Annotated in this window: 99 protein-coding genes and 3 tRNA genes (2 of these 102 cut by a window edge); 58 read left to right on the top strand and 44 right to left on the bottom strand. The window is 39.1% G+C overall.

The annotated features are described in order from the left end of the window. From nuoL to HMPREF0766_RS18135, 8 genes are all read left to right on the top strand, one after another. Positions 1–539, top strand: partial view of an NADH-quinone oxidoreductase subunit L gene (gene nuoL, locus HMPREF0766_RS18100; protein ID WP_003000516.1) — the 3' portion only. It extends 1498 nt beyond the left edge of the window; the window shows 539 of its 2037 coding nt (coding positions 1499–2037); the start codon falls outside the window, past its left edge; it ends in the stop codon at positions 537–539. A 1-nt stretch (position 540) separates the two neighbouring features. Further along, on the top strand, positions 541–2145 hold the full coding sequence (locus tag HMPREF0766_RS18105) for a complex I subunit 4 family protein (protein ID WP_003000519.1): 1605 nt from the start codon (positions 541–543) through the stop codon (positions 2143–2145). Between the two features lies 1 nt (position 2146). After that, positions 2147–3634, top strand: coding sequence for an NADH-quinone oxidoreductase subunit N (locus HMPREF0766_RS18110; protein ID WP_003000523.1), 1488 nt, complete (start codon positions 2147–2149; stop codon positions 3632–3634). Between the two features lie 42 nt (positions 3635–3676). Then, entirely contained in the window at positions 3677–4282 is a 606-nt protein-coding gene (locus HMPREF0766_RS18115; protein ID WP_003000526.1) for a DUF4254 domain-containing protein, read from the top strand. 1 nt (position 4283) lies between these two features. Beyond that, the gene (locus HMPREF0766_RS18120; protein ID WP_003000529.1) at positions 4284–5309 is read left to right on the top strand and encodes a glycosyltransferase family 9 protein; all 1026 of its coding nucleotides are present in this window, start codon (positions 4284–4286) and stop codon (positions 5307–5309) included. 72 nt (positions 5310–5381) lie between these two features. Then, positions 5382–6623, top strand: a complete 1242-nt coding sequence (locus HMPREF0766_RS18125) for a glycosyltransferase (RefSeq protein ID WP_003000532.1) — start codon at positions 5382–5384, stop codon at positions 6621–6623. 21 nt (positions 6624–6644) lie between these two features. Continuing rightward, positions 6645–7460 carry a glycosyltransferase family 2 protein gene (locus tag HMPREF0766_RS18130; RefSeq protein ID WP_003000536.1) on the top strand — a complete coding sequence of 272 codons (816 nt, stop codon included), beginning with the start codon at positions 6645–6647 and terminating at the stop codon, positions 7458–7460. Beyond that, complete coding sequence (locus HMPREF0766_RS18135; protein ID WP_003000539.1) at positions 7460–8269, top strand: glycosyltransferase family 2 protein; 810 nt, start codon at positions 7460–7462, stop codon at positions 8267–8269. Before HMPREF0766_RS18130 ends, HMPREF0766_RS18135 begins: the two co-directional genes overlap by 1 nt. Positions 8270–8348: 79 nt before the next feature. On the opposite strand, the gene HMPREF0766_RS18140 is transcribed toward HMPREF0766_RS18135, so the two are convergent. The 6 genes from HMPREF0766_RS18140 to HMPREF0766_RS18165 all read right to left on the bottom strand — a co-directional run bounded on the left by HMPREF0766_RS18140 (position 8349) and on the right by HMPREF0766_RS18165 (position 14763). Beyond that, on the bottom strand, positions 8349–9503 hold the full coding sequence (locus HMPREF0766_RS18140; protein WP_003000541.1) for a glycosyltransferase: 1155 nt from the start codon (positions 9501–9503) through the stop codon (positions 8349–8351). A gap of 23 nt (positions 9504–9526) precedes the next feature. Then, entirely contained in the window at positions 9527–10771 is a 1245-nt protein-coding gene (locus HMPREF0766_RS18145) for a glycosyltransferase (RefSeq protein ID WP_003000545.1), read from the bottom strand. Between the two features lie 3 nt (positions 10772–10774). Next, a complete protein-coding gene (locus HMPREF0766_RS18150; RefSeq protein WP_003000547.1) occupies positions 10775–11806 on the bottom strand; it encodes a glycosyltransferase family 2 protein in 1032 nt (343 codons plus the stop codon). 54 nt (positions 11807–11860) lie between these two features. Continuing rightward, positions 11861–13093: a hypothetical protein gene (locus tag HMPREF0766_RS18155; protein WP_003000550.1), complete on the bottom strand. Its 1233-nt coding sequence runs from the start codon at positions 13091–13093 to the stop codon at positions 11861–11863. A 319-nt stretch (positions 13094–13412) separates the two neighbouring features. Then, the gene (locus HMPREF0766_RS18160; protein ID WP_003000553.1) at positions 13413–14456 is read right to left on the bottom strand and encodes a hypothetical protein; all 1044 of its coding nucleotides are present in this window, start codon (positions 14454–14456) and stop codon (positions 13413–13415) included. Between the two features lie 4 nt (positions 14457–14460). Beyond that, the gene (locus HMPREF0766_RS18165) at positions 14461–14763 is read right to left on the bottom strand and encodes a hypothetical protein (protein ID WP_003000557.1); all 303 of its coding nucleotides are present in this window, start codon (positions 14761–14763) and stop codon (positions 14461–14463) included. Between the two features lie 86 nt (positions 14764–14849). Between HMPREF0766_RS18165 and HMPREF0766_RS18170 the strand changes: the two genes are divergently transcribed. The 3 genes from HMPREF0766_RS18170 to HMPREF0766_RS18180 are packed head-to-tail and all read left to right on the top strand — an operon-like array spanning position 14850 to position 17903. Then, complete coding sequence (locus tag HMPREF0766_RS18170) at positions 14850–15341, top strand: SixA phosphatase family protein (RefSeq protein WP_003000560.1); 492 nt, start codon at positions 14850–14852, stop codon at positions 15339–15341. Positions 15342–15366: 25 nt separating this feature from the next. After that, positions 15367–17385: a thioredoxin domain-containing protein gene (locus HMPREF0766_RS18175; protein WP_003000563.1), complete on the top strand. Its 2019-nt coding sequence runs from the start codon at positions 15367–15369 to the stop codon at positions 17383–17385. A 20-nt stretch (positions 17386–17405) separates the two neighbouring features. Then, positions 17406–17903 (top strand): FKBP-type peptidyl-prolyl cis-trans isomerase, encoded by a 498-nt coding sequence (locus tag HMPREF0766_RS18180; RefSeq protein ID WP_003000566.1) that lies wholly within the window; start codon positions 17406–17408, stop codon positions 17901–17903. A gap of 71 nt (positions 17904–17974) precedes the next feature. Here HMPREF0766_RS18180 and mnmC2 read toward each other — a convergent pair whose 3' ends face one another. Then, a complete protein-coding gene (gene mnmC2 / locus HMPREF0766_RS18185; protein WP_003000569.1) occupies positions 17975–18640 on the bottom strand; it encodes a tRNA (5-methylaminomethyl-2-thiouridine)(34)-methyltransferase MnmC2 in 666 nt (221 codons plus the stop codon). A gap of 58 nt (positions 18641–18698) precedes the next feature. On the opposite strand from mnmC2, the gene HMPREF0766_RS18190 reads away from it, so the two are divergent. Then, positions 18699–19940, top strand: coding sequence for a dicarboxylate/amino acid:cation symporter (locus tag HMPREF0766_RS18190; RefSeq protein WP_003000571.1), 1242 nt, complete (start codon positions 18699–18701; stop codon positions 19938–19940). 44 nt (positions 19941–19984) lie between these two features. On the opposite strand, the gene HMPREF0766_RS18195 is transcribed toward HMPREF0766_RS18190, so the two are convergent. Then, positions 19985–20872 (bottom strand): lipid A-modifier LpxR family protein, encoded by an 888-nt coding sequence (locus HMPREF0766_RS18195; protein ID WP_236590578.1) that lies wholly within the window; start codon positions 20870–20872, stop codon positions 19985–19987. Positions 20873–21128: 256 nt separating this feature from the next. Here HMPREF0766_RS18195 and HMPREF0766_RS18200 point away from each other — a divergent pair, with 256 nt between their 5' ends. The 4 genes from HMPREF0766_RS18200 to HMPREF0766_RS18215 all read left to right on the top strand — a co-directional run bounded on the left by HMPREF0766_RS18200 (position 21129) and on the right by HMPREF0766_RS18215 (position 26605). Beyond that, complete coding sequence (locus HMPREF0766_RS18200) at positions 21129–21548, top strand: cytochrome c maturation protein CcmE domain-containing protein (protein WP_003000576.1); 420 nt, start codon at positions 21129–21131, stop codon at positions 21546–21548. Between the two features lie 24 nt (positions 21549–21572). Then, positions 21573–24041 (top strand): heme lyase CcmF/NrfE family subunit, encoded by a 2469-nt coding sequence (locus HMPREF0766_RS18205; protein ID WP_003000578.1) that lies wholly within the window; start codon positions 21573–21575, stop codon positions 24039–24041. Next, entirely contained in the window at positions 24038–24805 is a 768-nt protein-coding gene (locus tag HMPREF0766_RS18210; RefSeq protein ID WP_003000581.1) for a Rossmann-like and DUF2520 domain-containing protein, read from the top strand. Before HMPREF0766_RS18205 ends, HMPREF0766_RS18210 begins: the two co-directional genes overlap by 4 nt. A 246-nt stretch (positions 24806–25051) precedes the next feature. Further along, on the top strand, positions 25052–26605 hold the full coding sequence (locus HMPREF0766_RS18215) for an FMN-binding glutamate synthase family protein (protein WP_003000584.1): 1554 nt from the start codon (positions 25052–25054) through the stop codon (positions 26603–26605). Positions 26606–26645: 40 nt separating this feature from the next. On the opposite strand, the gene HMPREF0766_RS18220 is transcribed toward HMPREF0766_RS18215, so the two are convergent. Beyond that, entirely contained in the window at positions 26646–27089 is a 444-nt protein-coding gene (locus HMPREF0766_RS18220) for a MarR family winged helix-turn-helix transcriptional regulator (RefSeq protein ID WP_236590579.1), read from the bottom strand. Between the two features lie 108 nt (positions 27090–27197). On the opposite strand from HMPREF0766_RS18220, the gene HMPREF0766_RS18225 reads away from it, so the two are divergent. After that, entirely contained in the window at positions 27198–27596 is a 399-nt protein-coding gene (locus tag HMPREF0766_RS18225) for a hypothetical protein (RefSeq protein WP_003000588.1), read from the top strand. Between the two features lie 14 nt (positions 27597–27610). Here HMPREF0766_RS18225 and HMPREF0766_RS18230 read toward each other — a convergent pair whose 3' ends face one another. Together HMPREF0766_RS18230 and HMPREF0766_RS18235 are read right to left on the bottom strand one after the other, a co-directional pair. After that, the gene (locus tag HMPREF0766_RS18230) at positions 27611–28387 is read right to left on the bottom strand and encodes an amidohydrolase (protein WP_003000590.1); all 777 of its coding nucleotides are present in this window, start codon (positions 28385–28387) and stop codon (positions 27611–27613) included. Positions 28388–28475: 88 nt separating this feature from the next. Beyond that, entirely contained in the window at positions 28476–29453 is a 978-nt protein-coding gene (locus HMPREF0766_RS18235; RefSeq protein WP_003000591.1) for a polyprenyl synthetase family protein, read from the bottom strand. Between the two features lie 150 nt (positions 29454–29603). Between HMPREF0766_RS18235 and HMPREF0766_RS18240 the strand changes: the two genes are divergently transcribed. Then, positions 29604–30764, top strand: a complete 1161-nt coding sequence (locus HMPREF0766_RS18240) for a glycosyltransferase family 4 protein (RefSeq protein ID WP_003000592.1) — start codon at positions 29604–29606, stop codon at positions 30762–30764. Positions 30765–30779: 15 nt separating this feature from the next. Further along, positions 30780–31109: a metal-sulfur cluster assembly factor gene (locus HMPREF0766_RS18245; protein ID WP_003000593.1), complete on the top strand. Its 330-nt coding sequence runs from the start codon at positions 30780–30782 to the stop codon at positions 31107–31109. A gap of 21 nt (positions 31110–31130) precedes the next feature. Here HMPREF0766_RS18245 and HMPREF0766_RS18250 read toward each other — a convergent pair whose 3' ends face one another. The 3 genes from HMPREF0766_RS18250 to HMPREF0766_RS18260 form a co-directional block, all read right to left on the bottom strand. Further along, positions 31131–32372 (bottom strand): cation:proton antiporter, encoded by a 1242-nt coding sequence (locus tag HMPREF0766_RS18250; protein ID WP_003000594.1) that lies wholly within the window; start codon positions 32370–32372, stop codon positions 31131–31133. Between the two features lie 16 nt (positions 32373–32388). Beyond that, the gene (locus tag HMPREF0766_RS18255) at positions 32389–32868 is read right to left on the bottom strand and encodes a cation:proton antiporter regulatory subunit (protein ID WP_003000595.1); all 480 of its coding nucleotides are present in this window, start codon (positions 32866–32868) and stop codon (positions 32389–32391) included. A gap of 155 nt (positions 32869–33023) precedes the next feature. Further along, on the bottom strand, positions 33024–33803 hold the full coding sequence (locus HMPREF0766_RS18260; protein ID WP_003000596.1) for an MBL fold metallo-hydrolase: 780 nt from the start codon (positions 33801–33803) through the stop codon (positions 33024–33026). 114 nt (positions 33804–33917) lie between these two features. Here HMPREF0766_RS18260 and recJ point away from each other — a divergent pair, with 114 nt between their 5' ends. The 4 genes from recJ to HMPREF0766_RS18280 all read left to right on the top strand — a co-directional run bounded on the left by recJ (position 33918) and on the right by HMPREF0766_RS18280 (position 39651). Then, the gene (gene recJ / locus HMPREF0766_RS18265; RefSeq protein ID WP_037460865.1) at positions 33918–35618 is read left to right on the top strand and encodes a single-stranded-DNA-specific exonuclease RecJ; all 1701 of its coding nucleotides are present in this window, start codon (positions 33918–33920) and stop codon (positions 35616–35618) included. A gap of 39 nt (positions 35619–35657) precedes the next feature. Further along, positions 35658–36392, top strand: a complete 735-nt coding sequence (lptB, locus tag HMPREF0766_RS18270) for an LPS export ABC transporter ATP-binding protein (protein ID WP_003000598.1) — start codon at positions 35658–35660, stop codon at positions 36390–36392. 24 nt (positions 36393–36416) lie between these two features. Beyond that, positions 36417–37931: a GH3 auxin-responsive promoter family protein gene (locus HMPREF0766_RS18275; protein WP_003000599.1), complete on the top strand. Its 1515-nt coding sequence runs from the start codon at positions 36417–36419 to the stop codon at positions 37929–37931. A gap of 652 nt (positions 37932–38583) precedes the next feature. Beyond that, positions 38584–39651, top strand: coding sequence for a branched-chain amino acid aminotransferase (locus HMPREF0766_RS18280; RefSeq protein ID WP_003000600.1), 1068 nt, complete (start codon positions 38584–38586; stop codon positions 39649–39651). A gap of 80 nt (positions 39652–39731) precedes the next feature. On the opposite strand, the gene miaA is transcribed toward HMPREF0766_RS18280, so the two are convergent. The 4 genes from miaA to pdxA all read right to left on the bottom strand — a co-directional run bounded on the left by miaA (position 39732) and on the right by pdxA (position 43904). Next, the gene (gene miaA / locus HMPREF0766_RS18285; protein WP_003000601.1) at positions 39732–40640 is read right to left on the bottom strand and encodes a tRNA (adenosine(37)-N6)-dimethylallyltransferase MiaA; all 909 of its coding nucleotides are present in this window, start codon (positions 40638–40640) and stop codon (positions 39732–39734) included. Further along, a complete protein-coding gene (locus HMPREF0766_RS18290; RefSeq protein WP_003000602.1) occupies positions 40641–41222 on the bottom strand; it encodes an IS1096 element passenger TnpR family protein in 582 nt (193 codons plus the stop codon). Positions 41223–41308: 86 nt separating this feature from the next. Continuing rightward, on the bottom strand, positions 41309–42727 hold the full coding sequence (locus tag HMPREF0766_RS18295; RefSeq protein ID WP_003000603.1) for a CCA tRNA nucleotidyltransferase: 1419 nt from the start codon (positions 42725–42727) through the stop codon (positions 41309–41311). A 121-nt stretch (positions 42728–42848) separates the two neighbouring features. Then, on the bottom strand, positions 42849–43904 hold the full coding sequence (pdxA, locus tag HMPREF0766_RS18300; protein WP_003000604.1) for a 4-hydroxythreonine-4-phosphate dehydrogenase PdxA: 1056 nt from the start codon (positions 43902–43904) through the stop codon (positions 42849–42851). Positions 43905–44183: 279 nt separating this feature from the next. On the opposite strand from pdxA, the gene HMPREF0766_RS22750 reads away from it, so the two are divergent. The 6 genes from HMPREF0766_RS22750 (at position 44184) to HMPREF0766_RS18325 (ending at position 48308) form a co-directional block, all read left to right on the top strand. Beyond that, positions 44184–44612: a chitin binding peritrophin-A domain-containing protein gene (locus tag HMPREF0766_RS22750; protein WP_172462542.1), complete on the top strand. Its 429-nt coding sequence runs from the start codon at positions 44184–44186 to the stop codon at positions 44610–44612. Positions 44613–44643: 31 nt separating this feature from the next. Next, positions 44644–45117, top strand: coding sequence for a hypothetical protein (locus tag HMPREF0766_RS18305; RefSeq protein ID WP_003000606.1), 474 nt, complete (start codon positions 44644–44646; stop codon positions 45115–45117). A 101-nt stretch (positions 45118–45218) separates the two neighbouring features. Further along, positions 45219–45295 (top strand) — tRNA-Ala (locus HMPREF0766_RS18310). Between the two features lie 135 nt (positions 45296–45430). Beyond that, positions 45431–46210 (top strand): 16S rRNA (adenine(1518)-N(6)/adenine(1519)-N(6))-dimethyltransferase RsmA, encoded by a 780-nt coding sequence (gene rsmA / locus HMPREF0766_RS18315; RefSeq protein WP_003000607.1) that lies wholly within the window; start codon positions 45431–45433, stop codon positions 46208–46210. 11 nt (positions 46211–46221) lie between these two features. After that, positions 46222–47382, top strand: a complete 1161-nt coding sequence (locus HMPREF0766_RS18320; protein WP_003000608.1) for an FAD-dependent monooxygenase — start codon at positions 46222–46224, stop codon at positions 47380–47382. Then, a complete protein-coding gene (locus tag HMPREF0766_RS18325; RefSeq protein WP_003000609.1) occupies positions 47379–48308 on the top strand; it encodes an NAD(P)-dependent oxidoreductase in 930 nt (309 codons plus the stop codon). Before HMPREF0766_RS18320 ends, HMPREF0766_RS18325 begins: the two co-directional genes overlap by 4 nt. Positions 48309–48311: 3 nt before the next feature. Here the strand turns inward: HMPREF0766_RS18325 and HMPREF0766_RS18330 are convergent, their stop codons facing one another. Further along, complete coding sequence (locus tag HMPREF0766_RS18330) at positions 48312–49181, bottom strand: UbiA prenyltransferase family protein (RefSeq protein WP_037460867.1); 870 nt, start codon at positions 49179–49181, stop codon at positions 48312–48314. A 166-nt stretch (positions 49182–49347) separates the two neighbouring features. Between HMPREF0766_RS18330 and acs the strand changes: the two genes are divergently transcribed. The 8 genes from acs (at position 49348) to mnhG (ending at position 57125) form a co-directional block, all read left to right on the top strand. Next, a complete protein-coding gene (gene acs / locus HMPREF0766_RS18335; protein ID WP_003000613.1) occupies positions 49348–51300 on the top strand; it encodes an acetate--CoA ligase in 1953 nt (650 codons plus the stop codon). Positions 51301–51423: 123 nt separating this feature from the next. After that, entirely contained in the window at positions 51424–53733 is a 2310-nt protein-coding gene (locus HMPREF0766_RS18340) for a putative monovalent cation/H+ antiporter subunit A (protein WP_003000615.1), read from the top strand. Between the two features lie 2 nt (positions 53734–53735). Further along, the gene (locus HMPREF0766_RS18345) at positions 53736–54149 is read left to right on the top strand and encodes a Na+/H+ antiporter subunit B (protein WP_003000617.1); all 414 of its coding nucleotides are present in this window, start codon (positions 53736–53738) and stop codon (positions 54147–54149) included. 1 nt (position 54150) lies between these two features. Further along, positions 54151–54507 carry a Na+/H+ antiporter subunit C gene (locus HMPREF0766_RS18350; RefSeq protein WP_003000619.1) on the top strand — a complete coding sequence of 119 codons (357 nt, stop codon included), beginning with the start codon at positions 54151–54153 and terminating at the stop codon, positions 54505–54507. Next, positions 54504–56006, top strand: a complete 1503-nt coding sequence (locus HMPREF0766_RS18355; protein WP_003000622.1) for a proton-conducting transporter transmembrane domain-containing protein — start codon at positions 54504–54506, stop codon at positions 56004–56006. The genes HMPREF0766_RS18350 and HMPREF0766_RS18355 overlap by 4 nt, the downstream gene beginning before the upstream one ends. 12 nt (positions 56007–56018) lie before the next feature. After that, on the top strand, positions 56019–56495 hold the full coding sequence (locus tag HMPREF0766_RS18360; RefSeq protein ID WP_003000623.1) for a Na+/H+ antiporter subunit E: 477 nt from the start codon (positions 56019–56021) through the stop codon (positions 56493–56495). After that, positions 56492–56767, top strand: coding sequence for a monovalent cation/H+ antiporter complex subunit F (locus HMPREF0766_RS18365; protein WP_003000626.1), 276 nt, complete (start codon positions 56492–56494; stop codon positions 56765–56767). The genes HMPREF0766_RS18360 and HMPREF0766_RS18365 overlap by 4 nt, the downstream gene beginning before the upstream one ends. After that, on the top strand, positions 56760–57125 hold the full coding sequence (mnhG, locus tag HMPREF0766_RS18370) for a monovalent cation/H(+) antiporter subunit G (protein ID WP_003000628.1): 366 nt from the start codon (positions 56760–56762) through the stop codon (positions 57123–57125). The genes HMPREF0766_RS18365 and mnhG overlap by 8 nt, the downstream gene beginning before the upstream one ends. Positions 57126–57255: 130 nt before the next feature. Here the strand turns inward: mnhG and HMPREF0766_RS18375 are convergent, their stop codons facing one another. The 8 genes from HMPREF0766_RS18375 to HMPREF0766_RS18410 form a co-directional block, all read right to left on the bottom strand. Continuing rightward, positions 57256–57582, bottom strand: coding sequence for a hypothetical protein (locus HMPREF0766_RS18375; RefSeq protein WP_236590581.1), 327 nt, complete (start codon positions 57580–57582; stop codon positions 57256–57258). 140 nt (positions 57583–57722) lie between these two features. After that, positions 57723–58550, bottom strand: a complete 828-nt coding sequence (locus HMPREF0766_RS18380) for a DUF4302 domain-containing protein (RefSeq protein WP_003000631.1) — start codon at positions 58548–58550, stop codon at positions 57723–57725. Positions 58551–58555: 5 nt separating this feature from the next. After that, complete coding sequence (locus HMPREF0766_RS18385) at positions 58556–59452, bottom strand: zinc-binding metallopeptidase (RefSeq protein WP_003000633.1); 897 nt, start codon at positions 59450–59452, stop codon at positions 58556–58558. Between the two features lies 1 nt (position 59453). After that, positions 59454–61034 (bottom strand): RagB/SusD family nutrient uptake outer membrane protein, encoded by a 1581-nt coding sequence (locus tag HMPREF0766_RS18390; RefSeq protein ID WP_003000635.1) that lies wholly within the window; start codon positions 61032–61034, stop codon positions 59454–59456. A 10-nt stretch (positions 61035–61044) separates the two neighbouring features. Continuing rightward, positions 61045–64701 carry a SusC/RagA family TonB-linked outer membrane protein gene (locus tag HMPREF0766_RS18395; protein ID WP_003000637.1) on the bottom strand — a complete coding sequence of 1219 codons (3657 nt, stop codon included), beginning with the start codon at positions 64699–64701 and terminating at the stop codon, positions 61045–61047. Positions 64702–64810: 109 nt separating this feature from the next. Further along, a complete protein-coding gene (locus tag HMPREF0766_RS18400; protein ID WP_236590582.1) occupies positions 64811–65995 on the bottom strand; it encodes a FecR family protein in 1185 nt (394 codons plus the stop codon). Positions 65996–66143: 148 nt separating this feature from the next. Next, positions 66144–66677, bottom strand: coding sequence for an RNA polymerase sigma-70 factor (locus HMPREF0766_RS18405; RefSeq protein ID WP_003000641.1), 534 nt, complete (start codon positions 66675–66677; stop codon positions 66144–66146). 61 nt (positions 66678–66738) lie between these two features. After that, complete coding sequence (locus HMPREF0766_RS18410) at positions 66739–67857, bottom strand: lactonase family protein (RefSeq protein WP_003000643.1); 1119 nt, start codon at positions 67855–67857, stop codon at positions 66739–66741. Positions 67858–68097: 240 nt separating this feature from the next. Here HMPREF0766_RS18410 and HMPREF0766_RS18415 point away from each other — a divergent pair, with 240 nt between their 5' ends. Further along, the gene (locus HMPREF0766_RS18415; protein WP_003000644.1) at positions 68098–69474 is read left to right on the top strand and encodes a peptidylprolyl isomerase; all 1377 of its coding nucleotides are present in this window, start codon (positions 68098–68100) and stop codon (positions 69472–69474) included. Positions 69475–69577: 103 nt separating this feature from the next. Here the strand turns inward: HMPREF0766_RS18415 and HMPREF0766_RS18420 are convergent, their stop codons facing one another. The 9 genes from HMPREF0766_RS18420 to HMPREF0766_RS18460 all read right to left on the bottom strand — a co-directional run bounded on the left by HMPREF0766_RS18420 (position 69578) and on the right by HMPREF0766_RS18460 (position 79769). Beyond that, the gene (locus HMPREF0766_RS18420; RefSeq protein ID WP_003000645.1) at positions 69578–70441 is read right to left on the bottom strand and encodes a DUF4440 domain-containing protein; all 864 of its coding nucleotides are present in this window, start codon (positions 70439–70441) and stop codon (positions 69578–69580) included. A gap of 27 nt (positions 70442–70468) precedes the next feature. Next, positions 70469–71935: a cysteine--tRNA ligase gene (cysS, locus tag HMPREF0766_RS18425; protein WP_003000646.1), complete on the bottom strand. Its 1467-nt coding sequence runs from the start codon at positions 71933–71935 to the stop codon at positions 70469–70471. Positions 71936–71955: 20 nt separating this feature from the next. Continuing rightward, positions 71956–73257: a ribosome biogenesis GTPase Der gene (gene der / locus HMPREF0766_RS18430; protein ID WP_037460872.1), complete on the bottom strand. Its 1302-nt coding sequence runs from the start codon at positions 73255–73257 to the stop codon at positions 71956–71958. Positions 73258–73531: 274 nt separating this feature from the next. Further along, positions 73532–75160: a RagB/SusD family nutrient uptake outer membrane protein gene (locus HMPREF0766_RS18435; protein WP_003000648.1), complete on the bottom strand. Its 1629-nt coding sequence runs from the start codon at positions 75158–75160 to the stop codon at positions 73532–73534. 11 nt (positions 75161–75171) lie between these two features. After that, a complete protein-coding gene (locus HMPREF0766_RS18440) occupies positions 75172–78297 on the bottom strand; it encodes a SusC/RagA family TonB-linked outer membrane protein (protein WP_003000649.1) in 3126 nt (1041 codons plus the stop codon). Positions 78298–78786: 489 nt separating this feature from the next. After that, complete coding sequence (locus HMPREF0766_RS18445; RefSeq protein WP_003000650.1) at positions 78787–79032, bottom strand: GIY-YIG nuclease family protein; 246 nt, start codon at positions 79030–79032, stop codon at positions 78787–78789. Positions 79033–79150: 118 nt separating this feature from the next. Further along, on the bottom strand, positions 79151–79396 hold the full coding sequence (locus HMPREF0766_RS18450; protein WP_003000651.1) for a GIY-YIG nuclease family protein: 246 nt from the start codon (positions 79394–79396) through the stop codon (positions 79151–79153). Between the two features lie 60 nt (positions 79397–79456). After that, positions 79457–79528: transfer RNA gene (locus tag HMPREF0766_RS18455), tRNA-Met, on the bottom strand. Between the two features lie 169 nt (positions 79529–79697). After that, positions 79698–79769: transfer RNA gene (locus tag HMPREF0766_RS18460), tRNA-Met, on the bottom strand. 229 nt (positions 79770–79998) lie between these two features. Between HMPREF0766_RS18460 and era the strand changes: the two genes are divergently transcribed. Continuing rightward, positions 79999–80877, top strand: coding sequence for a GTPase Era (gene era / locus HMPREF0766_RS18465; RefSeq protein WP_003000652.1), 879 nt, complete (start codon positions 79999–80001; stop codon positions 80875–80877). Here era and uvrC read toward each other — a convergent pair. The 3 genes from uvrC to porW all read right to left on the bottom strand — a co-directional run bounded on the left by uvrC (position 80874) and on the right by porW (position 88067). After that, positions 80874–82685 (bottom strand): excinuclease ABC subunit UvrC, encoded by a 1812-nt coding sequence (gene uvrC, locus HMPREF0766_RS18470; RefSeq protein WP_003000654.1) that lies wholly within the window; start codon positions 82683–82685, stop codon positions 80874–80876. The two genes, era and uvrC, sit on opposite strands and share 4 nt — an antisense overlap. Before the next feature lie 70 nt (positions 82686–82755). Continuing rightward, the gene (locus tag HMPREF0766_RS18475) at positions 82756–84999 is read right to left on the bottom strand and encodes a penicillin-binding protein 1A (RefSeq protein WP_003000656.1); all 2244 of its coding nucleotides are present in this window, start codon (positions 84997–84999) and stop codon (positions 82756–82758) included. A gap of 23 nt (positions 85000–85022) precedes the next feature. Continuing rightward, entirely contained in the window at positions 85023–88067 is a 3045-nt protein-coding gene (gene porW / locus HMPREF0766_RS18480) for a type IX secretion system periplasmic lipoprotein PorW/SprE (RefSeq protein ID WP_236590584.1), read from the bottom strand. 347 nt (positions 88068–88414) lie between these two features. On the opposite strand from porW, the gene HMPREF0766_RS18485 reads away from it, so the two are divergent. Next, on the top strand, positions 88415–89644 hold the full coding sequence (locus HMPREF0766_RS18485; RefSeq protein WP_003000660.1) for a TCR/Tet family MFS transporter: 1230 nt from the start codon (positions 88415–88417) through the stop codon (positions 89642–89644). A gap of 53 nt (positions 89645–89697) precedes the next feature. Here the strand turns inward: HMPREF0766_RS18485 and ispF are convergent, their stop codons facing one another. Further along, complete coding sequence (gene ispF / locus HMPREF0766_RS18490) at positions 89698–90174, bottom strand: 2-C-methyl-D-erythritol 2,4-cyclodiphosphate synthase (protein ID WP_037460839.1); 477 nt, start codon at positions 90172–90174, stop codon at positions 89698–89700. Between the two features lie 209 nt (positions 90175–90383). On the opposite strand from ispF, the gene HMPREF0766_RS18495 reads away from it, so the two are divergent. The 7 genes from HMPREF0766_RS18495 (at position 90384) to HMPREF0766_RS18525 (ending at position 101491) form a co-directional block, all read left to right on the top strand. Then, positions 90384–91973, top strand: coding sequence for an SUMF1/EgtB/PvdO family nonheme iron enzyme (locus HMPREF0766_RS18495; RefSeq protein WP_115388648.1), 1590 nt, complete (start codon positions 90384–90386; stop codon positions 91971–91973). Positions 91974–92227: 254 nt separating this feature from the next. Further along, positions 92228–92845 carry an RNA polymerase sigma factor gene (locus HMPREF0766_RS18500; RefSeq protein ID WP_003000667.1) on the top strand — a complete coding sequence of 206 codons (618 nt, stop codon included), beginning with the start codon at positions 92228–92230 and terminating at the stop codon, positions 92843–92845. 83 nt (positions 92846–92928) lie between these two features. Further along, positions 92929–94104, top strand: a complete 1176-nt coding sequence (locus HMPREF0766_RS18505) for a FecR family protein (protein WP_003000669.1) — start codon at positions 92929–92931, stop codon at positions 94102–94104. Between the two features lie 182 nt (positions 94105–94286). Next, a complete protein-coding gene (locus HMPREF0766_RS18510) occupies positions 94287–97592 on the top strand; it encodes a SusC/RagA family TonB-linked outer membrane protein (protein WP_236590585.1) in 3306 nt (1101 codons plus the stop codon). Between the two features lie 11 nt (positions 97593–97603). Continuing rightward, positions 97604–99190 carry a SusD/RagB family nutrient-binding outer membrane lipoprotein gene (locus tag HMPREF0766_RS18515; protein WP_003000673.1) on the top strand — a complete coding sequence of 529 codons (1587 nt, stop codon included), beginning with the start codon at positions 97604–97606 and terminating at the stop codon, positions 99188–99190. Between the two features lie 12 nt (positions 99191–99202). Further along, entirely contained in the window at positions 99203–100336 is a 1134-nt protein-coding gene (locus HMPREF0766_RS18520) for a glycoside hydrolase family 18 (RefSeq protein WP_003000674.1), read from the top strand. A 21-nt stretch (positions 100337–100357) separates the two neighbouring features. Continuing rightward, positions 100358–101491, top strand: coding sequence for a DUF1735 and LamG domain-containing protein (locus HMPREF0766_RS18525; protein WP_236590587.1), 1134 nt, complete (start codon positions 100358–100360; stop codon positions 101489–101491). Between the two features lie 224 nt (positions 101492–101715). On the opposite strand, the gene HMPREF0766_RS18530 is transcribed toward HMPREF0766_RS18525, so the two are convergent. Beyond that, positions 101716–102546 (bottom strand): glycogen/starch synthase, encoded by an 831-nt coding sequence (locus tag HMPREF0766_RS18530; protein ID WP_003000679.1) that lies wholly within the window; start codon positions 102544–102546, stop codon positions 101716–101718. Between the two features lie 145 nt (positions 102547–102691). Here HMPREF0766_RS18530 and panC point away from each other — a divergent pair, with 145 nt between their 5' ends. The 8 genes from panC to HMPREF0766_RS18570 all read left to right on the top strand — a co-directional run bounded on the left by panC (position 102692) and on the right by HMPREF0766_RS18570 (position 109328). Next, positions 102692–103534, top strand: coding sequence for a pantoate--beta-alanine ligase (gene panC, locus HMPREF0766_RS18535; protein WP_003000682.1), 843 nt, complete (start codon positions 102692–102694; stop codon positions 103532–103534). Between the two features lie 57 nt (positions 103535–103591). Beyond that, complete coding sequence (panD, locus tag HMPREF0766_RS18540; protein WP_003000684.1) at positions 103592–103942, top strand: aspartate 1-decarboxylase; 351 nt, start codon at positions 103592–103594, stop codon at positions 103940–103942. Positions 103943–104096: 154 nt separating this feature from the next. Continuing rightward, a complete protein-coding gene (locus HMPREF0766_RS18545; RefSeq protein ID WP_003000686.1) occupies positions 104097–104402 on the top strand; it encodes a hypothetical protein in 306 nt (101 codons plus the stop codon). 129 nt (positions 104403–104531) lie between these two features. Beyond that, positions 104532–106865, top strand: a complete 2334-nt coding sequence (locus tag HMPREF0766_RS18550) for a TonB-dependent receptor (protein ID WP_003000687.1) — start codon at positions 104532–104534, stop codon at positions 106863–106865. 34 nt (positions 106866–106899) lie between these two features. Beyond that, on the top strand, positions 106900–107367 hold the full coding sequence (locus HMPREF0766_RS18555) for a thioredoxin family protein (protein ID WP_003000689.1): 468 nt from the start codon (positions 106900–106902) through the stop codon (positions 107365–107367). Between the two features lie 84 nt (positions 107368–107451). Further along, positions 107452–108057, top strand: a complete 606-nt coding sequence (locus tag HMPREF0766_RS18560) for an FKBP-type peptidyl-prolyl cis-trans isomerase (RefSeq protein WP_003000691.1) — start codon at positions 107452–107454, stop codon at positions 108055–108057. Between the two features lie 36 nt (positions 108058–108093). Further along, positions 108094–108732, top strand: coding sequence for an FKBP-type peptidyl-prolyl cis-trans isomerase (locus HMPREF0766_RS18565; protein WP_003000693.1), 639 nt, complete (start codon positions 108094–108096; stop codon positions 108730–108732). Between the two features lie 8 nt (positions 108733–108740). Next, positions 108741–109328: an FKBP-type peptidyl-prolyl cis-trans isomerase gene (locus HMPREF0766_RS18570; protein WP_236590589.1), complete on the top strand. Its 588-nt coding sequence runs from the start codon at positions 108741–108743 to the stop codon at positions 109326–109328. Positions 109329–109386: 58 nt separating this feature from the next. Here HMPREF0766_RS18570 and gldB read toward each other — a convergent pair whose 3' ends face one another. Further along, positions 109387–110430 carry a gliding motility lipoprotein GldB gene (gldB, locus tag HMPREF0766_RS18575; RefSeq protein ID WP_003000698.1) on the bottom strand — a complete coding sequence of 348 codons (1044 nt, stop codon included), beginning with the start codon at positions 110428–110430 and terminating at the stop codon, positions 109387–109389. 68 nt (positions 110431–110498) lie between these two features. Between gldB and HMPREF0766_RS18580 the strand changes: the two genes are divergently transcribed. From HMPREF0766_RS18580 to HMPREF0766_RS18590, 3 genes are all read left to right on the top strand, one after another. Continuing rightward, entirely contained in the window at positions 110499–111128 is a 630-nt protein-coding gene (locus HMPREF0766_RS18580; protein WP_003000700.1) for a porin family protein, read from the top strand. 13 nt (positions 111129–111141) lie between these two features. Then, entirely contained in the window at positions 111142–112782 is a 1641-nt protein-coding gene (locus tag HMPREF0766_RS18585; protein WP_003000702.1) for an NAD+ synthase, read from the top strand. 61 nt (positions 112783–112843) lie between these two features. Continuing rightward, entirely contained in the window at positions 112844–113425 is a 582-nt protein-coding gene (locus HMPREF0766_RS18590) for a DUF4136 domain-containing protein (protein WP_003000704.1), read from the top strand. A gap of 61 nt (positions 113426–113486) precedes the next feature. Here the strand turns inward: HMPREF0766_RS18590 and HMPREF0766_RS18595 are convergent, their stop codons facing one another. Both HMPREF0766_RS18595 and HMPREF0766_RS18600 read right to left on the bottom strand, forming a co-directional pair. After that, entirely contained in the window at positions 113487–114647 is a 1161-nt protein-coding gene (locus HMPREF0766_RS18595; protein ID WP_037460880.1) for a glycoside hydrolase family 88/105 protein, read from the bottom strand. A 16-nt stretch (positions 114648–114663) separates the two neighbouring features. Then, positions 114664–115343: the 3' portion of a sialate O-acetylesterase gene (locus HMPREF0766_RS18600; protein WP_236590590.1), read on the bottom strand. 835 nt of this gene lie beyond the right edge of the window; 680 of the gene's 1515 nt are visible here — the last part of the coding sequence; the start codon falls outside the window, past its right edge; it ends in the stop codon at positions 114664–114666.

The following is a 115343-nucleotide window of genomic DNA, read 5'->3' on the forward strand; positions in this document are numbered from 1 at the left end:
TCTTCCCAATTTTCTCCTTCAATCCGCTGTCTTACCATCATGCCTGGATTGTGGACGGGTTGCTGGATCAATATCCTTATGCTACCAACCCAATAGCACACCTTGTTATTCCGGTTATCCTTACGCTTGGCGCTTTAGGAAGCTGGTGGGTCGGTTACAAGTGGTATGTCAAAAATGAATATCCGTTCAATCCGCAACACCGGTTAATACAGGCTTCTTTAAAACAAGGGTATTTAAATGAACTGTATACATTTGTTTTCGTGGATGGTACTGTACAGTTGGCAAAAATTTGTTATTGGATTGATCGAAATGTCGTGGATGGTATTGTTCTCCTGATTTCTATTGTTATATTACGTTTCTCAACTGTCATTACCTGGATTGACCGGGTACTTGTGGACGGCTTTGTTAATTTGGTGGCTAAAACAGCCTATTGGCTTGGAAATGTGTTTCGTCATATACAGAATGGTCGTCTGCAGTATTATCTGTTTTCGGTGTTTTTCGTGGTTTTGATTGGTTTAGTTTATTTGATCATAAAATAAAATGGGATTACTTACGCTCATCATATTTCTTCCTTTAATCGCAACAGCCTTGATACTGCTGCTTCCGACAAAATGGAACAACTCATACAAATACCTTGCTCTGGCATTTACAGTTGTCCAGTTACTCATAGCAGGCTATCTGTATATTCACTTTGATGCTACACGAACAGGGATTAATACAGAAGAAGGCTATCAGTTTGTCGAACAGCTTTCCTGGATCCGCCTTGATCTTGGCACTATTGGCAAGTTAGAAATAGATTATTTCCTTGGGCTTGACGGTGTTTCTTTACCGCTTGTATTGCTAAGTGCTTTTGTGATGCTCATGGCTATAGGCGCTTCCTGGAATATACAGAAGAGTCCTAAAGGATACTTTGCCCTACTGATGGTACTCAATATGGCAGTAATGGGCATTTTCTGTGCACTGGATTTTTTCCTTTTTTATGTGTTCTATGAAGTGATGCTCCTGCCGTTGTATTTTCTTATCGGAATATGGGGCGGAACACGAAGAGAATATGCAGCAATCAAATTTTTTATCTATACGCTGTTTGGTTCGGTATTCATGCTACTGGTCATTGTGGGTCTTTATTTTTCAGTTACCAATCCGGTGACAGGTGCATATACCTTCAATATGTTGTCTATGATGAATCCAGACAATTATGTAGAAGGAGGATTCTTTTCCCCTGACAGCCTTTCCACTATCTTTGGATGGTCTACGCGGCTTGTAGGCTTTATCGTGTTGTTTTTTGCATTTGGGATCAAGGTACCTATTGTGCCTTTACACACCTGGTTGCCGGATGCGCACGTAGAAGCTCCTACTCCTATCTCCATCATCCTTGCCGGAATATTGCTGAAGATCGGTGGCTATGGAATAATCCGTATCTGCTATGGTATTTTCCCGGATATTGCAGCACAGACCAATTGGTGGATCGGACTTATAGGCGTGATATCCATTTTATACGGTGCAATGAATGCTTTGGCCCAGAAAGATCTGAAGCGTATGATCGCTTATTCATCGGTATCGCACATGGGATTTGTATTATTAGGTATTGCTTCGCTGACAGCAGAAGGGATTTCGGGTGCTATGTTTCAGATGATAAGTCACGGATTCTTGTCCGCAGCTCTGTTTTTTCTTGTGGGTGTGGTGTATGACCGCGTGCATGACCGTTATATCTATCATTTCAGAGGGTTGGCGACCATTATGCCGAAATATACGGCTTTTGTGGCTATAGCTTTCTTTGCCTCTCTTGGTCTGCCCGGATTTTCGGCTTTTATCGGAGAAGCATTTGTGATCATCGGGACATTCAATGCGGCCAGTATAGGGTCGGCTCTTCCGAGATGGATGGCTATCGCAGGTTCTATAGGAATTCTGTTAAGTGCAGCCTACTTCCTGTGGACATTACAACGGATGTTTTTCGGACAAACCCGTCTGAAGGGTGGTGAATCCTGGGTATCGAAATTGACAGATATTAACCTCAGAGAACAGATCATCTTGTTTCCGACTATTGCACTGGCATTGGTCCTCGGAATTTTTCCGTTTCTAATTTTTGATAAGATGAATGCCTCTGTTCTTCATTTTGTATCCATTCTTCACCAATATATCGGTTAATATGGAAAGTAACAATCTGAGCAATATTCTGGATCATGTCATTGGCAGTGTCTCTGTATTAGGGCCTGAAATTGCACTTATTCTGACTTTTGTACTCAGTATCTGTGCGTCCTTATTTACAGACCGGATTTGGAGACAGTCTTCTTTTGCGATCAGCGTTGCCGGAATAGCTTGTGCAATCTATGCTCTGTGTCAACAGAGCGGACAGGAATTACCACCTGCATTTTTTGAAATGATTAGCATCGATCAGTTCTCCGTCTATGCACGCCTGCTCATTGCAGTAGCTTCTCTTGTTCTTCTGCTGTTTATCCAACAATATTTCAGCTATTATTCTTATCGGAAAAGATCTGCCGATATATATCCTGTACTGATTGCCAGTATGATCGGAATGAATGTGCTGACAATTACTAATAACTGGCTTTTAGTCTTTATCAGTATAGAAATATTATCTATTGCATCTTATGTAATGGTTGGCTTTCTCTCTCAGAAACGGAAAGAGTCTGAAGCAGCAATGAAATATGTATTGTTCGGATCAGTATGTGCCGCTGTCATGTTGTATGGATTGTCATTACTTTATGGCTTTTCAGGAAGCCTGACGTTCAACTCTACGGATCATATCAAAGGTTTGATCGATGCGCCTGAAACCATCGTAAGTATTGCTCTGCTCTTTATCTTCACAGGGATTGGCTTCAAACTTAGTTTTGTACCTTTTCATATCTGGAGTCCAGATGTGTATCAGGGCGCTCCTACCCCGGTAACAGCTTTTCTGGCAACAGTTCCTAAAATTGCAGTAGTTGTATTCCTGACCCGTATTTACACAGCCTGGTCAGATACTCCTTTTTATTTTTCGGATTTCTTCTATTACATCCTGATTATTACAGCAATAGCAACCATGCTGATTGGTAATTTAGCAGCCTTAAGACAGACAGACATCAAACGTATGATGGCCTATTCTTCTATTGGCCACACAGGTATTCTGCTGATGATGGTACTGGTCTATACTTCGCATCAGCCTCAGGTACTGATGTATTACCTTATCGTATATACGCTGATGAATCTGGCGTCCTTTATCTTTATCGACCAGCTGGAACGCATCAACGGTAATACTGAAATTACTTCCTATGCCGGTCTCGGCAAAGTGTATCCTGTATTATTCGTAAGTTTCACGATCGTGCTTATATCCCTGATAGGGCTTCCACCGACTGCCGGGTTTATCGGGAAGCTATTGATATTCTCCAGTGTTTTTGAAGTCTATCAACAGGACAACTATGCCCTGCTGATGATCCTTTTGATAGTGGGTGCACTGACAGCTGTTATTTCCTTATTTTTCTATTTCAAAATTCCATTGCAGGGATTTTTAAGAACAGCTGAACAGGAAGTAACTAAGCCCTTGAAATGGTCTACACTACTGGTTATTGCTGTAATATGTACATTTCTGATCCTGATTTTGGGGATATTCCCGGATATGTTATTAGATCGTTTGCTGTAATCTGACCCTCCAATCTATTCTTTAATATCTTATATTTGCATTATGATAAGTGCAATTGCAAATCCGATTTTTCAACGTGCGATCGAAGATTATCACGTAAATGATGCCATAGATCATCCTATTGAGAATCCTTATGATAAAACATCTTTGGAACATTTATTATATCTCAAATGCTGGATTGATACTGTACAATGGCATATGGAAGACGTGGTCCGGAATCCTGAAATCGATCCGAAGGATGCTTTGTACTGGAAACGCCGCATCGACGAATCAAACCAATATCGTACAGACACTGTTGAATATATAGACAGCTATTATCTTCAGAAATACGCAGATATACAACCGCTGGATGATGCAAAGGTGAATACAGAAAGTCCTGCATGGGCCATTGACCGCTTATCTATTCTGGCCTTGAAAATATACCATATGGAGCAGGAAACTTTGCGTTCAGATGCAGCTGCTGAGCATATTGAAGCATGTCAGCAAAAGCTCAACATTCTTTTGGAACAACGTAAGGATCTTTCCGTGAGCATCGATGAGCTATTAAATGATATAGAGCAAGGCCATAAATACATGAAAGTTTATAAGCAGATGAAGATGTATAACGATCCTGCTCTTAACCCCGTGCTGTATACTGCAGGAAAATAATATGATGCCTCTGCCCTCCAAAATAATTGTAACCCGCTTTTCAGCAATGGGTGATGTCGCTATGGTTGCTTCTGTACTGAAGGAATTCTGCGTGCAATATCCCGACGTACAATTAATTATGGTCAGCAGACCTTTTTTCCGAGCTTTTTTTGAGGAGATCCCCCAGATTACATTTCACCCTTTCGATCCGAAAGGTAAGCATAAAGGAATCTTGGGAATACGACAACTAAAACAAGAACTGGATCAGTATCAGGCTACGGCTGTAGCAGATCTTCATTACAACCTGAGATCCCGGATACTTGGTTTTTTATTTCGGTTGTCAGGTACCCGTGTAGTTGGATTGGATAAGGGACGGAAAGAAAAAAAACAACTGACAAGGACGGTTGATAAAGTATTAAAACCGCTAAGACAGACAACAGAGCGTTATGCAGATGTCTTTAGAAAGTTAGGCTTTACCGTACACCTTTCTCATACAAGGATTACCCGAAAAGAGCAGCTTCCACAAATGGCCAGAGCTATGTTTGCTGATGAAGGAACTGCTAAAATCGGAATTGCCCCGTTTGCACAACATCCTTACAAGGTATTTCCGTTAGCTAAGATGGGTAAAGTTATTCAAACCCTCTCAGAAAAAGGCTACGAGACTTTTATATTCGGGGGCGGCAACGAGGAGAAAAAGATAGCAGCACAATGGGAAAGTCAATTTAGAAATGTACATAATACCATAGGATTATTTACTTTAAAGGAAGAATTGGCTATTATTTCTAACCTCAATCTGATGATCAGTATGGATTCGTCGGGTATGCATATGGCATCTCTGATGGGTATCAGATGCCTGTCCATATGGGGAGCAACACATCCGTTTGCAGGTTTTTTAGGTTACGGGCAAGTATTGGAGGATTGTATTCAGGTCGATCACCCCAATCGTCCGGGTTCAGTATATGGTAATAAACCTTGTGACTGTGACGGCATAGAAGCAATAGATTTGGTAACACCTGAAATGGTTATTGATAAAATGGAGAATATTTGATTTAGAGTAGCAAAATTACAAATAGAGTCGTTATCAAATATTAAATTAAGAATTTCCTCAATACGTAATAATATGGAAAAAATAGGTTTTATTGTCTGTCAATATGGAAATGAAGTTAACGGAGGAGCGGAGATTCATTGTAAAATGTTGGCTGAACGTTTAACACCTTATTATGACGTTGATGTATTAACGTCTACAATCATAAACTACAATACATTTGAACCTTATTATAAAGAGGGAAAGGAGTCAATAAATGGTGTAAATGTCTTACGTTTTAAATCCAATCCATTCGATAGATTCTATCACGAGACTATTCGACGTAAAAGTAAATTAGGTAGAAAAGTAAGAAGAATGTTATTCAGAGTTGGATTATTAGAACTCATTGCAAATGTATTCCCAAAATGGAATATTAGCGTCAAAAGTGAAGAAGAAGTTTTGAAATCGCATGGTTTTTATTCTTCAGAACTTCTAACATATCTGAGTACAAATATTAATTCATATAAAAAATTAATTCTACTCTCATACCCTTACCCTAACACATATTTCACTAATAAAATTTATTCCAATAAATGTATATTAATCCCTACGGCTCATAATGAAGGGGACTTATTCAGATCTTTGCAAACTCATTTATTCACAACTGTCAATCATATAGCATTTAATACAGAAGCAGAAAAAAAACTATGTACAAAAGTTTTTGGTAAACGCATGTCTGACAACAGTATTGTAGCAGTGGGGGTAGATATTGCAAAACCAGAAACAAAAGCGCATATTTACAAAAAGTTTAATCTGCCAGATGAATATATCTTGTATTTTGGAAGAATTGCTCCCGAAAAAATAGGAAATTTAATCAACTGGTTTATTGATTTTAAAAAGAGTAACAAAAATAACATTAAATTGGTTTTAACAGGTAGGTTATTCATGAAAAAACATGAACATCCTGATATTATATATACAGATTTTGTGCAAGAATCTGAAAAAACAGCATTAATCGAGAATGCTAGGCTAATTGTAAATCCATCTTCAAAAGAAAGTTTATCCCTCTTATTACTGGAAACAATGCAACTGGGGAAAATTTCATTAGTAAATGGGAAAAGTGATGTAATGAAACAACATTGTATAGACAGCAATTTTGCTTGTCAATATTATCTTTCCAAATCAGATTTTTTAGAAAGATTAAACAATATTTTGAAGAATACACAAGACACAGAATTAATCTCAGAAAAATCCAGAAAGTATGTAGAAGAAAACTATAGCTGGGATGTAATAATTAACAAATTGAGAATTCTTATAGATTCAAAAACAAATAAATAACTTTGGCTTATATTGAGCTACATGACAAATAAAACAAAAATATCTCTTCTTATTTCAACATATAACTGGCCTGAAGCCTTACATCTATGTTTGGAAAGTATTCTTTTACAAACGATACTTCCGGATGAGATTGTTATAGCAGATGATGGTTCGCGAGAGGAAACACGAGAGGAAATTGAAAAATTTCGTCTAAGAACTAATATTTCTATTCAACATATTTGGCATGAAGACAATGGTTTTCAACTCTCACAGATACGAAATAAAGCTATTTCCCAAGTATCAAACCCATATATAATTCAAATAGATGGTGATGTAATTTTACATTCTTGCTTTATTCAAGATCATTTAATAATTTCTGAACAAAATGCTTTTATAACAGGTAGCAGAGTGAATTTAGATGAAAATTTTTCAAAAAAAATGTTATTGCGCGGAGTATTACCTGATCTCCATACATTAAGATATAAAAGTAAGAACATTCTTAATAGTTTACATATCCCTTTTTTAGCAAAGATTTTCGCAGATAAGTATAAAGTAAATGGTCGATATAGAGATTTTACCAGAGGCTGCAATATGGCTTATTGGAAAGATGATATTATTAAAGTAAATGGGTATAATGAATCTATGCATGGATGGGGTAGTGAAGATAAAGAACTTGTTGCTAGGTTGAGGAATTTGGGTCTAAAAAAGAGATTTTTAAAATTTTCCGGCATTGTGTATCATATATGGCATCCTTTTGCTTCACGGGAAAAAGAGATAGTAAATGATAGTATTTATAAATCTACCGTTTCTCAAAATAAGACCTTTACGGAGAATGGGATTAACAAGTATTTGAAATAATGTTAGCATCTGTTATCATCAGCACCTATAACTCTCCTGAATGGCTAAAGAAAGTATTAATAGGGTATTCAATTCAGACATATAAAGATTTTGAAGTTATTATCGCAGACGATGGCTCAGATAATAGCACAAAAGTTATAATTGAGGAATTTAAAAATATATTTACATCACTGATTCATGTATGGCATGAAGATAATGGATTTAGAAAGTGTGAAATTTTAAACAAAGCAATTGTTGCATCTTCAAGTCCATACTTAATCTTTACTGATGGAGACTGTATTCCAAGGAAAGATTTCGTAGAAACGCATATTAGCAACCGTAAAAGAAAGCACTTTTTATCCGGAGGATATTTCAAGCTTCCTCTTAGCATTTCGCAGGATATTACTCCTTATGATATCCAAACTCAAAACTGTTTTGATTTAAAATGGTTAAGAAAGAAAAAACTACCTTATTCATTTAAGAATCAAAAGTTATCAACTTATAAGGGTTTCTTAAGAATCTTGAATGCCTTGACTACCACCAAACCAACCTGGAATGGTCACAATGCTTCTGGATGGAAAGAAGATATATTAGCAATTAACGGGTTTGACGAAAGAATGAAGTATGGTGGTGAGGATAGAGAAATGGGGGAAAGGCTTTTAAACAATTCTATTCTACCAATTCAAATACGCTATAAGGCGATATGCATTCACTTAGATCATGCAAGGGGCTATGTAAATAAAAGAGATTGGGAACTTAACAATGCTATTAGACGCCAAACAAAGAAAAATAAATCAATCTGGACAATCCATGGTATCGATAAAGTATAAAACTGCTAATTAGAAAATTCTGATCTTTGTGAAAGATCAGGACGACAAAAAAAACTATTATATTTTAGCAGACAGAAAGTTATTTGAGAAAAATATTATTTAAAATTTTTATTTCCTGAGTCTCATTATGATTTTCCTCAAAATATAATCTTGCCTGTTCACTAATTTTAGCATAAAAACTCTGATCTGATAAAAGTTGTTTTATATAATTCGCAAAACCTTCAGGATCATCAGTTATCAAACATCCATTCTGCGATTTATTCACTAATCCATCAACACCTCTTTTAGTCGTCACCACTGGTAATCCATAAGATAAGGATTCCAGGACTTTGATTTTAACACCTGTTCCCGTTATCATAGGACAAATACAGATTTTACTAAATTTGTATATTTCATCTAAGTTTTCCACCACTCCCAGCTTGATAATATTTGGGGTATCATCAATAGCCGAACAGATTTTCCCAACAACATAGAGCTTAACATTATTTAAGAGAGGAAAAACAAACTTTAAAAACCATTTAATACTTTTGATATTATGTCGATTATCACTTGCGACATACAAAATATCATATTCAATACTTCTATCAGGCTCCAATCTTTTCGATGGGAATGAAACGGGTATAAGAGTAACGTTACTATTTGTAAACTGTTCAAAAATATACCTTTCTTCTACTGAATAAGTCCAGATCTCATCGTACTTACTTAGTGTATCTATCTCTTCCTGAAAAATTTCACCAACCTTCATATATCCCTCTTTTTCATTTTCTGTCTTATATTGAAGAGTCATAAAATCATGAGTGTCGACTATTTTATAAGCGTTTTCAGCATAATCAATAATATTTCCCCAAGTCGAATAACTAATTAAAATAATATCATATCTATTTTGTTGAATGATTTCTTTGAATTTACTTTTCAAATAAGGAGTTGAATTATCCAACACTCCTTTATCGCAAATCCCTTTCAATTTTCTGGGTATTTTATCTTCAAAAAGATATTTCCAGAGATTTTGCTTTGACATTCTCAGTTCCAAAACATGCAAGATTATGTCTGGATAGGTAAATTTGAATTTATCTATACTTATACTGTCCCAATATAATGTAGATACAAAATGAACCTCCAATACTTGACTATTTGATTGAAAGTATTGTAACATTTGATTACATCTTGTCAAATTCCCCCCTTTACCATTCATGGGATTATCTGGCATAAAATACAAAACCCTTTTCTTTGACATATTTTTCACTGAGCAAACTAGACTTACTTTACAACAATATCTGAAATCAAATTCTTCCAGGCATCCAAGACATGACAAGGACTATATCTCTTCATAGCTAGATGTGCCTGAAATCCCATTTCTTTTCTTAACGCTCTATTTTGCATAAGTTCTTCAAGATGCTTTTGCATTTCACTTTCATCCTTTGCTAAAAAGCCAGTTACCCCATGTTCGATAAGCTCATTCACGCCAGAACAACTTTGAAATCCTAAGCAAGGTAACCCTGCAGACATAGCTTCCCCTAAGGCAAGTCCAAAACCTTCATATTTACTTGGGAATATAAAAATATCTCCTTCTTTTATCTTTTCTAATGGATTCTCCGTAAAACCTCTCAAAAAAACCCGATTATTCAAACGATACGAACTAATCATTTGCATAAGCATATTATGATCATGACCTATGCCCCAAAACTCCAGTTCCCATTCAGGAAATCCTGAACCGATTTTATTAAAAATCTTTATAGCTATACTTTGTTGTTTACAATCATCATCTAATCTTCCTATGTGAATGACACGATATTTTCCTTTAGTTTTTAGATGGTTTACTACATCACTTTCTGTCGTCTGAGGAACCGGGTTAGGAATAACGTATTGTCCACCATTAAATGTTGATGGGAGAAAGTTACAGTAACTTTTAAATAGTACCTGAATACCAGAGAGATTTTTGAAAGATTCTTCAAGAAGTTGCATTTCAAAGTCACTTCTTCTTCCAAATATATTTCTATAATCATAATCCGGTCTTCCATTTACAGAATTTACAATAGGAATATTAATTTTATTATTATAAGTAACCTCTAATAAAGAACTGATGGACATGGTAACTATTACATCGGGAGATAATTCATTTATATATGCATTCCAAAGTTCAGCACGTTTAGAAAGATTAAATTTATATATTCCAGCATCACCACCTAGATCCTTGCGAAGTACATTATTATAAATTTTAGCAGATTTCTTTTTGATTTTTGATATAAGCCATATAATTGGATTACGCCCCTTATAATTATATAATGATTTCAACTCTTTCTGAATCACACGAGGGTTGTAGATATTTACCACCTCAATATTTCTATCGATTTCGAAGACAGGCTTTCCGATAATATCCTGATTAGTAGCTATAGTTACTTGGTGTCCCTGTTTTGCAAATCCATTTGCCAAAAAAGAACAGATTTTTTCAGTTCCACCCGATCCGTTTAAGAAGTGTAAATGTTGTATAAATAAAATTTTCATACCTCAATATTTTGCACGAATATTCTCTCTCCACCCTCTTCTTAAATTTGAAAAAGGGATTAGTTTCACCAGAAAAAGTAATATCTTTCTTTTGGCTGCGCGCTGTTTTAAGTACCTTTTATAAAAATTATCAAAATCAGAATAGCTCTCAGCTCTTAAAAAATACAAAAACGGTTTGCTAAGCAAATCTCTATTTTCATTGGATAAATATGGATCAACATATTTACTCATAAATTCCTTTATTAAATCAAATAAATATTTCTTTTGTTCTTCATCAAGGGTTAATCTTAAATATCTTATTTCGAAGGGTTCATGCTCTACGAATAATGCCAAATGAAAGCTATGAGAGTAAAAAAGATCGTTCTTTTCGTAAAACTTGGATAATATAGAAAACCAACTCGGTATTTGATGGAGTACCTTCCAGCTATTTTCATTAATCTTTACATGGTTTTGACTGCTGTGTTTACGATAATGATAATTACCCTGCAAATTCACTCCTACAGCTGTAGTCAATGCCAGTAACTGATGAGAAAACAATCCATCTTCGCATGGCTGAATATGCTCTGGAAATCTTATTTCCGGATGATCAACTAAAAAACTCCTTTTCAGAAATTGTGCACAGGTTGGTAAAGCTGTTACATTTGGCAACCGCTTACAATACTCTTCTCCGACTATTGTAATATTATTGGAGTCTTTCTCTGCTGCTTCAAAAGAACTTTTAATAAAATCTGAATCCAAAGTATCATCAGAGTCCATAAAAAATACATATTTTCCTTTTGCAAGAAGCAAACCATTATTACGGGCTATAGATACTCCTGAATTTTCCTGATTTATAAATTGAATACGCTTGTCTTTGCTTAGATATTCCTGACAGATCAATGCAGATCTATCTGTACTCCCATCATTTATTAATATCAACTCAAATTCCTGAAAACTTTGGTTCAGTACACTTTGAATAGTTTCGTCTAAAAACTCATCGACATTATAAATCGGTATAATTATGGAAACAAGAGTATGATTTGAAGTGTTGACCATTCACAAATGTTTAAGATTACACCAAAAATACAAACTTAAAACCTTAAACAGGATCTATTTTAAAGCACTTTCCAGTTTCTGTTTATTAAGTTTGAACTCCCGATACTTAAATTCACCGGACTTAAATCCTATTACAGCACCAAAATCAATGGCCTCATCATCACTTTTCATCGGAAATATAGCTGAACGGTATACATTCTTTTCTACCATGGGTTTAGCTAGAACAACAAAATTAATTCCGTCTTTAGAATAAGCCAGATATAAGGCGTCAGCAGTATATTTTTTAACATTCCCCACTGCCAGACATAAGAAGTAATACCCATCTACATAAGCAGCCTGAATATGCCACGGAGCATAATTTTCATCTACTTTTTTCCAGGGCATATTCACAAAATTCACTATCTTACTTTGCTTAAACAGACTAAAATTAAGGCCATCATTAGAAGTCCTTTGGACAATATAAGAAAGCTCTTTACCTTTAAAATTCTTATTTCCAGTATTTAACTCCACTTCATAGCTCATGAATCTGCTTCCATTATGAATCATTGTTGGTGATAATAAATGATTGTTCTGTGGCGAATATGGAGCATTGCTAGTATAGGCAATTTCCAGAGGAGTCCAGCGAATACCATCTACAGAAGTCTGTTGCACAATTGTTCTGTGTGCATTCGTTTTTAATTTATCTGTGTTATTTTTACTTTTTACACATTTATTTTTAAAAGTCTGTGCTGTTATAAAGCTTCCTCTGTAATACAGATAGAATTTATTATTGACATATACCCAGTCTACATCAGACCAGAATCCCTGTCTTGGATCTTGTTTATTTTCCAGGAAACTTTCTCTTGCCGAAGGTGTACGCATTAAAGGGCTTATAATTCCCAACGGACTGACCCAGTTTAATCCGTCATTGGAAACTACAACAGTAGGGTTCTCATATCGCTTGGATTCCTGAGTAGTACCCACGTACCCGAAGTAAGGCGTAAATACCATCCAGTACTTATACCCGTTAAAGCCATTCGGAAAGTATTGTACGTCCGGATGACAGTAACTGTGATTGGTTCCCGATATATCTTTGAAAAATGCGGATTCAAAACTTCCTGCATAATTCCCATTTGCCGTAACCTGTATGTTAATCTTTCCGATATCCAGCAGAAAGTCAGGGGTATCTACTTTTGGAATAATAGCCTGTAGTGGAGGTACATCCTCCGCATAAAATGAGTCTTCAGATTTAGTACATGCAAAAAACAATGCACAACACAACAGGGCCAAGAAATTATTTCTCCACATGTTTTGACAATGGCTAATAAAATTTTATTATTTCAAATGATCATTTCTATATCTTTAACATAGAAATCAGACCATCTATTTTTTTGTCGAAAATAGAATAAATCCCTGATATCTGATATTCTTTTTTATAATTTGACAAAACTGTCAAATGTGAAGATTTACATTATTATTTTGACAATACTTTAATCAAATTGAACATTGTATAAATACGAAGTCCTATCTCAATGATTGAGATAGGACTAATAGAATTTAACGAGAAATACGCCAGTTAAGCAATATCTTTTTGTTTAAAAATTGCCTTTTAATTTTTTACTTTAGCTTATTTAATAAGCCCAAAATGTTTAGATACTCCATTCATTCCGGAACCAGTTGAACATATAGCTCGATACTGATTGATGGAAGGCTTGTAAGGGTAATACAAAACAAAATTTCCATCATCTTGTAAAGTCCAAAAACCGTAAACATAATTATCAGCATTTGGGACATAAGGTTTAATGTAAGTTATTTTTGCCGCCCAAATACTTCCTACATTTTTTCTATAAATCACTAAGTTTCCATCACTTTGGAAAACTAAGGAATACAAACCTCTTTGGCTTTGATAAGAATTGCTCTGCCATTTAATTTTAGCTGTAAAATTCGGCAGTTTTTCATACAAGATAAGGTGGCCGTCATCCTGCAACTCTAACCAATATCTTCCATTTTTAGAATATACTCTATTTTTCCCGGGCTCGGATGTTAACACCGGAGTGACATCACTTGCATAAAAACTCACACTCATATCAACAAAAGGCATTTCTCCTATTTTCTGCCCCCCTTCTATAAAAGCTTTCTTCCATTCTGCAGGCATCTCTCTCTCAAAAATAGATGGAATTTTACTTTTACTGATCAAAGAATATCTTTTTCCCGGATAAGACTCTTGATTATTCTGTTTTCTATTTGTAACCTTAATTAAAATCTCTCCAACTGGATTCCCTTGAGGATTTCCTTGAAAATTTAAGGCAATATTTTCTGAAAACAGATTGCCGAATAAGCTCGCTTCTGCATAAATGTTTGATGTAGTAAAAGAACTATTATTAAAATTGATAGAAGACAAAATAATTTCTGAATTACTAGATGATCTATATATAAGATCAATTTTTAAATCAACATCCTCATACTTGTTATAATCAGGTCCTATAAGGTCTCTTGATATGTAAACAACTGTTTTTACTTCATTATATGGTAAATTGAGGTCAACGATTACCTGATTTTCATATGATATTGATTTATATAATTCAAACGCATCAACTTTTACAGTTGAGATTTGGGCTTGACATAATACCTGACAGACAAGACAGGAAAATAAAAAAAATAAAGTTTTCATATGTTTAGTTAGTTGGCTTGTTAATAACGTTATTAAATCTTCTCAGTACCGAAATTTTTTCTTTGATTGCTGTATTTTCTACATATAGAGTACTGTCCGACTCATTAAACTTAAATTTACTAACAGGAATTGAAAGTCTTTCTCCCAAGAAGAGCTTTAGATCTTCTATTTCCTTGGAAATTTCATCTGATTCCTTTTTTTTAACTTCACTATTTACAATAGTTTCTTTTTGACAGGATGATATAGCAATAAGCAAACATCCAATTAAAATTAATTTCTTAATTTTTATAGTATTTAAATTAAACACAAATTTCAATACTTAAACAATCATTTCCTACAACCACAGGTTATATTTTATTTTTTTTTAAATTGCTAACCTTAATCGTATTATATATGCAACTTAAAACCCTCTTTATCATACGTCATGCAAAGGCAGAAGAGCATTCTTTTGCCAAACAGGATTTCGATCGTAATCTTATTGAAAAGGGCGAAGAACGTACACATCGTATTGCACAGGAATTAAAAGATATTATAACAATAGATGAGCAGACACTATTCATATCTTCTACAGCTAATCGCGCCTGGCAGACAGCCCAGATTTTTGCAGATGTATTGGGATATCGCAGAGATATGATCCAATTGGAAGACTCCATATATGAATCTCACCACTTTAATATCTTAGAGGTCATTAATCAGGTACCGGCAACAATACATACCGTTTTACTATTTGGTCACAATCCTGGTTTATCAAATGCTGTTGATTATATAACAGATAGACCTGTAATGCTAAAAACTGCAAATGTTGCAGAAATCACATTGCCGGAAGGTTTTGATTTTAGCAATCTAAGTATGAATACAGGCACACTAACCCGGATTCTGGATTAATTCTTTTTTGTACCTTTAGCTTGCTATGTCGAATCAACTGCAATATGAGCACTCTCCTTATTTAAAACAACACGCCCATAATCCGGTACACTGGATGCCGTGGGGAGAAGAAGCCCTCACAAAAGCGAAAACAGAAAATAAACTTATTATTATCAGCATAGGTTATTCAGCCTGCCACTGGTGTCATGTCATGGAACGCGAAAGTTTCGAAAACGATGCTATTGCACAGACCATGAACAAGTTTTACGTGTCTGTTAAAATAGATCGGGAAGAGCGTCCTGATATAGACCAGATTTATATGACTGCAGTACAGCTGATGACCAATGCCGGTGGATGGCCCCTGAATTGTATCTGTCTGCCCGACGGGAGACCGATTTATGGGGGAACCTATTTCAAGCCTCATGACTGGCAGAATATTCTACTTCAGATCGCACAGATGTGGGAACAACAGCCCCTGGTTGCTATAGAATATGCGACGAAATTAACCGACGGAATTCAACAAAGTGAGCGATTGCCTATAAATCCTATTCCGGATCAGTATAACACAGCAGATTTATCCGCTATCATTACACCCTGGGTAGCATTATTTGACACCAAAGACGGAGGATATAACCGTGCTCCAAAATTTCCGTTACCCAATAACTGGCTCTTCCTTTTACGCTACGGCGTACTCGCAGGAGATGAGAAGATCATCGATCATGTGCATTTTACCTTACAAAAAATGGCTTGCGGTGGTATTTATGATCAGATTGGCGGAGGTTTTGCACGCTATTCTGTCGATCCATACTGGCATATACCTCATTTTGAAAAGATGCTGTATGACAACGGACAACTGCTATCGCTGTTTTCAGAGGCCTATCAACAGCGACCATTGCCCTTTTATAAACGTGTAGTACAGGAAACTATACATTGGGCTAATCGGGAGATGCTGGCCGCTAATAATGGTTTTTATTGCGCATTGGATGCTGACAGTGAAGGAGTGGAAGGAAAATATTATTCCTTTTCTAAAAGTGAAATAGAGAAAATACTGGGTGAAGATGCTCCATTGTTCATCTCCTACTTTAATATAACAGCGGAAGGAAACTGGACTGAGGAATCAACCAATATTCCCATTCTTGATCCCGATGCTGATCTGATGGCTTTGGAAGCCGGATATTCAGCGGAAGAATGGGAAACCTGTTTAGCTGAAGCCAAAGAAAAACTATACCGTTACAGAGAGACCAGAATAAGGCCCGGACTCGACCACAAGCAACTTGCCACGTGGAACGCTTTAATGTTAAAAGGATTAACAGATGCTTACCGTGTCTTTGATAATTCCTCCTATCTGGATACTGCAATAAAAAATGCTCATTTTATTATTGATGAATTAATAAAAAGTGATGGACGTATACTTCACCAGCCAAAGGATGCCAATCGGGAAATATTTGGCTTTCTGGATGATTATGCTTTTACGACAGAAGCTTTCATTGCGCTTTATGAAGCCACATTTGATGAAAAATGGCTCGATCTGGCCAGGCAATTAGCAGACAAAGCATTAGAATTGTTCTATGACAGCCATCAAAAAACCTTTTACTATACCGCAGACTCTTCCGGAGAACTCATTGCTCGTAAAAGTGAGATTATGGATAATGTGATCCCGGCATCAACATCGGCCATCGTCCTTCAACTCAAAAAATTAGGGCTGTTATTTGATAAAGAAGATTATACTGCTATTGCTGATCAGCTTTTCGCAAATGTATTTCCACAACTCAAAACATATGGATCAGCTTATTCCAACTGGAGCATTTACCTGCTTGAAGAAGTATACGGTAGTAATGAAATTGCTCTTGTTGGTGAATATGCAGCTATCTGGAGAAAAGAGCTGGATCAGCACTATATTCCAAATAAAATTACATTAGGCGGAACAAAAAGTAAACTTCCTTTGTTATTAAATAGACAAGGTATTGGATCAAAAGCATACCTTTGTAAAAACAAAACCTGCAGTCTTCCACAGGATTCGATTGCATCAATACTGAATTTACTCAATGATAACGGGAATGATTAGTTTCCCATAATTTAACTCTAATGGCAATAGCAACAAACAACGTTGTAACATTAACTTACAAACTTCACACGGTGAAAAACGGTGAAAAAACTTTCGTAGAACAAACCAGCAATGAAAATCCTTTGGATTTCTTATATGGTGTTGGCATGATGCTTCCAAAATTTGAAGAAAATATTGCAGGTCTGAATGTTGGTGATAAAATTGATTTTGAACTTGCTCCGGAAGACGCTTATGGCGAAAAAGACGAGCGTGCAGTCGCACAATTACCAGCTGACATGTTCAAAGAAACAGGTTTGCCTCCGGTAGGTGAAGTTCTGCCTTTACAGGACAATCAGGGTAACCAATTTCGTGCTGTAGTAGTAGAAGTTACTCCGGAAGCTGTAGTAGCAGATTTGAACCACCCGATGGCAGGTCAAACTTTGCATTTTGAAATCGAAATCCTTTCTGTTCGCCCGGCAACAGAAGAAGAATTGTCTCACGGTCATTCACATGGTCCGGATGGCACACACAGCCACTAATTCTTCGGAATAAAACATAACGGGCCTGAATAACTCAGGCCCGTTATGTTTTACAGAGGATCGCAGCGCATCTAATACTTTATCGCTCTCAACATCTCTCTTTTCCCGGGAGCACCCGGAGCTTTTTCGATCTTAAACCCTAAAGCTTTCATACTTCGCTTCAGATTACCGGTAATAGCATAGGTTACAAATACTCCTCCCGGTTTTATATACCTGGCTATATGTCCCAAAGCCTCATCAGACCACATTTCAGGTTGATGAACAGCCGCAAAAGCATCAAAATAAACAATATCAAATTGCTTTTCAGAAGTAAAATCCATTAATAAGGTATGGGCAATATGCAGATTCATCTTCTCTATTACAGGGAGACTACTGCCGAAAGACTTGTCATAGTTATCTGTAAAAGAATGCCAGATCAAGGGATCAACGTAAGCATTGTATCCAGTATCCTTAATGACTTCCAAAGGCAGTGGATATCCTTCGATTCCTACATAGTCTACATGAATATCGGAGTCAGAAACATACTCAGCTGTCTGAAGAAAATTCAATCCTGTACCAAATCCGATCTCCAGAACAGACACTTTTTGCAATCCGGTATGTTTCACATAGAAATCCAGCCCCATTTGTATAAATACATGCTTACTTTCCTGCAGTGCTCCATGCTTAGAGTGATAACACTCTCCTATTTCTGCATTAAATAATGTTTTCGAACCGTCTCCTGTTATAACAAAATCCATTTCTCTAAAATTTTAACAAAATTAAAACAAAAAAAACCTATTTTTATTCCATACACTAATGGAAAACGCAAATAAATCATTTATAGAAAATTATGGCAGCATTCTTTTGCTGTTGTTAGGCATTATAATCGGTTGCCTTATTGGCATCTTTGCTAAAGACATTGTCCCCTATATCAAACCTTTAGGAGACATTTTTCTGAATTTGCTGTTTGTTTCTATCATACCTTTGATTTTTTTTGCTATTTCTTCCTCTGTCGCCAATATTGAGGGCAACCAAAGACTGGGACGCATTATGGGAGTCATGGCTGGAGTATTTCTAATCACCATCATTTTTGCAGCGATCAGTATGATTATTGTGCTGAAACTCTTTCCTATCGAACAGGTTGTAAGTTCGGATCCCACAGCCACATCTCCGCTGATGGACAATAAAGAATCCTGGGGAGATCGTATTGTACGCTTCCTCACCGTAGGAGAATTTTCGAACCTGTTATCACGCCAGAGTATGCTTGCTTTCGTGATTTTCTCATTTCTGGTGGGAATAGCGGCAAGAAAAGCAGACGAAAAAGCCAAATCCTTTATTGTATTCCTCAATGCAGGTAATGAAGTGATGAAGAATTTATTGATTATGATTATGAAATTAGCTCCTGTAGGCCTGGGGGCTTATTTTGCATTTCAGGTCTATGATCTGGGTCCTAAATTATTCGACATCTATGCCAAACCCATGGGTATATATTATGGATATGGCATTATCTATTTCTTCTTGTTTTTCACCATCTATACTTTTATTGCCAATGGCAGAAAAGGAGTAAGCTCTTACTGGAAAAACAATATACTGCCGACTTTTACAGCACTATCTACCTGTAGTAGCCTGGCCACTATGCCTGTCAACCTGAGTGCTTCCCCCAAAATGGGAATTCCGCCTTCCGTCGCAAACGTAGTGATTCCGTTAGGGACTACATTACATAAACATGGCTCCGCCCTGTCCTCTATTCTGAAGATATATGTAGCCTTTGTGCTGATGGGATGGAATTTTTTCGATCCTGCAACCTTGATTACAGCTGTAGGGATCACCGTATTAGTAAGTATTGTAGCAGGTGGTATACCCAACGGCGGATATATCGGAGAAATGCTGATGATATCAGTCTACGGATTACCTACGGAAGCTATTCCGGCCGTAATGATTATCGGAACATTAGTAGATCCGCTGGCAACAGTTCTGAACGCCACAGGAGATACTATGGCAGCAATGCTCGTTACCCGCTTTTCAGGAGAGAAATTTACAAATCAGAATCTGCAATAAATAATTGTAGGACTAGTTTAAAGGTATTCAGGTCGAAATCCCGGTCAAAACCGGAGACCTAAGCGTATCGTCCCGTACTGATGGTTAGAATACATCTTCTTTCCTTCTTTTGTATTAAATACAAATCCCGCATCTACATAGATCTTTCTATTAGACCATGCACCTCCAATATAGTGTTTCATAATATAAGGTTCAATCTCATAAAATTTTTGCTTATCCCGGGAAAAAGGACCTCCCTGAATAGTTGCATTATAAAGCTGATAGGTATAAGATGGTGTATAGAAAAGGTAATACTCATTATCCGTATTTAAAAATCCGCCAGTTTTTGTAAAATGCGAGGTATAATAGTCCGCCAGCTTTCCAAAGCGTAAGGTGACCTGAGCGGAGGCATGTGAAAATGCCATCCCGGCACGTAATGTACCGCCTCCTGACAGCTCAAGCTTATTTGAAGTACTTCTCCATATTTTTTTAGACAGCTTACTCTCCACATCCGCCCCTACAGAAGTATTCAGTTCAGATGCCCAGCTTTCCACCTCATACATGGACAGCAACCGGTGGACATACTTCTGAACCTCCTTGCCCTTGGCACCTTTGCCTATAACATTTACTTCTGCTTTCGCCGTCCACACCCATTCATCTCCGTAAACACGCTGAAACTCCCCGTTCAGAAATAAATAGGCTGTAGAAGGTCTGTCCCAATATAAAGAATTGCCGGCCTGCACTTCAATGCCGTTGTATAACTGATGTCCCAGCTGAAAGGAAAGGATATCCGTCCTTCGGTCACTTTTCTGTTGTAACGGAACGGAGTAAGTAACAATCAATCCATTGGTATAATACCGATCCTGTCCATTCATCAGATACACATCATTATCACTCTGAAATTCCAACAAATGTGGAAGACGTTCCTGCGAAAATGCAGATGACAGAAACATGGTGAACACAACAAACCCGATAGAAAAGCGACAAATAAATCTATTAATCTTAAAAAGCATTGTAATATTTCGGATATAGGTCCACTAATAAGGCAAGTTAAATATTTTATCTAAATTAGAATATCACCTAAGTGTTAAAAAAAGAGCATTTTATTCAATCTGTTTAAAATAATTCTAAATAAGGTCCAGAATTTGGTTTTTTACTTACTTCCATTCGTATTTCGTAATTTTGCAGTTGATTTAGTGCATTTTAAAAATGAAAAAGAGTTCGATCATATTAATTATCATCATTGCGATAGCAATAGCCATGATCTTAGTGATTTACACAGATTCCAGTACATATTCTACGTTTACACAAGCGAAAGAGAAAAAGACAGAACTGTATGTTGTCGGAGTGTTGAATAAGGAAAAGCAACTCCATTACGAGCCGACTAAAGATGCAAATCACTTTTCGTTCTATATGTATGACAATGACAGCACCGAATGTCAGGTCGTATTTAACGGAGCAAAACCACAGGATATCGAACGTTCAGAACAAATTGTATTAACAGGAAAAATGGAAGGAAACGTATTTCATGCGAGTAAAATACTTATGAAATGTCCATCTAAATACAATCAGGATCAGATCGAAGTAACTGAATCTGCGGCTACTCCGAAAACAGCATATATACAATAACTAGCAGTAACATTTATTTAAACAATGGACGTAAATTACGTTGGTGAACATCTACTACCCGGCAAAATAGGACAATTCTTTATTATCCTTGCTTTTGGTTCAGCACTTTTATCATTTATAAGTTATTATTTTTCTACGCGTAATCCTGAAGACAATTCATGGAAAAAAATAGCAAGAATAGGAGTCTGGATAAATGCCACATCTGTTGTCGCTATCGGAGCGATGTTGTTTTATATTATTTACAACCATCTATTTGAATACCATTATGCCTGGTCACATTCGTCCAAAGCACTTCCCACACATTACATTATTTCCAGCTTTTGGGAAGGTCAGGAAGGAAGCTTTTGGCTATGGACATTCTGGCAAGTTGTTCTTTCCAGCATACTATTATTTAAAGCAAAGACATGGGAAAGTCCGGTTATGACCTTTGTCATGCTTTGTCAGGCATTTCTCGCCTCTATGCTGTTAGGTATAGAATTGTTTGGCTACCGGGTAGGAAGCTCCCCTTTCATCCTGTTAAGAAATGCACTTGAAGCTCCCATCTTTAGCGACCCTAATTATCTTTCGATGATCGCTGACGGGAATGGATTGAATCCGCTTCTGCAAAACTATTGGATGGTTATTCATCCTCCGACCCTGTTTCTGGGCTTTGCGTCCATGATCGTTCCGTTTGCTTATGCAGCAGCAGGACTTTGGACCAAACGCTATAAAGAATGGATCATACCAGGACTGCCATGGGGTATGTTTGCGGTAATGATTCTTGGAGTAGGTATTATCATGGGTTCATTCTGGGCGTATGAAGCCCTTAATTTCGGAGGTTTCTGGGCCTGGGATCCGGTAGAGAATGCATCTATTATTCCATGGTTTACCCTTATTGCTGCCGTACACGTTATGGTTGCCTATAAAAACTCGGGCCATTCTTACTTTACAGCCACTTTTTTAGCTTTGGTTAGTTTTGTACTTGTGATCTATGCATCATACCTCACCAGAAGCGGTATTTTGGGCGAAACATCTGTACACTCCTTTACCAGTCTGGGGATGTCCAGTCAGCTTATAGTATTCAATGTGGCATTCTTAGCTATCATGGTCATATTACTGGTAGTGCGCAAAAAAGAAATGCCGAGCTCACAAAAAGAAGAAGATATTTATTCACGCGAATTCTGGTTATTTATAGGAGCATTAGTGCTAACTGTGGCCTGTGTACAGATTATCTCCACTACCTCCATACCGGTATACAATGCGATATTCAAGACTGACGTAGCACCTCCGATTGATCCTATACCTCACTACAACAAGTGGCAGGGTGCTTTTGCAGTAGTCGTACTGATCCTTACGGCATTCACACAGTTTCTTAAATACAAACGTACAGATTCCAGAAAATTTTTCGCAGCAACTATTGCCTCTCTGATCATTGCATTATTGCTGACAGCCGGTATTGTCTATGTCACTAAAATATACAGCAATTTCATGTATATTCTGATTGCATTTGCCAGCATATTCAGCGTACTTGCCAATCTGCGCATTCTTGGAGATGCTTTCAAAGGAAAATGGAGATTAGCCGGATCCGCAGTTGCACATATAGGTTTTGCACTACTCATATTAGGAGCATTGGTAGCTGCTGCTACCAATCAGGTAATTTCAGTAAATAACAGTGGCTATATAGCTGTTGCCGGATTTGACAAAGTTGAAAAACCCGGAGAAAATCTTTTCCTTACGGAAGGTGAGCCCGTGCAGATGGGAGAATACAGGCTGACGTATGTCGGTGATAGTGTAGCCAGTCCCAATGTTTTCTATAAGATCAAATACGAAAAACTAGACGAAGAGACAGGAAAAGTAAAAGAAGAATTTGTACTGATGCCGTTTGCACAGAACAATCCGAAAATGGGTGGTCTGATCGGTACACCTTCGACCAAGCACTATATCACGCATGATATTTATACGCTGATCACAGCTGCACAGGCTGACACCCAATCTCAGGCTGCCGGCAAAGATAAAGAAGAAAAATCCAGCTTCGATGATTACGAAGAACCGGCAACTTATCAGGTCAATATCGGCGATACACTACGTTACCGGAATGGATATTTCGTCATCGAAGGGGTCAATAAGAATGCAACATTAAATAAGATTCCAAAGGCTCCGGATGACGTACTTGTGGGACTTAAAATTAAGGTGGTATCCAAGAACGACAAAAAATATGAAGCCGAACCGATTTTCCTGATTAAAGGTGGAAATACATTTGACTTCAATAAAGATATCGAAGAAGAAGGATTGAGATTCCGGTTTACCAATATTATTCCGCAACAGGATAAATTGGAGATCATGGTCTACCAGAAACCTCTGCCTGAGAAAAAATGGATTGTATTCAAAGCGATCAAGTTTCCGTATATCAACTTTTTCTGGTGCGGAACGATTGTCATGACCATTGGTTTCATTATGTCAATTTATCGCAGAATCAAAGACGAAAAAGTAAAAAAACAACCTGCTAAAGCATGAAAATCGTACTCCTCGGAAGTGGCAATGTGGCTAACCATTTTGCTCTTCGCTTTGATCAGTTAGGATATCAGATTGTACAGGTATATAGTCGTCATAAAGCCAATGCTCAAGCATTGGCTTTACGCTTTAATGCAATTGCTACAGATGATCTGAATACTGTTGATCCGCTTGCAGATCTTTATGTGATTGCTGTAAGTGACGAAGCCATTCCTGAGGTGGCAGTACATTTGTCCAATGATATCAACGGAATAGTCGTTCACACATCCGGAGCTACAGACTTAAGCATTTTACAGGCATTTATGCATTCAGGAGTGCTGTATCCTGTACAGAGTATTTCTAAAAATATAGAAACAGATTTCACACAGATTCCTATTGGAGTAGAAGCCAGCAGCACCAGTACTATGGAAAGCTTGTGGAAAATTGCGAAAGCCTTATCGCATCGGGCATTCGAGTGTAATAGTAAGCAGCGTATGGCCCTGCATGTATCAGCAGTAATCGTAAATAACTTCTCAAACATTCTTTATCAACTCTCTTATGAGATGATGCAGGATAATAATTTATCTTTCGAACTTCTGCTTCCGATTATACAGGAGACTGCTAAAAAAGTACAAAATAAGCCGCCAATTGACGGGCAAACCGGGCCGGCAATACGAAATGACAATATTACGATAAATAAGCATTTAAACTTTCTCAGAGAGAATCCTCCCCTGCAAACAATCTATCAACAATTGACATTGGAAATTGCCAAAAGAAGAGACAAGTAATCGTTTCATTGCAAATCAAACAAATCTTTTCATAACCGTTCAAATATTTCTTTTTGAACAGTATACTTTCTAATTTTGTTGCGTTATTCATTGAAGGAATAGCAACTTATAATGTTGCTATTTTAGCATTCAATTTTAAAAATTTATGCTTTTACCAACATTTATAATTCTACACCACAACTTGCTAGCGTAAATCTTAGCACCCTATTTGCTATAACAATAAAAAACTTTATAACATCATAGATTATGCCTGTTAGAAATCTAATCATCGGAACCATTGCTTTAGTTAATTTCATTATCATTTCCTTTGGACTGATTTTCACTTCCAACTGGTTTTGGTTATTAATTATTCCATTTCCAATGTTACTGATCGCTGTGTACCACACGATCCAAACTAAACATGCTATTTTGAAAAACTATCCATTAGTTGGATATTTCAGATTTTTCTTCGAATCTATTCGTCCGGAAATGAGACAATATTTTTGGGAATCAGATACCGATGGTCGTCCTTTCAGCAGACGTCAGCGTTCTATCGTATATCAACGTGCAAAGAATGAACGGGAGACTGTAGCTTTCGGAATGCAGAGTGATCCCAATGCCATTGGCAATGAATGGGTAGCACACTCCGTCTTCCCTTGCCACATCAACAATCACGACCTGCGCACTACAGTTGGTAACTCACAATGTAAACAACCTTACAGTCTTAGCGTATTTAATATCTCTGCCATGAGCTACGGTGCATTGAGCAAAACAGCCATTACTGCACTGAATAAAGGAGCCGGGCTACAAAACTTTGCACATAATACAGGTGAAGGTGGTATCAGCGAGTACCACGTGAATGGCGGAGATCTTATCTGGCAGGTTGGAACAGGTTATTTCGGATGCCGTAATGAGGACGGTAAATTTGACGACAAGCTTTTTGAAGAAAAATCAAATCGTCCTTATGTCAAAATGATTGAGTTAAAACTATCTCAGGGAGCTAAACCAGGTCACGGAGGTATATTGCCAGCAGCCAAAAACACACCTGAGATCGCAGCGATTCGTCATGTCATACCGGGTACAGATGTAATGTCGCCACCAGCGCACAGTGCATTTACCACACCGGAAGAAATGATGTTGTTCATTCAGCACATGCGCGATCTTTCAAATGGTAAACCAATTGGGTTTAAAATATGTATAGGTGATAAGCAGGAATTCATTGATATCTGTCACGCTATGCAGATTACTCAGATTGTACCGGACTTTATCTCAATCGACGGATCCGAAGGCGGTACAGGAGCTGCACCTCTGGAATTCACCGACAACCTTGGTATGCCTTTATATGATGCACTGACATTTGTCACTAAGACATTGATTGCCTTCGGTCTGAAGAAACATATCAAGATCTTGGTCTCGAGTCGTATTGTAACAGGTTTTGACTTACTCAAAGCTATTGCTCTGGGAGCAGATGCATGTTACAGCGCCAGAGGAATGATGTTTGCCCTGGGCTGTATTCAAGCATTGAAATGTAACGAGGACGTATGTCCGGTAGGAGTTGCAACGCAAAAACCTAATCTTTACAAAGGATTGGATGTAGAAAATAAATATGTGCGTGTAGCGCAGTTCCATCGCAATACATTACGCGCAACTGTTGAAATTATGGAGGCCTGTGGTTTCAAAACATTAAACGATGTTTCAGCAGACAAGTTTTTCCGTAAAGTGGATAACAGAACCACAATGAGTTTTGAAGAGATCTATTTTGGATCGGAAGGAAAGCTGATCAACAGTCATACTGATTTTGCGCCTAAAGTGTTCAACTAATTAAAACAAAAGCCCAATTCGTAGGAATTGGGCTTTTGTTTTACTTGAGGTTCACGTATACCTTGGAAAGTGTATCGTGAGCGCTGTGAATCGCTTCCTGCGATACCCCCGTCAATGCTTCAGAAATCGTCTTTGAAGCCTGCTCCAGTCCCTTATGCTTTATTTGACGACCGGATTTAGTCAGGTAGATTAAGTTAGATCTTCGGTCTCCCCTGTCATTCACTCTGATCACTAAATTCAGTTTTTCCAGATTGTTGATCAACCTGGTCACACTGGGCTTATCCCGAAAGGTGCGGTTTGCCAGTTCTTGCTGTGTCAGGCCCTCTTCCTGCCACAGGTTGTAAAGAATGCTCCATTGTTCTGCGGTGATATTAATCCCCGATTCTTTCAGGTTTTGCTGCAGTCTTCTGGTAAGGGCGGTTGTCGCCTTACCCGTCAGAAAATTAAAAAAATCTTCTGTGTAAATAGCCTCATTGGTAATCATGGTTTTGGTTTGGTTTAAGTTGTTTATGCAAATAAAACAAATCAGTTTTACAATAGCAATTAAAAACATTACTTTTATTACATCTAATATTCTTATCTTTAAAGATATATGGAGCAATTATTTCCCTTACTGATTGGTTTAGCTGTTTTTGCCTATAAAATTTATGAGAATTTTAACAAGCAAAAAAAAGAAGCCGAGCAACGTATGCGTCAGCAAAAAAGACCTGTACAGCAGCAGCATAAGCCACAACCTGTTCCTGCGACACCACCTCATCCGCCCGTTGTAAAAAAAGAAAAATACAGCACCATGAGCCACCAGAAGGTTGTACGGGAGAGTAATGAGGTTCCTGCAGAAGTATTGAAGTTAAGAGAAGAAAGGGAACGTCTGAAATCGGATAAAAAGATACAGGTACCAATTCCTGTATCAGCATCAAAGGAAGAAAAAGTAGTTTTTGACCTCAGACAGGCCGTAATCCAGCAAGCTATACTGGAAAGACCTTATCAATAAGCTCTGAAATCAGTTTATTTAAGTAAGAAATCATCTCCGTCTTTCAGAAACGGAAATTCAGCTCTGGCTGTAATAAGATCTTTAGGATTGAGTGTGAATGTATACAGATCCTCATCTTCAGGTTTATAATAGACCACATCTCCCATTGGTGAAATACACATAGAACCGCCGGAATAATAGATTTCATTGCCATCATAACCAACCCGGTTGACACCAATCACAAAGGCTTGATTTTCAATAGCTCTCGCCGGGATCAGACTTCTCCAATGTCCCGAACGCTTATCCGGCCAGCTGGCTATGTATACCAATAAATCGTATGCTTCATTCTGATTACGAGACCATACCGGGAAGCGAAGATCATAACAGATCATCGGACAGATCTTCCAACCCTTTAACTGCAAAATAACACGCTGATTGCCGGGTTCAAAATACTGATCTTCGCCAGCCATTCCGAAAAGATGTCTTTTATCGTATTTGACAAAACTTCCGTTCGGAGACATCCATACAAACCGGTTATAATACTTTCCCTCTTCCTGTATAATAAGAGATCCTGCAACTACACAATCAAATTTCTTGGACATTTCATAAAGCCAGTGCATAGTAGGTCCATCCATGGTTTCCGCACATTTTTCTACATTATTTGTAAATCCTGTGTTGAACATTTCCGGCAATAAGATCAAATCCGTCTTCTCACGTAGTGAAGATAACCTGAGTTCGAGGTTGTTAAGGTTCTTCTCTACATTCTCCCAAAATAAATATGCTTGAAAAATAGTAATCTTTATTGTCTCCATGTATGCCTTTCGATGCGCGCTTTATTTAACTATTTGATTGTTTTACAATATGGTAAAAATAGCCGGTTTATCATAATTAAAAATTATGTTATTGAATTCGGTTCAATAGATTCTCTGCTAATGTGATCAACTCAGCCTTTCTTTCAGAAGGTGCATTGATTTTTGCTAATGTGTCAAAAGCGAGCGTTGTAAAATATTCTTTCTTTCTATTAGCTAACGTCGAAATATCGTATTTAGCGTAAAATTGTTTCATTAATTCTACCTTATCCGGTTCCTGTTCAAGATCTGCAGTCAAAAGATTCTGAATATGAGGCAGATCCGTTTCAGAAGCATATTCCAGTAACTTAATCAACAAAAATGTCTTCTTATTTGCAATGATATCTCCCCCGACTTGTTTACCAAATGTTTCGGGATCTCCATACACATCCAGAATATCATCCTGAAGCTGAAAGGCAATACCTACATTTACCCCAAAGTCATAAATTAATTCCTGCTGCTCAACCGAAGCCTGTCCAATGATTGCCCCCATACGAAGTGCTCCTCCGAGTAATACCGAAGTTTTGAGCCTGATCATATGCAGATACTGAGCCTCCGTCACCTGATTCAAAGATTCAAAATCCATATCCAGTTGCTGTCCTTCGCAAACTTCAGTCGCTACTTTATTGAAGGTTGTAAGCAGATCCAACAGATTCTCTTTAGGACATTTGGCTACTTGTTCATAAGCCTTGACCAATAAGCCGTCTCCCGAAAGAATCGCGACACTATCATCCCATTTTTCATGTACGGTCAGCTGTCCTCTTCTCAGCGGAGCTTTATCCATAATATCATCATGGATGAGTGAAAAATTATGAAAATACTCTATGGCCAAAGCAGCAGGAACTACCTTTTCCATATCTTCTTCACCGAATAGCTGAGCCCCCATCAATGTAAGTACAGGCCGCACCTGTTTACCTTTTAAAGTCAGGATATAACGGATAGGATCGTACATATTAGCAGGTTCCTGCGGAAAAACCGCAGCGGTAAGTGCTTCTTGAACGTAACGTGAAAGAGTTAAAGTTGTATTCATAGTTTTTCGTTGTCCTTGCGAAGATAATAATTAGTCAGCAGTATTAGGTAGCCGGCAGCACATAGACTATGCCGCCATTTACAGAATTATTATAGCAAACACCTGTAGTCCGGATTTTAATTTTTAATTTTAACTTTTGATTCCATCGTTTTGCGTATTCTAATTATTCATAATCATTATCAGGATCTTGGCGGAGAAGACACGGTCTTCCATCAGGAAGCGTTGGCACTGCAGGAGACCGATGATGTATTCACATTGACCTTTACTAATAAAAAAGGTATAAAAGGATTATTTCAATTTCTGCTGAGCCCCTGGAATATTTTTGCAGCACAGAAAGTAAAGAGGAAAATAAAAGAAGTAAATCCGGATATTATCCACTTTCATAATACACAATACGCATGTGGTCCGCTAGCCATACGCTATGCAAAAAAAAGTGGAAAAGCCCTGGTGATGTCTTTGCATAACTTCAGATTGTTATGCCCCTCAGCTACTCTTTTTTACAGAAACAGATTATTCACGGATAGTATCAATCAGCATTTTCCCTGGACTGCGGTCCGGAATAAAGTGCTGGATCATTCCCTGTTGAAGACATTCTGGACAGCCTTCAGCTATTGGCTTCATCGCAAGACGGGAACATGGAATTTGGTAGATCGCTATATGGTATTGGCTGAATTCTCAAGAAAATTGTTTATCAGCAGCACCTTACCCGTGGATCATAACAAGTTTGTAGTGAAACCAAACTTCTTTGATCCGCTAACGCTTACACAGCCAGCAAACAGACAGGATCACTTTCTTTATATTGGTCGTCTGTCTTCTGAAAAGGGCATTATCAATCTGCTTCAGGCACTTTCCGGAACCTCCGTGAAATTAAAAATTGCAGGTACAGGCCCGCAGTTACCTGAGGTGCAGGAGCTCGTAGCTCATTATCCCAATCTGACTTATCTGGGCTTACTCAGTAAACCCGAAATAGCACATGAGCTGGCAACATGCAAAGCATTAATGGTTCCTTCCGTATGTTATGAAGGTGGTGTACCCATTACCATATTAGAGGCCATGAGCTATTACACACCTGTATTGGCAAGTAATATCGGGGCTATTCCGGATATTATAAAACCAGGAGAAACAGGCTTTTTATTTGATCCGCAAACAGCAGAATCGATACTGGAAAGCATAGCTCAGCTTAATCTATTATCAGCAGAGCAGCACAAAGATCTGGTGCAACAGGCCTATGAGATATATGAAAGACATTTCACTCGTGACATTGTGATTAGAAAACTGCGCTCAGAATATCAAAACCTTATAGCAATTTAGTCGTAACTTTGCAGTATGAGTATCATTTTTTTAGACAGATTAAATCTGGGTCCGGAAATTCAGAAGGTACTGGAGACCATTTATGATCCGGAATTGAAACCAGCTAACATTGTAGATCTGGGATTGATCTATGAAGTTATCACAAAAGAGGACGGTACCGCTAAGATCGTCATGACACTGACAGCTCCGGGTTGTCCTGTGGCAGGAGAAATTATGGATGAGGTTCAACGCAAAGTGGCCGGAATAGAAGGTGTAAAAGAAGCGTTGGTAGAATTGACCTTTGACCCGCCATGGACTAAAGACATGATGACTGAAGAAGCAAAACTGGAACTGGGATTTTTATAGCAGTGCATAAGACAATTTGTCTTATGCCTCCTGATTCCCTTCCAGATCACTTAGTTTCTTGACAGGCTTAGCCTGTATCTGATCCTTACCGAATAATTTGTTCCATATATTTCTGGATTCCTTTGTAAATAAAGGAGAAACAATGGATAAGATCAGTACATAAACAACAACAAAAGACTGCAGAACAGGCAGCAATCCCCCTGCTTTACCAATATTCGCCATTATAATAGAAAATTCTCCTCTTGCAGATAAGGTAAAACCAATATCAAACGAAACACGTGGTTTCATTCCTGAAAATTTAGAAGCAAAATATCCGGAGACTAAGTTGCCCGCTATCGTAACAACTGCTGCTATAGCAGCCCACATCACTGCTCCTCCCAGCGACATCATATCTATTGACAGTCCAAAACTAAAGAAGAACATTGCACCAAAGAAATCTTTATAAGGCAGCACCATGGCTTCGATTTTTTTGATGTATTGCGAATCGGCCAGTACCAATCCGGCCATTAATGCTCCGATAGCCTCTGCAACGTGGATTGTTTCTGAAAATCCCGCAACCAAAAACAGTAATGCAAAGATCAGCAGGATAAATAATTCAGAGGACTTTACCTGCAACAACTTATCAATTGCAGGTACAAGCTTACGCCCTACGATGAGGAATACCAGAATAAAACCCAGCGCCAGCAGAGAAGTACCGGCTACAGTCCAGAATGAACTGCTTCCTGTCAAAATCAATCCCGAAAGAAACGAGATATGCATGGCTATAAACAGATCATCAAACATGATCATACCCATAATTACCTCCGTCTCCGGATTGGCGGTACGCTTCAGATCAGTCAATACTTTTGCTACAATAGCAGTAGAAGAACTGGTCATAATCCCGCAAAGAACCATTGTCTCTTTGAAAGGCATATCCATCAGCCATCCTATAAGCAATCCGGATACAAAATTAAGCAGTACATATACTGTCCCTCCGGTAACAATGGATTTGCCCGACTTGATCAATCTCCCGACCGAAAATTCCAAACCCAGATAAAACAAGAGAAACAGCACACCAAGACGCCCCATAAAATCAATGAAAGGCTTACTCTCGGTAAATGTCAGATCCACTATTCCGAATTGGGGGGCATGCTGCCCTAATACCATCCCTATCAATATAAAAAAAGGTATAACCGAGAACTTCAACTTGTTTGCAATAAAACCAACAATTGCAACAAGACCAACAGCGATACCGATTTCTAAAATAAGGGTAGTAGATAGCATAGAGTGAATTTAGTGATTAATGTAGTATTTCTTTAAGGGCTTTGATATTACTTCGTTTTCCGGCAATAACCAAAGTGGTACCCGGACTGATCTCATAATCGGGTCCCGGATTAATAACAGTATCTGTATCTCTGATACCTGCAATAATACTGGCTCCTGTATTTTTACGGACAGCCAGTTCTCCGATTGTTTTATTACAGCTCACATCTGTCCCTACGACTTTGTACCATTCTATAATCAAGTCATCTAATGCGACTTCAATAGTCTCCAAAGCCTTAGGCTTGTAGGATAATCCTCCGATAATACCTGCAACCTGTCTTGACTCTTCATCGGTAAGGGTCATCACACAGCGAGACTCATTCTCTTCCGCATCATAACGATAAAGTTCTCTTCGACCATCATCATGAATAACTACAACCATACTGTCTCCAGCATCCGTTTCTATTTGATACTTTTTACCGATACCAATAAGATCAGATTCTCTTACAATTGACATAATGTAAATGATTAGGGATAAAAAAAAGTAATAAAACGGCATTTACTTAAGACCCGTTTATTACAAATATAACCAAAAAATGCTTAAAATTAAAGATAAATAGCGCAGGATCACCCCGAAAAACATCAAAATGACTCTGTTATGGATAAAACCGCTTATCTGGCTTCTACCAGTTTGTAGGACCCGTCATCTTTCTGCTGGCTTCTTCCGACAGCGATACTCTTGGAGTGATAAAACAGAAATACCCAGTCATTCGGAGCACCTTCTTCCCAATATTCCTGACGTAAGTCTTTTGCTTTTCTTCCGTCATAATCATACTTTGCGATATAATTATGAAAAATTTCTCCAGGTTCAGGAAGCACATCACCACCAAAGAAATAATGCTCACCACCTGTTTCAATATGAAAAACCTGATGATGAGGAGTATGCCCTCCGTTACGTTCATAGCTGATCTCATTATTCACGATCCCATCTCCTTCCACCAACACCAGATTTCCACTCCGTTGAATTACATCAAAGATGTCTGTTTTGTAAGAGGAAGAATTACCGCTAAAGGCATCTTCCCATTCTCCGCGTTGCACAATATACTCGGCCTCAGGAAATGCAATGCGGCCAACGCCGTCTCTGAATTCCACCATACCGCCCGTATGATCTTTATGGAGATGAGACATCAGCACAAATTTTACGTCTGATGGTTCAAAACCAAGTCTGCGTATATTATTATGAATGATCAGATTTCCGGCATTGTCTGTCTGTCCCAATCCTGCATCACACAAAATCAAGCCTGCCGAAGACTCGATCAGAAAGGGATGAACATGGACAAACATAGATCCCGGTCTGTCTTTGGGATCGTCCTTATTTTTATCAAACGGAATAAATTTCTTAGAGGAATCGACTGAAAAAGAGCCTTCAAAAAGCGAATTTGCCTGTATCATATTTATATACTTGGAAATATGGAAGTTATGATTTTAACATTTTGAGTTACTGTCCAAAGATTAGGTAAGTAGCATTTCAAAACGTATATTTACATGTTAAATCAAGGCAAAGATATGCAAAAAAGGTGGGTACTGAAGTCTAAATCTGAACATAACAAAGTCATAAAACTGAGTGATGAATTAGGTATCAGTACTGTACTTTCCGAATTGCTTATCGCCCGTGAAATCGAAACGTTCGATCAGGCACGTACTTTTTTCAGACCATCCTTAGAAGCGCTCCATGACCCTTTCCTGATGAAAGACATGGACATTGCAATCTCCCGCATTGAAAAAGCTATCGGCAATAATGAAAAGATTCTTATTTACGGAGATTATGATGTAGACGGCACAACTGCAGTAGCGGTAGTTTATAATTTTTTCAGAGAATTTCATTCCCGTATTGAGTTTTATATTCCTGATCGGTATGCTGAGGGATATGGTATTTCCATGCAGGGTGTTGACTATGCAGCCGAAAACGGATTTTCTTTAATTATTGCTTTGGATTGTGGTATCAAGGCCAATGATAAAATCGATTATGCGAATGCAAGAAATGTTGATTTTATTATCGGAGATCACCATTTACCTGGCGATGTGCTCCCGAATGCCGTAGCAGTACTGGACCCCAAACGTGAGGATTGCCCTTATCCTTACAAGGAACTTTCCGGATGTGGGATAGGATTTAAGATCATTCAGGCGTTTATCCAAAAAAACGGAATGGATATTCAGCAATGTTATCAGTTTCTGGATTTGGTAGCCGTCAGTATTGCTTCAGATATTGTACCTATCACCGGTGAAAACAGAATATTGACTCACTTCGGATTGCAGAAGCTCAATACCAACCCTTGTTGTGGCTTACAGGCACTGATCAATCTGTCTTCAAATAAAACCGGGACTTTTACCGTCAATGATATTGTTTTTCAAATCGGTCCGCGTATCAATGCAGCCGGAAGAATAGATCATGCCAAAGATGCAGTCAAACTACTCATCTCCAAATCCTTACAGGAAGCAAAAGATTTTTCCGAAAGCATTGACGATCAAAACAATGTCCGCAAGGATTTTGATCTCAGGATCACGGAAGAAGCATTAGCCCTGATCGATGAAAGTGAAAATCTAAAAGCCCGCAAATCAACTGTACTGTTCAAATCAGACTGGCACAAAGGCGTCATAGGGATCGTAGCATCCCGTCTTACCGAAAAATACTACAGACCTACTATTATTCTGACGCAGACCAACGGACATGTTGCCGGATCTGCGAGATCGGTCATCGGATTTGACCTTTATGAGGCCCTGAGCGAATGCAGTGACCTGCTGGATCAGTTTGGAGGACATAAATACGCTGCCGGACTGACCATGAAGCTGGAAAACGTCACTTCATTTCAGCAAAAATTTGAAGATGTCGTCAATACGCTTATCAAACCCGAAATGCTGCAACAGGAAGTTCTGATCGAACTTACTATTCCATTAACGGAAATAACATCCCGATTCTTCAAAATTTTAAAGCAATTTGAACCTTTCGGCCCCCAAAATGACGCTCCTATTTTTCTGACTAAGAAAGTTGTTGTTATCGGAAATGCGTATCTTGTAGGCACCAATCATATCAAAATGACCATTCGTCAGGAAGATTCCGCAGCCTTTGAGTGTATAGGTTTTGGATTAGCCGAGCATATTGCGCATATCAATAGCGGAAAACCGTTTGATATCTGCTACGTCATTGAAGAGAACAACTGGAGAGGCAAGAAGAATTTGCAATTAAATATAAAAGCAATACGATATTAAATATATTTGTAAAGCATCAGTTTTGAAATACGTACATTCATGATCTTAAAAGCAGAACATCTTATCAAGAAGTATAAGCAACGTGTCGTTGTGAATGATGTTTCTTTTCATGTGGAACAAGGCGAAATCGTTGGTTTATTAGGCCCTAATGGTGCCGGAAAGACGACCTCTTTTTATATGATTGTAGGGCTGATAAAACCTAACGAAGGGCATGTATTTCTGGATGATCAGGAAATCACAAGCGATGCCATGTATCAGCGAGCGCAAAAAGGAATAGGGTATCTGGCTCAGGAAGCTTCTGTATTCCGAAAGTTGTCTGTAGAAAATAATATTCTGGCTGTCCTCGAGATCCATTATCCTAACAAGGAAGAGCGTCTGGCAAAACTGGAAGAACTTCTTTCGGAGTTCAGCCTGCACCGTGTCCGCAAAAACAGAGGAGATTTGCTTTCCGGAGGAGAGCGCCGACGGACAGAGATTGCCCGTGCTTTGGCTGCTAATCCTTCGTTTATTCTGCTGGATGAGCCTTTTGCAGGGGTAGATCCTATTGCGGTAGAAGAAATCCAAACGATAGTCTCCAAACTGAAAACCCGGAATATCGGAATCCTCATCACTGACCACAATGTTCAGGAGACGTTATCCATTACAGACAGAGCTTATCTCCTGACGGAAGGTAAGATTATGCTGACCGGTACACCAGAAGAAATCGCTGATAATGAACTGGCACGTAAATTCTACCTCGGCCGCCACTTCGAACTCAGAAGAAAAAAACTATAATATTCTAAATCGCTGATATAGACTATGGCATTACTAAATTCACTCTTCACCTGGTTTTTAAAGAAAAGGATGCATCAGATAGACCTTTTTATCAAATACCCGCATGAAGTACAGGAAGAGTGGTTTCAAAGCCTGATCTCAACTGCCGAAGCAACCGAATGGGGCAAGAAATATGATTATAAAAGTATTCTTACACCCGAGGAATTTAAGGAAAGAGTTCCTATACAGGATTATGATTCGATCAAAGGATATGTAGACCGAATGATCAAAGGAGAGCAAAATATCCTTTGGCCATCCGATATAAAGTGGTTTGCAAAATCTTCAGGTACTACAGCCGATAAAAGTAAATTTATCCCGGTCAGTGAAGAAGCTCTGGAAGAATGTCACTATCAGGGTGGAAAGGATATGCTTTCTATCTATTGTCACAACAGACCGGAAAACAAGCTCTTCACAGGTAAATCTGTTGTATTGGGGGGCAGTTCTCAGATTAACAGCTTCAATTCGGATTCTTACTACGGGGATCTCTCCTCTATTCTGATTCGAAATCTCCCCTTCTGGGCCGAATTTAAGCGTACACCAAACACCGAGGTAACTCTTAATCCCAATTTTGAAGAAAAAATTGAAAATATTGCTAATATCACGATTAAGGAAAATGTAACAAGTCTGGCCGGAGTTCCGACCTGGAATGTGGTCATGGCCAAAAGAATACTGGAAATCACCGGAAAGAGCAATTTGCTGGAAGTCTGGCCTAATCTGGAATTCTACAGCCATGGCGGAGTCAGCTTTAAACCTTATCGTGAACAGTTCAAAAAACTGATACCTTCAGAAAACATGTATTATCTGGAGAATTACAATGCTTCTGAGGGCTATTTTGCTCTTCAGGATCGCTCTGACTCAGATGATTTGTTACTTATGCTTGATTACGGGGTTTATTATGAATTTCTGCCTATTGAGAATCTTCATGATGAACATCCTAAGACATTAAGTCTGGATCAGGTAGAAATCGGCAAAAATTATGCGCTTATTATTTCTACTAATGCTGGATTGTGGAGGTATATGATCGGAGACACAATCAAGTTTACGGATTTATCTCCATATCGAATACAGGTATCGGGCCGGACCAAACAATATATCAATACCTTCGGAGAAGAAGTCATCGTTGATAATGCAGAAATGGCTGTCAACAAAGCCTGTGAACGGACACACGCTATTGTAAAGGATTACACCGCCGGACCGGTGTATTTCAAAGACGGAGAAGCAGGTGCACATGAGTGGATCATCGAATTCGAGCAGCAACCGGATAACTTCGAGCACTTCTGTCAGATACTGGATGATACACTAAAGTCTGTCAACTCAGATTATGAGGCGAAACGATTCAAAAATATGGCCTTATCCTTCCCGATCATCCATAATGCTCCTCAAAACACCTTTTTCGGATGGATGAAATCAAGAGATAAACTTGGTGGCCAGAATAAAGTACCCAGACTATCTAATAACAGAGAATATCTGGAGCCTATACTGAAGTTAATGGGAAAATAACCTCAGGCTCGTCTGAAAATGACCGCAACCAGATAGGTTAAAAAACCATATATAAATTTCAGTATCAGAACCGTGCTTCTGATAGGTGAATCTCTAAAGGAAAGCTCTATATCACGAGCGTCCCTTCGACTGTTTTCCCGATTTACCATATTAGCTATCAATAGGTTACAATCAAAAATAAACATTTAATCTTTTATACAAGATTAATTTTCATTTCTTTAAAGGTCGTTGTATAAGAAATATTTAATTTCTGCTCTGCCAGTTTGGGAAACCTGACACAGCTAATTAAGGTTTAATAGCTACCCGATAGAGGTAGACAAAAAAGCCTAAAATAAACCGGATCATCCCGACCTGCTCTATTTTATTATCTGTATTGTTTTTCATAGATGAATTATTTGGCATTAATAATTGATGTTATAGTTGTGATCCTTCAGCCAGATCTTCTATAAAACAAACTGATTCTGATAAATCAGAACCTGCTATGCTGAAATGTAACAACGGAGATTCGGTTTTGTTTTAAAAAATAATATTTTTTGTATCTGAACATTAAATCCAAAGGGTATAGTTCCTTGCATTCTCAAAAATTTTCAGGGCCATAACTTTCATCCTGTGTTTCTTTTCCTTACATTAGCCTAAGAAATAAATTTTAAAGATGAGCGCGACAGAAACACATTCCATTCGCGTAGAGCCAACACAACAATCAAGACTCTCGCAGGTAGACTTTAACAATCTAAAATTTGGAAAATATTTTTCAGACCACATGTTAGTGGCTGAATATGAAAACGGAGAATGGACAGATGTGAGTGTCGTCCCATTCGGTGACCTTACCATTAGCCCTTCAATGTCGGCATTACATTACGGACAAGCTATTTTTGAAGGAATCAAAGCGTACAAATTTGAAGACGGAACTGTCAGTATTTTCCGTCCTGAAAAGAACTGGGAACGCTTCAATAAATCAGCTGCCAGACTGGAGATGCCGGAGGTACCGGAAGAAATCTTTATAGGTGGATTAAAGAAACTATTACAAGTAGACAAAAACTGGGTGCCGAATGTAGAAGGAACTTCCCTTTACATCAGACCTTTTATGTTTGGTACAGAAGCAGCATTAGGTGTTCACCCGTCTGCTACATATAAATTCATCATTATTACTTGCCCGGTAGGAGCATACTATAATAAACCTCTGAAATTAAAGGTAGAGACTCATTATACCCGTGCAGCACAAGGCGGTGTGGGATTTTCAAAAAATGCAGGTAACTATGCATTATCTCTTTATCCTACCCGATTGGCGAATGATGAAGGCTTTGATCAGTTGATCTGGACAGATGCCAAAGAACATAAGTATATCGAAGAAGCTGGCACGGCAAATCTGGTATTCCGTATAGGTGACACCATTATTACTCCTCATGATGACACCATCTTACATGGAGTAACAAGACGTACCATTATTGAACTGGCTCAACACTGGGGATATAAAGCAGAACAACGCCATGTCTCTGTACAGGAGTTGATTGACGGAATCAAAGAAGGAATCGTTACAGATGCATTCGCTGCAGGAACAGCAGCTACACTAACACCGATATCTACTATCGGATTTAACGGTGAATTGTATGAACTGCCTGCAGTCGAGAATCGTGAGTTTTCAAACAAGGTACTGAGCTATCTGAATGATCTTCGTTATGGAAAAATTGAAGATCCGTTTGGCTGGAATCTGATTGTTTAATCAGAAGACTACAACTAAAAAGGAAAGGGAGAAATCAATGATTTCTCCCTTTCCTTTTTAGTTCAGATTCGTACAACTTTTTACCCGGGCAATAGAGAATCAGTATAACTGAGGATTCCTTCCTGATCATCCGGCTCAAACCATCTTGTGCCTGTATCCTTCTTGAACCAGGTAATCTGACGTTTGGCGTATCTGCGTGAATTCTGTTTTATCTTATCGACTGCTTCCTCCAATGAGATTTTACAGGCAAGATAATCGAATATTTCTGCGTAGCCTACGGTTAACAAAGCGGGTTTATCCCTATAAGGCATCAAGCCTTTCACTTCCTCTACCAATCCTGCCTGTATCATCAGATCTACACGCCTGTTGATCCGGTCATACAACTGCGTACGATCGGTATTCAGAGCAACCGTAATAATGTTAAAGGGACGATCCGCAACAGTGTGCTGGCGATAGAAAGAAAATGGTTTTCCTGTACTTTCATATACTTCTAAAGCACGGATAATACGTTGTGAATTATCGATATCGACTTCAGAAAAATATAGAGGATCTACCTCTTGAAGATAGTTTTGCAGGATTTCTATACCTTCGGCCTCCAACCGCTCATTCAATGCTTCCCGAATGCCGGGAAGAGGTTTAGGAAGATTATCAAGACCTTCGCATACGGCTCTTACAAACAGTCCAGAACCTCCCACCAGTACAACTACATCATGATGTGTGAACAGTTCCTCCAGTTTGGCCAGCGCATCTCTTTCAAAATCTCCTGCAGAATATTCTTCACCTACGGAATGAGAGTCCACAAAATGATGGGGTACACTTGCAAGCTCTTCTTTTGAAGGCTTAGCTGTACCGATACACATTTCCTTATAAAATTGCCGGGAGTCTGCGGAGATAATTTCCGTCTTGTAATATTTCGCAATTTGTATAGCCATAGCTGTCTTTCCGACTGCGGTGGGACCTACTATGGCTATTAATGTCTTTTGCTTCACTTAGTATTCGTCTTCGACTCCTGTTGAGCCTTTTTCTTCTCCGCCATCTTCACTTTCTTCATCATCGAACATGTCGTAGTCGTCTTCTTCATCTACTCCATATTGTGTTTCTTCTTCGTAATCTGCGGTATCATCATCCTCATCCAACGGAGTAGTCGGAGCTGCAAAAGCACCCAATGGTTTAGGAGCTGCTCCTACAGTCTTGAATACAACCGGATATTCTTTTCCGTCTTCTTCTTTCAGTATCTTGATTAACTCTACATGAAAGTCGTACGGACGGTCAAAATTATAGATATAATAAAATTTTTGATGAGGATCATCTATAAATTTACTCAGGCGGATATTCTCCATCAACAATACGTCGGTACTGATCTTTCTTTCTGAAGGAAGAAGGGCGATTTCGGTTCCCTTTTTCCATTGATCATTACTGACATAAAATGAAGACGAAACCTCTGTTTCGTAATTTGTAGTTTTGTGTATTGCGTCATGTAAATCCAGGAAACTCTGCTTGGAAAGCATATCAATCTCACGATAAACATCTTCGTAGTCTTCAAATGTAACTCTAAATCTGTATATGGCCATTGCTGTAACTGTATGAAATCTTTAATTTGTATTATACTAAATTGCAGTTTAAAATTACAATTTTATTTCTCTGAATAAAAATGAGATTATAGTACTAGCTTATGCTTAGCTTCCAAACCCATTTGTTTTGCCTGCTCTAACATAAAATAATAGGCCTGCTCTTTGGAATTCGTAATATCACCTTCTAATATAGCTTCCCGGATTGCATTCTTGATTTTTCCGACCTCTCTTCCCGGTCCCAGATTGAATACAGTCATAATATCTTCTCCTGTAATAGGCGGCTGCCAATTACGGATCTGATCGCGTTCTTCTACATCTTTTAACTTTTGCTTGACCAGCTCAAAGTTTTCTCTGTACTTTTTCTTCTTGTACTCATTCTTTGTTGTCACATCTGCATGACATAGGAGCATGAGCGCATCAATATCATTGCCTGCTTCAAACAACAGACGTCTTACCGCAGAATCTGTAACAATATCTTTGGCCAAAACAATAGGACGCAAATGCAAAAGCACCAGTTTTTGCACAAATTTCATTTTATCATGCAATGGTAATTTGAGTTCTGCAAATAACTTTGGAACCATTCGGGCACCTTTATCTTCATGACCATGAAAAGTCCAGCCTAACTTTTTATCAAATCGCTTGGTGGCAGGCTTTGCAATATCGTGCATGATCGCTGCCCATCTCAGCCACAGATCATCGCTGTATTCGGCAACATTATCCAGGACTTCCAGTGTATGGTAGAAATTGTCCTTATGTCCCTTTCCCTCTACAACATCTACACCATGTAACTGGTACATGGCCGGAAATATAAGCTCCAGAAGTCCGGTATCAAACAGGTATTTGAAACCAACGGAAGGTTTTTCGGAAAGAATAATTTTATTCAGCTCATCCGTAATACGTTCTTTTGATATAATACTGATGCGTTCGCGGGTATTATATATCGCTTCTATCGTATGAATATCTATCTTGAACCCTAACTGTGATGCAAAACGAATAGCACGCATCATCCTTAAAGGATCGTCAGAAAACGTTTCCTGAGGGGCCAGTGGTGTGCGGATAATACGCTGTGCAATATCTTCTATACCGTTAAAAGGATCCAATAAAGCTCCATAGTTATGCGCATTCAAGGAATAAGCCATGGCATTGATCGTAAAATCGCGGCGATTCTGATCGTCTTCAAGCGTTCCGTTTTCTACGATTGGTTTTCTGGAATCTGAACGATAAGACTCTTTACGCGCGCCTACAAATTCAACGTTCAATCCGTCATATACCAACATTGCTGTACCAAAACTTTTGTATACGGTAACTTTAGTATTCAACTTCTCCCCTAGTTTATCGGCAAACTCTATTCCGCTTCCTATCACAACAATGTCCACATCATTCTTAAATGGTCTCCCCATTATTCGGTCGCGTACATACCCTCCAATGACATAACATTCGGTACTTGTTTGTTGTGCTAAATCTTTGATAAGGGAGAAAATCGGATGTTGTAAATTGTCACTCATAGCTTGCCACGGTTCTCAAAAACCATTAAGTCTGCAAAAGTAAGGAATTTTATTATAAATCAGCACGCCTGGCAAACAAGAGTGTTTACGAAGCGTATTGATAAAGTCAGTGTCAAAAATATTAGTCGCGGTCCTTGCTCAGCTTACGGAAGGCCAGCGGATTAGCCGTTAGCTCAGCCTGTTCGCGGCGACGTTCTACAATATGCGTAGCCGTAAAAAGTGCTTCCATAAAGGAATCATGGGAGGCCACATTCTTACCTGCAATATCATATCCTGTGCCGTGATCCGGAGAAGTCCGAACAATCGGCAAGCCCGCTGTGAAATTAACTCCGGTTCTTGATGCAATATGTTTGAACGGAATAAGTCCCTGATCATGGTACATAGCCAGCACAGCATCAAACTTGGTATAGGTATCACTTGCAAAAAAGCCATCTGCCGGATAAGGTCCGAAACAGAAAATTCCTTCTTCATTTGCCTTTTCTACTGCAGGACGGATAATATCACGATCCTCTGTACCGATCAATCCGTTATCACCGGCATGAGGATTAAGTCCTAAGACGGCAATTTTGGGTTTTTGAATCCAAAAGTCTGTTTTCAGACTCTCATTCATCATCCTCAATTTATGCAGGATAGCATCTTCTTTAATAGCAGCAGAAACTTCATGAACCGGAATATGACCTGTCACTACTCCTACTCTAAGCTCTTCACTGATCATAAACATCAATACGTCATCTGCATTTGTCCTTGCCTGCAGGTATTCTGTATGTCCGGGAAAGTGAAATCCTTCCTGTTGAATATTGTGCTTGTTAATCGGAGCAGTTACTAAAGCATCTATTTTTCCGGCATTCAGATCTTCAACAGCTTTTTCCAACGATAAAAAAGCGTATTTACCACCTGTTTCATTTTCTTCTCCCAGCGTAATCTTTACATCTTCCTGCCAGCAGTTGATCATATTTGCACGTTTCGGATTCGCCTGATCTGGCTCATTGATCACATTAAAACTAAAGTCGTTTATTCCGATAGCTTTACGATGAAAAGAAGCGACTTTAGTATTTCCATAAACAATCGGAGTGAAGAATTCTAAAACCCGATTATCCATCAACGACTTGATAATTACTTCAAGGCCAATTCCGTTAACATCACCAATAGAAATCCCAATCTTTAGTTTCTCACGCATAATTATTTACTTTAATGCTTCAAAAATAACGAAAAAACATCAGCATACATTGTCAAATCATCAGAAAAACATTTACGAAAAAATATTTCGTTATTTTTCGTAAATGTTTTTGTTTTAAAAACAATCGCTGTATATTAGTAGTGAGATTCACGCAATTATTTAACCTAAAGCTACAGATGTATGAAAAAATTAATCTCAAAAACATATTACTTCGCCCTTTTGGTTGTGAGTGTTTTTATTTTTAAATCCGCAAAGGCAGATTGTAAAACCGGAGACACTATGACCGATGCTTGGGATTGCCGTACATTTTACATATGTGCAAGAGGTATATGGTATATACAGCGCTGCCCGTATAAAATGGGATTTGATAGAGGACAATGCAGACCTATATACGAATTACCTTCATGGCATCCATGTCGTTCGTCACTGGGAGGAAGAGCTAGCACGAGCCTTATAAATCCTCCCAACAGCTCTAGTTCATGGCAATTTAATGGTGGACAAAGCATTTCAATTGCCATTTCCAACTTCAATATACTTCCTGTTACGTATTCAATAAGTAGAATTTCACTGTTATCAGGAGGTGTAATATTTCCCGGAATGACTATAAACAAAAGTGACTCCATATTCGGAACCCCTCCCTTAGTATATAACTACAGTATAAGCACAGGGTCATCGGCCGCTTTTATATCATTTGTGGCTACGTGGTAGCCGTATTTATAAATTTTTTAATTTCAATATTATGAACCGTCTATTTTCATTACTGCTACCTCTTCTTTTTGCTGTCTTTTCTTGTAAAGAAACAAAAGACGATACTAATCCTTCGTTTGGCTTAATTCCAATCGATATTACGGCTAATAAAGCGACTTCTATAGATCCGGAATTAGAAAAACTGGCGAAAGGGAATGATTTTATAAATATTGACGCTAACTATTTCAAACAAAATACGTCCCTCCAGAACCCCAGGATTTCATCTGAAGAAAGAAAAAAAATAAAGGCCGTTGCTTACAGACTTTATTCCAATATCATCACCAACAACAACAAAATGACGTTGAGAGCTAAAAGTGGAGCTGAAATCGGGATTTCCGAAGAAATCTACACAATATTTCTTTCCAGTATAGAGGAAGCTAACCGATATACTGAACAACATAGTAAAGATCCAAACTATAATGTTCCATCTGTCAGTGAGGATTACTTAGAATCACTTCTGAAATAAACTGTTCTGATCTCTCCGGTTCTCAAATTCGTATTAATGAATGAAACTGAGGAATTAATTTGGATAATCGACAAAAAATTCTAACATTTGGGCTCTCAATCGGGGGTTTAGCTCATTTGGCTAGAGCGCTTGCCTGGCAGGCAAGAGGTGACCGGTTCGAATCCGGTAATCTCCACCAGTTAACTTAAAAAAGCCTTTGGTTATCCGCCAAAGGCTTTTTCTTTATAAATCGACTACACTAACCCTATTAATAAAAACGTTTTTTGGCCTATCACATCCCTAAGATGATTATCTTTGCCACAAAGAGATCAATATGAGTACAGTAAGAGCAAAAAAACATTTAGGACAACATTTTTTAAACGACAAAAACGCAGCACAAAAGATTGTGGATGCCTTGGATCCTAAATTGGGCTTTTCACAGGTGCTTGAAGTAGGTCCTGGAATGGGTGTGCTCTCCGATTTTCTTCTTCAAAAACCAGAATATCAGACTTATTTGATCGATGTAGATGACGAATCTATTGAATTTCTTGCGGATAAGTATCCGGAATTAGGGGACCGCCTGATCCACGGTGACTTTTTAGCATTGGATTTTTCAAAATATTTCGGCCCGAAAATGGCTGTAATCGGAAATTTCCCGTACAACATCTCCTCCCAGATTCTTTTTAAGATCCTGGATGAGCGGCAGCGTGTGGTACAAATGACAGGAATGTTTCAAAAAGAAGTAGCTGAACGCTGTACCGCCAAAGCGGGCAGTAAAGAATATGGTATTTTGAGTGTATTTCTGCAAGCCTATTACCATGTAGAATATCTCTTTACAGTGAAAGCTGGAGCATTCACTCCTCCTCCCAAAGTTCTTTCCGGTGTTATCCGCATGACACGGAATGAGAGAGAAGAGCTGGATTGTGATGAGAAACTATTTTGGCGGGTAGTCAAAGCAGGGTTTAATCAACGACGCAAGACCTTGCGTAATTCCCTTTCAGGAGTCGTTCCAAAAGATAAAATGTCGGACAATCCGTTGTATGAATTACGGGCTGAACGCTTATCTGTAGAAGATTTTGTCCAATTGACTAATGAAATTTCAGCTGTGAATTAAAAAACTGGTTTATGAAGCACTTTACAATTATTGGCGGAGGTGTAGCCGGATTGACCGCAGCCATTGGTCTGCAGCAAATCGGTATACAGGCTGATGTGTATGAAGGTGCTCCTGTACTCAAAGGAATCGGAGCCGGATTCGGTCTTGCGGCCAATGCCATGCAAGCACTGGAATATCTTGGACTTAAATCTGAGGTAATGGTGCTGGGTCATCTGCTTCCGGATTATAATATTCTGGATGAAAAAGGACAGATACTGGTTGCTCCGGATACTTCCTCCATTTCGCAACGCTACAAGCAGGACAATTTTGCTATCCATCGTGCCGATCTTCATCAATACCTGCTTTCGAAAATAGATTCTTCCTCGTTACACCTCGGTTATCGGGCAGTCCAATTGCAAAAAGATCAGGAAAAGATTATCCTTACTTTTGATAACGGACACACTATCGAGACGGACTATCTGCTGATCGCTGATGGTGTCAAATCGGCATTAAGGCAACAACTGATTCCTTCTTCCTCCCCACGATACTCCGGTTACACCTGCTGGCGTGCTACAATCGACAATTCGACCATACAACTTGACAAAGGATCTGAAACCTGGGGAGCAAAAGGCCGATTCGGTATGACTCCGTTGGTGGGAAACAAAATTTACTGGTATGCCTGTATCAACACGAGAGCCAATAATCCGCTTTACCGCAACTGGAATATAGAAAACCTTCGAAAACATTTTGCTTCTTACCATTACCCTATCCCTCAGATATTAAATGAAACAGAAGATAAGCAGCTTATATGGAACGATATTATTGATATCAAACCATTGGATCAGCTTGCTTTCGGAAATATACTGTTACTGGGTGATGCTGGTCATGCAACTACTCCGAATATGGGACAAGGCGCCTGCCAGGCAATCGAGGATGTTGCTGTACTTATAGACGAACTGAAGAAAGACAAAAGTATAGCACAGGCTTTTGTGGATTTCGAAAAACGAAGATTGTCCAGAACACGATATATTACAGAAACGTCCTGGACTATCGGAAAAATAGCACAATGGCAAAACCCGGCTCTGATCGCTGTCCGAAATTTTTTAATGAAAATTCTTCCGGAGAATCTTCAGCAATACAAACTGAACAAGTTATTGAATGTTGATTTCATGGAAATAAATAATAAAAGATGAGTACGAAAGTTTTAATCGTCGATGACGTACATGAAGTTCTACTGGAAAAATTACAGGATGCCGGAATTGCATATGATTACCAACCGGATATAACAAGAGCTGAGGCTGAAAAACAAATAAGTGAATACTCTGGAATTGTGATCCGTTCAAAATTTCAGGTGGATAGCGCTTTTATGGATCTTGCACCCGGACTTTCTTTTATTGCACGGTCAGGAGCTGGTATGGACAATATTGATGAAGCTTACGCTGCTTCACGCAACATTACACTGATCAATGCACCCGAAGGAAACCGCGATGCTGTAGGTGAACATATGACCGGCATGCTGCTTAGTCTTATGAACCATCTTAATCGCAGCCATCAGCAGATAAAGAACAGACAATGGCTGCGTGAAGAAAATCGCGGTTATGAACTGAAGGGAAGAACGGTAGCATTGATCGGATATGGTAATAACGGACAGGCAATGGCAAAAAAACTATCCGGATTTGATGTCAATGTAATTGCTTACGACAAATATAAAACCGGGTTTTCAGATGAATACGCCAGAGAGGTCTCCATGGAGGAGGTTGTTAAATATGCAGATGTTCTGAGTTTTCATATTCCATTGACCAGAGAAACCAAAGGCATGGTAGACGAGGAATACTTATTCCACTTCAGAAAGCCTATTTTCTTTTTGATGGGCGCCAGAGGTGGTATTGTTGATATTCCGGCGGTATTGAGAAATCTTGACAGCGGCCGGATCATTGCCGCAGCATTTGATGTTCTACCGGTAGAGAAATTCCCTTCCCTTGGCGAACAACCCTGGTTTGCGGATCTGATGAGTCGGGAAAATGTACTGGTAAGTCCGCATGTAGCCGGCTGGACCTTTGAGAGTTATTATAAACTATCTGCAGTCGTTGCGGAGAAGGTAGTTACATTCTTAAAATAAGCATTAGAGCAAGTTAACCGTTAAAAATACCAGCACAAACTGTAGTATCAGGCTAAGATCCAACAGATACGCATAGTGATAATGGCCTTCCTTGCGGAAAACAAAAAACTTTAAAAAAGCAGCAATCAGTATATCCGTCAGCAACAAGCCCAGTACAATTCCGGGGTTATATCCTGTAACAGCTATCAAGGTAATGTGGATAAGAAGTAAGGTATAACATAATCTTTTTGCCTTTTTCTCTCCCAACATGTTAGGTAATGTTTTGAGATGATAATACGAATCCTGTGCGATATCCCGGATATCGAAAGGCAGCGTACAGATAATTAATAAAAGAAATTTTAATACGGCCAATGCTCCTAACAATCGTGTATTGATCATAATCCCCTCACTAAACAATTCAATATAGGGAAGGATGACACTGCTGCAGACCCACACGAATGCGATATGAAAAATCTTTGCCCCCGGCAATTGTCTTAATCCTACTCTGCGCCCCTGATATCGAAATACCGGAAAACCGTATAATACACTCAGCAGACCAATAACACCCAAAAATAAAAAGGAATTAAAGTGTATCTGAAAAAGGCAGTACAGCAATATTCCCGCTGCTATAATGGTATTGAGCCATAATACCCATTCATTTCCAAACACCCATCTTGTACGTGCAAATCTGGATTCTTGCGGATTTTCAGGTCTCGACCATAACAAACTAAAATTGTAAAGCATTAAGGTGGCTGCCCCCTCTACCAGAATAATAGCATAGTTCATCGGCTGACTGAAGACATAATACGTCAGCGCACACTGTGCCATCGCTGCCAATGCAATAAGCAGATTGGTGTAGATAGATATATAAAACAGCTGTCTGATAAATTTCATAAGGCTCTGCCTGTTTCTTAATGAACCTATAACAATCGTGTTATAAGGACACATAAATTTCGGCATAAGGGTTTTAAAAATTGATATTTCGTTGCAAAAAAAGTAAATTAGTGCTTCATTTATCCAAAATGGACAATTTGAATAAATATTTGTCTGATTCCGATAAGTGACAAATATAATTAAGTATAAACCAAAAAATAATATGAGTCTACAAATTAAATCATTTGAAGAATATCAGGATGTCTACAAACAAAGTGTAGAAAATCCGGAAGATTTCTGGGCGGGGGTTGCCGAAAATTTCTTCTGGAAACGTAAATGGACAAATGTACTGGACTGGAATTTTAAGGAGCCAAAGATTAAGTGGTTTGAGGGAGGAAAGGTAAATATCACAGAAAACTGTCTGGACCGTCATATTTACAACCTGGGAGACAAACCTGCTATTATCTGGGAACCAAATGATCCGAATGAAGCACACCGAATCCTTTCATACAAACAATTGCTTGCTAAAGTAGAGCAATTTGCGAATGTCCTTAAGAATAACAATGTCAGCAAAGGCGACCGTGTTTGTATCTATCTGCCTATGGTTCCTGAGCTGGTGATTGCTGTATTAGCCTGTGCCCGTATAGGTGCCATTCACTCTGTTGTATTTGGAGGATTTTCTGCTCAGTCTATTGCAGATCGTATTACGGATGCACAGTGTAAACTGGTCGTTACCTCTGATGGCAGTTTCCGTGGAAATAAAACCATCGAACTGAAAAGTATTGTGGATGACGCATTGATGCAGTGCAAGTCTGTAGAAAAAGTAATCGTACTGACCAGAACCCGCACACCGGTATCTATGATCAAAGGGCGCGACGTATGGTGGGAAGATGAAATAAAAAAAGTAGAAACACAGGGAAATCCTGCTTGCCCCGCTGAAGAAATGGATGCAGAGGATACCTTATTTATCTTATATACCTCCGGATCTACAGGGAAGCCTAAAGGTGTCGTCCATACGACAGGTGGCTATATGGTATATGCAGGATATACTTTTGCGAATACGTTCCAGTACCAACCGGGAGAAGTATATTTCTGTACAGCAGATATCGGTTGGATCACAGGGCATACTTACATCGTCTACGGACCATTATCTCAGGGAGCTACTTCCCTGATGTTCGAAGGTGTGCCTACATACCCGGATGCCGGCAGATACTGGGATATTGTGGACAAATTCAAAGTAAACATCTTATACACTGCTCCGACAGCAATCCGTTCGCTGATGGCATTCGGAGATCAGTTTGTTGACAATAAAGACCTTTCTTCTATTAAAAAACTGGGATCAGTAGGTGAGCCGATCAATGAAGAGGCCTGGCACTGGTTTCACGATAAAATCGGAAAAGGGAAAGCTCCTATCGCAGATACATGGTGGCAAACGGAGAACGGGGGACACCTTATTGCTCCTATTGCCGGCATCTCTCCTGCAATACCGGGGTATGCCATGTTGCCCTTACCGGGCGTACAGCCGGTGCTGGTAGACGAAAACGGAAATGAGATAGAAGGAAATGATGTTTCCGGAAATCTGTGTATCAAATTTCCTTGGCCGGGTATGCTTCGTACAACGTGGGGTGACCATGAAAGATGTCGCCAAACGTATTTCTCTACTTACGAAAACATGTATTTCACGGGAGACGGATGTTACCGTAGTCCTGAAGGATATTACAAAATCACGGGTCGTGTCGATGATGTATTGAATGTGTCTGGACACCGCATCGGTACAGCAGAAGTAGAGAACGCCATCAATATGCACTCTGATGTAGTGGAGTCAGCGATTGTGGGATACCCGCATCCGGTAAAAGGACAGGGCATTTATGCATTCGTTATCGCAAATCATCATATTGACGAGAACAGTACCCGTCAGGATATTCTGCAAACCATTACACGTATCATCGGAGCAATTGCCAAACCGGATATTATTCAGTTTGTACCTGAACTTCCGAAAACAAGATCAGGAAAGATTATGAGACGTATCCTTCGCAAAATAGCAGAAGGTGAAGTATCCAATCTCGGAGATATCTCTACATTACAGGATCCCGGTATTGTCCAGACAATTGTAGAGGGAGCTGAAAAACTTAAGAAATAGTACAAAAATTAGCGAGACAACAAATATTGTCTCGCTTTTTTGTAAAAAACCCAATAAAAGCCTGATTTTTCGACAAAAATTTAGTATTTTGTTTCCCTAGTAATACTTTAAAACAAAGACTAAATGCTATTTGCCGTTCTATCAGGACTAATAACATCGAGCCTTATTGTTCCGTTTGGGAGATTTCTGAAATCCAAATGGGGTTTTATTCTCGCTTTTTTGCCTTGCATCTTATTTCTATATTTCCTCCAATATACAGCAGCAATAGTTGACGGAAATATTATTCATCAGCACATTTCATGGGTACCTTCCCTTGGAGTTGACTTTCAGTTTCGGCTGGATGGGTTATCCCTGCTGTTTACATTTCTGATTACAGGGATCGGTACAGCCATTTTTCTGTATGCCCGCTCCTACCTTAAAGGCTACCCCAATTTTGACAGGTTTTTCGGCTTTCTCTGTCTCTTCATGGCTGCCATGTTGGGTGTGGTACTCTCTGACAATATTTTCCTGTTATTTATCTTTTGGGAACTAACGAGTATCAGCTCTTTTTTTCTGATCGGCTTCAATAATGAGCAGAGTGATTCCCGGAAAAGTGCGCTGACGGCACTCAGCATTACCGGACTGGGCGGATTGTTTCTACTGGCCGGACTGACCTTACTTGGAAATATTGCAGACACTTATACTATTTCTGAATTAGTCGATAAGAGATCTCTACTTATAGAGCATCCCTTATACCCCCTTATACTGGGTCTTATATTTATTGGTGCTTTTACCAAATCGGCGCAATTCCCTTTTCATTTTTGGCTACCCGGAGCCATGAAGGCTCCAACTCCGGTTTCCGCTTATCTACACTCTGCAACTATGGTAAAAGCCGGTATTTATTTGCTGGCACGCTTCTTCCCTATTCTGGGTGGTACGGAGTACTGGACTTATCCCCTTCTTATAGTCGGTGGAATTACCATGCTGTACGGTGCGATACATTCGCTCTTCAGAGTCGATATGAAAGGTGTACTGGCCTATTCCACCATCTCAGCCTTAGGCATATTGACTTTTCTGTTGGGTATGGGTACAAAAGAAGCCATTATAGCTGCTGCAGTGTTTCTGCTGGTACATGCTTTGTACAAAGCGACGTTATTCCTCATTACAGGTATTATCGACCACGAAACCGGCACACGTGATCTCAGTAAGTTACAGGGATTAAGAAAGGTATTACTGCCGGTAGCCGTTGCAGGGCTGTTAGCTTCTCTCTCCAGTGCCGGAATGCCACTTACCCTAGGTTTTATCGGCAAAGATCTTATTTATGATGCTACGTTGAAATTCGATACCCAATTAGCTCTTTTTGTAACGATAGCTGCTGTAGTCACGAATATTGGCTTAGTTGCAGCCGGATTTATGGCGGGAATCAAACCTTTTGCAGGAAAACTTCCGGATCAATTTAAAGATCTGCATTTACCTTACAAATCGATGTGGATACCTCCGCTGATATTAGCCGTTTTAGGGTTACTGTTGGGTATCTATCCAAAATGGATCGGAGATATACTTACACAACAGACTGCATCCAGTATATTCGGAAATAATGTGGAAGTTCATCTGAAACTATGGCACGGCTTTAATACTGTTCTTATTCTGAGTCTGTTGACTTTAGCGTTGGGTACGATTCTCTACCTGATCAACAAACCCAGCAGCAGTAAGTTATTAAAAGTTGAAAAACTAAATGTACTGGCACCACAGACTCTATTCACCCGTTTTGGAAACGGTTTTGTGGCCTTTTCAAATCGCTATACGCAGACGCTGCATAATGGATTTTTGCGTTCCTATCATCTAAAGATCATTTTGTTTGCGGAGGCTTTACTCGCTTATAAACTGTATCTGAGCGGACCGATTTATATAGACTACAGCAAGTTGTCTGCTATAAGTATATACGAAGTCTCGATCGTACTTATCCTGATCGGCGCCCTTTACCTTGTAGTAAGTACTTCATCCCGCTTAACAGCTGTTGTGTCTATGAGTGTTATCGGATATTGTATCTGTCTTCTGTTTGTGATCTATAGTGCTCCGGATCTCGCAATGACCCAATTTACGATCGATACGTTATCTACCGTATTGTTTGTTCTGGTTCTCTATAAGCTACCCGTATTTATGAATTATATGGGGTCAAAAGTTCTTATCCGTGATGCGATAGTAGCCCTTTCTTTTGGCGCACTACTTTCTATGATTGCGCTCAAGGTACTCCAGGAACCGGTAGATACTGTCGTAAGTGATTTTTATGGGGCAAATGCCTATCTGATGGCAAAGGGAAAAAACGTGGTGAATGTGATTCTTGTCGACTACAGGGGTATTGATACTATGTTTGAAACAATAGTATTGGCTATTGCGGCTCTTGGTGTATACAGTTTATTGAAATTAAGGTTAAAATCTTCAGAAAAAGAATAGATATGAAAAGTATAATTTTACAGACAGCATCCAAATACCTGCTTCCTATCTTATTGTTGTTTTCTGTTTTTCTTTTATTGAGAGGTCATTATTTTCCCGGAGGAGGCTTTGTTGGCGGTCTGGTGGCCTCGATAGCTTTTGTCCTGCATAGCTTTGCTTACGGAACAGAACAAACTATGAAGATACTTCGTTACAAGCCACTTTCTCTGATTCCAATCGGCCTGGGAATCTCCAGTCTAAGTATGGTAGCGCCTCTGCTCTTTGGAAAACCTCCTATGACGGGGCTTTGGATTGAGCAGAAGATTCCCGTTATCGGAATGATCGGCTCGGCTCTATTTTTTGACATTGGAGTCTATCTGGTCGTCATTGGTGTAGTATTGACTATTTTGTTTACCATAGCTTTAAATACAGATTGATATGGAACTGATACTTGTTGTACTGATCGGCCTGCTGTACGCAGCAGGAGTATATATGATCCTGAGAAGAAGCATGGTCAAATTATTATTAGGAATTATGCTGTTAGGCAATGGTACTAATATTCTGATCTTTCTATTGGGAAACATCACGAAAGGAAAGCCTCCGGTGATTGATCCGGATCTGAGTATATTCAATGATATCTATGCAGACCCTATACCTCAGGCTTTGATCCTGACAGCTATCGTTATCAGTTTTGGTCTTACAGCCTTTGCCATTGTATTGCTCAAACGAGTATACGCCCTGATAAACAGTGATGATTTAGATGATTTAAATACGCCAGAAGAAGACGATATATGATTGACAATTACATACTAGCACCTGTTTTTATTCATTTGTTTACCGCCATAGTGCAGCTTATATTCTGGCGAAAGACAGTGACACAGCGTGTATTGAGTATTTTGGGCAGTACCCTGGGACTGTCTGCTGCTATCAAGCTCTTCGCAAGAGTCTATGATGGTCCTATCTTAACGATGAGCGCCGGAAACTGGGATGCACCCTTCGGAATAGTGTTTGTAGCAGATACGCTGAGTACGACATTAGTACTTCTGACCTCTATAGCCAGCCTGGCAGTATCCATATTCTCTGCGACTGGTATCAGTCGCCAACGTATACGCTATGGTTATTTTCCTATCTTTCATTTTCTGATACTGGGCCTTAACGGAGCTTTTCTGACAGGAGATATCTTCAACTTATATGTTTATTTTGAAGTGATTATTATCTCTTCTTTTGTGTTGATGACTTTGGGCGGGCGAAAGGCTCAGCTGGAAGGTGCCGTAAAGTATATGGCAATGAATATTCTGGCTTCAACTTTTTTCCTGACAGGGATTGGCATTTTATATGGCATCACGGGCTCTCTGAATATGGCAGACCTGGCGCTAAAAATCCCGAATGTTAAAGATCAGACGCTTGTAGGTATTACATCTTCATTTTTCATTATTGGATTCGGGATCAAATCGGCCGTATTTCCTTTGTATTTCTGGCTTCCTTCCTCCTACCATACTCCTCCGTCAGCTGTTGCAGCAACATTTGGCGGATTATTGACTAAAGTCGGTATCTATGCCATGTTCCGCATTTACAGTCTGATATTTATACCCAGTCCGTTTATGAAGAATCTGCTTCTTACATTGGCGATTCTGACTATCGTAACGGGCGCTTTAGGGGCGATGACAAAAACCAATATCCGAAGATTATTTTCATACCTGATTGTGTGTCATATCGGATTTATGGTGGGAGGACTGGCGATGTTCAGCAAACTCGCTCTGATGGGGGCTGTATTCTATCTGATCCATGATATTATGGTCAAGACTAATCTGTTTCTGATTGCGGGACTGATAAGGCAATTAAGGGGATCGATGGATATGAAAAAGATCGGTGGTCTGTATGCAGAATATCCAAAGATATCCTTGCTGATCGGCATTGTACTTTTCTCTCTGGTTGGTATTCCTCCCCTTTCTGGTTTCTGGCCTAAAATTTATCTTATTCAGGATGCTTTCCGTCTGCAAAACTATGCTTTTATTGCCGCCATCATTTTAGGGAGCTTTATTACGCTGTACGTCATTGCTAAGATGTGGTCCGAGGTTTTCTGGAAGAAGCCGGATAATGAAGCGGAGGTGGAGGATAAATTTGAACCTTTACCTTTATACAAAAAGATATTGCTGGTCGCTCCGATAGCGATTCTGGCAGGAGTATCTTTATACATTGGCCTCAATGCTGAAGATATTATAAAGGTTTCGGATAAGATTGCTACTGAAATGTTAGATACGCGTCCGTACATACAGGCTGTACTGGGCAAATAAAAGATAATTGATATGATAAAACAATTTTTAATGAACCTGCTGCTTTGCTTTATATGGATAGCACTGACAGGTTCGATGTATTATTTAAATTTTCTTTTTGGTTTTCTGCTGGGATTCTTTATCCTGTGGATCATGAATATCAATGAAACGGATCAAAGATACTTCTACCGTGTACCCAAAACGGCAGGCTTTGTCCTGTACTTTCTGTATGAGATGATTGTCGCCAATATTCAGGTTGCTTATGATGTAATTACCCCTAAATATTTTTTTAAACCGGGTATAATCCGATATCCGCTAAATGCGAGAACAGATTTTGAGATAAACTTGCTGGCTACGATTATTTCTCTTACACCGGGAACACTGATTCTGGATATAAGCAACGATAAATCGGCCTTATATATTCATGTGATGTACCTCAAGGATAAAGATAAATTTATCGCTCAGCTTAAGAATGGATTTGAAAGACGACTATTAGAGATTATCAGATGATGCTAAATACTTATTTTGATTATGTAATCCTCCCGATTTTAACTATTTCGGTCATCTTAACGTTTATTCGTTTGTTTAAGGGGCCTGATGTAGTAGATAGGGTCATTGCCTTAGATTTGATTATCACCATTGGTATCGGGATTATTACGGTTTACAGTATACGTACACAACAGGAGGTGCTGTTGGATGTCGCTATTATACTTGCTCTGATTGCCTTTTTGGGCACAGTAGCATTTTCATATTACCTTGAAAAAAAAGATCATCATGACTGATATATTTTTAGCCATATTCAGCACTATTGGTGCATTAGCTATTTTATTTGCTTCTATCGGCATCCTGCGTATGCCGGATTTCTATTTACGTCTCTCCGTTACCGTAAAAGCGGCCACATTGGGGGTCGGATTTTTCCTGCTATGTGCAGCGATTATCTTTCCGGATGTATCGGTGACAACCAAGGCTATCGCTATTACCTTCTTCCTGATATTAACAGCTCCTGTGGCTGCACATATGATAGGCAGAGCAGCCTACATTACCGGGGCAAAGCTATGGAAAGGTACAATTATAGATGACCTTGAAGGAAAATATGATGAGGAAACCCATCAGTTGAAAGGTGAAGAGGAGGAAAATTAGAATTTGTCTTTTCTGTCATTTTAACACTTCGTATTAAGGACGAAATTCCAGTATGTGATGATGTTAATTGATCAATTCTGTAGTTTATTTATTTCTTATTCCCAATTGAGTAAGATTGCTTTTTATGTATTCAGATCATAAAATAATCTCCGAAAAATATAAGAGCTATACTGAAAATATTATACAGCACATTAAAATACCAGCGGTAATAATATTGTCTTTTAAATAGGATATAGTACCCCGAGATTCCCAAAAGAACAAAACATGCCAGAATAGCAGGAATTCTGACGAGCTGATCCGCTATGCTATGCAATACAATGATCCATTCCGGCAAATATAAAAGTGATCCGTAAACGAAGACTGTACTTGCAAAAAAGATTAGTATGGCTACAGAAACCCAAAACACTACTTTCGATTTCCGGATTTCTCTTTCTTTCAGATATGTCTGATTTTCCATAATTATCAGTAATTGGTAAGTATTACAATGTAATGAATATTTATTAAAAAAGCCCTCCCGGATAAATCCGGGAAGGCCATTATTAATAAACATATAAAACTCTCCTGCCGACTCAAAACAACAGGAAAGCTTTATTCTAATTAACTTCCGGGTACTAATTTTAAAGTTTTCTCCGCATTTTCGAAGTAACCTCTGGTATAGGAACCAGTTGGTTCAACAAAAGTCAATTCTTTAAATTTAACTCCCTTAATATCATACTCTTTATAAAAGTCAAGACCTTTATCTGTATATCTATATGAGTAGATTGTAGTACTTCCAGTCACTGTAAATGCTCTTTTAGTAGCAGCAGTTGAGAATGTAGCCGTTAAAGACTCTCCCCCTACTTCTACTTTATAAGCGCCTCTTGGGTGAAATTTAGCTACCGCAGCCTTGTAATTTGCTACAATTGTAGGTGCTTCAGTAGTTGAAATAGGAAGCATAACAATTTTATTCATTGTTTTTCTTCCCTGAAGTATAACAGAATCAGGAGTTGCTTTAACTACTAAAAATTCAAAGTCCCCCTTATGCCCACTATCAACAGCTCCTATCTGAGGGCTAAAATATGCACCTGGCAAAGCGAAATAATGAATAACTGGATTATATGTATCAAAAGTCAGGATAGGCCCTGCTCCAGGGTATACTGTGTACATACTTGTAGCATTATTTGTAGTATAGTCACCTTGTAAGTTTACCTCAGTACTTGAAGAGAATTTTGCAAATAAGGTGTATCCTCCAAATTCCAGAGTACTACTAGGATAGTATTTTACCAACCATCCATTTGACTGAGATTTCAATATGCTATAAGCCTGATCCACACTAACATTAAGTCTTTCAGTAGGACTCTCTTCAAATACTCTATCTCTTTTTTTATCACAACTTGCACCTAATACAAGCAATGTGATCAATAAGGAATATATCTTTAGTTTCATTGTCTTTAATTTAAAGTTGTTTGATCAAAAGAACTCAGGTTTGCAAATCTTGTCAACATCTCTTGTCTCAATACATCCATATCTATAGCCCACTCACCTTTCATGTAATTTTTAACAACATTCAGTTTTGTATTAACAATAGTTCTTCCTGCAGCTGTAGAACCGGTTGAATTCAATATAGCATCAAAATCAGCCTGAGACCTCGTTACATAAAAAGAGAATAATTCTGCAAAATCTTCCTCCCCGCTTTTAGAAGCGTAAGGAGAAACAAAACCATCCGCTACTGCTGCTCCAGTTGTTGTGTATACAGTATTCCAAGCATCGTCAACATACTTTGTACCTGTAATCTCTCTAAAGTTAGAAGGAAAGGGTTTGGTCTGATTAAGGATATGCTGAAACTCGTGATGTATGGTTTTAAAATAATAGGTATTCAAAAATGAAGGACTATTACCATTTGTAGCATTCAGATTAATCAAATTATACATTGTAATCTTAGTTCCACTTTCAGCAGTACCTAATACTACAGTACCATTATTACGAACAGCAACAGTACCAATATAATTTAAGAGTTTAGGAAAATAACTTCTGATGAATTGCTTGCTTCCTGTAACTTTATCATATGGTTCTAATCCTAAATAAATTAATAATTTAGTCATACGTACTGATCCTTCATAAGGTGCAGGTACCAAATGATAATTTAAATCTGATTCTCTATCTACATATTTGTACAGAATCTGGATATTATAGGGCTGTGTTAAATTTTTATAAATATACTTGTCTAAATCGTTTTGTTCGATTTGCGTATCAGTAAAGACACTTTTTGAATCCAATTTCTCTTTCTTACAAGATGTCGCAAGAGAAATAAGGATAAAAGCAAAAAATATTGATTTAAGGTGTTTCATTTTATCTAGGATTTGGAGTTAAACCTGCATTAATTACATCCTGTGGCAATTGCATCGCTCTTCTATTATCACGAACAGCAAGTGTGTTGCTTGACACAGTTCCAACTGCAGTACCGGCAATTGTTCTTCTTGTAATCTCTATACCATAGCGTTTCACATCAAACCAACGCATGCCTGTATGAAGAGTTTGGATTCTTCTCATAAATAGCACAGCATGGAGCATATTTTCTTGTGTACCCGTTTCGATATTGTATTCTGAATTGAATTTCTTTTTAGGCGTTGGAGCTGTTGGGGTAAAATATGCTAAATTATTAGCCCATGTATTAATACCAGCCTCGGTTAGAGTCGGTACTGTAACCATAGTATTTCTAACCCATATTTGCATATCAGCTAAAGCATCAGAATACTTTTTCAACTGAATATTAGCTTCTGCTCTCGTCAACAGCGCCTCTTCAGATGTTATTGGGGCAAAAACTCCCCTTGAAAATCCTATTCCAGCAACCGGATCAGTATACTCAAACATATAAGTAGCTCTTGGGAAAATAGCTTTATCTAAATTTGTCCCAGAGTATCTGTACAATCTGATTCTGTATGCAACGTCCGATGTAATATTTCCATAAGGCGTATTAGATAAAGCTGTCTCAGAACGGGCAATAAATGCTCCATGACTAAATCTGGAATTGGTATAGTAAGCTCCGAATGTAGTTCCCATAGCCGAATACGCTGTAGAAATCAAGAAATTAGCTTTAACAGAACTTGCATTATACTCCCGCGAGATATTTCCCAGATTTGCTGCAAAAGATGCAATCGTTACATAATCTCTAAGTGTTTCTGTAGGATTATTATTTAACGCTAATGTAGCATACTCCGCAGCCTTCTGCCAATTCCCCATAAACAAATGAACACGTGCAGCAAAAGTGTTTGCAGCAGCTTTATTAAAATGATATTTGGAAACACTGCTATTTGCATAAGATGCATCATTAATCAAAGGTATACCTTCTTCCAGATCTTTAACAATAAAGTTATACACCTCTTCAACGGTATTACGTTGGTATTTTGGATCTAATGTGCTCTCAGAAGTAGTCATGTATGTAATTCCTAAATCCGTTGCTGAATGAGTTTTAGAATAGTGCTGTGCAAACAGGTTAACCAATAAAAAATGGTTATAAGCACGCGCAACTAAAGCTTCTCCCTTTTGCGGATTTAAATTAACAGGACTACCGGCTTCCTCTATCGCTGTCAGTGCAGCATTCGCACTTGCAATTGCACCATATCCCGAACTCCAGACTCTATCAATACCATCGTTATTTGTTTCAGTGCTTGCCTCCCAGTTAAAGATCTCTTCCAAGAATCTGGAAGAATAAGGATTTGTCACACCATAATCGTCGACATTATCGGACGATATCTCCGCAGCCAGCAGATATGAATTCTCCGGATAAGCAGATACGAGCATTTTAGCGATCTTATCTGTGTTATTAAGTTCTGCTCTGTTATCAGGAAGCACATCCAAGTATTTATTACATGATGTTATACCTAATAGCAGGCCTGCACTTAATACTATATTTAAATATTTTCTTTTCATAATTTTAAAATTATAGGCCTAACTTAACGGTTAATGTATATTGTCTAGGTATAGGTAAAGCCACACCTCCTGAATTGATAAACTCCGGATCCTGACCATTTAATCTCTTATCAGCATACACCAGCCATAAGTTAGTAGCATTTAAACGCAATCCTAATGAAGATAGCTTGAATGAATTAGCAACAGTCTTTGGCAAATCATAAGATAAGGAAACATCCTTCAAGCGTACAAAATCACCTGAAGCCATATTTACAGTTGAATAGTTGTAGGCGTTGTAAGCATATTCATACTGACTGTTATTCCGGATAAAACGGTTATCCAATATTACAGGAACATTAGTTCTTCCTTCTTCTCCAGGCACCGTCCAGGCATCCCAGAACTCACGAGTAGTTGCTGTTAAATCAGAATATTTTGTTTTATAAACAGGATCCAATCTAACAACGTTACCAAATGAGTAGGTAAAGAATACATTAAGTTTGAAATTCTTGTACGAGAATATGTTTCCGAAACTTCCTAAATCAGTTGGTTCAGTTGGCCCCTCATATTTTAAAAACCCTAGTTTGTCTCTATCCTGGAAGTAGATACCGGTCGTCGTTTCTGCATTATCCAAGTAACCAAACACTGGCAATCCATTATTCTGAATTCTTGCAAAAGGAATTGAGAATAAAGATCTTACAGGGTATCCCTCCAATGCAAAACCATTACCTGTAATTAAATCTAAAACACGTTGGTTATTTTCTAGTTTGGTAACCTTATTTTTTGTTTTGGTATAGATGAAATTAGATACCCATGAAAAATTATCATTTTTAATAATTGTTCCGGAAACACTTATCTCCAAACCATTAGATTTCATTTCAGCGACGTTTCCGTATTTTGTAATCTGTCCTCCAAGTCCTTGTGTATTAACAATTCCTATAAGGTCAAATTGATTACGTTTATACCAATCTACATCAATAGCAAGTCTATTATTAAATAAACCTAATGAAGCTCCAATATTCAATTCGTGTTTCTTTTCAAATGTCAGATCTGAGTTTTCTAAATCCGCAATCTCCAATCCGGTTTCTTTATCTGCCGTATTTGGTCTCCAAGGGTTATAACTTCTGATAATAACTTTAGAATTCGTCACAAAAGCAGGTCCTCTGTCAGCAGTCAGACTATAAGAACCTTTGAATGATAAGTTATTGATGGGAGATTCCCAGTCTTTAAAGAATTGCTCTTCATGCACATTCCATAAACCGGAGACGTTCCACGTCGGCAACCACCTTGCTGAAGTAGACCTGCCTAGACGGTTGGTTCCTTCATAGCGTAATGTTCCATTGATAGAATATCTATTATCATATGAATAGTTAGCCTGACCGAAGAAAGCAACTTCTCTACTTCTTATATTTGCCAGACCTCCGTCTTTAGTTCTGTCGACTGAGAAATAATTGGAGTTTTCTTCCTGACCTCTTTTGAAGATTCTATAATCTGTAAATGGAATTTCTCCAAGATTATACTGCAATCCCCATCCTCTGAACCAGTTATTATTTCTCTCAACAGAGTTTACAGATGCTCCTCCAAATACATACAACTTATGAACATCATTAAATGTTTCATTATAGTTGAATGTAAAACGAAAATCATTAGTTAACATTTTATTATCTGTTCTGTTATATATACCTCCTGAAGGCAATATTGAAACAGGAACAGCATAAGGATTGTCAGGATCAGTATAAAGGTATGGATTCTTATCTCTAATGATCGTATTTGGCATCCATCTGTAAGCAGTAGCCTGATTAGAATCATCTTTTACATGATGCTGCTGAGATGTCTGTTGGTATCTTACAGCCCCTAATGCTGCCAATTCTAATTTATTAAACAATTTCCATTTTAATTCTCCCTGGAATTTTACATCTGAAACATTAATGTCCATATAGTTATTTTCCAATTCATGAAGAATATTAAATGGAGCATAATTTCTTGTATATAACTCATTAGGATCTAATGTTCTTGACGTATTCAATGCGTAAGCATACGGATTAATATCAAAATCTCTCTTAACATTTAGAGAAACCACATCTATTGTTTGTCCTAAAGTACCAGGAGCTCTTTGATTTCTATATGACCCACCTGTCAATAAATCTAACTTAAGGTTATCTAATAAATTATAACTAGCATTTAATGATGCTGTATATCTTTTAAAATTACTTTGCTTAGCCCATCCCGGATCAACAAGAGCACTGACAGATGTATAATATTGAGACTTATCAGTACCGGATGAAATACTTAATGAATGGTTATTCATAATACTTGTACTGAACAATTCCTTAAACCAGTTGGTATTTCTATATTCAGCCTGTCTCAAATAGGCATTACGTGCAGCTTCTGTATTCTCTAATTGTCCGGCATTAATCAATTGATACATTTTACCATAAACTCCACTTTCTGAAGCTACAGAAACATCTGATAAATTCAACCAACCTCTTTGTTGAAGAAATTGGTAAACAGACATTTGTTCCTGCGAGTTCATAATATTGAAAGTATTATACGAAGGAATTGCTCTTGAAGTATATTCTCCGACGTAATTGAAAGAATTATATCCGGCTCTACCTCTTTTCGTAGTAATAACGATAACCCCTCCCATTGCACGGGCACCATAGATAGAAGTTGCAGAACCATCTTTCAATACTGTAAATGACTCAATATCACTAGCATTAAGCCCTGCTACAGCAGAACTGATTAACGTTAGTGCATCTCCGGAGGACAAATCATCTGAAGAAACATCAGAAACATCTTCAATAATAATTCCATCTACAACCCATAATGGTTTAGAACTTCCAAAAATAGAAGTCGCACCACGTACTCTGATTTTAGGAGCAGAACCAAATGTACCTGTTGTATTCTGTACAGTGACCCCGGCTATACGTCCTTCTAATGATCTACTGGCATCTGCCATACCTCCAATTTCGACATCTTTCATGTTTACCTTAGCTGTTGCTCCGGTAAAAAGGTTTTTATCAATTCTGGATCCGATACCTGTAATGACGACTTCTTCTAATGCCTTATCCGCACCAGTCAATTCAACTTCTATTGATGAACGTCCTGAAACACTGATTTCTTTCGGATTAAATCCGACAAATCGAACAACTAAAGTTGCATTAGATGCGGCATTGATAGAGAAATATCCCTGATCATTAGTACTTGTTGAAGTCGAAGACCCTTTTACAGAAACTGTTGCTCCTGCAAGCGGTCTGCCGTTCTCATCTTTGATGGTTCCGGTAACAGGTCTTTGAATATCAAGGTTCCGACTTGCTACTGGTGTAATTTTATTTACAGTAATTGTTCCTGCAATTATTTTAAAAGAATAGTCTGCACTATTCAAAACGTTAGAAAGTGCATTTTCTACAGAAGCACCTTTCAATTCTACATTTACAGGTTTAGCATTTTTAATCACCTCATCTTCATACAAGAATCTGTATTTAGTTTGTTTAGAGATGGATGAAAATACTTCCTCCAATTTTGCGTTTTTCAATGACAGGGATACTTTCTGAGCCACACTATCAGCATGTACACAAGTCATAAAAACCAATGATAGTATAACCGTAATTTTCATGGTTAGTAATAATTGGCGCAAACGGGCTTTTTCCTGACGAGAATCAAGCTGTTTGCGAAATAATAAGTTTTTCATACATTTGAGTAATTGGGTAATTTGGGTTAGTTCACTTAAATTTCAGTTCCTAATTAATTCATGGACAGGGGTGCTGCAACATCCCTGTTTTTTTGTAACCTAGAGCGTATCATTTTTCCATAGTTTTTCTGTTTATATGTTTGTTAATAATTGTAAGTTTCTTTCCATCGACGTCAAAGTCAAGATGACTGACGTAACGAAGCATTTCTAATACCTGACTCAGGTTGACATTTCTTTCTATACTTCCTGAATATCCTTTATCAAATTCTATATGACCGATAAACGCAACATCCAAATCATACCACCGGGATAATTCGGCTGCTATTGATGCTATATTATCTCCTTTAAAATAGAACTCATTGTTTTTCCAGGCAAGCTCTTTTCTAAAATCAGATTTCGACTTTTTAACAGATTGATCTGTTGATAAAGCGGATTCTCCCGGCAATAATAAAGCACTCATCTCACCGTTAGAAACCTCTACTTTTCCTTCTACCAGAGTTGTTTTGACGGCTTTGGAGTAAGAATTCACATTAAAGTGTGTACCCAGTACTTTTATCGAATTTCCACCAGCCTCTACAACAAATGGTCTTGATGCATCTTTGGCAACTTCAAAATAGGCCTCTCCTTCTAAATATACTCTTCGCTCATTACCTGAAAACTGTACAGGAAATTTCAATTTCGAAACAGCATTGACCCAAACTTTGGTACCATCCGAAAGTTCGATTTTAAAAAAACTGGCTTTGGGTACAACAAGGGTATTATAAATAAGAGCCTTTGTCGCTCCCTGATCTACATACCGTATTCCGTCTTTACTTCCCTCTACTTTGGCATCTTTAGAAATTGTCTTTGTATCCGATACATCCACATGACTTCCGTCTGCGAGAATAAGATGTGCTCCGCTCGTACCCGGAAGAACATCATTTTTATATTTTCCTGTGGTATCAGCGACAATTGATTTATGTGCTACGGTATCAGACTGTTGATTTAGCCAAATCCATGTCAAAGAGAAACACATAGCCATAAGTGCCGCCGCAGCGGTATACTTGTAATAGTTTGGTTTACGCTTTTTTCCCTGCTTTGCATTTACTTTATCCCACGCAGCGTCTACATCAACATCATGCAAAAAATTGAGGTCTTCTTCTATTGCACCGGCATTTTTAAATTTCTCAACAAGATCTTTGTTCTTATGATCAGAAGCCAGCCAGTCTCTGAAATCAATAGTTTCCTGCTCAGAAAGCTGGTTTCTGAGGTACTTTTTGACTAATTGGCTGGTGTAAAAATGGTTTCTTTTCATAACGTTGTATATATATAGAAACATTCATGTCATAAAAGGGTGACAAGAAGTTAAAATAATTTTAATTTTTTGTTAGAGGTATGTAAACAAGAATACTATTTCCGGAATATAATCAGGGAAAACAAGACTTAATCAATTAAATAAAGGATTATTTAATACTGAACAAAATAATAAAAACTGCCAAAAGTTCTGGATCCAGTTTGGCTAATAGTGTTTTCATTCCTCTTTGCTTTTGAGTTTTTACAGTATTGATACTAATATCAAGCTTTTCGGCTATTTCCAGATTGGAAAGGCCTTCCAGGTAGCCCATACGGAAAACATGCTGACAAGATTTAGGCATCTCGGCAACAACACGGTATACATCTGCAATTACTTCCGAAAAAATAAGGGAATGCTCCACCTGACTCTCTTCTTCTTCTTTTATCGGATTGAGCATCCAGTAACGTTCCTGAATTTTTTCTCTCCGGTGAATATTGTAACAGGAAAAACGTACAGCTGTGTATAGAAAGTTTTTTACAGCATGCTCTTCACCTGACACATTTTCCTGCTGATCAAAGTAAGTGCAGAAGGCATCCTGCACTACATCTTCGGCCTGAGATTTGACTCCAAGCAGCTTCCACGCAAAATGACAAAGGCGAGGATAATATTTTTTGAATATATATTCGTTAGGCTCTCTTTTCATAATCCCTCTTCAAAAATATTCAGGTTGTTAACAATTGTTAAAGCAAGCTAGCAAATATCAATCAAAAAACAATACAGACCGGAGAAAAAATATTTATATCGGACTCTAATTTTTGTAACGAACCTGTGGCAATATCACGTTTAAATAGCGTTATATTATCTGTATACTGGTTTCCGACCAGAATTGACTGGCCGTCAGGTGAAAAATTAAAATTACGTGGTCCCTTACCTCCCACATTATATGTATCAACAACTATTAGCGTTCTATCTTTTAAAACTTTGAAAGCAGTGATTACATTTGCATCTCCTCTATTGGAAGCATACACAAATTTTCCGTCTGGCGACAGCTTTATTTCCGCGGCACCGTTTCCTCCGCTAAATCCGGCTCTATTGATATCTATTTCCTGTATAAGTTCCCATTTATCTTTCTTCTTTGCATATGCAACAACTTTTGCAGTCATCTCCGTGACCACATAAAAAGACTTCCCATCTTTGGTAATAGCGATATGACGTGGTCCTCCTCCGGCAGGAGTCTGGATGATGGATGGAGTGCCTACTCCATAGATGCCATTTGTTTGTTTTACCGGATAAATACTAATCTTATCCGTGCCTAAATCCTGGACAAAGATTGTTTTAAAATCCGGCGCGAAAAATGCAGAATGTACATGTGGTTTGTCCTGACGGGAAGCATCTATACCTTTGCCACTGTGTTGCACAAGAGTATCTCTGGCAGCAATACTACCATCGGTATTCAGTCTGAAAACTGCAAAAGAGCCGCCTGAATAATTCGAAACGACAGCGATAGGGTCCGTATTGCTCAGGGAAACATGGCAAGGATCCGCTCCCCGGACATTTACTTCATTTAAAAACGTTAATTGTTTTCCATCAAAATGATACGCTGAAAGGTTTTCTGTACCATCATTCTTTTCACTCACCGCATAAAGGGTCTTTCCATCTTTACTTCTTGCTAAAAATGATGGATTGTTACAAGAAGTTGTACTAAGCAGGTTAGCTTGCCGGCTCTTTTGATTAAAATCGTATATGTATATCCCTTTACTTTTTCCGGGCTGCGTATATGTTCCTACAAAAAGCGGAACATTTGTCTGGGCTATTCCAGGAAAAGGCATTAATAGCGTACATAAAAAGATCATCGGTATCAGACAGGTTCTTAAAGTATTCATAAGTTATGATTTGTTAAAATTGGTTAAATGTCAATGACTCATCCTAACCAAATATGTAATTTAGCCTTTTGTAAAAACTAACGTTGGATAAAGATAACTTTCCTCGATGTTATATGGCAATTATTTTTGACCAAAACATCAAAAAGTTAATTTAATCTGATATTTTTGCGTTAGTTTAGATGAGTATAAGATTTTGATAGTCAAATATCATATTCACAACGTAATTCAATTTCACTAAGAATGATCAAACAGTTATATGTGTTACTATTTTGTGTATTGGGAAGTGTAAACCTCACTTTCGCACAGGGCAAAATAGTAGACAGAGTGGTGGCTACAGTGGGAGCTAATATCATATTGCAATCAGATATTGATATGCAGTATTCTCAAAACTTAGCTCAGGGAATGAGTCCTAACGAAGATTTCAAATGCTATATTCTTCAGCAGTTATTAACGCAAAAGCTTCTTGCCCAACAGGCAGTACTGGATTCGATTGAAGTATCCGAATCTGAAGTAGATGATAATCTCAACAACCGCCTCAATGTGATGACCCGTCAGGCAGGAGGAAAAGAAAGGTTGGAAAGTTTTCTGAACAGATCCCTGTTACAGTATAAAGAAGAAATGCGCACAAGTGTGGCAGAGCAATTGAAAGCTCAGAAAATGCAGCAGAATATTGTTCAGAAAATAGATGTTACTCCTTTGGAGGTCAAAAGATATTTTGAGGGTCTGAACAAAGACAGTCTTCCTTATTTTGATACGGAAGTTGAAATCGGAGAAATCGTGATGTACCCGGTACTCACCAAAGAAGAAAAAGAAGCATCCCGCAAGCGGGCTGAAGATCTTCGCAAACAAATTGTGGACGGTTCGGATTTCGGAACAATAGCAAGACTTTATTCTGAGGATAAGGGATCTGCTGTTGCAGGTGGAGATCTTGGATTTTCGACTCGTGATAATTACGTAAAAGAATTTTCAGCAGTTGCCTTTAAACTGAAACCGGGAGAGATTTCTCAGGTATTCGAGACAGAATATGGTTTTCACTTCCTGCAGGTTCTGGAGAGAAGAGGGGAAGAGGTTCGTGCAAGGCATATTCTGGTTTCTATCAAACCGACTAATGCAAGTCTGGAGCGCACAAAAGTAAAAATGGACAGCTTATACCAAAAGCTGATCAATAAGAAAATAGACTTTTATACTGCGGCTACACAATATTCAGACAATAAGGAAACCAAGTTTAATGGTGGTATGGTGACTGATCAGAACAGATCTACGCTAATCCCTGTTAATAAACTGGAAGCAAGTGTATTTACGGCCATCGACCCTTTAAAAGCAGGGGAATATTCTCAACCTACCCTTTTTCAGGAAGAAGGTCCTGCAGGCAAAAGCGGTTACCGCATCAGTTTTCTGAAGACAAGAATACCTCCACATAAGGCCAACCTTGATCAGGATTTTTCAAAAATAAAAGAGGCTGCTTCGGAAGATAAAACCAGAAGAAAGTTAAGCGAATGGTTTGAGAGCAGAAGAACCAATACATTTATCGCTATCAATGAAGATTTTCACAAGTGCGATGATCTTAAAATCTGGATTAAGCCGATAGAAAATGCTTCAGCAAATATTGCGAAATAAGTACTTATCCTTATAAAGGAAATCGGGCTTCAACAGATGATGTTGAAGCCCGATTTATGTTTTATACTGTTTGGTATCCGAATAATAGTGTAAACGGTGTTTGTTAACGCTCAAACATCATCTCAATCATCACTTTCCACTGATAGTCATCTTTCAGCTGCCAGATACGGATATAGTTATATTTAACGGTTTTATCTTTAGTGATTACATCTGCCGTACCATAAGTATAGGCATATTCACCACTGTATGCACGACCTACGTTTGTCGGGTTAGTATGGATCTCCACGCGTTGCTTTTTCAGAAACGCCATTACATCTTTCTTTCCTTCCATGGGATCCTGCCACGGATACAAAAACTTAACGTCATCTGTCAGGAATTCTCCGTATGCCGTCGGATTATTTGCTTTTAAAACTGTGGAAAATAGTTTATCACTCTGCATGACGACATCTTCACGCTGCCCTAGTCTTACTTTTGAACGATGTTTAAGGTACCAGTTGTCGTCCGGTTCATAATAGATCAGATCTGAAGCTGTCTGTTTGCCATAATTTTCTACTTCAGCTCTGAGATTAACCTTCCATACACCTTTCTTATTCCTTTTCCAGACCGTCAGATACTGACCATAACGCTTTATGGCGCCAACTTTCTGAAACTCCATAGCTCCGCTGGTCACGCCCCAATCCTGACTACGGGATACCAATACAAAATTAGGATCCCAGCTCATAACATCTGCAATATTAGGTCTGTTATTGAGATAATTGAAGGCATTCACTGCAGATGGTGTAAAAAAGACCGACTCTTTATCTACAATTGACAAAAAAGCCTGATGAGGGTTACTGGATTGCGATAATTTAGCTGCATCACGATCTACCGTAATCAGACTTCCGACCTTATCCGGCAATTGAGCCTGACTGTTATAGGTTTGAAAAGTTAAAGCTGTGGCTACAGTTACTATTGTCCAAAATTTCATTAATTATATTTTTACAACGGACTAATATCAAATCTTATTCCAAAGTGTTCCGTCTTTGCTGTCTTTTAATTGTATGCCGATGGAAGATAGTTCTTCACGGATACGATCAGATGTTGCAAAATCCTTATTCTGTTTGGCTGAATTACGAATATTAATAATCACATTCATCAGCTCATCCATATTATCTGTACCTGCATTGCTATCATCATTCAATCCCAGAATATCCTCAACAAAGTCTTTCATAAAGGCTTTGAGTTCATCCAATCCTTTTTGATTAATGGTCGATTTACCATCATAAATCGAATTAATGATACGCACAACTTCAAAAAGCTCTGCAATGAGTATAGGACTATTGAAATCATCATCCATCGCTGCATAGCAGTTCTTTCGTATATCTTCCAGATTAAATCCGGATGTAGCTTTAGAAGGTGTGATTTTATTCAATAGTGCGATTGCATTCATCAATCGCTTAAATCCTTTATCTGCAGCATCCAGAGCTTCATTTGAGAAGTCCAATGTACTTCTGTAATGTGCCTGCAACATGAAGAAGCGAACCGCCATCGGAGAATAACCTCTTTCCAGAAGCGGATGATTCCCTGTAAACAGCTCCTGAGGCAAAAATCCGTTACCGGAGGATTTGGACATACGGGCTCCGTTTACGGTCAGCATATTGGTATGCATCCAGTAACGCGCCGGGCTGGTGTGATTGCAGGCTTCTGATTGAGCGATCTCATTGGTATGATGAGTAGCTGCCAGGTCCATTCCACCACCATGAATATCAAACTGTGCGCCTAAATACTTATTGCTCATAGCCGAACATTCGATATGCCATCCCGGAAAGCCTGTACTCCAGGGTGCCGGCCAACGCATAATATGTTCAGGTTTTGCTTTGATCCAAAGCGCAAAATCCAAACGTCCCCTTTTCTCATCCTGTCCGCCCAATTCGCGTGTATTATTTAACAGATCTTCAAGTTTACGGTTGGTCAGAACGGTATAATCATATTTTTGAACATATTTCTCTACGTCAAAATAAACAGTACCGTTCACCTCATAAGCATAACCGTTATCGATGATCTGTTTGATCATCTCAATCTGTTCTGAAATATGTCCTGTAGCTGTAGGCTCAATACTTGGAGGAAGCGTGTTAAACAAGCGAAGTACATCATGAAAACCAATAGTGTACTTTTGCACGATTTCCATTGGCTCCAGTTGCTCCAGCTTGGCTTTCTTTGCAAATTTATCATCCCCTTCATCTCTGTCACCTTCCAAATGTCCCGCATCGGTAATATTACGTACATAACGCACTTTATAGCCCAAATGCAACAGGTAACGGAATATCAGATCAAATGATACAAATGTACGACAGTTTCCCAAATGCACATCACTGTACACTGTGGGTCCACACACATACATCCCTACCATGGAAGGGTGAATAGGATTAAACTTCTCTTTCTTTCTGCTTATTGTATTATAAAGAACCAGATTATTTTCCATAAAATTATAAGAATGGGAATCTATTTTTGTCTGAAATATAACTGAATCGGAACACCCTCAAAATCAAAATTCTCACGCAACTTATTCTCTACATATCTTTTGTAAGGATCCTTGATGTACTGAGGAAGATTACAGAAGAACGCAAACATCGGGGATCTTCCCGGAATCTGGGTCACATATTTTATTTTGATATATTTCCCCTTAATTGCAGGAGGAGGATAGTTTTCGATCACCTGCAACATGACTTCATTCAACTTAGAAGTAGGGATTTTTTTGGTTTTATTCTGATATACTTTCGCAGCCACCTCCAGTGTTTTGTGGATACGTTGTTTCTCCGTTACAGATGTAAATACAATAGGAACATCTGTAAAAGGGGCGATTTTTTCACGGATACGAGCTTCGAATTCTTTCATAGTCTTATTATCCTTCTCGATCAAATCCCACTTGTTGACCACGATCATGACACCTTTCTTATTCTTCTCTGCCAAATGAAAGATATTAATATCCTGCGCTTCAATACCATCCTGAGCATCCAGCATCAGAATAACAACATCTGAATCTTCCAATGCCTTGATTGTACGCATAACAGAGTAAAACTCTATATCCTCATTTACTTTGGATTTTCTACGCATACCTGCCGTATCAATCAATAAGAATTCGTGACCAAACTGATTATAGTGAATACGGATAGAATCACGTGTCGTTCCGGCAACAGGCGTTACGATATTACGGTCTTTTCCCAATAGTGCATTGGTCAATGAGGATTTACCTACATTCGGACGACCTACAATAGTATATTTAGGAAGTGTAGACTCTTCTTCTTCTTCAACTTCAAAAGTAGAAACAACAGCATCCAACAATTCTCCCGTTCCGGAACCTGTAGCTGAAGAAATATTATAAATTTCACCCAGACCAAAAGCATAGAATTCAGCAGAGTCATGGTGCAGTTTCGCATGGTCAACTTTATTGGCAGCAACATATACGGGCTTTGTACTTCTTCTCAGAATATCAGCTATTTCATCATCCAGATCGGTGATACCGGTAGTCACATCCACCATAAAGATAATAACGGATGCCTCTTCAATGGCAATATATACCTGATCACGAATAGCCTCTTCAAACACATCGTCTGATCCGTGCACAAAACCTCCGGTATCGATAACAGTAAATTTTTTCCCTATCCACTCGGCAGATTCGTAGTGACGATCGCGAGTTACCCCACTAAAGTCATCCACAATAGCCTTTCTACTTTCCGTAAGACGATTAAAAAGAGTTGATTTTCCAACATTTGGACGACCTACGATTGCAACAATATTTGCCATATTTGTTATTTTGAATCGGCTCATTTATGACGAACCGCACAGTTATTCTAAATTATTAAGGGAACAAAGATACGGAATAAGGAATGATTATCCTTTATTAATATACTAAATTTGACGGAGAATCAATTATAGTTTTCATATTTATAGCAGCGAATCCGCCAGTAACATTTTTTAGGCCTTCAATTGAGTTCATCTCCTTTAAGATCCGATGCTAAAGTTAAAAACAGAAAAAGGTCACTTCATGAAGTGACCTTTTATAATCGGATTGAAATTTTTAATAGTTCGGATTTTGAGTTAACGTCCCTTTACTGTTGTCAATTACGACCTGTGGAATAGGCCATAATTCATTTTTGCCTTTAGTAAAGATCCTGTTCTCCACGAAAAAACGATCTGTAAGATTAGTAAACGTCACTTCTCCGGTTTGAGGATTTACACTACCCTTTGATAAACTTCCGTAAACCGGCCCGTTCATCACAACATCAGCAATACCCCAGCGGATAATATCGAATCTACGTCGTCCTTCTCCGGCAAACTCTACACGGAATTCCCGACGAACCAATTCTCTCAGTTTCGTCTGATTATTATAAACGGATTCGTTTACTTTTGGCATTCCCGCCCGTAAACGTACCGTATTTAAATGCTCATATACACTGTTATCAATTTTATTTGATTCGATCTTAGCTTCGGCATTCAGCAGGAGTATTTCAGCATAACGCATCACAATAATGTTAACTCCTACATTCCAGACATTGCTGTATGAGGATGGATTCTGCAAGTATTTCTTATAGTTGTAGCCTGTACTGGATGCATTATCAGCAGCTGCAGGATGATCTTTTGAACTTGGGTTCAAGGGATCAAAATATCTGCCACTATATAATGCTCCCGGATAGACTACAGTCGCTGAAAGTCTCGGGTCACGATTCGTATAGGGTTGAGCAGCACTGTATGTTGCAGATTCACCGATAGGCTCTCCATCTTTTGTTTCATAAGCATCTATCAGATTCTGTGTAGGAACAATAGAACTCCAGCCGCCAGACAGATTTGGCATCATAATCCCTAAATCTGTGTACCCCTGAATATTAGCCACATACTGGATATCCATCATCACTTCACTGTTGTTTTCATTTGCTTCTTCAAACAGATTTGCATAATCACCAAACAACTGGTATGTGCCGGAAGTAATTATCTGCTCCGTAGTACTGATAACTTCTTCGTGTTTATTCTGAAAAGCATAACAACGAGCCAGCAATCCTAAGGCCGCTCCTTTAGTCATGCGACCTACATTACTTGCGTCATACTTTACAGGTAATATGGCGGCTGCATCTTTTAATTCTGTCTCCACAAACTGCAGAACTTCTTTTTGGGTATTAGCAGGTGCATACGCTTCCTCTATCGAGACCGTTTTTGTCAGAATCGGCACTGCACCAAACAATGTGGCCATATCCAGATAACGATAAGCACGAATAACTCTGACTTCGGCTTTCAACCGGTTTTTCAACGTTTCGGAAACAGGAGATTTATCTATATTCTCCAAAATCCAGTTTGCTCTTCTGATCAATTCATAGCTGTATCGTGTTGTAGCATTTCCGGCATCTGTAGGAGTTGCATTCCCGTTACCCAGCGCCTGAAATCCTTCCCAGGGAAAATCACTGTTAGAATTATCGGATGTACAATCCATGTAGAAGATCTGACTCCCATCTTCCCAGGATGAACCGGCGACTAATTTACCGTCTGTTCCTCTTCTACCACTATATAAACCTGTAACAGCGTACAATGTTTCTTTCTCCGTATTCCAGAAGTTACTTTCACTTATTGCATCCAAAGGATCCTGATCCAGCTTTTGGCAGGAAAACAAAACAGATGTAAGTCCTAATGCAACTGCGATATATGTATTAAATTTCATAACTTTTCTAATTAAAAATTCACATTCAACCCAAAAACATTTGTTTTTACCTGTGGATAGAAGTTACCTCTTGAATCCGCAGGTGTTTCCGGATCAAAGCCTTTGGCAAAACCTGTAAAAGTCAACAAATTCTGTCCGCTATAATATATTTTGGCTCCTTTGATTCCTATTTTATCTACAAAACGCTTAGGAATAGTATAACCTACTGTGATGTTTTTCAGCCTTAAATAACTTGCATTTTGAATCCAGAAATCTGAAGGTGTACTTGATGGACTGTTTTGCGTCCAGCTTGTCAGTGCTCTTGGCATTGATCCGTTCGGATTTGTATTTGCATTGAATCTGTCGGCATAGATATCAGTCGGCTTATCTGATCCTGAAATACTTCCGATTGCTTCACCCCAAAGATATCCCTGCACTTTAGCCGCACCCTGGAAAAACAGACTCAGATCAAAATTTTTATAGCTTAGATTTGATGTCAGACCAAAGATGTATTTAGGATCCGGAGAACCCAAGTATACGCGGTCATTCCCGTCAATTTTACCATCTCCGTTCTGATCTTTATAAATAAGGTCTCCTGCACCCACATTATTGTTTACTCCTTTGACACCGCTGTTTTTATATTCTTCATCCGTACGGTAAATACCTAATGTCTCATAACCATAGAATGAACGGATAGGTGATCCCTGCTGATAGACATAAAATGTACCGTTGGGTTCAGCTGCTGTATTTTTCCATTGTTTGATCTGGTTATTTATGTATGAACCGTTTACTGCGAAACTATACTTTAACTCTCCTGCTCTTCCCTGATAGTTTAACTGAACTTCAATACCATTATTTTGAACTTTTCCTGCATTTTGTGTAGGAGCAGGCAGACCATACAAGGAAGATACAGGTAACTGTAATAATACTCCATCCGTTATACGATCAAAATAGTCCACCACAATACCCAGATTATTTTTGAAATTCAAATCAAAACCAATATTGGTACTTTGAGTAGATTCCCAGGCCAGAACCGGATTTGCGGAATTAACAATTGCTCCTCCGGGATTTGTAACACCGCCAAAAGGATAATTATATCCCGGACTTATTACGAAAACACCCGGGTAATAGGAGTCATCTGTAGGATAATTATTGTCTGTCGTGGCGGCAAGCTGTTGATTACCAAGTTTTCCCCATCCCCCTCTTAATTTAAATTCAGATATTGAATTGGCTAAACCTGAATTGGCAAAAAACTCTTCTTGGGAAATTCTCCATCCCGCTGAGAAAGAAGGAAAAGTACTCCATCTGTGAGTACCTAAAAACCGGGAAGTACCGTCATGCCGCACATTCGCTTCAAGCAAATATTTATCTGCAAATACATAATTCACACGACCAAACCAGGATCTTAATATTAACTTTTTAGCGCCACCTTCTGCCCTTTGGCCATCGACATCTCCTAAATTTATTTCGGACAGATCATTATTTAAAAAATTCTGTCTGTAAGAGCTGGAATAATCGGCTTTAAATGTCTCATCCATAAAACCTCCTAAAACATTCAGCTGATGTTGTCCAATCTTTTTATCATAAGTCAGTAAAGATTGGAATGTTAAACGCTCGGACTGAAAGTTATAGACAGTTAAATTATTTGGTCCCTGTTTACTTGTTGGAGCTCCAGTTGTATTATCATAGTATTGAATATCTTTTACGAATTTCGAAGAAAGATTATCAATCGGCTGAAATCCCACGACCTGTTTGAATTTTAATCCTTCCAGGATCTTAAATTCTCCTGAAAAATTCACTTGCGTATGTTTATTGATCATCTTATCGACAGATCCCATATCCAACCACGCAATTGGATTTCCATCCCCATAATAACCATAGTAGCCATTTGAATATTTATAAGGAATAAAAGAAGGAATACGGTTTGATTGTCTGAATATCTGTGCCATATCTCCTGTATAGGGATTCACAGGTTCATCAATCCGTTGATAATTATATGCCAACCCCAAATCCAGATTCAGTCGCTCTGAAACTTTAGCCCCAATATTTGTCCGCAGATTATAACGATCTGATGCTGCAATTTTGATTACACCTTTCTGTCCCAGATAACCTGCTGATGCCATATACTTGACATCATCTGTACCACCGGTAACCTGTAAGTTGTGAGACTGCTGAAATCCTGAACCCTGATATAATAAATCAAGCCAATCCGTATTAGGGTATTTATCAGGATCTGATCCGCTTTTAAATCCCTGAAGATCGGCTTCTGAAAAACGAATCGCTTTACCTTCATTAGTCAAAGCCTCATTCAAGATAACGGCATGATCATATGAATCCATATAATTAGGCAATCTGGTAGGATCCTGTATACCCGCATATCCTGTATAATTCAATTGAGGTTTGCCGTTTCCACCTTTTTTTGTTGTGATTAAAATAACTCCGTTTGCCGCTTTTGAACCATAAATAGCGGCACTCGGGCCATCTTTTAGAACTGATATATTTTCTATATCATTAGGATTGATATTATTCATAGAACTCTCAATTCCGTCTACGATAACCAAAGGATTGGCATTATTAATAGTTCCCAGACCTCTGATCCGGATTGTCCCGTTATCTTTTCCGGGTTGTCCTGAATTCTGACTAATTGTTACACCCGCAAATTTCCCCTGAATAGCTGAGGAAACATTCGTTACCGGACGATCTTCCAGATCTTTGGAAGATATGGCCTGCACAGCACCAGTCAGATTCACTTTCTTCTGTCTTGCAAAACCTACGACTACAACCTCCTCCAATGCTTCATTATCTGATATCAACTGAACGGAAACAGTCGCCCCGACAACCTTAACTTCCTGAGGCTCATACCCAACACTTGAAAATGTCAGAACATCACCAACTTTAGCATCAATACTAAAATTTCCGGAGGCATCAGTAGATGTAGCTTTAGCACTTCCTTTGACAATTACAGTAACTCCACTTAGCGGATTAGTACCATCTGTCACTTTTCCCTTAATTCCCTGTTGCAAATGTCTTGCATAGGAATAATCAATCTTACCCATACTTCCGGCCTTTACAATAAGAGCCGAAGAACCTGTTCCGGTTAGAAGTAAAGAAAGAAAAATCGGTTTGAAAGGAGCTTTAATTGAAAACTTCTTGATCATATTTTTTTAGTTTATTCTCATATCCATGAAACTTATAAGTTTAGAATATGTGGTATGTACGTTTAGTTCCACAATAATAGGTCAATTGAAACTGTTAAGAAAGTGTTAACTAAACGAAAACGTTTGCGTAACTTTTACACTAAGTATTTTTTAGCAAAAACTGCTCAATATTATTTGCTAAAAAAAACCAAAAACAACTAGATGCCAGCGTTTTATAAAAAATACTCAAAAATATTATTCTGTAACAGTTGAATTTCAATCCAAAATGTTAATAAATAAATTTCAAATTCTATATTTAACAAAATATTATATGGCAATATCCTTAAAAACACGAAAAACTAAACCCTTTTAACTGATCTTACCGTAAACATAGAAATCAATACTATTGAAAACAAAAAAAGCCTCAGTTCGTAAACTGAAGCTTTAATGAGTAGCGGGGACCAGACTCGAACTGATGTCCGCCAGCCGGCGGATAAGAGCCCGACAACATTATTTGTTTAGTAAACTCCGGATAAATAACCGGCCCTGATAACTTTTCAATTCCTGTTCCCGCTTCAGTGCTTCCGATTTCGTCGCATATTCTTCTGTATACAACAATTCCCAAGGCCGGTAACGGATTGTCCAACCCTTCGTCCCTAATTCATTATGAGAAAGCAGATGACCCGGCAGGTCTAAAGTCATACCGATATAAATCTTATCATAAACACCGGAATACAGAACATAAACCGTAAACATAGAAATCAATACTACTTAAAACTAAAAAAGCCTCAGTCCGTAAACTGAAGCTTTAATGAGTAGCGGGGACCAGACTCGAACTGATGTCCGCCAGCTGGCGGATAAGAGCCCGACAACATTATTTGTTTAGTAAACTCCGGATAAATAACCGACCCTGATAACTTTTCAATTCCTGTTCCCGCTTCAGTGCTTCCGATTTCGTCGCATATTCTTCTGTATACAACAATTCCCAAGGCCGGTAACGGATTGTCCAACCCTTCGTCCCTAATTCATTATGAGAAAGCAGACGACCCGGCAGGTCTGAAGTCATACCGATATAAATCTTATCATAAACACCGGAATACAGAACATAAACCGTAAACATAGAAATCAATACTATTGAAAACAAAAAAAGCCTCAGTTCGTAAACTGAAGCTTTAATGAGTAGCGGGGACCAGACTCGAACTGATGACCTTCGGGTTATGAGCCCGACGAGCTACCACTGCTCCACCCCGCAATATATCTTATTTCAAATTTAGTTAGCTCGAAGCTAACTCATTAAGTGAAGATCAGACTCAAACTGATGTCCGCCAGCTGGCGGATATGAGTCCTATGTTCTGAAGAACATTTCACCCCGCAATATGCGATTAATATTTTTGGGTTAGCCTTGCGCTAACCCTTTTTAGTAGCGGGAACCAGACTCGAACTGATGACCTTCGGGTTATGAGCCCGACGAGCTACCACTGCTCCATCCCGCAATATATCTTATTGCAAATTCAAAGAATATGAGCTAACCTCTATGTCAAACTCGAACTGATGTCCGCCAGCTGGCGGATATGAGCCTGACGAGCTACCACTGCTCCATCCCGCAATATATTTTATTTCAAAATTGGGTTCTTATATTCAGAAACCAATATAACGTCCTTTTCTAATTGGAGTACAAAGATATATTTTGTTTCTTTGTATTCCTAATATAATTTAAAAAAAATGTCGCACAAAGCAGGTTTCGTAAGTATCATTGGTAAGCCCAACGCAGGTAAGTCTACGCTAATGAACGCTTTAGTAGGTGAAAAGATGTCAATCATCACACCAAAAGCTCAAACAACAAGACACCGGATAATGGGTATTGTCAACGATGAAAACCATCAAATTGTCTTTTCGGACACTCCCGGAGTCATCAAACCCAACTATTCTTTACAAGAATCTATGATGAATTTTGTCCAGGGATCACTAATTGATGCGGATATTATTCTTTTTGTTACGGACATCAACGAAAAATATGATGAAAATGATGTCATCGAAAAATTAAGAAAAACTTCTTCTCCTGTTGCGGTTCTGATTAACAAAATAGATAAATCTACAGAGGAAGATGTAAAAGCAAAAATCGAGTTTTGGAAAGAAAAATTAAATCCGGACACAATATTCGCTATTTCAGCACTGCACCAGCACAATGTAGTGGCTATTATGGACTACATCAAAGAGAAGCTTCCGGAACATGCTCCATACTATGAAAAGGATGAGCTGACAGACAAATCTATGCGTTTTTTCGTTTCTGAGATGATTCGTGAAAAAGTCTTCAAACTATATGACAAGGAGATTCCTTACAGTACTGAGGTTATTATTACTTCTTACAAAGAAGAACCAAAAATCACCAGAATCGCAGCTGAAATTATTGTTGAACGCGATTCTCAAAAGAACATCCTGATCGGAAAAGCCGGAGAAATGATCAAAAAAGTAGGTACATATGCCCGTCAGGATATAGAAGAATTTATAGGAGGCAAGGTCTTTCTGGAAATCTTTGTCAAAGTCATCCCGGATTGGAGAAGTAAGAAAAACTACCTGAAAAGATTCGGATATGACGACTAATCAGGGGTATCGTCCTGAAAATATTCACGAAGTGCTTTTACCTGTTTCAGGTTAAGCACTTTTTTTAGTTCCTCGTCACTCGCCTCTTTGACTTTTCTGACTGATTTAAATGTTTTCAGTAACTTGTCAACAGAAGTCTTGCCCACTCCCGGGATATTCTCCAGTTCGGAGACAAAAGTCTTCCGGCTTCTCTGATTCCGGTGAAAAGTAATCCCAAAGCGATGCGCTTCGTCTCGCAGATGTTGGATAATTTTGAGTGTTTCTGATTTTTTATCCAGATAAAGCGGATACTGATCTCCGGGGTAATACAGTTCCTCGAGACGTTTGGCTATACCAATGACTGTCACCTGCTTCTCAATCCCCAGCAACCTCAGACTTTTCAATGCTGCACCTAACTGTCCTTTACCCCCGTCAATAATAATCAACTGTGGCAATGGCTGATCTTCATCCAATAATCTTCTGTATCGTCTGAAAACGGCCTCCTCCATTGTCGCGAAGTCATTTGGGCCTACGACAGTCTTCACATTAAAATGTCTGTAATCTTTCTTGGAAGGTTTCGCATCTTTAAATACCACAATCGCAGACACGGGGAAATTACCCTGTATATTGGAATTATCAAAACATTCGATATGCTGAGGAAGAACATTCATCCGAAGATCCTTTTGCATCTGAGTCAGAATACGCTCTGTTTTGAGATCCGGATTTAATCTTTCATAATGTAGTAAGCGTTCTTTTTTGAAATAAGCTACATTCTTTAGTGATAAGTCCAGCAATTTGCGTTTTTCACCTAATTTAGGCACCGTAAACTTGATATTATCATCTCCTTCGATATCCATATCAAAAGGCACGATAATCTCTCTGGAGGTGCTCTTAAAACGATTTCTAATTTCCGGAATAGCCAACGCCAGCAGTTCGACATCGGTTTCATCCAGACGACGCTTCATTTCTAAAGTCTGCGTCTGTATAATCACCCCATTCATTACTTTCAGAAAGTTGACAAAGGCATAATTCTGATCCGAAGCAATACTGAAGACATCCACATTCGTAATAGAAGAATTGACGACTGTAGATTTACTTTGATAATAATCCAGCTTATCCAGTTTGGATTTGAGCGCGTGAGCCAATTCAAAGTTCAGTGCTCCAACCGCAGCATCGATCTGTTGTTTGAGGCGATTAGTGACCACGGCAATCTTACCATTCAGAATATCTTTGATATCATCCAGATTCTGATCATAATCCTCTTCTGACTGATAACCTTCACACGGCCCTTTACAATTTCCAATCTGATATTCCAGACAGACTTTGAATTTACCTGTGCGAATATTATCGTCCGTCAACGACAGATTGCAGGTACGCAGCGGAAATAATTCTCTGATCACATCGAGTACCGTGTGCATCATACCGACTGAGGCATATGGCCCGAAATAACGCGAACCGTCCCTGATATATTTTCTTGTCCAGAATACTCTGGGAAAGCGTTCCTGTTTTATGACAATCCAGGGATAAGTCTTGTCATCCTTGAGCATCACATTATACTTAGGCTTATGCTTTTTTATCAGATTGTTCTCTAATAACCAGGCGTCGATCTCCGTATCTACAATAGTAAAAGCAATACGATTAATTTTTCGTACAAGTACTCTCGTTTTACCGCTAAGCTGATTATCATTGACAAAGTAAGACCCAACGCGATTACGCAGATCTTTTGCTTTACCGATATAGATCAGCTCATCCTGCTTATCAAAATATTGATAAACTCCCGGTTTATGCGGAATACGCTTTAATTCTTCTTTATAGTCAAATGAGCTCATTCAAAAAAATATGCCAACTATCAAATTTCGGAAAAATCTGACAGTTGGCATCGTATCTAATTTTAAATAATTAAAAACCTAACCGATCATCATCCAGATTTTCATCTGTAGCAGGCCCGGTACCATTAAACGGAGCGTATTTACCGCAATCCAGTTCACGGGTCAATCCTCCTGCCGGCAGCGGGAAATCTTCTTTTGTATATTTCAGTTTACTGTCTCCGTAGACTTTTTGCATATAGTAGGCAAACACAGGCATCGCAGCACGCGCACCCTGCCCTTCGTTGGTACTGTAGAAACTTATACCTCTGTCTTCTGCTCCCGTCCATACACCTGTCACCAATTGAGGAGTCACTCCGATAAACCAGGCATCTGAGTTATCATTTGTCGTACCTGTTTTACCTCCTATAGGATAGTTGAGTTTATAGAACCATTTGATACGGGTAGCGGTACCGCCGTCCACCACACCTTTTAACATATCGACCATGATATAAGCCGTTTCGCTATTCAGCGCTTTAACAACTTTAGGTGCTTTTTCATATATCGTTGTACCACTTTTATCTTCTATACGCATGATCATAGTCGGCTCTACCCATGTACCGCTATTTACAAATGCGGAATATGCACCTACCATATCAAATACGGAAGCTTCATATGCGCCTAATGCAATAGACGGATAAGAAGGTACTTTAGAGGTAATTCCCATTTTCTGTGTCAGATTTGCCACTGCACTTGCTCCTACTTCATTGATCAGATAAGCAGTAGCATAGTTTTGCGAATAAGCCAGTGCTTTCTTGAGTGTGATCGGATTGCCGCCCTGCACTGTTCCTTTTGGCGTCCAGTTGCCATACGTCTGTTGAAAATTCGGAACACTGTAACATGGGGAATAGCCATTATCCACAGCGACTGCATAGGTAAATGGTTTTGCAGTGGAACCGACCTGACGTGTACCCAACTTAACCTGATCATATTTAAAGTGTTCAAAGTTAATTCCACCTACCCATGCTTTTATGTGACCTGTCTGCGGCTCCATAGACATCATAGCATTCCGGAGAAACAACTTGTTATACTTGATAGAATCCATAGGTGTCATAACTGTATCCACACTTCCTCTCCAGGTAAAGACATTCATCGGAACTTTGGTATTGAATGCCTTTTTGATTTCTTCTTCAGAAGCCCCCATATCTTTCATCATACGGTAGCGATCTGAACGTTTCATCCCCGAAATCAACAGTTGCGCATTCTTCCCTGAGAAAGGCGTTCTTCCTTTCCATTGACGATCAAAGGCTCCCTGCAATTCCTTCATTGCTTTTTTCTGTGCTTCTTCAGCATATTGCTGCATAGTATAGTTGATCGTCGAATATATTTTCAGTCCGTCTCTGTCCAGATCATAGGGAGTACCATCCGATTTGGTAATAGACAGGCGGGCAAACTCTTTTTTGATCTCTTCCTTTAATACAGCTCTGAAATAAGGTGCCAGCCCTTCTCCGTAATTGGAGATCTTCAACTGCAGTCCAAGTGGCTTGGCTGCACTTTCGGTTTCTTCAGCCTTAGTGATAAAACTTTCATTGTACATATTATTAAGTACAACGTTTCTGCGTCCCAAAGCATTCTCCGGATATCTCACCGGCGAATACACACCCGGCCCCTTTAGCATACCCACCAGCAAGGCCGCCTGCTCGGCAGTCAGTTTGTCCGGAGTGGTATTAAAATATGTACGTGCAGCGGATTTGATACCAAAAGTATTGTAAGCACCAAAATCTACCGTGTTAAAATACATGGTAATAATTTCTTCCTTGGTGTAATTGCGTTCCAGTCGAACAGCTGTTACCCATTCCTGAAATTTCTGAAAAATACGTTTGGAAAAGCTTTTTGCTCTGCCGTCTGAAAAAAGGTTCAGAGCCAGCTGCTGGGTAATTGTACTCCCCCCCTGCTTATTTCCCGTCATCGTATGAAAGATCACCGTCATGGTACGCCAATAATCAATACCGGCATGTTTATAGAAGCGCTTATCTTCTGTAGCTATCAGTGCCTGTACAAGATAAGGAGACAACTCACTATACTTTACATTAGACCTGTTCTGAACATAGTACGTGCCCAATACTTTATTGTCCTCGGTCAACACCTCGGAAGCAAGATTACTTTTGGGATTCTCCAAATCCTGAAAAGAAGGCAATTTTCCAAATACACCTAACCTTACACTCAGGATAAACAAAAATCCAAAAGCTACGCAAGCAATAATAATCGTCCAAAAATTGCGGGTATACTTCTTAATATCCTCTTCAGTGAGTTTACTGTTTTTTGATACTCTTCTCATACTAATATTTCCAATAGCAGATCCTATTGTTCCGAATAAACTTTTTGATAATTTTTAATTTGAATACCATCAGTTAACGTGCCAATCGTCTCTTTTGTCGCTACAAAAGTATTATAAATTTCGAAAGGTATCTTCATAATATCCGGAATCAAAGGTGAAATTCTTGTTTCATAAGCTTTTACTTCCTCATATGAATTAAACGGACCGACAAAAATTAATTGATTTTCGCCATTGATATTTCTCAGAATATGCTCTATACGAGCCTGATTATATCTTGTTCTGTTAAACTGACCTATACCATATCGGCTTGGCGCCAGATTGACGGTTGCATTCTCCACGTTAATCACATAAAAGTAAACGCCTTTATCCGGCAACAATTGTTTGTCACGGTAATCATTTGGTCCCAGATCAATCTTTGCCTGTCCGGGTCTGACATCCAATCCCTTTAATTCCACATTGGTATTAATCTCGCCGTTGACTCCCACCTTAGTTTTTACCTCACCCGAATTGAGTTCGGTGACCGCTACTTTTTCTTCCGGTTTTGGTTCTTCTATCTTAGGTTCTTCCACAGGTTTCTTCTCTTCCACCTTCACTACTGGTTCTTCTTTCTTTTCCGGAATCTTCTTCTCCTCTACTTTGGCAACAACCTTTTCTTTGGGTTTTTCTTTCTCCGGCAGTTTCTTGGTCGGTAATGCGACACCCGTACGGTAATCACCATCGATAGAAAGTGCAGGCCACTGGGTCATGGAAGGTTCATCCACAAAAGCTATGCGATCACTTTTTATGTCTTGCAAGGCATTTACACGCGTGTAGAACATGTCCTGGTTCTTGTTTACAAACGAAATATTCTCTTTTGCCAGAGGAGTAACCAGACTGTCGTTTGGAAAGTCTGTTACAATTTTTGACAAGGATTTCACAAAATCGTCCACACGTCCTACCCGTCCGACTGCAAGGGACTGCAAGTAACGGAGTTGGGCAACAATACTCTGTTTATCTTCTGTATTCTGCAATTCCTGATCCACCTGCTGTATAACAGCTACATGGTCTCCGTTTGCGTACAGATCAAAGATACGGGCGTAAGCTTTATCAAGCGTTTCCTTATCCCGTTTTACCTTATCCAGATAATACGGATCCTGTGCAACATGTGCATGTATAGTATTCGGGAATAAAGTGATGAGTTTATTTTTATAAGTCAGAGATTTCGTTTTGTCTATTCCTTCATACATACGATATAAGGAGAAATACACTTCCGCCGCAGCCGGGGTATTTGGATAGCGATCGAGAAAGTTTTCATAAGCTTTAATAGCTTCTGTCGGATCTTTGGTGTAATCACGGTAAATATTACCTATTTTGATAAGATCATCATGAACAATCTGATGTATGGAATCGTAAGCTATCTGATTTTTGGGGATAGCCTTTTCATACCTGTTTTTAACATTATTCACCCAGGCTTCCCGGTCAAATTCGGGTTCTTTCTTATCTTTCTTACGCTCCGACAACATGGTATCCACTTCTGCTTTCTGCGCTCTGCTTGCCAGATCTAATGCCGAAGACTGACTGTATCTCCAGTTATCCGAAAGCGGGCGACTTCCCCAACGTCTTTTAAACTCGGAACTGCCTAACAGCATAGCATCCTGATTGTTAAAATAGAACTTACCGTCTGAGTAAGAATCTTTATTCACCTGATAGTCGTTCAGATTTGTCCTTCTATATTGACTTTCTCCACCTTTCTTACCCTTTTTAGCTTCTTTCTTTTGCAGCTCCAGTTCTAAAAGTTTATCATTTAAGCTTTTAGAAGCGTATTCATCCAGCTTTTGTTGCAGATCAGCATCGTTCAGAGCTGCCAGTCCGAGAAGCGTATCCTGCCAGGCGACTTCCTCATATACCTGAGTCAGATCTTTCATATAGATCAGCTTTCTTCTTAACTGATCTATATTGGTGTAATCATTTGGCAGCACCGTAGCGACACTATCGTAATAGTTTTGCGCTATCCGGTAATGCTTTTTGTCAAAAGCCTGATCTGCCATGGTCAGATAAGTTTCAGTTGTCTGATATTGACTTGGGTGAAGCTGGCGCAAGGATAATTTGTAATATGCTAAAGCCTCATCTTCTTTCCCTTCGGCATAGTACATATTACCGATCTCATAATAGATCTGATCTTTATAATCTTCGTTTTTACCATCTTTCAACATTCGTTTCAATGGTTTCACACGATCTTCAAACTTCATTCCCTTTTCACCCTGTAAGAAAGCAGCCTGTAGATCTGCCTCAAAAGCCATATCATAGGAGACATTGCTTCGTGCGATCTTAGAGAAATACTGATAAGCTTTCTCTTTTTCACCTTTCTGTTTATACAATTGAGCTAATAGAAATTTCCATCTTAAACGGTCTACCTTACTTTTCGCAGATTCTGAAGCCAGTTCCAGATAAGGGATTGCTTCTATAGATTTACCGGTTCTGACCAGTAAATTGGCTTTGGCCGCATTGACCAGAGACAGGGTAGATTCATTGTCATCCAAAAACATAAAGGCAGAATCCACAGCAGCTATAGCTTGTTCTACTTTCCCTATCTGAAGCAATGACCTGGATTTCCATGCGTAGGCAATCGGTCTGTATTCAGGCTGTTTCGCTGAGTTCTTTTTCAGATATTCAAAATATTCAGTAGCGGTATAATATGACCCTTTCATATAGTTCGCCCGGCCAACGATCAGATAGGCCTCATTGACATATTTACTTTCTTGTTTTGAATTGATGATTTTATAAGCTTTCTGAACCAAAGAATCCATTAACTGATGCGGATCTCCCTGTGCGGTCGGTTCATCAAAAACGGTAAGATTGATCTGGTAGTTTTCCTTTTTAAGCCGTGCGATAGCCTTCTGTTCATCCGCCATCATACGTTTGGCATTATACAGAATATTATATTTAGAAGTAAAATTCTCAACTTTATTATATTGAGGTTCTTCCACGTCTTTCACATTCCGGTTATTTCTTCTTTGTCCGGACTTACAGGCATAGAATAAAATACTGCACAACAGTACGGCAAAAACTGGTCGAACGTAGGATTTCAAAATGAAGCTTTTTTTGTTGATTATCATTTAGCTACCTAAAAAATATGGTTACTTTAATTACAGAAAACACACGGATGCTATATTTAGCAAAAATATCAATATTTCCTCACTTTAAGCTCTTTACTTTTTGATAAATCTAAAAATTAAATTTTTAGTAGAAATATTAAGGACATCAGGGAAACAAATCTCCACATACTTTCCCTCGGAAAGAAGTCATCTCTGTTTATAATTTCTGGTCTTTTACTAATGATTCGGAAGGAAATTAACAGTCTTTTATCCTAAGGCAGCGAACATTAAAATTGATTTTGTTAGTCTGATAAAAATACTACCTTTATTCTGATAATCATATGCAGGTACAAAAAAAATCAGGTCTTCTTTTTATATTCATTACCGTAGCTATTGACGTTATAGGTCTTGGCATTATTATTCCGGTATTACCCACCCTTATCAAAGAACTGACAGGGGGTACCTTGAGTGAAGCATCAGAATATGGTGGCTGGCTTATGTTTAGTTATGCTATTACTCAATTTGTATTTGCCTCTGTCCTTGGAAATTTAAGTGACCGCTTCGGGAGGCGTCCTGTTCTGTTGTTATCACTTCTGGGATTCTGTATCAATTATTTGCTTATGGGATTCGCGACTTCTATTTTATGGCTTTTTATCGGGCGTTTTGTGGCAGGCATTACCGGCGCAAGCATGACCGTAGCAGCAGCATATACAGCAGATATCAGCACACCTGACAAGAAAGCTCAGAATTTCGGGTTGCTAAGTGCTGCATTTGGTATCGGATTTATCATTGGTCCGGTATTAGGAGGTTTACTGGGACACTACGGTCCGAGAGTTCCTTTCTTTGCCGCCGGAGCCATTAGTTTTATAAATTTTGTATACGGGTACTTTATGGTTCCGGAGTCTTTAAAACCCGAAAACAGAAGACCTTTTCAATGGAAAAATGCCAATCCTGTGGGTGCATTTAGATATATCGCCAAGTACCCGCAGATAAAGCCTTTGATTGTATGTATATTTCTGATCAATGTCGCTGCTCATGCAGTACAGAGCACATGGTCCTATTACACCATGGAAAGATATGCCTGGAATGAGCGTATGGTTGGCATTTCGATGGGTTTTATTGGTGTACTTCTTGCGATTGTACAGGCCGGATTATTACGGATTATTATTCCTAAACTCGGTCTCCCTAAAAGTATTGTTATCGGATTGAGCCTGTACGTCATATCCTTTCCGCTGATGGCTTTTTCATCTGAACCCTGGATGTTGTTCGCGGCCAGTGTTCCTTTCGTATTTGCAGGTATCGCCGGACCTGCCATGCAGAGTTTTATCTCCAACCATACTCCAAATAATGAACAGGGACAGATTCAGGGCGGGATTACCAGTATTGTCAGCCTTACGGCCATCTTTGGCCCGCCGTTGATGAGCAATATATTTGCATTTTTCACTAATCATAAGCATAGTGCTTATTTTCCGGGAGCACCCTTTATGATGGCTTCCGTACTTTCCTTAATAGCGGTAAGTATTGCGGCTCTTTATTTTAATAAAAAAGAAGAGCCGGCAACAGAATCGTAAAACATAGATCCTATTGCCGGCTTTTTATATTTTAAGGTACAGGTTCGTATTCCTTATTTTTGAATCAGACATACGGCATAGGCCACTACACCTTCCTGTCTGCCGACAAATCCCATGGTTTCATTGGTCGTAGCTTTGATGGATATATCTTCTTCCTCTATTCCTGCAGCTTCAGCTATCTTTTGCTTCATTGCGGGAATATAAGGTTTGATTTTTGGTGCTTCCAGACACAACATCGCATCGATATTGCCCAGTGTCCACCCTTTCTCCTTAATAAGCACAATACATTGCTGAAGCAAGACCAGACTGGATATACCTTTCCACCGGTCGTCTGTATTAGGAAAATGATATCCAATATCTTCCAGATTTGCAGCACCTAATATTGCATCACAAATTGCATGTACCAGTACATCTGCATCAGAGTGTCCGAATGCTCCCGCATGATGTTCTAATGTGACACCTCCCATAACAAAAGGATGCCCTTCTTTTAATTGGTGTACATCAAAACCAAAACCAACTTTCATTTTCATATATTGACGAAAATACAAGAAGCTTTGTGAATTATGAAACCTATTTCTGAATATTTATTACAAAGAACAACTGCTACTAAAACAGTATATTACGTGTAAAATCTCCTATGGTAGTTAAAAAGCTACGAATCAATCTATTTGTCTATAACTTTTAAAAAAAATATTTACTACTTTTGACAGACATATATATGAACACATATACCTTAATAATGAACGTTTCAAATTTTAGTCTGTCAAAACTTTTATTTATCGTGGCCGGAGTAGTTCTGATCTCTTCCTGCAGTTCAAATAAAGGTAAGAAAGACGTCTCTTCCAAAACCGGTGTTGCGTACAACGATCCATATAACGGAGGGCTTCATATCAACCGAAAGGTACAGGAATCCCCCGGTCCTGGATTAGTGGCGATTGAGGGCGGTACATTTGTTATGGGGGGCAGTCTGAATGAAGATCTGGCCTACTCTCATGACAATTTGAAAAGGCGTGTTACAGTTGCATCTTTTTACATGGATGAGACGGAAGTATCTAATGCTGACTGGCTTGAATACCTGCACTGGATTGCACAGAGTTTTCCCGAAGACGGTGAAATGTATTACAATGCGTTGCCGGACTCTTTGGTCTGGAGAAATCCGCTTTCCTATAATGAACCTTATGTCAATCTTTACCTCAGACACCCGGCATTTCAGGACTATCCTGTAGTAGGTGTTTCCTGGGATCAGGCAAATGATTATTGTACCTGGAGAACGGACCGTGTAAATGAAAACATTTTACGTCAGAGTGGTATATTGGTCGATTATCAGAAAAATTCCCAAAATCAGAATGCGGGAGGTAAATTCAATACCGATATGTACCTTAATGGCCAGCTGAAAGGAGAAGGTTATGACGGACAGAATATGCCTGCCGATGCACGTCCGGGTGCTGCTGCAGGAGCGAAACGCACGGTACGTATGGAAGACGGTATTTTGAAACAACCTTATCGTCTGCCTACAGAAGCAGAATGGGAATATGCGGCATTAGGTCTGATCGGAAATACAGAAGAAGGAAATATCAATACAAGTAAAATATATCCCTGGAACGGACTTGGTGTACGCTCGGATAAACGAAAAAATCAGGGACAAATGCTTGCCAACTTCAAGATCACAGGAGGTAACAATATGGGTGTAGCCGGCAATCTGAATGATGGCGGTGATATTACTGTGCCTGTTACAAGCTATGCACCCAATGATTTCGGTCTTTACAATATGGCAGGTAATGTCAATGAGTGGGTAGGCGATGTGTACAGACAATTATCTTTTGAAGATTTTGAAGATTTCAATCCTTTCCGTGGAAATGTATTTACAGATAAAAAATACGATGATGCTGAACAACGCATCCTTGCAAAGGATAAATACGGACGTCCAGTAAAAGTGCCGGCAAAAGCGCCGAGAAAACAAACCTGGGCAGAACTACAAGCCGCTAAAAACAGTGGAGACAGCTCAGCAACTACCGGTATCTCTTCTTATAACAACGACGCCCGTGGTTTTGATGACGAAATCGACCCTAAACTTTATGGAAATACAACACTTGTCAATAATAACTCCCGTGTATACAAAGGAGGATCATGGAATGACAGAGCGTATTGGTTGAATCCGGCTACAAGACGTTTTATGCAACAGGATCAGTCGAATGCGATGACCGGATTCAGATGTGCAATGACAATGGTTGGTAATGTGTTTGGACCTGCAGCCAATCAACGTGTTAAAGCAGGAAAAGCTCCTAAGCCAGGTAAATCCAGCCGCCCGAAAGCCAGTTCAAGACCATAAGAAAATTTATAAAATAATCAAAAAGGCTTCTATACGTTTGTATAGAAGCCTTTTTTGTGTAAAACGCATTGCGCGCATACCGCTCTAAACAGAAAGAATAAGCCTCCTCCATTCCAGAAAAAAAGAAAGATTAGCTTAACACTAACAGTTAAATTTATTCCAAGAGGTTAAATAATATATCTTTTTCATACTTTAGTAACGCACTTACTAAAAACAAAGCCTATTATATCCTATATTCGTGCTGTGTAACATTTATGTTAAACTTGAAAATAACCAGTCTTGATAATGAACATACTTTATTAGTCGCTATTAGTAATGGGGATCATAAAAGCTTTGAGACCTTATTTCTGCACTACTATAAGCCTTTTGGTAATTATGTTTTTAAATTGTTAGAGGATATTTCTCTGACCGAAGATGTATTGCAGGAAGTATTTTTGAGAATATGGACAGATCGGGAGAATCTGCATACGATTACTAATTTTAAAGATTATCTCTTTATCATCACACGAAACAGAGTCTACAATCTCCTGAATGAAAAATCCAGAAAGAGTGTACTATTTGAATCATTGGACGAAAAAGCAAACTTTAAACAGATCCCGCAAGAGGAAGAAGAACAGAAGGCCGATCTGGAACTTTACTACACACTTCTTGAACAGGAAATTGATAATCTTCCTCTGCAGCAACAGAAAATATTCCGTCTGAGCAAACTAAAAAAAATGAAATATGAGGAGATCGCCCGGATGCTCGATATTTCAGTGGAAACGGTCCGTAAGCATATGTATCTGGCCAATCAGACCTTGAAAACCAGATTAAAAGGTAAAGAAGGAGGAATCCTTCTGGTCATCCTGTCTGCGGTATACCAAAGATTTTAAAAAAAATATTTTTTTCATTACCACTTTTTTAAGGTTATATGTCTTTATAGCATATAACCAGTTTTATCTTTTATTATAGACCAATGACAGACGAGCAGATACATGACTTATTCCGTAAGTATTACGATAAAACAGCGTCAGAAAAAGAGCGTCAGCAACTATTCCACTGGTTTTCAAATCAGGACAACAGAGAAAAGGCTGAAGAACTGCTGTTGTTACATTACAATGATGAATTTGAAGCTCAGGATAACAGTCTGCCACAAATCGACCCTCATGCAGTAATACAATCCATACTTGCCACAAAACCTGTTTCCGTAGCCACATCTAAAAAAATAAGATGGATCAAACCGCTGTCCATCGCTGCGAGTATACTGATTGTTTTAGGTATCTATTTTTTCTCCCAGAATCATACACCACAACCTCTTATTACGGATGCGACTACTTACGATATTCCCGCGGGTGGCAACAAGGCTATACTTACCTTATCAAACGGAAACAAAGTAATATTAGATTCTTTATCTGAGGGCGCTGCTATAGAAGAAGGAAATATACGGATAACGAAATCCAATGATGGACAGGTAACATACAGTGTGCGCTCTGCCTCAACCTCCAGGCTTACATTCAATACAATCGAAACACCTGTAGGAGGTTTTTATCAGATATTACTGCCTGATGGAACCCGTGTATGGCTGAATGCACTTTCTTCTTTAAAATTTCCGACTTCATTCACCTCCGGCAGCAGGAAAGTACAACTAAAGGGTGAAGCCTACTTTGAAGTTGCAAAAGATAAATCCAAACCATTTATTGTAGATGTCAATGATATGCAAGTCACTGTACTGGGGACTCATTTCAATATCAACTCCTATTCTCCTCAGTCCGCAATCTATACAACAGTATTAGAAGGTGCGGTGGCTGTAAGCAAGTCCAATCTAAAAAAAACTGTTTTACCGGGGCAACAATTGCAATATAGTGGAGCTAATATGATGAAACTTGAAAACAATGTCGATCTGGATCAGATCATGGCATGGAAAGACGGGTACTTCACTAAAAAATCAATTTCATTAAATGCGCTGATGGCTGAAGTAGCCAGATGGTACGGTGTGGACATTGTTTATTCCGAACCGATACAGGCTGAATTTGTAATGAAATTACCAAAAGACATCAGCTTAAAAGAACTTATTACAGTACTTGAACTAACCGAAGAAGTAAAATTTGATTTAAACCTTAAAACATTAAAAGTTATGAAGACAAAAAAATAAACACACACATAGCTATAAAAAAACCGGTTTGTCCGCCAACAAACCGGCAAAGTGAATAGCTTTTCCATCGAGCGTAAACAAGATTTTAAACCTAATCCATCTAATTTATGATTTTTTTCAATATTGAAAAAAGTAATATTTATTTATTTCAAAATAGTATTAAAACAAAGGCCTTCCTCATTATGAAGTTATCCTTATTGTTGTTATTGTCATTTTTGACATTGAGTTTTAGTCGGGGCTATTCTCAAAACATCTCCTTAAACCTAAAGAATGCCAGGCTGGAGGATGCTTTTGAACATATAGAAAAGCAATCGGAATACACGTTTGTATATGAGAAAAATGTACTCAGGGACACCAAAAAACTAAATATTTCTTTGAACGGAAAGCCTGTGAAAGAAGCTCTGCAGGCATTGCTTAAAAACCAGCCTCTTGATTACAAGATTCATCAGAAATACATTATCATCAGCCAGAAGAAAGACAAAACTCCTGAAGCTGAAGCAATAAAGACAAGTGTAACGATCCAGACCAGACTATCGGGTACAATTGTGGATTCGCTGGGACAGGCTATTTCAGGTGTATCTATTCTGAACAATGCAAATCAGAAACGTACCTCAACAGATCAAAGCGGAGCATTTAATCTGGAGGGCAAGCCTGGAGATGTATTAACGATTACTTACATCGGTTATCATACCCAGCGTTATGAAGTGAAATCGTCTTCTGCCATACGAATAGTACTTATGCCCCAGGAGCAGGAGATCGAAACGGTTGTTATTACAGCCTTAGGGATTAAGCGTTCAGAAAAGACATTGAGTTATCAGGTTCAGAAAGTAGGAAACGAAGATCTGACCACTGTAAAAAATTCAAACTTTGTCAATTCGCTAGTCGGCAAAGTAGCCGGTGCACAGATTAACAGCAGCTCTGCAGGTCCCGGAGGAGCAGTAAAAGTAGTCATGAGGGGTAATAAATCTATTTCACTTAACAATAATGTGCTGTATGTAATAGACGGAGTTCCCATGAATAATTTTATCTCTGGTGGCGGGGACGGTCAAATGACAGCGCAGCCCGGAACAGAGAGTATTGCGGATATAAATCCGGATGATATCGAAAACATTTCAGTCATGACTGGTCCTTCTGCAGCGGCGTTATATGGCTTTGAGGGTGCGAACGGTGTGATCCTGATCACCACCAAAAAAGGGTCGGCAGACAAAACCACGCTTTCGCTGAGCCATAGTACTACTTTCTCAGATCCTTTATTATTGCCCAAATTCCAGAATACATATGGCAACGTGGCCGGATCTGTTATGAGCTGGGGAGAAGAAACCGCTATGCGCTATGAACCCTCAGATTTTTTCAATACCGGATCAAATGTCAACAATGTAGTCGCACTTTCTACAGGTAATGAAAAAAGCCAGAATTATTTTTCCGCAGGCGCAAATAATGCACATGGGATTATACCAAACAACAAATACAACAGATATAATTTTCTTTACCGGAACACCACTACATTTCTGGACAATAAGCTGGTGCTGGATGCAAGTGTCAACTACATCATCCAAAACAACAGAAATATGGTAGCACAGGGACAATATTTTAACCCTTTACCTGCATTGTATCTGTTCCCAAGAAACGAAGACTTTTCAAATGTTCAGTTATTCGAACGTTTCGATCCTGTAACAGAGGTAAACAAACAATACTGGATCTACGGAGACCAGGGGTTATCTATCCAGAATCCCTATTGGACGATGTACCGCATGAACAGAAATGCAGATCGCAAAAGATACATGCTGACCTCTTCCCTGAAGTACAACTTCTCTAACGATCTGAATATCACAGGACGTGTCAATGTCGATAATATGAACCTGCAGAGTACAGACAACCGATATGCGAGCACTTTGGGAGCACTTGCAGGTCCTAAAGGCAGACATAACCTTACAACACGTGAAGAGAGACAGGTATATGCGGATCTGATTGCTACTTATACAAAGAATTTTGATCCCTTTAATATTAATATCAACGCAGGGGCATCCATTAAAGACAAACGGATGAATGCCTATACTATTGAAGGCGATCTGCAGCAGATCATAAATTATTTCAGTATAGAGAATATGAACAGAGCTGTAGGTACATTTAAGACCGATCAGGACGGACTCAAAAGACAGACACAGTCCGTTTTTGCGAATGCCGAGATCGGGTACAAAAACTACCTCTTCCTTACACTGACCGGAAGAAACGATTGGGATTCAGCCTTAGCCTGGTCACAATCTCCGGAACGCTCGTTCTTCTATCCATCCATAGGCCTTTCTACAGTTTTGAGTGAGGCATTTACACTTCCAACCTGGTTCTCTTATCTTAAAGCCCGGGGTTCCTACACCAAAGTTGGTAACTCATACGATCCTTATCTGACAACAGAACAGTATATCTATGATGCACAGACCAATACCTATGCTCTTGCTAAGATCCGTCCTAACTTTTTCTTAAAGCCCGAACTGACTACCTCTTATGAATTCGGTCTGGACATGAAGTTTCTAAAAAACAGCTTATCACTCAGTGCCACATATTATAGCTCAGATACAGAAAATCAGACACATACTATCCTGGAAAGCGGCACAGAATATACAGGCAGAATCATTCAAACAGGAAATGTCCGGAATAATGGTGTTGAGTTGTTACTTGGCTACCAGAATACCTGGAACAAATTCGCATGGAGCAGTAATCTGACCTTTTCTTTCAATAAAAACAAGATTGTAAGTCTTTACGGAGCTGATGTATTAAGAGATAATCCTACACTGGAGAACTATGTAGATAAAGCGACATTAGGAAGTATCGGTTCGCCGGTAGTACGCCTCAGAGAAGGTGGATCTATGGGTGATATCTATTCTACATCCGATTTTAAACGGGATAACAACGGTTACATTTACTTAAATCCTTCAACTCTGTTACCGTCAATGGAAACGTTGAATACGAACGATTACAGAAAATTAGGATCCCTGTTACCGAAGTCACATATGGGCTGGAGAAATTCATTTACATACAAGGATTTACGCCTGAATGTTGTACTAAGTGGTCGCTTTGGCGGATTAGTAGTTTCCAATACACAAGCTATTCTGGATAGGTACGGTGTATCTGAATATAGCGCCAACTTACGCCGTCAGGGGAATATTAATATTCTCGGACATGAAATCTCAGCACAGGATTATATGAATGTGGTAGCTGAAGGAACAGGCAAGTCTGATTTGTATGTTTATAAAGCTGACAATGTGAGACTACAGGAATTGAGCATAGAATATACAATCAATAAAAGGTTCCTGGGAAATATAGCAAATGCAACCATCGGAATTGTAGGGAATAATCTGGCATTGCTCTATAACAAAGCTCCGTTTGATCCGGAATCAGTGCCCTCAGCATCGAGCACCTATTATACCGGAGTTGATTTCTTTATGCAACCCAGCCTCAGAAATATAGGCTTTAACCTTAAGCTACAATTCTAATTCGAAAAATTATGAAAAAACTAACATTTCAATATATATACAGTGTAGGTATAGTAGCAGTTATGATCTTTGCTTCCTCCTGTACCAAAAATTTTGAGAGTCTCAATACACATCCTACAAATCCGACGGAAAAAGATCTGACCAATTCGGAAAAACTGGGAACGTTATTTCCGTCCCTTATTGCCACCATGCACTACGCACAGGAAAATAAGAGTCAGCATATAGAACAGATGGTCGGAGGACAGTACGGAGGATACTTTGCTACGACAAATAACTGGCAGGGAACAAACTTTGGCACCTTTAATCCGGCACTGGATTGGGTAGAAGTCCCTTTCAAAGATATTATGGTCGATTTCAATTCCAACTTTATTAAGATCAAAAGAGTGACGGAAAGTAAGGGCTATATCTATGCCTGGGCAAGTATTATCCGGGTGGCAGCCATGTTGCGTGTAGCAGATATGTATGGTCCTATCCCTTATTCCAAAATCGGAGAATCCAACGATGACAATGTAGCTTTCGATGATGTAAAAACTATTTATCATCTGATGTTTGAGGAATTAAACAGCAGCATCAACACATTGAACAATTTTGTTCAGGAGACCAATAATTCGAAAGATAATCCTATGTCTACCTATGATGTTATCTACAAGGGTGATTTCTCAAAATGGATCAGATTTGCAAATTCCTTAAAAATGCGTATGGCTATGCGGATCTCTTCAGTGGATACAGATTATGCAAAAGGTATGTTCCTGCAGGCTATGCAGGCCGGAGCCATAGAAACAAATGCGGATAATGCCTGGATTCCGACAGACGACAATCCTTACTACAAAGCATCAGTGAATTGGGGTGATCTGGCCATCAATGCGGTATTATCTTCCTATATGAATGGCTTTGAAGATCCCCGCAGACCAAAATATATGACGGCAATATCCAATGGTCAGTATCGGGGGGTCAGAACGGGCATCCAGAATATCAATAAGACGACTTACAGCAATGCGTCTAACTTTTCAAAACCTGCATTTGCTGCAAATACACCAATATTAGTTTTTTGTGCATCTGAGATTGCTTTTCTGAAATCTGAAGCGGCACTCAAAGGATGGATCGCCGGCGGTGATGCGCAAGCCAAAAATTTCTATGAGAGCGGCATCCAGACTTCTATGAGCCAGCATGCTGTCGTAATAGGCACTTATCTGGCAGGCAAAACTGTTCCTCAGGCTTATACAAATCCTTTTCTGAGTGCATCTAACATTTCTGTTCCCAACCGTATCACTGTAAACTGGGATGATGTCACGGGTACACAGAATTCCAAACTGGAAAAAATTATTACGCAAAAGTGGCTGGCTAATTTCCCTTATGGTATGGAAGCCTGGGCAGATCACAGACGTACCGGATTTCCACAGTTTTTCCCGGCAGTAAACAACCTCAGCTCCAGCAGTTTTATAGGCAACGTTGTTAATACATCCGGTCGTCTGGCAAGACGCCTGCCCTATCCGCAGGCACAATACAGAAGCAACGGAGCAAATGTGACACAGGCCGTATCGCTGTTAGGTGGCGATGATGTGGCCTCTACAGATTTATGGTGGGCAAAGAAAAACTAAACTCTATTCTTTATGAACAACATTATGAAAAATATACATATTATACTGATAACCGCATTATATGTCCTGACCTTCCAATCCTGTAAAGAATGGACGGAGGTCGAGTCACTTAATAATAATTCTACTGATCTGAATGCGACTGTCAAGTCGGATGAATATTATGCCGCCCTCCGGGAATGGAAGAATACTCCCGGATTGCCGCAGACCTTTGTCTGGTTTGATAACTGGACAGGTGTGGCACCTACTGGTGAAAATAGTCTGAGAGGATTACCAGACTCCATTACAATCGCATCCAACTGGGGCGGGCATCCCAAGTTTGACCTGAGTCCGGAGCGAAAAGCAGACATGGAATATGTACAGAAAGTAAAAGGGACAAAAGTAGTTGTCACGCTGTTTTCTGCAAAAATAGGTGATGATATGCCTGCAGATGCAATTTACAATATTGGCAACAGCTCGGATGAAGCTGTTGTACGGCCTGCAATACGAAAATATGGTGAAGCTATCTATGATGCGGTAATAAGAGCGGGATATGATGGATTTGACTGGGATTATGAACCACAGGGCGGAGGTATAGGCGGAAGTTACCTATGGACAAACCGGGTACAGCGACGCATTTTCGTAGAAGAATTAGGGTATTGGTTTGGACCGGGATCTCAACGTACTGAACGCGATGGCAGAAAACCAGCTAAACCAGGACTGCTACTGATTATTGATGGAGAGGTAGGGATAAGAGGACGAATGGATAAAGACTGGGAATCCCAATATTTTGATTATTTCGTTCTGCAGGCATATGGATCCACTACTGTAGCGAATCAGACATCAAGAGTAAAAGGGGTAATTGATGATATGAGTGCACATATAGCTGCTGGAAGAATCACAGCAGATGAAGTAGTAAGAAGAACACTTCTTACTGAAAACTTTGAGTCCTACGCCAACACCGGAGGAGGTTTTCTGTCTATGTCTCAATTTATATATAAAGCTGACGGTCTTGATCAACAGATTGGTGGCTGTGGTTTATACCGTTCCGGATTTGATTATATGCCAAAAGGTAAGGGAGACTATGACGGATCTCCTGAATATTACTTCCTGAGACAAGGCATTACCAATCTGTACCGGATATTCAATGAGCGAAAAGCCCAAAAATAAATGTAACCTAAACAAATGAAAATGAAAACCTTGAAATATATCCTATTAAGTCTGAGCTGTCTGATTCTTTCCTGTAAAAATGCAGAATATCAGATTATAGATAACAGCATCTATATCAGCAGTGCCGCAAATAGTTCTGAAAAAGCAGAGACTATTACCATGAATAATGGTGCGGATATTAACATCCTTGTGCGTCTTGCGAAAAAAGTTTCTGAAGATGTAGAAGTGGAAGTAAAGCTTACCCCCTCTTTGTTAGATAATTATAATAAAGAGACCAGCTCTGAATATTTACCTGTGCCCAATTTCTCCTTACCTGCAAATGCAAAGGTGGTTATTCCTGCCGGAGAAATAAGTGCCATTTATACGATACGGGTAGAAGACTTTGAAACAAATGGTAACAGGTATGCATTGGGAGTGGAATTAGGAAATGTATTGAAAGGCAATATTGCGAATTCCAATTCACAATCCCGTTTTATATACCTGCTGGCAAAACCTTTACGGGTATCGGTACCCGAAATGTCTGGCTCAACTACTCAGGTAAATGCACTGCCGGCAGATAAATGGGGCATCAGCACAATTCAATGGAGCCTGGAATGCTGGACTAAAATGTCTGCCTACAGCATTAATAATCAGGCCATATTCAATACCGGAAGCAGTGATCATGAGATTTACATCCGATTCGGAGATGCCAACAGACCTTACAATTATCTGCAGATCAAAACACTGGGCGGACAGATTCAGACTGCATCTAATCTGGAAGCGAATAAATGGTACCATTGGGCATTTGTATATGACGGTAACACCTTGACTATATACCGCGACGGAGAGCTTGACGTCAAGTTTCAGCCACCTGCACCGAATGGCGGAAGCGTGAGATTTGATGCACTACAGATGATCGCCAGTGGCAGTACCTACTTCAGGGACAGATGTCAGATGGCTCAGGTCCGGTTATGGAAAAAAGCTATTACACAGAATCAGATCAAAAACAACATGTATTTTGCTATCAATGCCAAAAATCCGGACTTAATCGGCTATTGGCCTATGGATGAAGGAGCAGGAAACACATTTAAGGACATCACCGGTAACGGACATGATGCGGTGGCCGGAGCAGGAATACTAAGAAGCTGGATATCGAATGTAGATTTTAAGAATTAACAGATGCTGATTAACACGGCTTTGGATTCATGGGTGGTAATATATAGTATCAAATTGTGGAGAACCTACCTGTAGATTCATCCGCAGTTTGATAATCGGGGCGCTTTTAATAAAAGCGCCCTTTTATCTTCCGGAGATAAGTACATAAAAAAATCTCTGTCAGTTTGACTGACAGAGATTTATATTATACGTTTAAAAGTGATTAAACCGGTATTAATTCCGACTTAAACCGTTGTTTCCTCTTCTACAGGAGCAAACTGATCGAACAGATCATTGAAAGCTTCATAGTCTTCATCTCCGTTTGGTTCGAAGATCTGAATATCTCTGCTCTTTGCAAAATCAATAATCTCTTGCGAAACACCCTGATCAGCGATAACAGCTACATCTGTAAAAGCCAACGCACCTTTGTATACATCAACATAACTTCCGCTACCGTAATTTGCAGCATCTTCTGCTGTCATGCTTCCTTCAGGAGCTATTTCAGCATATTTTGCATGCAAAGAAGAACTTCCAAAGTCATCTTCATTGTATAAAGAATACATGACTTTAGCACCTTTAAATGCGGGATCATCTTTGTAAGTTGTTTTCAGGTACGCCGGTACCAGTGCAGAGAACCATCCATGGCAATGTACCACATCAGGAGACCATCCTAATTTTTTGACCGTTTCCAAAACCCCCTTACAGAAGAAGACAGAGCGTTCATTATTATCATCGAAAAATTCTCCGCTTTCATTTTTGAAAACCTTTTTACGCTGAAAATAATCTTCGTTGTCCAAAAAGTACACCTGCATTCGTGCTGCAGGTAAGGATGCCACCTTGATAATCAATGGATTGTCGTTATTATCCACCACAATATTCATTCCTGACAATCGAATCACTTCATGAAGACGATTTCTACGCTCATTGATATTACCAAAGCGAGGCATCAGGATTCTGATTTCAAAACCCTTTTCTTGCATTGCTTGAGGTAGTTGGCGTGTAATTTCAGAAATTTTACTTAATTCGAGGAAAGGCGACATCTCGTGGGTTACAAACAATATCTTCGTTTTAGCCATCTCCAGTTATTTAGTTATTTAATAGAACAGTAAAATCGGTCCACAAAGATACAGATAATTTATGACTTTCGCAATTCACTACAGATCATCGCTTTAGAATCACAAAATAATTCCCCATTTTTGCCCCTCAGAAAAGTTTTAAAAAGTGGAGATATTTAAAACCAAAAAAGAGCTGCAGGACTATCTGTCTGCAGCTCGTGAGGCTAAACAGAAAGTAGCACTTATACCAACGATGGGGGCATTGCATGAAGGACATATTTCCCTGATCGAATACGCCAAACCCATTGCCGATATACGGGTATGCAGCATCTTTGTCAATCCGACTCAGTTTAACGATCCGAAAGATCTGGAGAAATACCCCCGCCCTATTGAGCATGATATCCGGATGCTGGAATCTGCAAATTGCGATATCTTATTCATGCCTTCTACAGCAGAAATGTACGGTACAAATGAAGAATGGCATATTGACCTGGGCGACCTGGACAGCATATGGGAAGGAGAACACCGTCCCGGACACTTTCAGGGTGTGACACAGATTGTGTACAAGCTTTTTACATTAGTACAGCCTGACATTGCCTGCTTTGGTCAAAAGGATTTTCAGCAAGTAATGGTCATCAATAAAATGATAAAGGATAAGCATCTTCCCATACAGCTCGCTATCTGTCCTATTGTCAGAGATAAAGATGGTCTGGCACTGAGCTCCAGAAATGCACGCCTCTCCGAAGCAGGTAAGAAAACAGCTCTGGCACTCTCAAAAGCGTTGCGCCATGTGCGTAATCAATTCACGCAGACTTCTCCTGATCAGTTAAAGGAAGAAGCTATTGCCATTCTTGAGCAGACAGCAGGTGTAAAAGTGGAATATTTTGCTATATGTGAGACAACGACTCTGCATGAAGCACATACGATAGAAGCAGATAAAAAATACGTAGCTCTGGTAACGGCATGGGTAGAAGGAGTGAGACTTATTGATAATATGATTTTGAATTAATTGTCATAAAAATAACCCCGTAGCTGTTTTTTTTATTTAAAAATCTAACTTTGCATTATGATAATTGAGGTAATGAAATCCAAAATTCATCGTGTACGTGTGACTCAGGCCGAATTAAACTATGTCGGTAGTATCACGATCGATGAAGACTTAATGGATGCGGCAAATATTATTGCCAACGAAAAAGTACAGATCGTCAACAACAATAACGGAGCAAGACTTGAAACATACGTCATTCCTGGTCAAAGAGGTTCCGGAACAATTTGTCTGAATGGAGCAGCAGCACGATTGGTGCAGGTAGGAGATATCGTCATTATCATTTCATATGCTCAAATGGAAATGGAAGAAGCCCGGAAACATATCCCGACTCTGGTATTCCCGGATGATAACAATAAATTGATAAAATAATAATGTAACCCTCTCTGTTACATTAAAAAATTTTTATATTTTTGCAACGTTATTGCATTTGCAGTAACGTTTTTTTTGTTATAACTTTATAAACGTGCATTTTACCTGTTCATATCGTCGCATAATCGCCTCCTTACTTGCTGTATGGATGTGCATGATTATCATCAGCGGTGTGATTTTTATGCACAAAGAAGTCACCTCTACCGGTGAGATTGTGACACACATCCACCCTTACGACTTCACGAAAAATAAATCAAAACAAAAACACCACGAATCTGACGATGAAATCCAATTCTTAAATGTAGTCTATCAAGGTACATTTATCGATTCGGACATGATCGTATTTACCTCTGCGATTCTGTGCAGTCTGACGATCAGCGGGTATAAACCCCTCATCGTAAATGAAGTTTCTACCGCCACAGACCACAATTTTCTGCGGGGACCTCCATATCTGGCGTAATCTTTTACTTCTTATTCTAATTTATTTTTTTCCCGCAATAAAATGCCGGGAAAAGCTTTAGTGCAGGTATTTCCTTATTGCAAACATTCCACACTAACGCTATTACGCCATTTAACATTATTGATCTATATGTATTTACGTTACATTACTGCTTGTATATTATTATTAGCCTCTATTGATACCTATGCCCAAAAGGCGCTGAAAGGAGTTATTCAGGATACACAGGGTGCGCCTGTATCCCATGCGACCATTCAGGTAGACAAATCCAAACAAGCTACCGCATCTGACGACAACGGACAGTTTACACTACTGAATCCTCCGCCCCACGCGTTCACTCTTCAGATCCGGGCAGTAGGATATCAACCTCTCAAAAAGAATATTCTCCCTTCGTCTACCGATTCTGTGCTCATCCTGACCTTGCAGGAAGATCATCTGAACCTGAATGAAGTGGTAGTGAGTGCCTCCCGTTATGGAATGAACAGAAAGGAAGCGCCGGTGATTGTCAGCGTACTGAGCCCGAAACTCTTTAATGCTACACAGTCCGTAGCGATGTCTGAGACCCTGAACTATCAACCGGGGGTACGCGTGGAAAACAATTGTCAGAATTGCGGTTTTTCTCAGGTCAGACTCAATGGTATGGAAGGTGCTTATTCGCAGATTCTGATCAACAGTCGCGCGGTATTCAGTGCATTAAACAGTGTTTACGGACTGGATCAGATTCCTACCAGTATGATAGACCGCATTGAAGTGGTGAGAAGTGGCGGATCTGCATTATTCGGATCCAATGCGATTGCCGGAACGATCAATATCATCACTAAAGATCCTGTTGAAAATGACTGGCAGATTAAAAGTACAAACTCGCTTATTGATGGTAAAAAATGGGACAACACAGTTGATTTCAACACATCTTTTGTAGATAATGAGCTGATGTCGGGGGTAACTTTTTACGGAATGAACCGCAACAGACAGGCTTTTGATGCCAACGGAGACGGTTTTTCGGAAATGACCAAACTTAGAAACACGACATTTGGTGCCAAGGCTTTTCTGAAACCCTCTGAATTCAACAAAATAACATTGGATTTCAGCACGCTACATGAATTCAGACGAGGGGGTGATCAGCTTGACATTGCCCCTCATTTTACGGATATTACGGAACAGCTGCAGACAAATTCTTTTATTGGAGGTCTCACCTATGACCACTATTCAAAAGATTTCAAGCGTAAATGGTCTGCCTATTTTTCAGCCCAGAAAAGCAACCGGGATAGTTTCTATGGCGGACTAGGTGGCAACAGAACGGCAGCAGACAGCCTTGTTGCTGCCAATGCTTACGGAAAGACCACAGACCTTTCAATGGTCGGTGGTACACAATACGTGCATAATTTTGAACGGGATGTGTTCACTGTGGGGGCCGAGTATCAAAGCAATGAGACCAAGGATGATATCCCCGGCTACAACAGGCGTATTGATCAGAAAACACAGAATATAGGTTCTTATGTTCAGTACGAGTGGAAGCCCACTGACCGTTTCAAAACATTGGCCGGTGTCCGGTACGATTACAGTATTGTAGACGGAACGTATCAGCTGAAAAATATTGACCGGAAATCTGATGTAAGTTTTGGAACATTCAGCCCCAGACTTACTGTATTGTATGATGTGATGGACAATCTTCAATTCAGAGGAGGATATGCACGCGGATTCCGTGCTCCTCAGGCCTTTAATGAAGATATGCACGTAACCTCTATAGGCGGACAACAGGTATTTGTATTGCTTTCGGAAAATCTCAAAAATGAATACTCCAATGCTTATACTGCCTCCCTGAATTATTCCCCAAGCCTGGGTAATGTTCAGGCCAATGTATTGGTAGAGGGTTTTTATACAGATTTACAAAATCCTTTTACCAATGTACTTTCCAGCGAAACAGATGGTGTACTGATCGAAGAGATGATCAATGGTGAAGGAGCAAAAGTATATGGCAGTAATATTGAAATTAACGTGGCTCCCTCTCCGTTTCTGACCATCCAGACAGGTGGTACCATTCAACGATCACGCTACAAGAAATCGCAGCTTTTATTTCAGAATGACCAGTCTGAAATCTACATCACCGATTTTGTACGGGCTCCAAGAGTATACGGATACCTCAATAGTAATATTAAGGCTTCAAAAGCATTTGCTGTCGACCTGACCGGAGTATATACCGGAAAAATGGATATTCCGCATCTGATAGACGGAGAATATATGATCATGACTAAAAGTCCGGACTTTATGGAAATTAATCTCAGACTAGGTTATACCTTCTCATTGAAAAAAGATCTGAATCTGGAATTGAGCGGTGGTGTACAAAATATATTTAATGCTTATCAAAAAGATTTTGATCGCGGAGCATTACGGGATTCCGAATATATTTATGGCCCTTCCAGACCCCGCACCTTTACGATAGGTGTCAAAATAGGCCATTTTCATTAAACCTGTAAATTTCAAAACCATCCTTACAAAGGACATGAAAGCAGTACTCTTAAATATTTTATTCCTTTCTTGTTTGGTCAGCGCACAGGCGCAGGCCAGACAAGAAATTAACTGGCTTACTTTTGAGCAACTTTCCGATTCCTTAAATGCTCAGCCCAAAGAAACTTTGTTATTTTTCTACACGGACTGGTGCTCCTACTGCCATAAAATGATGAAAGAAGGATTTCAGAATCCTGACATTGTCCGTTACATTAATACACATTACTATGCTGTCAGATTTGATGCAGAAAGCATCAGCCCTGTAAATTTCGACGGCCAGGTGCTTAAAAATACTTCCAAACATAAAGTCTCCGGACATTTCCATGAAGTGGCTTTACTCTTCAATCCTCCCGGTAAAAAACTCATTTTTCCTCAGTTAATTCTGTTAAAAAATGATTTTTCGATCAAAAAAAACACAAACAAATACCTCAGCAGCAAAGAGTTATTAAAATATGTTAAATAATTTTAACATTTAATGTAGCAATAATTCGGTATCTTACGTCTAATTAATCGATAAGGCTTCGACTGACTTATTATACTTAAAAAAATGACTGCGAAAAGTTTAGGAAAATTACTGATCATGGGACTGGCTACAATAAGCCTGTTTGCGTCCTGTATCAAAGATGATGATGTCTTTAATGACTACGAACAATATCAAAAAGAATCCGTTGATATCCAGAATTATATAAGAACCAATTTCCCTACAGCTAAGAAAGATACAACCGGCATCTGGTTTGAATTGATTGAAGAAGGTGAAGGAGAAAATTTCCAGTATAAGACGGAAACTGTGTCGGACCCGAATACAGGCCAATCGGTCGTACGGGCACTTGCACCTACTGTTACTGTGAAGTTTACCGGCAAACTATTGACCGGATCTGTGGTACAAAACAACCAGACAGAGACAGGCATTGCCGTTTCTCTCGCACAACAGCCTGCATCATGGCAATTGGCATTTCTACCTTATGAAATAAGCGGAGTGACTACACAGATCAGAGGATTAACGCGCAACGGACTGAAAGCCGGAAGTATTATCCGGTTTGTAACCCCATCTTATTATGCCTATGGTAATATGACTGTAGGTCAGGTACCGGCTAATTCACCGCTGGACTACACAATAGAAGTTATAAAAATGGAATACAAAGACAGTAAATAACCAAACACATTAGTAAAATATATACACAACAACACAATGAAAAATGTATTTAGAATTATCGCTATCGGATTAGTGGGGACCTTTATTTTTGCATCTTGTAACAAGAGTGATGATACAGATTGGAACAGATTAATTGAAGAGCAGAGAATCAAAGATTCTATTGAAAATGCAAGAATTAAAGGAATAATTGCAAATCAGGCACCTCAGCTAAAATCATATGCTGAAACAAATTTCACAAATGCTAAATTAGATACAGCGACAGGAATATGGTATCAAGTCATTACAGAAGGCGAAGCAAGTTCTTATACGTATAGATTTAATTCTATGGGGAATGGAATTGTAGCGCCTGAAGTAACTGTTAAATTTAAAGAGAAATTAATCAATGGTACTGTAACAGATCAGACTGAAACGGATAAAACGACTACATATCTGTTATCTAACCGTCCATATGCATGGCATACGGCATTTTTACCAAAAACACTTTCCTACAACAATCAGGATGTAAAAATTGGTGGATTAACAGCTAATGGATTAAAGAAAAACTCTCAAATCCGCTTTATCTCCCCTTCACCATGGGTCTATGATACTAAAGAGGTAAAAGATAAAGATGGTAATGTAAAGATTGCCGCAAATTCTCCGATTGTATATGAGATCCAAGTTATAGATATCAAATAAGTCCCTCCATGAGAAGAATAGGACACGGTATACTATTAATGGTGATTTCCATTATCGGATTTACTTCCTGTATGGATGACGGTGATTTCTTTGACCCCAAAAAACGTTTTGAAGAGGAAAAACCCATTATCAAAGCGTATGTGACTGAAAAGTTTCCTGAAGCTGTATACGATAGCGTCACCGGAATCTGGTATAAGGTACTGGAAAGCGGAACTGCAGGAAGTTATACCTATAAAGTAAAAGACACCGCAAATTCAAAACTTATACAGGCTAATGTAAACGTAAAATATTCAGTACGCCTTACAAATGGCGTGGAGATCGATAAATCTCCAGCTGATACAGGTATGAATATGCTCGTCGGAGCGAATCTGAATACAGGCGCCAAGTCCGTTATCAATGCCTGGTTGTATGCTTTTTTCCCTAAGAAAATAGGAGAATATAACCTGAATGGTCTTACCGTAAACGGATTGCAAAAGGGGGCTAAAATTCGTCTTGTAACACCGTCCTTATGGGCTTACGGACATCAGTCTGTTGGAAAAGTCCCTGAAGATGCTCCGCTTGATTTTACAATAGAAGTGTTGGATATAAAAGATTAAGATCTTTTATCCGCTTTGAAATAAACAAGGAAGCCACATTAAAATGTGGCTTCCTTGTTTATTTATTCCCCTTGTACTTTGACTCATCCAGAATCAGCTGAGCATCTTTGATCGCAAACAGTTTTTTGAGGTCTGATTCGGGATGTTTGTCCATATATTTACGGACAATCTGCCATCCGATATAGCTTCCGAGTTTTGGTGCAGATTCATTGTTTTCACCGAGCTCCGGGGTAAACGGAGCTTCTGCAAAATACTTTTGGATACGCAGATAATCGGTATTATACAACAGATTTTCCTGTATAAACCAGGCCCAGATTTCCTTTTCATAAGCCTCTGCCCATTTCATCTGTTGTGCGCTATACCCGATTTTGAGGCTGTCTGCGACATCTGGCATTACCTGGTCCATTGCATACAGGATTTTACCCTGATAGATCATATGCTGAAGTGTATTTACATCTCCCTCTTGCTGGGGATACAGTTCCTCTCGAATAAAACTCTCTGTCACGCGCGGAACAATATTTTCAGGGGTAAATCTTTTCGAAATATACAAGGGAATAGTCGATACCAGAGCCGGATAGAATTCGGAGTTACTTCCCAGAAACATATCCAATCCAATTCCGATATAATCTTCTCCGATGGGGGTCTGTACCTCAAATCCGGAATAGAAAGAGATAAAGCGAGGGATATGTAATTCGGGAAAGAAGTATTTCATTCTTTTGAAAGCCTCTGTCAATCCTTCTTCCTGTTTTTTCAAATCCGGAAATACATTTGCAACGGAAGCGCTCAGTGCTTTAAAATCAGGTTGACGGGAAATCGTTCGCAAATTGCGCTGCACAGATAGAGAATCTGAAGGGTTACCTGCATGCAACATCAACTGAATATAATCTGCGTAAAACTGACCGTATTTTTTCTGCCATCCGGCATTTTGCCAGAGTACCCGGGTAGAATCCAATTGACTAAAATCCTGATCAAACCGTTCAATTTTAATATTTATGTCAATTTTGGACGTATCAATATCATTACCGGCCCGTTCTTTACAGGAAAGAAAAGTAAGTATGAAAAAAAAGAGATAGATTTGTGTAGAATGAGGGAATTTCAGCATTATTCTCTAATTTTTAGTTTTTTTCAAAATAAAGCATAAATAATTACAAAACCGACTCTGTATTGAATATGACATTTACATTCCGTTACTTATTGATCAGTTTATTCGTTCTATGCAGCTCCGGAGCATTTGCTCAGGGATATGGGGATAGAAATATCTCATTAGGTCTTACTGTAAACCCCAATATGGGTCTGTTCCGGTTTGATGAAGACAGCAATGTGGACGGAAAATCCAAAGCCGGATTTTCTTATGGACTTATTGCTGATATCGGCTTCGCCCGCAATTACTATTTCTCAACAGGATTACAGATCAATACTATCAAAGGCCGGTTGGAATACCCGCAGAATTCATCTTTTCCAAACAAGGATGTCCGTTTACAATATGCAGAAATCCCTCTGACCTTAAAGATGAAGACTTCTGATATAAACAGTCGTCGGTTTTACGGACAATTTGGTTTTACTACTGGTATAAAAGTATCCAGTAAAGAGTCTCTTGACGGAACGGATAAAACTACCGGAGTAGATGGTTCCAGCTTATTGAGATTGGGTTTACTGATCGGAGGAGGTTTGGAATGGAGATTTGACAACAACCTTTCCATTATTACCGGTCTTTCTTATAACAATGGCTTTACTAAAGCTTTTAATGAGGGAAAACCAAAGGCTTCATATTTAGGATTAAATCTCGGCTTACTTTTTTAGATCTTTCAATTTTATGAAAATAGCGTTAGCTCAACTGAATTATCACATCGGGAATTTCGAAAAAAACAATTCTGCGATTATACATACCATTACCCGGGCAAAAGAACAGCAGGCAGATCTGATTATTTTTGCCGAGCTGGCTATCGGAGGATACCCGGCCAAGGATTTGCTCCGCAATGCCGTATTTATCCAAAACTGTGCTGATGCGATCGAGCTGATCGCTTCACATTGTCATGATATTGCCTGCATTATAGGTGCACCGATCCGCAATACCGACCCTGAGGGAAAATCACTTTATAACGGTGCCGTATTTATACAAGATGGTAAAGTATCGCATATCAGCAAAAAAGGTTTATTACCGGACTATGATGTATTTGATGAATATCGCTATTTCGAACCTTCCCGTAATTTTAACTGCTTCAAATTTAAGGGAGAAACTATAGCACTCACGGTCTGCGAAGATCTGTGGGATGATGACAGTTCTAATTCTTATGTTGGTGATCCTATGGAAGAATTGCTTCGTGAAAATCCCAGCCTGATCGTCAATATAGCTGCTTCTCCGTTTTCGTATACACACTTTGAGAATCGCTTAACGGTTTTGCGTAAGCAGGTGGCAAGAGCTAATTGTCCGCTACTCTATGTCAACCAGGTCGGCGCCCATATGGATATTATCTTTGACGGACGCTCTCTTGCTCTGAATAAGAGTGGTGAAATTGTACGTGAACTTGGAAAGTTTGAAGAAGATTTGCAGGTTGTAACATTTGAAAATGGCGACTTAGCATCTGCCAACAGCTCTATCACAAGCGGACATACAGAAATTGCATTGATCCATGAAGCGCTGATCCTCGGATTGCGTGATTACTTCCTGAAATCCGGATTTAAAAAAGCAACACTCGGCCTTTCGGGCGGGCTGGATTCTGCAGTTGTTGCTGCTCTGGCCTGCGAAGCCATCGGAGCAGAAAATGTGCTGGCTATACTGATGCCATCCGTCTACTCTTCAGATCATTCGCTCAAAGATGCTTTGGATCTTGTGAAAAACACGGGTTGTCAGCATCATATTATTCCGATCAAGGATGTTGCTCAGGCTTTTGAAGGTACACTTAGCAAAGTTTTTGAAGGATTGCAGCCGGATACGACCGAAGAAAATATACAGGCCCGTACAAGAGGAACGCTGTTGATGGCTATTTCAAATAAACTGGGACATATCGTACTTAACACGTCCAATAAGAGTGAAGCGGCTGTTGGTTACGGAACCTTATACGGAGATATGGCAGGTTCTATCAGTGTAATCGGGGATGTGTACAAGACTCAGGCTTACGATCTGGCAAAATATATCAATAGAGAGCGGGAGATTATTCCGCAGAATACTATTGTCAAACCACCATCAGCAGAATTGCGTCCTGATCAGAAAGATTCGGATTCATTACCGCCATATGATATATTGGATGCTGTTTTATTTCAGCTTATTGAACTGGAAAAATCAGGCTCTGAAGTAGTCAAAACAGGGTTTGATGAGGCTTTGGTGCTTCGGATAAGTAAACTGGTCAACAATGCCGAATTCAAAAGATTTCAGGCACCTCCTATTTTAAGGGTGAGTCCGAAAGCATTCGGAAGCGGAAGATCTATGCCTCTTGTCGCAAAATATTCTTTTTAATCGTTTATAATTAAACCTTTTAAGACTAAGATTGTCTTACAGATACTTGAGTGTTATTATTATGAAAAAGTTATTATATTTCCTCGCTTTAGGATTCATTATTGTGTTTGCATCCTGTTCATCGTATAAGTACAATACGACGCGAGTACAAGACTTAGATTTCAGTCAATACAAAACGTACGGATGGTTACCTCCGATCGATTCTCTTTCAAAAAATTACTATAATAATGATATTGCAAAGAGCAATATTATGAGTACTGCGAATAAAGAGATCGAAGCAAGAGGTCTTACCTACAGCAAAGAGAATCCGGACATTTTATTTCGTTATGTAACCATTGTCAACAATAAAAGCCGTCTGGTATACGGAAGCTCTTATTGGGGAATGGGCTGGGGATGGGGCTGGGGTGGTCCCTGGGGATTCTACAGACCATGGGGACTTTATGGCGGATATTCTTATCCTGTTGGAAAAGAACGCTACCGTTACAGCCACCTGATTATCGAAGCGATAGACAGAAAAACAAATACTGTTGTTTGGCAGGCCAGAGGTTCTAACGAGATTGATAATCCGGAAACAGCTATCAATAAACTTCCAAAAGTTGTATCAGGTATTATGAAACAATATCCTCTTCAACTTAAAAAATAAGGTCTATACAAAGTATTGACTAAAAGAGGCGTGATTATCAATGATAATCACGCCTCTTTTTTTATTTGTTCAATGCTACGCAACCCATGATAAAAGGCCCGTTGGCTTTAGCATCATTATCCCGGATTCGCTCGTTAATATAGTAAGAATAACTACCATCCCGGTAAGGATTCCCGCCCAAACCTGCCACGGCACAGCATTTGGTCAGCGTAAGATTGCCATTAGACTCTGTAACGATTAACTGCTCCATCAGGCCTTTATAAGCTTTTTCAGCAACAGCTTTATAACGTGAATTAATATATCCTTTATTGACTCCTTTAGCATAAGCATACATGAACATAGAAGACACTGATGATTCCTGATAATTTCCCTCTTGCTTACTTTTGTCAATGACCTGGTACCAAAGTCCCTGTGTATCCTGATATTTAACCAGTGTAGCAGACAATTGGTCTGTTATTTTTAATAATTCCGCTCTTTTAGGGTGATCGGCAGGCACGTAATCCAGCACATCCACCAGTGCCATAAACCACCAGCCTATACTTCTTCCCCAGAAACTGGGCGACTGGCCTGTTTCTTTATTTGCCCATCGTTGTTGTTTACTCTCATCCCAACCATGATAGTATAATCCTGTAGCCGGATCGTAGGTATGTCTGGCACAGATCAGAAATTGATTTATAGCGTCATCAATCAGTTCAGGTCTGTTAAATTCTTTTCCGTACTGCGCTAAAAAAGGAGAAGCCATATACAAGCCGTCTAACCAGATCTGATGCTGGTAGGTCAGCTTGTGCCAGAATGCACCTTCCAATGTACGGGGGTGGACCTCCAGTTGATGAATCAACCGATCCATAGCTAACTTATACTTCTCTTTACCAGTTTGCTTATACAGTTCAAAAAGAATCTTTCCCGGGTTGATATAATCCAGGTTATAGGTTTCGACTTTATACAGGTGGATCTCCCCCTTATCGTTGATAATTGTATCCGCCCATTTTTCTACATAATCCAGGTACTTTTTATCTCTGGTCGCAGTCCAGACCTCTAACATCGCCAGACAGGCAAGTCCCTGACCATATCCGAAGTAAAGGCGTTTGCCATGATCCAGCTGCCAGGCTTCGGGAAATCGTTTTATCTCGGAGTCAGCAAACTTCTGATACGTTTTTTGTGCTGAGACGAAAGGACCCGCCAGCAATAATACGATCAGCAGATGCATACCTATTCTATTCATAAACTTGTTTTTTTTATTAATTGTCTGTACGAAACGGACTTGCCGGTAATCCTTCTGCATTGTAAAGATTTCCTGGTTTATATTTTCCCCAGGCGTATCGGACATATAGCGGTTGTTTTACCTGTTCACTGCTTACCCATAACTGAGTTCCCTGAACAGTAGCAGTGGCAGGATAATAATGCTGATCTGCCCCTGCGATCTCAAAACCTTTTATTGCTTTGCCATCTGATAAGAATCCCTTGCTGACATAATCAAAGGAAAGAATGACCTTATCCTTCTGTATTTTCTTTTTCCTGTACAATGGTCCTGAATACGCTACCGGAATCTTATACTCTTTAGCTAAAGCCCAGTTTGCCAATCTTTCTCCCGGCACCTGTTTATTGCGGGGGTGTATATCTGTAGAATCTCCTACATCGGTAATGACGACCATGCCTGTATGTTGCACAGACTGCCAGGTCTTCAGTTGTGCTTCTCTGATCTCTGGTGGTTGTTTGTAATGCGGAGCGATCTGTACAAAATAGAAAGGCATATCTTTTTGTTTCCATGCTGTCCGCCAGCTTTGAATCATATTGCTGAAAACCTGCTGATAGTCCTGATATCTGACCGAATTGGATTCTCCCTGATACCAGATGACTCCTTTTATAGTATATGGGACAAGCGGATTGACCATCCCATTCCATAATGTACTCAGTGCCT

This window comes from Sphingobacterium spiritivorum ATCC 33861 (genome assembly GCF_000143765.1).
In the GTDB taxonomy this organism is placed as follows: domain Bacteria; phylum Bacteroidota; class Bacteroidia; order Sphingobacteriales; family Sphingobacteriaceae; genus Sphingobacterium; species Sphingobacterium spiritivorum.

Bases quoted from the DNA above. Each gene is read 5' to 3' on its own strand.
- HMPREF0766_RS18495 (WP_115388648.1), top strand. From the start codon at position 90,384: ATGAACGTTTCAAATTTTAGTCTGTCAAAACTTTTATTTATCGTGGCC.
- HMPREF0766_RS18220 (WP_236590579.1), bottom strand. From the start codon at position 27,089: ATGATTACCAATGAGGCTATTTACACAGAAGATTTTTTTAATTTTCTG.
- HMPREF0766_RS18510 (WP_236590585.1), top strand. From the start codon at position 94,287: ATGAAGTTATCCTTATTGTTGTTATTGTCATTTTTGACATTGAGTTTT.
- HMPREF0766_RS18280 (WP_003000600.1), top strand. From the start codon at position 38,584: ATGAGCGCGACAGAAACACATTCCATTCGCGTAGAGCCAACACAACAA.
- ispF (WP_037460839.1), bottom strand. From the start codon at position 90,174: ATGAAAATGAAAGTTGGTTTTGGTTTTGATGTACACCAATTAAAAGAA.
- HMPREF0766_RS18375 (WP_236590581.1), bottom strand. From the start codon at position 57,582: ATGGAAAATCAGACATATCTGAAAGAAAGAGAAATCCGGAAATCGAAA.
- HMPREF0766_RS18415 (WP_003000644.1), top strand. From the start codon at position 68,098: ATGATCAAACAGTTATATGTGTTACTATTTTGTGTATTGGGAAGTGTA.
- pdxA (WP_003000604.1), bottom strand. From the start codon at position 43,904: ATGCGTGAGAAACTAAAGATTGGGATTTCTATTGGTGATGTTAACGGA.
- HMPREF0766_RS18170 (WP_003000560.1), top strand. From the start codon at position 14,850: ATGCAACTTAAAACCCTCTTTATCATACGTCATGCAAAGGCAGAAGAG.
- mnhG (WP_003000628.1), top strand. From the start codon at position 56,760: ATGACTGATATATTTTTAGCCATATTCAGCACTATTGGTGCATTAGCT.
- HMPREF0766_RS18450 (WP_003000651.1), bottom strand. From the start codon at position 79,396: ATGTTTACGGTTTATGTTCTGTATTCCGGTGTTTATGATAAGATTTAT.
- HMPREF0766_RS18125 (WP_003000532.1), top strand. From the start codon at position 5,382: ATGGAAAAAATAGGTTTTATTGTCTGTCAATATGGAAATGAAGTTAAC.
- HMPREF0766_RS18130 (WP_003000536.1), top strand. From the start codon at position 6,645: ATGACAAATAAAACAAAAATATCTCTTCTTATTTCAACATATAACTGG.
- HMPREF0766_RS18205 (WP_003000578.1), top strand. From the start codon at position 21,573: ATGGACGTAAATTACGTTGGTGAACATCTACTACCCGGCAAAATAGGA.
- HMPREF0766_RS18290 (WP_003000602.1), bottom strand. From the start codon at position 41,222: ATGGCCATATACAGATTTAGAGTTACATTTGAAGACTACGAAGATGTT.
- HMPREF0766_RS18380 (WP_003000631.1), bottom strand. From the start codon at position 58,550: ATGAAACTAAAGATATATTCCTTATTGATCACATTGCTTGTATTAGGT.
- HMPREF0766_RS18175 (WP_003000563.1), top strand. From the start codon at position 15,367: ATGTCGAATCAACTGCAATATGAGCACTCTCCTTATTTAAAACAACAC.
- HMPREF0766_RS18110 (WP_003000523.1), top strand. From the start codon at position 2,147: ATGGAAAGTAACAATCTGAGCAATATTCTGGATCATGTCATTGGCAGT.
- HMPREF0766_RS18355 (WP_003000622.1), top strand. From the start codon at position 54,504: ATGATTGACAATTACATACTAGCACCTGTTTTTATTCATTTGTTTACC.
- HMPREF0766_RS18150 (WP_003000547.1), bottom strand. From the start codon at position 11,806: ATGGTCAACACTTCAAATCATACTCTTGTTTCCATAATTATACCGATT.
- HMPREF0766_RS18260 (WP_003000596.1), bottom strand. From the start codon at position 33,803: ATGATACAGGCAAATTCGCTTTTTGAAGGCTCTTTTTCAGTCGATTCC.
- HMPREF0766_RS18520 (WP_003000674.1), top strand. From the start codon at position 99,203: ATGAACAACATTATGAAAAATATACATATTATACTGATAACCGCATTA.
- HMPREF0766_RS18350 (WP_003000619.1), top strand. From the start codon at position 54,151: ATGGAACTGATACTTGTTGTACTGATCGGCCTGCTGTACGCAGCAGGA.
- HMPREF0766_RS18565 (WP_003000693.1), top strand. From the start codon at position 108,094: ATGAAAAATGTATTTAGAATTATCGCTATCGGATTAGTGGGGACCTTT.
- era (WP_003000652.1), top strand. From the start codon at position 79,999: ATGTCGCACAAAGCAGGTTTCGTAAGTATCATTGGTAAGCCCAACGCA.
- HMPREF0766_RS18590 (WP_003000704.1), top strand. From the start codon at position 112,844: ATGAAAAAGTTATTATATTTCCTCGCTTTAGGATTCATTATTGTGTTT.
- lptB (WP_003000598.1), top strand. From the start codon at position 35,658: ATGATCTTAAAAGCAGAACATCTTATCAAGAAGTATAAGCAACGTGTC.
- HMPREF0766_RS18360 (WP_003000623.1), top strand. From the start codon at position 56,019: ATGATAAAACAATTTTTAATGAACCTGCTGCTTTGCTTTATATGGATA.
- HMPREF0766_RS18330 (WP_037460867.1), bottom strand. From the start codon at position 49,181: ATGAAATTTATCAGACAGCTGTTTTATATATCTATCTACACCAATCTG.
- HMPREF0766_RS18500 (WP_003000667.1), top strand. From the start codon at position 92,228: ATGTTAAACTTGAAAATAACCAGTCTTGATAATGAACATACTTTATTA.
- der (WP_037460872.1), bottom strand. From the start codon at position 73,257: ATGGCAAATATTGTTGCAATCGTAGGTCGTCCAAATGTTGGAAAATCA.
- HMPREF0766_RS18210 (WP_003000581.1), top strand. From the start codon at position 24,038: ATGAAAATCGTACTCCTCGGAAGTGGCAATGTGGCTAACCATTTTGCT.
- HMPREF0766_RS18395 (WP_003000637.1), bottom strand. From the start codon at position 64,701: ATGAAAAACTTATTATTTCGCAAACAGCTTGATTCTCGTCAGGAAAAA.
- HMPREF0766_RS18320 (WP_003000608.1), top strand. From the start codon at position 46,222: ATGAAGCACTTTACAATTATTGGCGGAGGTGTAGCCGGATTGACCGCA.
- HMPREF0766_RS18200 (WP_003000576.1), top strand. From the start codon at position 21,129: ATGAAAAAGAGTTCGATCATATTAATTATCATCATTGCGATAGCAATA.
- rsmA (WP_003000607.1), top strand. From the start codon at position 45,431: ATGAGTACAGTAAGAGCAAAAAAACATTTAGGACAACATTTTTTAAAC.
- HMPREF0766_RS18390 (WP_003000635.1), bottom strand. From the start codon at position 61,034: ATGAAAAGAAAATATTTAAATATAGTATTAAGTGCAGGCCTGCTATTA.
- HMPREF0766_RS18325 (WP_003000609.1), top strand. From the start codon at position 47,379: ATGAGTACGAAAGTTTTAATCGTCGATGACGTACATGAAGTTCTACTG.
- HMPREF0766_RS18560 (WP_003000691.1), top strand. From the start codon at position 107,452: ATGACTGCGAAAAGTTTAGGAAAATTACTGATCATGGGACTGGCTACA.
- HMPREF0766_RS18295 (WP_003000603.1), bottom strand. From the start codon at position 42,727: ATGAGTGACAATTTACAACATCCGATTTTCTCCCTTATCAAAGATTTA.
- HMPREF0766_RS18145 (WP_003000545.1), bottom strand. From the start codon at position 10,771: ATGAAAATTTTATTTATACAACATTTACACTTCTTAAACGGATCGGGT.
- gldB (WP_003000698.1), bottom strand. From the start codon at position 110,430: ATGCTGAAATTCCCTCATTCTACACAAATCTATCTCTTTTTTTTCATA.
- HMPREF0766_RS18505 (WP_003000669.1), top strand. From the start codon at position 92,929: ATGACAGACGAGCAGATACATGACTTATTCCGTAAGTATTACGATAAA.
- HMPREF0766_RS18160 (WP_003000553.1), bottom strand. From the start codon at position 14,456: ATGAAAACTTTATTTTTTTTATTTTCCTGTCTTGTCTGTCAGGTATTA.
- HMPREF0766_RS18340 (WP_003000615.1), top strand. From the start codon at position 51,424: ATGCTATTTGCCGTTCTATCAGGACTAATAACATCGAGCCTTATTGTT.
- HMPREF0766_RS18365 (WP_003000626.1), top strand. From the start codon at position 56,492: ATGATGCTAAATACTTATTTTGATTATGTAATCCTCCCGATTTTAACT.
- HMPREF0766_RS18435 (WP_003000648.1), bottom strand. From the start codon at position 75,160: ATGAAATTTAATACATATATCGCAGTTGCATTAGGACTTACATCTGTT.
- mnmC2 (WP_003000569.1), bottom strand. From the start codon at position 18,640: ATGGATTTTGTTATAACAGGAGACGGTTCGAAAACATTATTTAATGCA.
- HMPREF0766_RS18215 (WP_003000584.1), top strand. From the start codon at position 25,052: ATGCCTGTTAGAAATCTAATCATCGGAACCATTGCTTTAGTTAATTTC.
- HMPREF0766_RS18570 (WP_236590589.1), top strand. From the start codon at position 108,741: ATGAGAAGAATAGGACACGGTATACTATTAATGGTGATTTCCATTATC.
- HMPREF0766_RS18485 (WP_003000660.1), top strand. From the start codon at position 88,415: ATGCAGGTACAAAAAAAATCAGGTCTTCTTTTTATATTCATTACCGTA.
- HMPREF0766_RS18120 (WP_003000529.1), top strand. From the start codon at position 4,284: ATGATGCCTCTGCCCTCCAAAATAATTGTAACCCGCTTTTCAGCAATG.
- HMPREF0766_RS18555 (WP_003000689.1), top strand. From the start codon at position 106,900: ATGAAAGCAGTACTCTTAAATATTTTATTCCTTTCTTGTTTGGTCAGC.
- HMPREF0766_RS18445 (WP_003000650.1), bottom strand. From the start codon at position 79,032: ATGTTTACGGTTTATGTTCTGTATTCCGGTGTTTATGATAAGATTTAT.
- HMPREF0766_RS18245 (WP_003000593.1), top strand. From the start codon at position 30,780: ATGAGTATCATTTTTTTAGACAGATTAAATCTGGGTCCGGAAATTCAG.
- HMPREF0766_RS18580 (WP_003000700.1), top strand. From the start codon at position 110,499: ATGACATTTACATTCCGTTACTTATTGATCAGTTTATTCGTTCTATGC.
- HMPREF0766_RS18410 (WP_003000643.1), bottom strand. From the start codon at position 67,857: ATGAATACTTTAAGAACCTGTCTGATACCGATGATCTTTTTATGTACG.
- HMPREF0766_RS18195 (WP_236590578.1), bottom strand. From the start codon at position 20,872: ATGTTTCTGTCATCTGCATTTTCGCAGGAACGTCTTCCACATTTGTTG.
- HMPREF0766_RS18275 (WP_003000599.1), top strand. From the start codon at position 36,417: ATGGCATTACTAAATTCACTCTTCACCTGGTTTTTAAAGAAAAGGATG.
- HMPREF0766_RS18140 (WP_003000541.1), bottom strand. From the start codon at position 9,503: ATGTCAAAGAAAAGGGTTTTGTATTTTATGCCAGATAATCCCATGAAT.
- HMPREF0766_RS18345 (WP_003000617.1), top strand. From the start codon at position 53,736: ATGAAAAGTATAATTTTACAGACAGCATCCAAATACCTGCTTCCTATC.
- HMPREF0766_RS18180 (WP_003000566.1), top strand. From the start codon at position 17,406: ATGGCAATAGCAACAAACAACGTTGTAACATTAACTTACAAACTTCAC.
- HMPREF0766_RS18405 (WP_003000641.1), bottom strand. From the start codon at position 66,677: ATGAAAAGAGAGCCTAACGAATATATATTCAAAAAATATTATCCTCGC.
- HMPREF0766_RS18475 (WP_003000656.1), bottom strand. From the start codon at position 84,999: ATGAGAAGAGTATCAAAAAACAGTAAACTCACTGAAGAGGATATTAAG.
- HMPREF0766_RS18235 (WP_003000591.1), bottom strand. From the start codon at position 29,453: ATGAATACAACTTTAACTCTTTCACGTTACGTTCAAGAAGCACTTACC.
- HMPREF0766_RS18525 (WP_236590587.1), top strand. From the start codon at position 100,358: ATGAAAACCTTGAAATATATCCTATTAAGTCTGAGCTGTCTGATTCTT.
- HMPREF0766_RS18230 (WP_003000590.1), bottom strand. From the start codon at position 28,387: ATGGAGACAATAAAGATTACTATTTTTCAAGCATATTTATTTTGGGAG.
- HMPREF0766_RS18105 (WP_003000519.1), top strand. From the start codon at position 541: ATGGGATTACTTACGCTCATCATATTTCTTCCTTTAATCGCAACAGCC.
- HMPREF0766_RS18250 (WP_003000594.1), bottom strand. From the start codon at position 32,372: ATGCTATCTACTACCCTTATTTTAGAAATCGGTATCGCTGTTGGTCTT.
- HMPREF0766_RS18225 (WP_003000588.1), top strand. From the start codon at position 27,198: ATGGAGCAATTATTTCCCTTACTGATTGGTTTAGCTGTTTTTGCCTAT.
- HMPREF0766_RS18135 (WP_003000539.1), top strand. From the start codon at position 7,460: ATGTTAGCATCTGTTATCATCAGCACCTATAACTCTCCTGAATGGCTA.
- HMPREF0766_RS18255 (WP_003000595.1), bottom strand. From the start codon at position 32,868: ATGTCAATTGTAAGAGAATCTGATCTTATTGGTATCGGTAAAAAGTAT.
- HMPREF0766_RS18545 (WP_003000686.1), top strand. From the start codon at position 104,097: ATGATTATCATCAGCGGTGTGATTTTTATGCACAAAGAAGTCACCTCT.
- HMPREF0766_RS18190 (WP_003000571.1), top strand. From the start codon at position 18,699: ATGGAAAACGCAAATAAATCATTTATAGAAAATTATGGCAGCATTCTT.
- HMPREF0766_RS18550 (WP_003000687.1), top strand. From the start codon at position 104,532: ATGTATTTACGTTACATTACTGCTTGTATATTATTATTAGCCTCTATT.
- cysS (WP_003000646.1), bottom strand. From the start codon at position 71,935: ATGGAAAATAATCTGGTTCTTTATAATACAATAAGCAGAAAGAAAGAG.
- HMPREF0766_RS18595 (WP_037460880.1), bottom strand. From the start codon at position 114,647: ATGAATAGAATAGGTATGCATCTGCTGATCGTATTATTGCTGGCGGGT.
- HMPREF0766_RS18585 (WP_003000702.1), top strand. From the start codon at position 111,142: ATGAAAATAGCGTTAGCTCAACTGAATTATCACATCGGGAATTTCGAA.
- recJ (WP_037460865.1), top strand. From the start codon at position 33,918: ATGCAAAAAAGGTGGGTACTGAAGTCTAAATCTGAACATAACAAAGTC.
- HMPREF0766_RS18305 (WP_003000606.1), top strand. From the start codon at position 44,644: ATGAACCGTCTATTTTCATTACTGCTACCTCTTCTTTTTGCTGTCTTT.
- uvrC (WP_003000654.1), bottom strand. From the start codon at position 82,685: ATGAGCTCATTTGACTATAAAGAAGAATTAAAGCGTATTCCGCATAAA.
- HMPREF0766_RS18530 (WP_003000679.1), bottom strand. From the start codon at position 102,546: ATGGCTAAAACGAAGATATTGTTTGTAACCCACGAGATGTCGCCTTTC.
- HMPREF0766_RS18155 (WP_003000550.1), bottom strand. From the start codon at position 13,093: ATGTGGAGAAATAATTTCTTGGCCCTGTTGTGTTGTGCATTGTTTTTT.
- HMPREF0766_RS18400 (WP_236590582.1), bottom strand. From the start codon at position 65,995: ATGAAAAGAAACCATTTTTACACCAGCCAATTAGTCAAAAAGTACCTC.
- HMPREF0766_RS18420 (WP_003000645.1), bottom strand. From the start codon at position 70,441: ATGAAATTTTGGACAATAGTAACTGTAGCCACAGCTTTAACTTTTCAA.
- HMPREF0766_RS22750 (WP_172462542.1), top strand. From the start codon at position 44,184: ATGACCGATGCTTGGGATTGCCGTACATTTTACATATGTGCAAGAGGT.
- panD (WP_003000684.1), top strand. From the start codon at position 103,592: ATGATAATTGAGGTAATGAAATCCAAAATTCATCGTGTACGTGTGACT.
- HMPREF0766_RS18440 (WP_003000649.1), bottom strand. From the start codon at position 78,297: ATGATCAAGAAGTTTTCAATTAAAGCTCCTTTCAAACCGATTTTTCTT.
- HMPREF0766_RS18115 (WP_003000526.1), top strand. From the start codon at position 3,677: ATGATAAGTGCAATTGCAAATCCGATTTTTCAACGTGCGATCGAAGAT.
- HMPREF0766_RS18385 (WP_003000633.1), bottom strand. From the start codon at position 59,452: ATGAAACACCTTAAATCAATATTTTTTGCTTTTATCCTTATTTCTCTT.
- HMPREF0766_RS18515 (WP_003000673.1), top strand. From the start codon at position 97,604: ATGAAAAAACTAACATTTCAATATATATACAGTGTAGGTATAGTAGCA.